Origin of the sequence: Streptomyces sp. ADI96-02, assembly GCF_003846185.1 — a bacterium.
GTDB lineage: Bacteria > Actinomycetota > Actinomycetes > Streptomycetales > Streptomycetaceae > Streptomyces.
This window is the reverse complement of sequence record NZ_ML123034.1, coordinates 1168727-1281198: the sequence shown is the minus strand read 5'-3', so window position 1 is coordinate 1281198 and position 112472 is coordinate 1168727. Positions and strand designations below refer to the sequence as shown.

105 protein-coding genes, 4 pseudogenes and 1 riboswitch (1 of these 110 cut by a window edge) are annotated in these 112472 nt (G+C 72.3%); of the genes and pseudogenes, 58 read left to right on the top strand and 51 right to left on the bottom strand.

Annotation, left to right across the window (positions count from 1 at the left end; all coding sequences use genetic code 11):
• The 6 genes from EES43_RS05620 to EES43_RS05595 form a co-directional block, all read left to right on the top strand.
• Nucleotides 1-268, top strand: the 3' portion of a protein-coding gene (locus EES43_RS05620) for a bifunctional 3-phenylpropionate/cinnamic acid dioxygenase ferredoxin subunit (protein ID WP_124267670.1). The gene continues 50 nt to the left of window position 1, outside the view; only the last 268 of its 318 coding nucleotides appear in the window; its start codon lies beyond the left edge, outside the window; its stop codon occupies nucleotides 266-268.
• Between the two features lie 7 nt (nucleotides 269-275).
• Nucleotides 276-1040, top strand: a complete 765-nt coding sequence (gene sufC, locus EES43_RS05615) for a Fe-S cluster assembly ATPase SufC (protein WP_124267669.1) — start codon at nucleotides 276-278, stop codon at nucleotides 1038-1040.
• On the top strand, nucleotides 1037-2305 hold the full coding sequence (locus EES43_RS05610; protein ID WP_124267668.1) for a cysteine desulfurase: 1269 nt from the start codon (nucleotides 1037-1039) through the stop codon (nucleotides 2303-2305). Before sufC ends, EES43_RS05610 begins: the two co-directional genes overlap by 4 nt.
• A 10-nt stretch (nucleotides 2306-2315) precedes the next feature.
• A complete protein-coding gene (gene sufU / locus EES43_RS05605) occupies nucleotides 2316-2771 on the top strand; it encodes a Fe-S cluster assembly sulfur transfer protein SufU (protein ID WP_164493118.1) in 456 nt (151 codons plus the stop codon).
• Entirely contained in the window at nucleotides 2768-3106 is a 339-nt protein-coding gene (locus EES43_RS05600) for a metal-sulfur cluster assembly factor (protein ID WP_124267666.1), read from the top strand. Before sufU ends, EES43_RS05600 begins: the two co-directional genes overlap by 4 nt.
• A gap of 73 nt (nucleotides 3107-3179) precedes the next feature.
• Entirely contained in the window at nucleotides 3180-3545 is a 366-nt protein-coding gene (locus tag EES43_RS05595; protein WP_124267665.1) for a VOC family protein, read from the top strand.
• 395 nt (nucleotides 3546-3940) lie between these two features.
• Here the strand turns inward: EES43_RS05595 and EES43_RS05590 are convergent, their stop codons facing one another.
• Both EES43_RS05590 and EES43_RS05585 read right to left on the bottom strand, forming a co-directional pair.
• Nucleotides 3941-4867 carry a hypothetical protein gene (locus tag EES43_RS05590; protein ID WP_206429995.1) on the bottom strand — a complete coding sequence of 309 codons (927 nt, stop codon included), beginning with the start codon at nucleotides 4865-4867 and terminating at the stop codon, nucleotides 3941-3943.
• A gap of 76 nt (nucleotides 4868-4943) precedes the next feature.
• Nucleotides 4944-5381, bottom strand: a pseudogene (locus tag EES43_RS05585) (NUDIX domain-containing protein); the annotation flags it as partial.
• Between the two features lie 761 nt (nucleotides 5382-6142).
• On the opposite strand from EES43_RS05585, the gene EES43_RS05575 reads away from it, so the two are divergent.
• Nucleotides 6143-7366, top strand: a complete 1224-nt coding sequence (locus EES43_RS05575) for a helix-turn-helix transcriptional regulator (RefSeq protein WP_124267663.1) — start codon at nucleotides 6143-6145, stop codon at nucleotides 7364-7366.
• A 473-nt stretch (nucleotides 7367-7839) separates the two neighbouring features.
• On the opposite strand, the gene EES43_RS31155 is transcribed toward EES43_RS05575, so the two are convergent.
• Both EES43_RS31155 and EES43_RS05565 read right to left on the bottom strand, forming a co-directional pair.
• Nucleotides 7840-8400 carry a recombinase family protein gene (locus EES43_RS31155; RefSeq protein WP_277426086.1) on the bottom strand — a complete coding sequence of 187 codons (561 nt, stop codon included), beginning with the start codon at nucleotides 8398-8400 and terminating at the stop codon, nucleotides 7840-7842.
• An 84-nt stretch (nucleotides 8401-8484) separates the two neighbouring features.
• The gene (locus EES43_RS05565) at nucleotides 8485-9471 is read right to left on the bottom strand and encodes a hypothetical protein (RefSeq protein WP_124271798.1); all 987 of its coding nucleotides are present in this window, start codon (nucleotides 9469-9471) and stop codon (nucleotides 8485-8487) included.
• A 287-nt stretch (nucleotides 9472-9758) separates the two neighbouring features.
• On the opposite strand from EES43_RS05565, the gene EES43_RS05560 reads away from it, so the two are divergent.
• From EES43_RS05560 to EES43_RS31150, 5 genes are all read left to right on the top strand, one after another.
• Nucleotides 9759-10085, top strand: a complete 327-nt coding sequence (locus EES43_RS05560) for a DMT family transporter (RefSeq protein WP_124267662.1) — start codon at nucleotides 9759-9761, stop codon at nucleotides 10083-10085.
• Nucleotides 10085-10690, top strand: coding sequence for a TetR/AcrR family transcriptional regulator (locus EES43_RS05555; protein WP_124267661.1), 606 nt, complete (start codon nucleotides 10085-10087; stop codon nucleotides 10688-10690). Before EES43_RS05560 ends, EES43_RS05555 begins: the two co-directional genes overlap by 1 nt.
• 44 nt (nucleotides 10691-10734) lie before the next feature.
• Nucleotides 10735-11733 carry a 2,3,4,5-tetrahydropyridine-2,6-dicarboxylate N-succinyltransferase gene (gene dapD / locus EES43_RS05550; RefSeq protein WP_124267660.1) on the top strand — a complete coding sequence of 333 codons (999 nt, stop codon included), beginning with the start codon at nucleotides 10735-10737 and terminating at the stop codon, nucleotides 11731-11733.
• Nucleotides 11734-12045: 312 nt separating this feature from the next.
• Entirely contained in the window at nucleotides 12046-13515 is a 1470-nt protein-coding gene (locus tag EES43_RS05545) for a hypothetical protein (RefSeq protein ID WP_124267659.1), read from the top strand.
• A 269-nt stretch (nucleotides 13516-13784) separates the two neighbouring features.
• The gene (locus tag EES43_RS31150; RefSeq protein WP_003969918.1) at nucleotides 13785-14015 is read left to right on the top strand and encodes a hypothetical protein; all 231 of its coding nucleotides are present in this window, start codon (nucleotides 13785-13787) and stop codon (nucleotides 14013-14015) included.
• A 122-nt stretch (nucleotides 14016-14137) separates the two neighbouring features.
• Here the strand turns inward: EES43_RS31150 and EES43_RS05540 are convergent, their stop codons facing one another.
• From EES43_RS05540 to EES43_RS05530, 3 genes and pseudogenes are all read right to left on the bottom strand, one after another.
• Entirely contained in the window at nucleotides 14138-15361 is a 1224-nt protein-coding gene (locus tag EES43_RS05540; RefSeq protein WP_124267658.1) for a TerD family protein, read from the bottom strand.
• Between the two features lie 73 nt (nucleotides 15362-15434).
• A pseudogene (locus EES43_RS31145) lies at nucleotides 15435-15533 on the bottom strand (NAD(P)-dependent oxidoreductase); the annotation flags it as partial.
• Between the two features lie 64 nt (nucleotides 15534-15597).
• On the bottom strand, nucleotides 15598-16506 hold the full coding sequence (locus EES43_RS05530; protein ID WP_206429994.1) for a LysR family transcriptional regulator: 909 nt from the start codon (nucleotides 16504-16506) through the stop codon (nucleotides 15598-15600).
• Between the two features lie 561 nt (nucleotides 16507-17067).
• Here EES43_RS05530 and ssuE point away from each other — a divergent pair.
• Together ssuE and EES43_RS05515 are read left to right on the top strand one after the other, a co-directional pair.
• Nucleotides 17068-17622: an NADPH-dependent FMN reductase gene (gene ssuE / locus EES43_RS05520; RefSeq protein WP_124267656.1), complete on the top strand. Its 555-nt coding sequence runs from the start codon at nucleotides 17068-17070 to the stop codon at nucleotides 17620-17622.
• A gap of 71 nt (nucleotides 17623-17693) precedes the next feature.
• Nucleotides 17694-18884: an LLM class flavin-dependent oxidoreductase gene (locus EES43_RS05515; protein ID WP_124267655.1), complete on the top strand. Its 1191-nt coding sequence runs from the start codon at nucleotides 17694-17696 to the stop codon at nucleotides 18882-18884.
• A gap of 103 nt (nucleotides 18885-18987) precedes the next feature.
• Here the strand turns inward: EES43_RS05515 and EES43_RS05510 are convergent, their stop codons facing one another.
• Nucleotides 18988-20439: a peptidoglycan D,D-transpeptidase FtsI family protein gene (locus EES43_RS05510; protein ID WP_124267654.1), complete on the bottom strand. Its 1452-nt coding sequence runs from the start codon at nucleotides 20437-20439 to the stop codon at nucleotides 18988-18990.
• A gap of 344 nt (nucleotides 20440-20783) precedes the next feature.
• Here EES43_RS05510 and EES43_RS05505 point away from each other — a divergent pair, with 344 nt between their 5' ends.
• Nucleotides 20784-21017, top strand: coding sequence for a DUF5988 family protein (locus tag EES43_RS05505; RefSeq protein WP_124267653.1), 234 nt, complete (start codon nucleotides 20784-20786; stop codon nucleotides 21015-21017).
• A gap of 77 nt (nucleotides 21018-21094) precedes the next feature.
• Nucleotides 21095-21757: an O-methyltransferase gene (locus EES43_RS05500; protein ID WP_124267652.1), complete on the top strand. Its 663-nt coding sequence runs from the start codon at nucleotides 21095-21097 to the stop codon at nucleotides 21755-21757.
• On the opposite strand, the gene EES43_RS05495 is transcribed toward EES43_RS05500, so the two are convergent.
• The 9 genes from EES43_RS05495 to EES43_RS05455 all read right to left on the bottom strand — a co-directional run bounded on the left by EES43_RS05495 (nucleotide 21735) and on the right by EES43_RS05455 (nucleotide 36643).
• Entirely contained in the window at nucleotides 21735-22865 is a 1131-nt protein-coding gene (locus EES43_RS05495) for an HAD-IIIC family phosphatase (protein ID WP_124267651.1), read from the bottom strand. The genes EES43_RS05500 and EES43_RS05495 overlap by 23 nt on opposite strands.
• A gap of 95 nt (nucleotides 22866-22960) precedes the next feature.
• Nucleotides 22961-24067 (bottom strand): acyl-CoA dehydrogenase family protein, encoded by a 1107-nt coding sequence (locus EES43_RS05490; protein ID WP_124267650.1) that lies wholly within the window; start codon nucleotides 24065-24067, stop codon nucleotides 22961-22963.
• Nucleotides 24060-24362 (bottom strand): acyl carrier protein, encoded by a 303-nt coding sequence (locus EES43_RS05485; protein WP_124267649.1) that lies wholly within the window; start codon nucleotides 24360-24362, stop codon nucleotides 24060-24062. Before EES43_RS05485 ends, EES43_RS05490 begins: the two co-directional genes overlap by 8 nt.
• Nucleotides 24359-25252 (bottom strand): 3-hydroxyacyl-CoA dehydrogenase family protein, encoded by an 894-nt coding sequence (locus tag EES43_RS05480; RefSeq protein ID WP_124267648.1) that lies wholly within the window; start codon nucleotides 25250-25252, stop codon nucleotides 24359-24361. The genes EES43_RS05485 and EES43_RS05480 overlap by 4 nt, the downstream gene beginning before the upstream one ends.
• A gap of 107 nt (nucleotides 25253-25359) precedes the next feature.
• Entirely contained in the window at nucleotides 25360-26469 is a 1110-nt protein-coding gene (locus EES43_RS05475; RefSeq protein WP_124267647.1) for a Rieske 2Fe-2S domain-containing protein, read from the bottom strand.
• Nucleotides 26470-26473: 4 nt separating this feature from the next.
• Nucleotides 26474-27937: a cytochrome P450 gene (locus EES43_RS05470; RefSeq protein WP_124267646.1), complete on the bottom strand. Its 1464-nt coding sequence runs from the start codon at nucleotides 27935-27937 to the stop codon at nucleotides 26474-26476.
• Between the two features lie 8 nt (nucleotides 27938-27945).
• Nucleotides 27946-28959: a 3-oxoacyl-[acyl-carrier-protein] synthase III C-terminal domain-containing protein gene (locus EES43_RS05465; protein ID WP_124267645.1), complete on the bottom strand. Its 1014-nt coding sequence runs from the start codon at nucleotides 28957-28959 to the stop codon at nucleotides 27946-27948.
• A gap of 17 nt (nucleotides 28960-28976) precedes the next feature.
• Nucleotides 28977-35177, bottom strand: a complete 6201-nt coding sequence (locus EES43_RS05460; RefSeq protein WP_124267644.1) for an SDR family oxidoreductase — start codon at nucleotides 35175-35177, stop codon at nucleotides 28977-28979.
• Nucleotides 35174-36643 (bottom strand): acyltransferase domain-containing protein, encoded by a 1470-nt coding sequence (locus EES43_RS05455; protein ID WP_164493117.1) that lies wholly within the window; start codon nucleotides 36641-36643, stop codon nucleotides 35174-35176. The genes EES43_RS05460 and EES43_RS05455 overlap by 4 nt, the downstream gene beginning before the upstream one ends.
• Nucleotides 36644-37097: 454 nt before the next feature.
• On the opposite strand from EES43_RS05455, the gene EES43_RS05450 reads away from it, so the two are divergent.
• Complete coding sequence (locus tag EES43_RS05450) at nucleotides 37098-38237, top strand: AraC family transcriptional regulator (protein ID WP_124267642.1); 1140 nt, start codon at nucleotides 37098-37100, stop codon at nucleotides 38235-38237.
• A 24-nt stretch (nucleotides 38238-38261) separates the two neighbouring features.
• Here EES43_RS05450 and EES43_RS05445 read toward each other — a convergent pair whose 3' ends face one another.
• Nucleotides 38262-39131 carry a phosphotransferase gene (locus tag EES43_RS05445; protein WP_124267641.1) on the bottom strand — a complete coding sequence of 290 codons (870 nt, stop codon included), beginning with the start codon at nucleotides 39129-39131 and terminating at the stop codon, nucleotides 38262-38264.
• A gap of 597 nt (nucleotides 39132-39728) precedes the next feature.
• Between EES43_RS05445 and EES43_RS05440 the strand changes: the two genes are divergently transcribed.
• Together EES43_RS05440 and EES43_RS05435 are read left to right on the top strand one after the other, a co-directional pair.
• On the top strand, nucleotides 39729-40448 hold the full coding sequence (locus EES43_RS05440) for a DsbA family oxidoreductase (RefSeq protein ID WP_124267640.1): 720 nt from the start codon (nucleotides 39729-39731) through the stop codon (nucleotides 40446-40448).
• A gap of 94 nt (nucleotides 40449-40542) precedes the next feature.
• Entirely contained in the window at nucleotides 40543-41598 is a 1056-nt protein-coding gene (locus EES43_RS05435) for an aminotransferase class V-fold PLP-dependent enzyme (RefSeq protein ID WP_124267639.1), read from the top strand.
• 210 nt (nucleotides 41599-41808) lie between these two features.
• On the opposite strand, the gene thpD is transcribed toward EES43_RS05435, so the two are convergent.
• From thpD to EES43_RS05410, 5 genes are all read right to left on the bottom strand, one after another.
• The gene (gene thpD, locus EES43_RS05430) at nucleotides 41809-42702 is read right to left on the bottom strand and encodes an ectoine hydroxylase (protein WP_124267638.1); all 894 of its coding nucleotides are present in this window, start codon (nucleotides 42700-42702) and stop codon (nucleotides 41809-41811) included.
• A 2-nt stretch (nucleotides 42703-42704) separates the two neighbouring features.
• A complete protein-coding gene (locus EES43_RS05425; RefSeq protein WP_124267637.1) occupies nucleotides 42705-43103 on the bottom strand; it encodes an ectoine synthase in 399 nt (132 codons plus the stop codon).
• Between the two features lie 85 nt (nucleotides 43104-43188).
• Nucleotides 43189-44451, bottom strand: a complete 1263-nt coding sequence (ectB, locus tag EES43_RS05420; protein WP_124267636.1) for a diaminobutyrate--2-oxoglutarate transaminase — start codon at nucleotides 44449-44451, stop codon at nucleotides 43189-43191.
• Nucleotides 44452-44623: 172 nt separating this feature from the next.
• A complete protein-coding gene (gene ectA, locus EES43_RS05415; RefSeq protein ID WP_124267635.1) occupies nucleotides 44624-45154 on the bottom strand; it encodes a diaminobutyrate acetyltransferase in 531 nt (176 codons plus the stop codon).
• A 347-nt stretch (nucleotides 45155-45501) separates the two neighbouring features.
• A complete protein-coding gene (locus EES43_RS05410) occupies nucleotides 45502-46608 on the bottom strand; it encodes a pyridoxal-phosphate-dependent aminotransferase family protein (protein ID WP_124267634.1) in 1107 nt (368 codons plus the stop codon).
• Between the two features lie 100 nt (nucleotides 46609-46708).
• Here EES43_RS05410 and EES43_RS05405 point away from each other — a divergent pair, with 100 nt between their 5' ends.
• On the top strand, nucleotides 46709-47809 hold the full coding sequence (locus EES43_RS05405; RefSeq protein ID WP_206429993.1) for an amidohydrolase family protein: 1101 nt from the start codon (nucleotides 46709-46711) through the stop codon (nucleotides 47807-47809).
• A 341-nt stretch (nucleotides 47810-48150) separates the two neighbouring features.
• A complete protein-coding gene (locus tag EES43_RS05400; RefSeq protein WP_206429992.1) occupies nucleotides 48151-49224 on the top strand; it encodes an SCO1860 family LAETG-anchored protein in 1074 nt (357 codons plus the stop codon).
• A gap of 134 nt (nucleotides 49225-49358) precedes the next feature.
• On the opposite strand, the gene cobC is transcribed toward EES43_RS05400, so the two are convergent.
• A complete protein-coding gene (gene cobC, locus EES43_RS05395) occupies nucleotides 49359-50951 on the bottom strand; it encodes an Rv2231c family pyridoxal phosphate-dependent protein CobC (RefSeq protein WP_124267632.1) in 1593 nt (530 codons plus the stop codon).
• 169 nt (nucleotides 50952-51120) lie between these two features.
• On the opposite strand from cobC, the gene EES43_RS05390 reads away from it, so the two are divergent.
• The gene (locus EES43_RS05390; RefSeq protein ID WP_124267631.1) at nucleotides 51121-51843 is read left to right on the top strand and encodes a ZIP family metal transporter; all 723 of its coding nucleotides are present in this window, start codon (nucleotides 51121-51123) and stop codon (nucleotides 51841-51843) included.
• A 37-nt stretch (nucleotides 51844-51880) separates the two neighbouring features.
• Here the strand turns inward: EES43_RS05390 and EES43_RS05385 are convergent, their stop codons facing one another.
• The 7 genes from EES43_RS05385 to EES43_RS05355 form a co-directional block, all read right to left on the bottom strand.
• Nucleotides 51881-53260 (bottom strand): cobyrinate a,c-diamide synthase, encoded by a 1380-nt coding sequence (locus EES43_RS05385; protein ID WP_124267630.1) that lies wholly within the window; start codon nucleotides 53258-53260, stop codon nucleotides 51881-51883.
• Nucleotides 53254-53862 (bottom strand): cob(I)yrinic acid a,c-diamide adenosyltransferase, encoded by a 609-nt coding sequence (gene cobO, locus EES43_RS05380; protein ID WP_124267629.1) that lies wholly within the window; start codon nucleotides 53860-53862, stop codon nucleotides 53254-53256. Before cobO ends, EES43_RS05385 begins: the two co-directional genes overlap by 7 nt.
• Nucleotides 53862-55913, bottom strand: a complete 2052-nt coding sequence (locus EES43_RS05375; RefSeq protein WP_124267628.1) for a putative cobaltochelatase — start codon at nucleotides 55911-55913, stop codon at nucleotides 53862-53864. The genes cobO and EES43_RS05375 overlap by 1 nt, the downstream gene beginning before the upstream one ends.
• A complete protein-coding gene (locus tag EES43_RS05370; RefSeq protein ID WP_124267627.1) occupies nucleotides 55910-57688 on the bottom strand; it encodes a cobyric acid synthase in 1779 nt (592 codons plus the stop codon). Before EES43_RS05370 ends, EES43_RS05375 begins: the two co-directional genes overlap by 4 nt.
• Nucleotides 57685-58668, bottom strand: a complete 984-nt coding sequence (locus tag EES43_RS05365) for a cobalamin biosynthesis protein (RefSeq protein ID WP_124267626.1) — start codon at nucleotides 58666-58668, stop codon at nucleotides 57685-57687. Before EES43_RS05365 ends, EES43_RS05370 begins: the two co-directional genes overlap by 4 nt.
• Nucleotides 58669-58794: 126 nt before the next feature.
• A riboswitch (cobalamin riboswitch) is annotated at nucleotides 58795-58923 on the bottom strand.
• A gap of 149 nt (nucleotides 58924-59072) precedes the next feature.
• A complete protein-coding gene (locus EES43_RS05360) occupies nucleotides 59073-59303 on the bottom strand; it encodes a hypothetical protein (protein ID WP_124267625.1) in 231 nt (76 codons plus the stop codon).
• A 12-nt stretch (nucleotides 59304-59315) separates the two neighbouring features.
• Entirely contained in the window at nucleotides 59316-60578 is a 1263-nt protein-coding gene (locus tag EES43_RS05355; protein ID WP_124267624.1) for an inorganic phosphate transporter, read from the bottom strand.
• A gap of 494 nt (nucleotides 60579-61072) precedes the next feature.
• On the opposite strand from EES43_RS05355, the gene EES43_RS05350 reads away from it, so the two are divergent.
• The 3 genes from EES43_RS05350 to EES43_RS05340 all read left to right on the top strand — a co-directional run bounded on the left by EES43_RS05350 (nucleotide 61073) and on the right by EES43_RS05340 (nucleotide 64463).
• Complete coding sequence (locus EES43_RS05350) at nucleotides 61073-61708, top strand: class II aldolase/adducin family protein (protein WP_241192609.1); 636 nt, start codon at nucleotides 61073-61075, stop codon at nucleotides 61706-61708.
• A gap of 117 nt (nucleotides 61709-61825) precedes the next feature.
• Nucleotides 61826-62953, top strand: coding sequence for an alpha/beta hydrolase (locus EES43_RS05345; protein WP_124267623.1), 1128 nt, complete (start codon nucleotides 61826-61828; stop codon nucleotides 62951-62953).
• Nucleotides 62954-63137: 184 nt separating this feature from the next.
• Nucleotides 63138-64463, top strand: a complete 1326-nt coding sequence (locus EES43_RS05340) for a hypothetical protein (protein ID WP_124271796.1) — start codon at nucleotides 63138-63140, stop codon at nucleotides 64461-64463.
• A gap of 30 nt (nucleotides 64464-64493) precedes the next feature.
• On the opposite strand, the gene EES43_RS05335 is transcribed toward EES43_RS05340, so the two are convergent.
• The gene (locus EES43_RS05335; RefSeq protein WP_124267622.1) at nucleotides 64494-64907 is read right to left on the bottom strand and encodes a VOC family protein; all 414 of its coding nucleotides are present in this window, start codon (nucleotides 64905-64907) and stop codon (nucleotides 64494-64496) included.
• Between the two features lie 220 nt (nucleotides 64908-65127).
• Here EES43_RS05335 and EES43_RS05330 point away from each other — a divergent pair, with 220 nt between their 5' ends.
• The 3 genes from EES43_RS05330 to EES43_RS05320 all read left to right on the top strand — a co-directional run bounded on the left by EES43_RS05330 (nucleotide 65128) and on the right by EES43_RS05320 (nucleotide 68209).
• Nucleotides 65128-66726 (top strand): ABC-F family ATP-binding cassette domain-containing protein, encoded by a 1599-nt coding sequence (locus tag EES43_RS05330; RefSeq protein WP_124267621.1) that lies wholly within the window; start codon nucleotides 65128-65130, stop codon nucleotides 66724-66726.
• 318 nt (nucleotides 66727-67044) lie between these two features.
• Nucleotides 67045-67266, top strand: coding sequence for a helix-turn-helix domain-containing protein (locus EES43_RS05325; protein ID WP_006123601.1), 222 nt, complete (start codon nucleotides 67045-67047; stop codon nucleotides 67264-67266).
• A 151-nt stretch (nucleotides 67267-67417) separates the two neighbouring features.
• A complete protein-coding gene (locus EES43_RS05320; RefSeq protein WP_124267620.1) occupies nucleotides 67418-68209 on the top strand; it encodes an enoyl-CoA hydratase/isomerase family protein in 792 nt (263 codons plus the stop codon).
• Here the strand turns inward: EES43_RS05320 and EES43_RS05315 are convergent.
• Nucleotides 68199-68945 (bottom strand): hypothetical protein, encoded by a 747-nt coding sequence (locus EES43_RS05315; protein ID WP_124267619.1) that lies wholly within the window; start codon nucleotides 68943-68945, stop codon nucleotides 68199-68201. The two genes, EES43_RS05320 and EES43_RS05315, sit on opposite strands and share 11 nt — an antisense overlap.
• A gap of 95 nt (nucleotides 68946-69040) precedes the next feature.
• Between EES43_RS05315 and EES43_RS05310 the strand changes: the two genes are divergently transcribed.
• Genes EES43_RS05310 through amaP form a run of 5 tightly spaced genes read left to right on the top strand, consistent with a single transcriptional unit; the run spans nucleotide 69041 to nucleotide 71357 of the window.
• On the top strand, nucleotides 69041-69517 hold the full coding sequence (locus EES43_RS05310; RefSeq protein WP_124267618.1) for an Asp23/Gls24 family envelope stress response protein: 477 nt from the start codon (nucleotides 69041-69043) through the stop codon (nucleotides 69515-69517).
• A 34-nt stretch (nucleotides 69518-69551) separates the two neighbouring features.
• Nucleotides 69552-69743 carry a hypothetical protein gene (locus tag EES43_RS05305; RefSeq protein ID WP_124267617.1) on the top strand — a complete coding sequence of 64 codons (192 nt, stop codon included), beginning with the start codon at nucleotides 69552-69554 and terminating at the stop codon, nucleotides 69741-69743.
• Nucleotides 69740-70093: a hypothetical protein gene (locus EES43_RS05300; RefSeq protein ID WP_124267616.1), complete on the top strand. Its 354-nt coding sequence runs from the start codon at nucleotides 69740-69742 to the stop codon at nucleotides 70091-70093. The genes EES43_RS05305 and EES43_RS05300 overlap by 4 nt, the downstream gene beginning before the upstream one ends.
• Nucleotides 70090-70773 carry a DUF6286 domain-containing protein gene (locus EES43_RS05295; protein ID WP_124267615.1) on the top strand — a complete coding sequence of 228 codons (684 nt, stop codon included), beginning with the start codon at nucleotides 70090-70092 and terminating at the stop codon, nucleotides 70771-70773. The genes EES43_RS05300 and EES43_RS05295 overlap by 4 nt, the downstream gene beginning before the upstream one ends.
• Before the next feature lie 5 nt (nucleotides 70774-70778).
• On the top strand, nucleotides 70779-71357 hold the full coding sequence (gene amaP, locus EES43_RS05290; RefSeq protein WP_124271795.1) for an alkaline shock response membrane anchor protein AmaP: 579 nt from the start codon (nucleotides 70779-70781) through the stop codon (nucleotides 71355-71357).
• A 33-nt stretch (nucleotides 71358-71390) separates the two neighbouring features.
• Here amaP and EES43_RS05285 read toward each other — a convergent pair whose 3' ends face one another.
• From EES43_RS05285 to EES43_RS05270, 4 genes are read right to left on the bottom strand one after another with little or no spacing between them, the layout of a single operon-like run.
• Nucleotides 71391-72146 (bottom strand): SDR family oxidoreductase, encoded by a 756-nt coding sequence (locus EES43_RS05285; protein ID WP_124267614.1) that lies wholly within the window; start codon nucleotides 72144-72146, stop codon nucleotides 71391-71393.
• Nucleotides 72147-72150: 4 nt separating this feature from the next.
• Nucleotides 72151-73944, bottom strand: a complete 1794-nt coding sequence (locus EES43_RS05280) for a glycoside hydrolase family 15 protein (protein WP_124267613.1) — start codon at nucleotides 73942-73944, stop codon at nucleotides 72151-72153.
• A 60-nt stretch (nucleotides 73945-74004) separates the two neighbouring features.
• Nucleotides 74005-74808 carry an SURF1 family cytochrome oxidase biogenesis protein gene (locus EES43_RS05275; RefSeq protein ID WP_124267612.1) on the bottom strand — a complete coding sequence of 268 codons (804 nt, stop codon included), beginning with the start codon at nucleotides 74806-74808 and terminating at the stop codon, nucleotides 74005-74007.
• A 60-nt stretch (nucleotides 74809-74868) separates the two neighbouring features.
• On the bottom strand, nucleotides 74869-75891 hold the full coding sequence (locus EES43_RS05270; protein WP_124267611.1) for a DEDDh family exonuclease: 1023 nt from the start codon (nucleotides 75889-75891) through the stop codon (nucleotides 74869-74871).
• Between the two features lie 315 nt (nucleotides 75892-76206).
• Between EES43_RS05270 and EES43_RS05265 the strand changes: the two genes are divergently transcribed.
• Genes EES43_RS05265 through EES43_RS05255 form a run of 3 tightly spaced genes read left to right on the top strand, consistent with a single transcriptional unit; the run spans nucleotide 76207 to nucleotide 78907 of the window.
• A complete protein-coding gene (locus EES43_RS05265) occupies nucleotides 76207-77127 on the top strand; it encodes a sterol desaturase family protein (RefSeq protein ID WP_124267610.1) in 921 nt (306 codons plus the stop codon).
• Nucleotides 77124-77843: a lysoplasmalogenase gene (locus EES43_RS05260; protein WP_124267609.1), complete on the top strand. Its 720-nt coding sequence runs from the start codon at nucleotides 77124-77126 to the stop codon at nucleotides 77841-77843. The genes EES43_RS05265 and EES43_RS05260 overlap by 4 nt, the downstream gene beginning before the upstream one ends.
• Before the next feature lie 20 nt (nucleotides 77844-77863).
• Nucleotides 77864-78907: a zinc-dependent alcohol dehydrogenase family protein gene (locus EES43_RS05255; protein ID WP_124267608.1), complete on the top strand. Its 1044-nt coding sequence runs from the start codon at nucleotides 77864-77866 to the stop codon at nucleotides 78905-78907.
• Between the two features lie 71 nt (nucleotides 78908-78978).
• Here EES43_RS05255 and EES43_RS05250 read toward each other — a convergent pair whose 3' ends face one another.
• Nucleotides 78979-80517, bottom strand: a complete 1539-nt coding sequence (locus EES43_RS05250) for a S8 family peptidase (RefSeq protein WP_124267607.1) — start codon at nucleotides 80515-80517, stop codon at nucleotides 78979-78981.
• A 318-nt stretch (nucleotides 80518-80835) separates the two neighbouring features.
• Here EES43_RS05250 and EES43_RS05245 point away from each other — a divergent pair, with 318 nt between their 5' ends.
• From EES43_RS05245 to moaA, 3 genes are all read left to right on the top strand, one after another.
• Nucleotides 80836-81201, top strand: a complete 366-nt coding sequence (locus tag EES43_RS05245; protein ID WP_124267606.1) for a DUF485 domain-containing protein — start codon at nucleotides 80836-80838, stop codon at nucleotides 81199-81201.
• Nucleotides 81198-82838: a solute symporter family protein gene (locus EES43_RS05240; RefSeq protein WP_124267605.1), complete on the top strand. Its 1641-nt coding sequence runs from the start codon at nucleotides 81198-81200 to the stop codon at nucleotides 82836-82838. Before EES43_RS05245 ends, EES43_RS05240 begins: the two co-directional genes overlap by 4 nt.
• Nucleotides 82839-83072: 234 nt before the next feature.
• The gene (gene moaA / locus EES43_RS05235) at nucleotides 83073-84062 is read left to right on the top strand and encodes a GTP 3',8-cyclase MoaA (protein WP_241192327.1); all 990 of its coding nucleotides are present in this window, start codon (nucleotides 83073-83075) and stop codon (nucleotides 84060-84062) included.
• 3 nt (nucleotides 84063-84065) lie between these two features.
• Here the strand turns inward: moaA and EES43_RS05230 are convergent, their stop codons facing one another.
• Nucleotides 84066-84317, bottom strand: coding sequence for a hypothetical protein (locus EES43_RS05230; RefSeq protein ID WP_124267603.1), 252 nt, complete (start codon nucleotides 84315-84317; stop codon nucleotides 84066-84068).
• Nucleotides 84318-84596: 279 nt separating this feature from the next.
• Nucleotides 84597-84974 carry a DUF3099 domain-containing protein gene (locus EES43_RS05225; protein ID WP_206430164.1) on the bottom strand — a complete coding sequence of 126 codons (378 nt, stop codon included), beginning with the start codon at nucleotides 84972-84974 and terminating at the stop codon, nucleotides 84597-84599.
• A gap of 205 nt (nucleotides 84975-85179) precedes the next feature.
• Between EES43_RS05225 and EES43_RS05220 the strand changes: the two genes are divergently transcribed.
• Nucleotides 85180-85461, top strand: coding sequence for a GlsB/YeaQ/YmgE family stress response membrane protein (locus EES43_RS05220; protein ID WP_124267601.1), 282 nt, complete (start codon nucleotides 85180-85182; stop codon nucleotides 85459-85461).
• Between the two features lie 79 nt (nucleotides 85462-85540).
• Here EES43_RS05220 and tyrS read toward each other — a convergent pair whose 3' ends face one another.
• The 3 genes from tyrS to EES43_RS05205 form a co-directional block, all read right to left on the bottom strand.
• Nucleotides 85541-86812 carry a tyrosine--tRNA ligase gene (gene tyrS, locus EES43_RS05215; protein WP_124267600.1) on the bottom strand — a complete coding sequence of 424 codons (1272 nt, stop codon included), beginning with the start codon at nucleotides 86810-86812 and terminating at the stop codon, nucleotides 85541-85543.
• A 71-nt stretch (nucleotides 86813-86883) separates the two neighbouring features.
• Nucleotides 86884-88278, bottom strand: a complete 1395-nt coding sequence (locus tag EES43_RS05210; RefSeq protein WP_124267599.1) for a metallopeptidase TldD-related protein — start codon at nucleotides 88276-88278, stop codon at nucleotides 86884-86886.
• On the bottom strand, nucleotides 88275-89798 hold the full coding sequence (locus EES43_RS05205) for a TldD/PmbA family protein (RefSeq protein ID WP_124267598.1): 1524 nt from the start codon (nucleotides 89796-89798) through the stop codon (nucleotides 88275-88277). Before EES43_RS05205 ends, EES43_RS05210 begins: the two co-directional genes overlap by 4 nt.
• Nucleotides 89799-90015: 217 nt before the next feature.
• Between EES43_RS05205 and fabG the strand changes: the two genes are divergently transcribed.
• From fabG to EES43_RS05190, 3 genes are all read left to right on the top strand, one after another.
• Nucleotides 90016-90735, top strand: a complete 720-nt coding sequence (fabG, locus tag EES43_RS05200) for a 3-oxoacyl-[acyl-carrier-protein] reductase (protein ID WP_124267597.1) — start codon at nucleotides 90016-90018, stop codon at nucleotides 90733-90735.
• Nucleotides 90736-90740: 5 nt separating this feature from the next.
• Complete coding sequence (fabI, locus tag EES43_RS05195) at nucleotides 90741-91508, top strand: enoyl-ACP reductase FabI (protein ID WP_124267596.1); 768 nt, start codon at nucleotides 90741-90743, stop codon at nucleotides 91506-91508.
• A 240-nt stretch (nucleotides 91509-91748) separates the two neighbouring features.
• Complete coding sequence (locus EES43_RS05190; RefSeq protein WP_124271794.1) at nucleotides 91749-92123, top strand: hypothetical protein; 375 nt, start codon at nucleotides 91749-91751, stop codon at nucleotides 92121-92123.
• A 67-nt stretch (nucleotides 92124-92190) separates the two neighbouring features.
• Here the strand turns inward: EES43_RS05190 and EES43_RS05185 are convergent, their stop codons facing one another.
• A complete protein-coding gene (locus tag EES43_RS05185; protein ID WP_124267595.1) occupies nucleotides 92191-92847 on the bottom strand; it encodes a FadR/GntR family transcriptional regulator in 657 nt (218 codons plus the stop codon).
• Nucleotides 92848-93002: 155 nt separating this feature from the next.
• Between EES43_RS05185 and EES43_RS05180 the strand changes: the two genes are divergently transcribed.
• The 4 genes from EES43_RS05180 (at nucleotide 93003) to EES43_RS05170 (ending at nucleotide 95463) form a co-directional block, all read left to right on the top strand.
• A complete protein-coding gene (locus EES43_RS05180; protein WP_124267594.1) occupies nucleotides 93003-94304 on the top strand; it encodes a CynX/NimT family MFS transporter in 1302 nt (433 codons plus the stop codon).
• Between the two features lie 17 nt (nucleotides 94305-94321).
• Nucleotides 94322-94438 (top strand): SGM_5486 family transporter-associated protein, encoded by a 117-nt coding sequence (locus EES43_RS31700; protein ID WP_006123569.1) that lies wholly within the window; start codon nucleotides 94322-94324, stop codon nucleotides 94436-94438.
• A gap of 153 nt (nucleotides 94439-94591) precedes the next feature.
• On the top strand, nucleotides 94592-94795 hold the full coding sequence (locus tag EES43_RS05175) for a hypothetical protein (RefSeq protein WP_124267593.1): 204 nt from the start codon (nucleotides 94592-94594) through the stop codon (nucleotides 94793-94795).
• A 149-nt stretch (nucleotides 94796-94944) separates the two neighbouring features.
• Nucleotides 94945-95463, top strand: coding sequence for a SixA phosphatase family protein (locus EES43_RS05170; RefSeq protein WP_124267592.1), 519 nt, complete (start codon nucleotides 94945-94947; stop codon nucleotides 95461-95463).
• A 159-nt stretch (nucleotides 95464-95622) separates the two neighbouring features.
• Here EES43_RS05170 and serB read toward each other — a convergent pair whose 3' ends face one another.
• Entirely contained in the window at nucleotides 95623-96900 is a 1278-nt protein-coding gene (gene serB, locus EES43_RS05165) for a phosphoserine phosphatase SerB (RefSeq protein WP_124267591.1), read from the bottom strand.
• Between the two features lie 302 nt (nucleotides 96901-97202).
• Between serB and EES43_RS05160 the strand changes: the two genes are divergently transcribed.
• The gene (locus EES43_RS05160; RefSeq protein WP_124267590.1) at nucleotides 97203-99806 is read left to right on the top strand and encodes an ABC transporter ATP-binding protein/permease; all 2604 of its coding nucleotides are present in this window, start codon (nucleotides 97203-97205) and stop codon (nucleotides 99804-99806) included.
• A 169-nt stretch (nucleotides 99807-99975) separates the two neighbouring features.
• On the opposite strand, the gene EES43_RS05155 is transcribed toward EES43_RS05160, so the two are convergent.
• Both EES43_RS05155 and EES43_RS05150 read right to left on the bottom strand, forming a co-directional pair.
• The gene (locus tag EES43_RS05155) at nucleotides 99976-100734 is read right to left on the bottom strand and encodes a transglycosylase SLT domain-containing protein (protein ID WP_124267589.1); all 759 of its coding nucleotides are present in this window, start codon (nucleotides 100732-100734) and stop codon (nucleotides 99976-99978) included.
• Nucleotides 100735-101100: 366 nt separating this feature from the next.
• Nucleotides 101101-101832 carry an SDR family NAD(P)-dependent oxidoreductase gene (locus tag EES43_RS05150; RefSeq protein WP_124267588.1) on the bottom strand — a complete coding sequence of 244 codons (732 nt, stop codon included), beginning with the start codon at nucleotides 101830-101832 and terminating at the stop codon, nucleotides 101101-101103.
• A 280-nt stretch (nucleotides 101833-102112) separates the two neighbouring features.
• Between EES43_RS05150 and EES43_RS05145 the strand changes: the two genes are divergently transcribed.
• The 3 genes from EES43_RS05145 to EES43_RS05135 all read left to right on the top strand — a co-directional run bounded on the left by EES43_RS05145 (nucleotide 102113) and on the right by EES43_RS05135 (nucleotide 104308).
• A complete protein-coding gene (locus tag EES43_RS05145) occupies nucleotides 102113-103258 on the top strand; it encodes a GAF domain-containing sensor histidine kinase (protein WP_124267587.1) in 1146 nt (381 codons plus the stop codon).
• The gene (locus tag EES43_RS05140; protein WP_124267586.1) at nucleotides 103251-103895 is read left to right on the top strand and encodes a response regulator; all 645 of its coding nucleotides are present in this window, start codon (nucleotides 103251-103253) and stop codon (nucleotides 103893-103895) included. The genes EES43_RS05145 and EES43_RS05140 overlap by 8 nt, the downstream gene beginning before the upstream one ends.
• Before the next feature lie 161 nt (nucleotides 103896-104056).
• Nucleotides 104057-104308 (top strand): chaplin, encoded by a 252-nt coding sequence (locus EES43_RS05135; RefSeq protein WP_124267585.1) that lies wholly within the window; start codon nucleotides 104057-104059, stop codon nucleotides 104306-104308.
• Nucleotides 104309-104371: 63 nt separating this feature from the next.
• On the opposite strand, the gene EES43_RS05130 is transcribed toward EES43_RS05135, so the two are convergent.
• Nucleotides 104372-105163, bottom strand: coding sequence for a hypothetical protein (locus EES43_RS05130; RefSeq protein WP_124267584.1), 792 nt, complete (start codon nucleotides 105161-105163; stop codon nucleotides 104372-104374).
• A gap of 122 nt (nucleotides 105164-105285) precedes the next feature.
• Between EES43_RS05130 and EES43_RS05125 the strand changes: the two genes are divergently transcribed.
• The 4 genes from EES43_RS05125 to EES43_RS05110 all read left to right on the top strand — a co-directional run bounded on the left by EES43_RS05125 (nucleotide 105286) and on the right by EES43_RS05110 (nucleotide 108597).
• Nucleotides 105286-106083 (top strand): ABC transporter ATP-binding protein, encoded by a 798-nt coding sequence (locus tag EES43_RS05125; RefSeq protein ID WP_124267583.1) that lies wholly within the window; start codon nucleotides 105286-105288, stop codon nucleotides 106081-106083.
• A gap of 94 nt (nucleotides 106084-106177) precedes the next feature.
• Nucleotides 106178-106606 (top strand): NfeD family protein, encoded by a 429-nt coding sequence (locus EES43_RS05120; RefSeq protein ID WP_124267582.1) that lies wholly within the window; start codon nucleotides 106178-106180, stop codon nucleotides 106604-106606.
• Nucleotides 106607-106779: 173 nt separating this feature from the next.
• On the top strand, nucleotides 106780-107745 hold the full coding sequence (locus EES43_RS05115) for an SPFH domain-containing protein (RefSeq protein WP_124267581.1): 966 nt from the start codon (nucleotides 106780-106782) through the stop codon (nucleotides 107743-107745).
• A gap of 78 nt (nucleotides 107746-107823) precedes the next feature.
• The gene (locus tag EES43_RS05110) at nucleotides 107824-108597 is read left to right on the top strand and encodes a sulfite exporter TauE/SafE family protein (protein WP_124267580.1); all 774 of its coding nucleotides are present in this window, start codon (nucleotides 107824-107826) and stop codon (nucleotides 108595-108597) included.
• Between the two features lie 62 nt (nucleotides 108598-108659).
• Here the strand turns inward: EES43_RS05110 and EES43_RS05105 are convergent, their stop codons facing one another.
• The 3 genes from EES43_RS05105 to EES43_RS05095 all read right to left on the bottom strand — a co-directional run bounded on the left by EES43_RS05105 (nucleotide 108660) and on the right by EES43_RS05095 (nucleotide 110805).
• Nucleotides 108660-109166: an HNH endonuclease gene (locus EES43_RS05105; protein WP_124267579.1), complete on the bottom strand. Its 507-nt coding sequence runs from the start codon at nucleotides 109164-109166 to the stop codon at nucleotides 108660-108662.
• A 139-nt stretch (nucleotides 109167-109305) separates the two neighbouring features.
• On the bottom strand, nucleotides 109306-109842 hold the full coding sequence (locus EES43_RS05100) for a YbhB/YbcL family Raf kinase inhibitor-like protein (protein ID WP_124267578.1): 537 nt from the start codon (nucleotides 109840-109842) through the stop codon (nucleotides 109306-109308).
• A 180-nt stretch (nucleotides 109843-110022) separates the two neighbouring features.
• Nucleotides 110023-110805, bottom strand: coding sequence for a sporulation protein (locus tag EES43_RS05095; protein WP_124267577.1), 783 nt, complete (start codon nucleotides 110803-110805; stop codon nucleotides 110023-110025).
• Nucleotides 110806-110893: 88 nt separating this feature from the next.
• On the opposite strand from EES43_RS05095, the pseudogene EES43_RS05090 reads away from it, so the two are divergent.
• From EES43_RS05090 to EES43_RS31140, 3 genes and pseudogenes are all read left to right on the top strand, one after another.
• Nucleotides 110894-111046: pseudogene (locus tag EES43_RS05090) on the top strand (DNA-3-methyladenine glycosylase); the annotation flags it as partial.
• A 32-nt stretch (nucleotides 111047-111078) separates the two neighbouring features.
• Entirely contained in the window at nucleotides 111079-111690 is a 612-nt protein-coding gene (locus EES43_RS05085; RefSeq protein WP_124267575.1) for a DNA-3-methyladenine glycosylase, read from the top strand.
• A 101-nt stretch (nucleotides 111691-111791) separates the two neighbouring features.
• A pseudogene (locus EES43_RS31140) lies at nucleotides 111792-112114 on the top strand (DNA-3-methyladenine glycosylase); the annotation flags it as partial.
• Nucleotides 112115-112472: the final 358 nt, after the last annotated feature.

The window sequence follows — 112472 nt, the reverse complement described above, 5'->3', positions numbered from 1 at the left end:
GAAGCGGGTGGAGCTCGACGGCACACCCGTCTCCGTCGTCCGCACCGAGGGCGAGGTGTTCGCGATCAACGACATCTGCTCGCACGCGAACGTGTCGCTCTCGGAGGGCGAGGTGGAGGACTGCATGATCGAGTGCTGGCTGCACGGATCGTCGTTCGACCTCCGCACCGGCAAGCCGTCCGGCCTACCCGCGACGCGCCCCGTCCCCGTATACCCCGTAAAGATCGAAGGGGACGATGTGCTCGTCTCCGTCACCCAGGAGTCCTGAGTCACCCATGGCAACGCTTGAAATCCGCGACCTGCACGTCACCGTCGAGGCGGACAACGCCACGAAGGAGATCCTCAAGGGCGTCGACCTGACCGTGAAGCAGGGCGAGACCCACGCCATCATGGGCCCCAACGGGTCCGGCAAGTCCACCCTCGCGTACTCGCTGGCAGGTCACCCCAAGTACACGATCACCGGCGGCACGGTCACCCTGGACGGCGAGGACGTCCTGGAGATGTCCGTCGACGAGCGGGCCCGCGCCGGCCTGTTCCTCGCCATGCAGTACCCGGTCGAGATCCCCGGCGTCTCCGTCTCCAACTTCCTGCGCACCTCCGCCACCGCCATCCGCGGCGAGGCCCCCAAGCTGCGCACGTGGGTCAAGGAGGTCAAGGAGACGATGGCGCAGCTCCAGATGGACCCGTCCTTCGCCGAGCGCAACGTCAACGAGGGCTTCTCCGGCGGTGAGAAGAAGCGCCACGAGATCCTTCAGCTGGAGCTGCTCAAGCCGAAGATCGCCGTCCTGGACGAGACCGACTCCGGCCTGGACGTCGACGCGCTCAAGACGGTCTCCGAGGGCGTCAACCGGGTCCGCGAGTCGGGCGAGGTCGGCACGCTGCTGATCACGCACTACACCCGCATCCTGAAGTACATCAAGCCCGACTTCGTGCACGTCTTCGCCAACGGCCGCATCGCCGCGTCCGGCGGCGCCGAGCTCGCCGACAAGCTGGAGAACGAGGGCTACGAGGCTTACACGAAGGGTGGCGCTTCCGCGTGACTGACGCCCGACCGGGGCTCTCCGGCCTCCTCGACACCGAGGCGATCCGCAAGGACTTCCCGATCCTGGACCGCACGGTCCACGACGGGAAGAAGATCGTTTACCTGGACTCCGCGGCGACCTCGCAGAAGCCGCGTCAGGTCCTCGACGCGCTCAACGAGTACTACGAGCGGCACAACGCGAACGTGCACCGCGGCGTCTACACGATCGCCGAGGAGGCCACCGCGCTGTACGAAGGCGCCCGTGACAAGGTCGCGGCCTTCATCAACGCACCCAGCCGCGACGAGGTGATCTTCACCAAGAACGCCTCGGAGTCGCTGAACCTCGTGGCCAACATGCTCGGCTGGGCGGACGAGCCCTACCGGGTGGACCGCGACACGGAGATCGTCACCACCGAGATGGAGCACCACTCCAACATCGTGCCGTGGCAGCTGCTCTCGCAGCGCACCGGCGCGAAGTTGAAGTGGTTCGGCATCACGGACGACGGCCGGCTCGACCTGTCCAACATCGACGAGATCATCACCGAGAAGACGAAGATCGTCTCCTTCACCCTGGTCTCCAACATCCTGGGCACGGTCAACCCGGTCGAGCAGATCATCCGCCGCGCCCAGCAGGTCGGCGCGCTGGTCTGCATCGACGCCTCGCAGGCGGCCCCGCACATGGTGCTCGACGTGCAGGCGCTCCAGGCCGACTTCGTGGCCTTCACCGGTCACAAGATGGTCGGTCCGACCGGCATCGGCGTGCTCTGGGGACGGCAGGAGCTCCTGGAGGACCTGCCGCCGTTCCTCGGCGGCGGCGAGATGATCGAGACCGTGTCGATGCACTCCTCGACGTACGCCCCCGCCCCGCACAAGTTCGAGGCCGGTACGCCCCCGATCGCCCAGGCCGTCGGCCTCGGCGCGGCCGTGGACTACCTCTCGGCGATCGGCATGGAGAAGATCCACCAGCACGAGCGGGCGATCACCGAGTACGCGGTGCGGCGGCTGCTGGAGGTCCCGGACCTGCGGATCATCGGTCCGGCGACCGCCGAGGACCGGGGAGCCGCGATCTCCTTCACACTCGGCGACATCCACCCGCACGACGTGGGCCAGGTCCTCGACGAGCAGGGCATCGCCGTCCGGGTCGGCCACCACTGCGCGCGGCCGGTCTGCCTCCGGTACGGAATTCCCGCGACCACGCGAGCGTCGTTCTATCTGTACTCCACGCCCGCCGAGGTCGACGCCCTGGTGGACGGACTGGAGCACGTCCGGAACTTCTTCGGCTGAGGGCTGACTGGTGAAGCTTGATTCCATGTACCAGGAAGTGATCCTGGACCACTACAAGCACCCCCACGGGCGCGGCCTGCGGGACGGCGACGCCGAGGTGCACCACGTCAATCCGACCTGCGGCGACGAGATCACGCTCCGGGTGAAGTACGACGGCGACACCATCGCCGACGTCAGCTACGAGGGGCAGGGCTGCTCCATCAGCCAGGCCAGCGCCTCCGTGCTGAACGAGCTGCTCGTCGGCAAGGAGCTGTCCCAGGCGCAGAAGATCCAGGAGACCTTCCTGGAGCTGATGCAGTCCAAGGGCCAGCTGGAGCCGGACGACGCGATGGAGGAGGTGCTGGAGGACGCGGTCGCGTTCGCCGGCGTCTCCAAGTACCCGGCCCGGGTCAAGTGCGCGCTGCTGAGCTGGATGGCGTGGAAGGACGCGACGGCCAAGGCGCTGTCCGAAGGGAAAACCGCATGAGCGACAAAGAGACCGCGACCATGAAGCCGGCCTCCGAGGAGGAGGTCCGCGAGGCCCTGTACGACGTCGTCGACCCCGAGCTGGGCATCGACGTCGTCAACCTGGGCCTCATCTACGGCATCCACGTCGACGACGCCAACATCGCCACCCTCGACATGACCCTGACGTCGGCGGCCTGCCCGCTGACCGACGTCATCGAGGACCAGGCGAAGTCCGCCACGGACGGCATCGTCAGCGAGCTGAGGATCAACTGGGTCTGGATGCCGCCGTGGGGTCCGGACAAGATCACGGACGACGGCCGCGAGCAGCTGCGCGCGCTCGGCTTCAACGTCTGACCGCGCGGCGGACCGGTGCGACACGCCCCGGTCCGACCGCGAACGGCCATGCCCGCCAGGCAGACTGGCGGGCATGGCCGTTCGCTTGTACCACCTCGCCGTCGACGCCCACGACCTGCCGCGCCAGGCCCGCTTCTGGTGCGCGGTGCTCGACTGGCGGGTGCTGTTCGAGGCCGAGGACGAGATCGTCATCGGAGCCGACGAGACGGCCTGGCCGGGCATGTGCTTCCTGCCCGTACCGGAGTCGAAGACCGTCAAGAACCGGCTGCACCTCGATCTCGCCCCCGACGACCAGGCCGCCGAGGTCGAGCGCCTGATCGCGCTCGGCGCCCGGCGGGTGGACGTCGGACAGGGGCCGGACGCGACGTTCGCGGTGCTGGCCGACCCCGAGGGCAACGAGTTCTGCGTGCTCCGCCCGAAGCGGACGCTGACGGACTGAGCCCGGCGTCAGCCCTGGGCGGGTGGCGGGCCGTACTGCTCGGGCAGTGTCCGCCCCGCCCGCCTCGGCCAGGACCGGGCCCAGATTCTCGGTGCGCATCCGGCGGTCCACGTAGAGCAGGCCGAGCATCAGGGGCGGGAAGATCGCCGTGAAGACCTTCCCTCTGGTAAGTCCGCACTGTTTCTCCCCAGGGGGCCTCAGTACCTGCGTTGCAGTGGGACGGTGACGTCGTCATAGCGTGCCTGCCAGGGGTGCCAGGTCGCTGCTGCGGGCTGCCATGTAGGAGATGGGTACGCGCATGAGTGCGTCTTTCTGTCGATGAGGATTCGGACAGTGCGAAGCCCCGCCCGTGTGCCACGGAGGCGACGCACGGACGGGGCCGACCAGGTGACCGCCTACGCGGTCAGTCCGGGCTCGAAGTAGCCCGGCGTCCGGAACAGGCCCGCGAACGTGCCGGGGCCGTGGCGGTCGTCGAGCCATGCCCCGAGCGTCGTCGTGTCGCCGCTGATGACGGCCGCGAGCAACCGCGTGTGGCACTCGTTCTCTTCCCCCGGGGCGAACTCCCCGAGGAAGTGTAAGTACCGGCGGTTCACGCCTATTTCGTAGTTCCGAAGTGCGGAGGCGTATTGCGCCCGCTCTGCTCTTTCCGAAACGTCCACTGCTCGCTGACTGTCCTCTTCGGTGAGCGTTCCCGTCACATCTCGGAATGCGAGTGCGCCCAGAACGTCTACGGGTTCCGTGATGTCGAAGCGCTCGGCTGCTTTCCGGGTGATGGAGCGCGCTTCCCTGTCGCACGCCCCTTCCATGACGACTCCGAGATTTCTCGTGTGACGGCTTCCGTATGCGTCGGCGACCGAGTACGAGTGTCCGGTTGCGCGGCGGTAGTTGATTCCGTACTGGGTGCGCACGGGCAAGCCCGCCACTTCTACATATCGCCGACGCGATCCGTAGTGAAGGCAGTCATGGGTGTACGCGCGCAGCAGGTCGAGCAGCGCCAGGCCGGGACGCTCGGGGATTCGTCGTTCCATGGGGCCGTGCATGGTGATGACGGCGACCATTTGGAGATGCCGGTATCCCTGGTCCGGGTGGTGGAATCCGCCGAAGGCCCCCGGGCGCGTGGATTCGCAGCCGACCAACACGCGGTCGAGCGGCAGCATCCGCGATAGCCCGTAGTCGGTGTATCGGCGCTTGGCGTCCTCCACACCAGCGTCAAAGGGCGTGGTGTCGATCCCGTCGGCCGCCCATCGGCTGAGGATTTCCGAGAGTGGGCGGAATACGTGGGCGTGGTGCTTGTCCGTGAGCGGGGACGCGTCGGCGCGCATGGCGGAAAGGGCTGCTATTGCCCGCGCTCCCGTGACGGACTCGTTCGGGGCGAGTTCCGTCAGGTCGGGAACCCGTCTTGATGAGTTGAATGTGAGACTCTTGCATGCCCTCCGGGAGCATGCCCGAGCTGAACCATTTCGCCTCCAGAATCTCGAAGCCGTCAATCTTGAGCGTTCCACCCACGTACAGAGCCTCGTACGCGATTTCCACACGGAGCTTATATCCGCTGGTTACCTGAACGAGTCGCCCCGGCACCACGTCAAGGCCCGTTTCTTCTTTGACCTCGCGAACAATGGTCTTCGGGAATTCCTCGCTCTTGATGGCGTATCCGGTAGGAAGACCCCATGGGCGATCGGCGGGCCACATGCGGTGCTTCAGCAGCAGGACTTCCCCTGCCTCATTGCGCACAATTCCCGTGACACCAACCATGAATTTGGCGTGCGCGAACCACAGGACGCGCCATTGCAGCGGGCCGCGAATCAGTTTCCACATTCGCGCAACGATTCGCTTCATATGCACCCTTTCGATAAGGCAAGCACGTTCGGTGCTTGCGATGCTGGCTCAACCTATGCAGTGAGGCGCAGGTCACGCCCGGCTTCTGCGGACCCGCCCCGACCGTTCGACCTGTCCCGGGTTTCCAGCACCGGAGCGGGAGTTGGAGCCCGTTCCCCTCGCGGGTCTGTGCAATCAGCACGGGGGAGCCGTGCGACACCGCGAGGGGAACGGGGATCAGTGACGGCCTGTCGCCGCCAGTGTGGGAGGCGCTGTTGCCATAGCGGCGACCGCGAACACGATCTTGGCCCGCGCGAAGTGCCGAGCCTGTCCCACAGGCTGTCCCGCCGGGGGATGCAGTTCGGGCACCCCTCGGGGCGGAACGGCGACGGCGGATGCGTCGGCCCGGGCAGGTACGCCACGTGCCCTGTCCTGTCTTGCAGTCGCTCACGTGGCTATCGTCACCGTTGGCCTTGGCATGGTCGCGGTCTATGGCGACCTTGTCGCAGTGCGCGCATCCGGCGACAGGCTGAGGAGACGGCAGCGGTCCAAACGGCGGGGCGTCGGTCCTCCCTGTGGTGCCTGCGTGCGTCGTGGTCTGGCTCGCCATGATCACCAACTCGCTATTCGATCAAGTCTGCTTCGGGCGTTGGCTGTTGCCCCACAGAAGCGCGACTGACGCCACGAGACCACGGCAGAAAGGCCGCAGTTTCGCCGCACGCCGGCCGCACTGGCTACGCTGGCCAGGGAAGACGCGCCGGCGCGAGAGGGGACGGGCCACGATGAGCAGCCGGCGACGGAGGTTGGCGGAGCGCCGGAAAGCGTGCGGGCTCAACCAAGAGGGATTCGCGGAAGCGGTAGGTGTTGACCGCTCGACCGTTCAGCGCTGGGAGGGCGGCAAGAATGGCCCTCAACCGTGGCAGCGTCCGAGAATCGCGAAGGTGCTGGGGGTCACGTCGGCAGAACTGGACGCGCTGATGGTGCCCGACGCTTATGCTCCGCCTGCATCGCGCAGTGGCTGGATTGCCACCGATCTACCTGACGATGACGATGAATTCGATGCACTTGAACTCGCCCGGCGAGTATCGGCAAGTGATGTGGGTCGGGAAACGCTGGACCGTCTCGAATCTTCATTTGATGACCTAGCCATGAAGTATCCCGTATCCCCGCCCCAGGATCTGCTACGGCGAGTCCGTAAGCATTCTTCATATGTGGCGCGTCTTATGGATGCACGCATGACCCTTGCAGAGCAACGCCGTCTGCACGTCGTCGGTGGTTGGTTCCAATTGCTCGGGGCCACACTCCATATCGACTTGCATCAGGACGATGCGGCGACAGCCCGTTTGCAGACAGCGGCGACCCTGGCGCAACACTCGGAGCACCGCGAGATAGAAGCATGGTGTTATGAGACTGACGCTTGGAGGGTCCTCACGGAGGGTGATTACAAGCGTGCTCTCGAACTTTCGCTGATTGCACAGAACTTGGCACCCGCCGGAACCTCGGCTGCAATACAAGCCACCGCGCAGGAAGGGCGGGCGAGAGCGCGACTCAGAGAGGGGAAGGGGGCATATTCCGCTATCGAGCGTGTCCATCACATGTCGGCCGGAATGGTTCCAGGAAAAGGAACCGAGCACCATTATCAATATGACCCGGGCAAGGCCCTTGCCTATACCGCGACAACGCTGGCATGGGTAGGAGATCCAGCGGCCGAAGGCTACGCACGCCAAGTAATCGCCAAACTTGCTCCCGATGACGATGTAGAGAAATGGCCTCGGCGCGTGGCTTCAGCAAATATTGACCTGGCATTGGCCCTGCTCGGAAGTGACCGACTGGACGAAGCGTGCGACGCTGCGCAGCGCGCAATCCTATCGGGTCGCATCGTGCCGTCCAATCATTGGCGTGCACTGGAAGTCGTAAAGGCCGTAGAGAATCGGCAGCTCTCCGAAGCCTGCGATTTGAGAGAGGCGTATCAGGAGCTGAAGGCGTTTCCGGAAGGCGATATGTAGGTGGAATTTGCAACCGGGTGTGGGCGGCTCAGATGCAAGGCTCCCGATGGTCAAACCCTATGGGCTCGATCATTGGGGGCAAGAGAACAAATTTTCGGGGGTCATGGCGTTCCACGGAAACGCGCTATTGAGCCACGCGAGTTTTTGCCTCCCTGCCGATCTGGAACGGGAGGGGAGAGGAGCCCCCGGTTGTCGAGTGCGTCCGCCCGCCTTTGCCACTCGGCCGCAGAGTGCTTGGATTCTGCCGCCCCTGCTGTTCCTGGTGCTCCCGGAACTCCGCGAGCGTGGCCAGTAGTTCGGGCTCCGGGTCGTCCCCGGGGGATCTCGACTACGTGAGTCGTCTGGACCGGGCCGACCACGCGCAGGAACTCGGTTTTCAACGTGCTCGTCCGCCCGGCAGGCGCGCACGTCGGCGGGCAGCCCGCACGCGTCGCCTCTCACCGAGCTGTCGCACGTGTAGAAGGGGTGCACGCTTACGCCGTTCTTTGTCGGCCTGGACAGGTACATGCGGCCCCCGCGCATCTTCCAGCCGAGCAGCGTTTCGTTACGCAACATCCGCGCAATGACAGCGGGGGTCCACCTCGGACGACCCCTTCAATGATCGTCACCGCGCCGAGGTCTGGTACGAGCGTCCACCCGATACCGCCGAACTCGGCGGGCACGGGGGCGGGCATATAGCCGTACGGCGGACGACCGCCACCCCGCCACCGAAGCGGCATTTTCCGGATGGCAGCGATAGCGCCGGTAACACAGTCCTTGATGCTCTGCGCTTCCACTTGTGCCGCAAAGGCGAGCATCATCATGGGGAACTCGGCCATCGGGTCAACCGGATTGCGGAAGTCGGAGACGAGCTTGCCCCCGCCGACTCCCTCGGCGAAGACGAGCATCTTTCGTTGCTGCTCTGCCCACTTGGCAAGGTCGTGCATGTCGCTCATGGACCGGATGGCACGGTCAAAGGGCCACCGGACAAGCACGTCGTACCGCTCGGGTCGGGCGAGCCACGCGCCGAGGGCGGGGCGGTCGAACGGGGCAATACGGTTCCGTGTGTTGGGCGACCCCGAGGGCGATGAGTTCTGTGTGCTCCGCCCGAAGCGGACGCTGACCGGCTGAGCCCGGCGTCAGCTCTGGGCGGGTGGCGGGCCGTACTGCTCGGGCAGTGTCCGCCCTGCCGCCTCGGCCAGGATTGGGCCCAGGTTCTCGGTGCGCATCCGGCGGTCCACGTAGAGCAGGCCGACCATCAGGGGCGGGAAGATCGCCGTGAAGAGCTGGGCGACCAGCTGGCTGACGAGCGACAGCAGCATCAGGCCGCCGAACAGGGCGATCATCTCCCCGCCGCTCCGTTCGGCGGTCGTGTCCGCGCGTTCGAACAGGCCGGGGAGCGCGCCGGCCAGCTGGAACGGTCCCTGGATCATGAGCGCGATGACGGCGGCCATCGCGTACGCGAGCAGCCCGACGCCGAAGACCCGCCACCAGCTGTCGCGCACCAGCCGGGCCGAGCGGCGCAGGGCCGCGACCGGGCGCTGCTTCTCGAAGACCACGATCGTCGGGGCCAGGCTGAACCGCACATAGAGCCAGGTCGCCGCCGGGGCGACGAGCAGCGCGCCGAGGAGGCCGAACCACATCATCGGCAGGACGCCGTGCTCGTCGCCCAGCGATACGAGGTAGACCATCAGCCCGGCGAAGGCGGTCATGAAGAACGCCATCGGGATGATCGCGACGAGCCCCATCACGAGCGCGGTGCCGATGACGGACCAGGCCCGCGACCACGCCCGGCTCCAGACGGCGCCGAAGCGGATCGGGCGGCCGAGGACGGCCTCCTGGAGGACCACGGGCACCGCCGCCTGCACCACGGCCGAGGCCAGCAGGTAGGCGGCGACGCCGAGGACCATCAGGACGCTGAACGCGACGCCCAGCGGGACCAGTTCCGCCGCATCGGGGGCGTCCGGGGAGCCGGACGTCAGTTCGTCCCACTTGCTCGCGACGGTGGACGCGGCGACCACCAGCGCGACGGCCATCACGAGCGTCGCCGCCCCGAACAGCGTCAGCGCCATCCCGATCAGCGGCTTCCAGTACCGCCCGAGCGTCGAGAAGGCGCCGCTGAGGATGTCCGAGACCCTCAGCGGCGCCAGGGGTATCACGCCCGGTTTGGGCGGTGCCGCCCAGCCACCGTTCCAGCCGCCCGCGGGCCCGGGCGCGCCCCCGGGATACGGCCCCCCGCCGTGAGGCGCGCCCCCGTACGGGCCACCGCCCCACCCTGCATCCTGCGCCACTGCGTCTCCGTCGTGTCGTCGGCCCGTGTACCGGGCCGTGTTGTCGGTCGGCACACCGTAGCGCTCCCGACGCGGGCCGATGATATGTACGGCCGTACGCAACGTTGAGTACCGTCGCACCCATGGGATACGCATACGGACTGCTGGCCGGCGCCATCGCGGCGGAGGTGGCCGGGACGACGGCCATGAAGTACAGCGAGGGCTTCACCCGCCTGTGGCCCTCGCTCGCCACGGTGGTCGGCTACGTCATCGCCTTCACGCTCCTCGCGCAGACGCTCAAGACGCTGTCCGTGGGCACCGCGTACGCGATCTGGGCCGGGGCCGGCACCGCCGCGGTCGCGGCCATCGGCATCCTGTTCCTCGGGGAGTCCGCCGGTGCGGTGAAGCTCGCGGGCATCGCGCTGATCATCGTCGGGGTGGTCGTGCTCAACCTGGGCGGCGCGCACTGATGGCCCGGCGGTACGACCCCGACCGGCGCACCCGCATCGTCGACGCCGCCCTGCGCGTGGTCGCGGCGCACGGGATGGCGGGACTCAGCCACCGCACCGTCGCGGCCGAGGCCGACGTGCCCCTCGGCTCGACCACGTACCACTTCGGCTCCCTCGACGAACTGCTGGTCGCCGCCCTGCGCCGGCTCGACGAGAACTTCGCGCGGACCCTCCGGGAGAGCCCCGTCCTCGCGGCGGAACCGTCCGGCGAGGACGGCGGCGGCCCGGCCGGCCTCGCCGATGAGCTGACCCGGCTGCTGGAGCGGTGGTTCGCCGGTGAGTCCGGAGCCGCGGAGCTGGAGTACGAGCTGTACCTGGCGGCCCTGCGCCGACCCGCGCTGCGCCCGGTCGCCGCCGAGTGGGCCGACGCGGCCGTCGGCGTACTGTCCCGGCACACCGATCCGGCCACCGCACGCGCGCTCGTCGCGCTGATGGACGGCATCTGCCTCCGGGCGCTACTCACCGGCTCCGCCTTCGACGCCGGCCACACCCGCGAGATGCTGGCGAGGATCATCCCCGCGCCCGGCGGCGCACGGGCGGGCGCTTCGCCGGAGGCCGGAGGCTGAGACCGGTTGGCCCGGGCGGGCCGCCGCCGGTTAGGTTGCTGTTCATGACCGACACGACTTCCCAGGGTTCTTCCCGCACCACCGGCGCCGTCGCCGCCGGACTGGCCACCATCGCCGGTGACGGCACCGTCCTCGACACGTGGTTCCCCGCCCCCGAGCTGACCTCCGAACCCGGCCCGGCCGGTACGGAGCGCCTCGGCCCGGACGAGGCCGTGAACCGGCTCGGCGAGGGAGCCGCCAAGGCCATCGGTGTGGACGCCCGGCGCGGCGTCGAGGTCGTCGCCGTCTCCACGGTCATCGCCTCACTGGACGACAAGCCGCTCGACGCGCACGACGTCTACCTGCGACTCCACCTGCTCTCCCACCGGCTGGTGAAGCCGCACGGTCAGAACCTGGAAGGCATCTTCGCCCACCTGGCCAACGTCGCCTGGACCTCGCTCGGCCCGGTCGCGGTCGACGACCTGGAGCGGGTGCGGTTGAACGCCCGCGCCGAAGGGCTGCACCTCCAGGTGACCTCGGTCGACAAGTTCCCGCGGATGACGGACTACGTCGCCCCGCAGGGCGTGCGGATCGCCGACGCGGACCGGGTCCGGCTCGGCGCGCACCTCGCGGCCGGGACGACCGTCATGCACGAGGGCTTCGTGAACTTCAACGCGGGCACGCTCGGCACCTCCATGATCGAGGGCCGCATCTCCGCCGGCGTCGTCGTCGGGGACGGCTCCGACATCGGCGGCGGCGCCTCCACCATGGGCACGCTCTCCGGCGGCGGCAAGGAGCGCATCGTGATCGGCGAGCGCTCCCTGGTCGGCGCCGAGGCCGGCGTCGGGATCGCGCTCGGCGACGAGTGCGTCGTGGAGGCCGGGCTGTACATCACCGCCGGTACCCGCGTCACGCTGCCGGACGGACAGGTCGTGAAGGCCCGCGAGCTCTCCGGCGCCTCCAACATCCTCTTCCGCCGCAACTCGGTCACCGGCACCGTCGAGGCCCGCCCGAACAACGCGGTCTGGGGCGGCCTGAACGACGTCCTGCACGCCCACAACTAAGGACTGTCCCGCGGCCCGTCGGCCACCGCGCGGCCCGTCGGCCACCGCGCGGCCCGGCGGGGCGCGGGCGTCCCGGGCTCCGAGAGAGGCGAGGGCGGTCACGGGCCCGCACCGCACCGGCCGGCGGTGCCGGGACCCGGTCTACACGCGTCAATCCCCTGGTCCCGTACGGCGGTTGTCAAGGTTGTCCGGAGAACGCCGTCCCCGCCCCGCCCGAACCGGGCGGCATGCGCCGAAATGCGTCTAGGCTTGGGCGGCTGAAGCGCGTACACACCTCGTACGCCCCCGAGCACGCACCGAGGAGAACCCCCGATGTCCGCAGAGCGCCCGACCCTGCCGCCGGTGCGGCTGACCTCCGAGGCCGAACTGGCACGGGACGCGCTGGCCGCCCCGCTGTTCGTCCGCGCGGTCCGGCTGGCCCGCTGGGCGGGGCCCGAGACCCGGGTCGGGGCCGGCGGCGAGCTCGCCGAGGCGCAGCTGCCGGCCGCCGCGGAGCACCTGGGACTGCCGGCCGACGAGGACGGCGCGGCGTACGCGAGCGAGGCGTGGCGGCTGGCCGTGGACACCGGCCTCCTCGACGTCACGGACCCGGAGGAGGACGAGCCCTCGGACGAGGCCGAGGGCACCGTCACGCAGGGCGAGAACCTGGCGCTGCTCACCGGCGGCTCCCCGCAGGACGTGCTGGGGATCTGGCTCGACGGCCTCGACGCCGTGCACGCCGACGCCACCGCACCGGTCCTCGACGACTTCGCCGACCTCGTGGGCGAGGACGGTTCGATCGACTTCGACGCGCTGGACTGGGACCCGGAGGCGGAGGCGGAGTTCCTCGACGGCGTCCTCGGCAACCTCTACCTGCTCACCCTCGCGGACAACGGCGCGGGCGACGGCCCGGTGCCGCTGCCCGCCCTCGCCGCCTCGATGATCGTCCCCGACGACATGGGCGAGCCGACCGACGACATCCTGGAGCAGGTGTCGGAGGCGATGATGCGCCTCGACGACCAGTTCCGGCTGCTGGAGCCCATCGGCATCATCGAGTACCAGCCCGTCGACGAGTCGTTGATGGTGGAGGCGGGCGAGGAGGACGCCGCGGGGGCCTCCGACGAGGACGACGTCACCCGGTACGGCATGGTCAGGCTCACCCCGCTCGGCCTGTACGGCGTCCGGGCCCGGATGCTGGAGGCCGGTGTGGACGCGCCGGCCGTCGGCGACCTCGCCGGCAAGGGCGCCGACGCGCTCCTCGACGGCATCGCGCACTACCCGGAGTCCGCGGCCCGTGCCGAGGTCGGGCTCTGGCTCGCCGGGTTCGGGGCGGAGGGCTCCGTGGCCGCCGCGGCCGAGCTGCTGGCGGCGGCGCGCGGTACGGACGCGGGCGCGCCGCTGCGCCGCCTGAACTGCCAGCAGGCCCTCGCGCTCGCCGGCCCGGAGGCCGAACCGGCCGTACGCGCGGTGCTCGGGGACGCGGAGCTCGGCGGTCTGGCCCGGGTCTGGCTCGCGGAGCGCGGCGCTGCCGACGTGCCCGTCCCGCCGGAGTCGATGATCTTCTGGCTCGCCATCGACACCATCGCCGCCCAGCTCGACGCGGACGGCGACCTCGACGAGCTCCAGGGCCTGATCGAAGGGCTCTCCGCGCAGCACAGCGGCTTCTTCGACGAGGTCTGGCGTGTCGACCACCCGGCCACCGCCGACGTGCTGGAGGCCATGGGACGGCTGCACGGCGACAAGAAGGCCGCCAAGGAGGCCCGCAAGGCCGCCTTCAAGGCGCGGTCGCGCGCGGCGGACTGAGCGGCGACGGCGAGGGGTCGGGAGCGGCGAGGGGTCGGGAGCGGCGGGGCCGGAGGACCTCGAAGCGGGAGCGCGGAGCGGCGGTGCGGGGAGCGCCCGCCACACGTTCGGGGGTCTTTCCGGCGCGGCGTTCCGCGCGGTTCCGCCGCCGGAGACCGGTGGAAGCGCTGACCGGCCGGTGCGGCGGCGGATTACGAATCCGGCACTTCTGGGCCCGGGGCGGCTGACGGGCATGGCGTCGGGCCTTCCCAGGGCGCATACTCGACGTAATGAAACAGTCAGCCGGATCCCGGCGTCACCTGCCTTCCAGTCCCTTCAACCGCCCGGCCCAGGAGGCCCCACCGGTCGAATGCTTCGATGTGGGCGACAGGGTGTCGCACGACCAGTTCGGTCTCGGACGCATCCTCGCCGTCGAGGGCGACAACGACGCAGTCCTGATCGACTTCTCGGGGCGACAGGGAAGGATCCTGAGCCCGTACTCCAAGCTGACCAAGCTCTGAGGGGCGCGACGAGCGAGCGCGCCGCCCATGCTCTCCGGATCCGGGGCGCCTGACATCGATCAGGCGCCCCGGACTCCGTCGCTGCCCCCGGCCGCCCGCGGGGGCCGGACGCCGGACGGCGTCTAGAGGGCCTTCGAGGCGGGCTTCACCATGCCGCGCACGGTGCGGGACTTCACGAACTCCCCGATCGCCGTCATCTCCCACTCCCCGCTGAACTGCTTGATCAGCTTCGCCATCATGACGCCGGTCTGCGGCTCGGCGCCGGTCAGGTCGAAGCGGACCAACTCCTCGCCGGTGGCCGCGTCGATCAGCCGGCAGTACGCCTTGGCGACCTCGTTGAACTTCTGGCCGGTGAACGAGTTGACCGTGAAGACGAGGCCCGTCGCCTCGGCGGGGATGCGGCCCAGGTCCACGACGATCACCTCGTCGTCGCCCGCGCCCTCGCCGGTGAGGTTGTCGCCGGAGTGCTTGATGGAGCCGTTGAGGATGGCGAGCTTGCCGAAGTAGCAGCTGTCCAGGTGGTTGCGGTTGGGCCCGTAGGCGATGACCGAGGCGTCCAGGTCGATGTCCTTGCCCCGGAACGCGGGCTCCCAGCCGAGGCCCATCTTGACCTGTGAGAGCAGCGGGGCCCCGCCCTTGACCAGCGACACGGTCTGGTTCTTCTGGAGGTTGACCCGGCCCTTGTCGAGGTTGATCTTCCCCGAAGCGGCGGGCGCGGCGGCGGGCGGCGCCGGGGGAGCGGCGGAGGCCGGAGCCGGCGGAGTGATCCGCGGGGCCGCCGGAGCGGCGGGGGCGGCCGGAGCGGCGGGGGCGGCCGGAGCGGCGGCCGGGACCGGAGCGGCGGGCTCCTCGACCGTGACGCCGAAGTCCGTGGCGATGCCGGCCAGCCCGTTCGCGTAGCCCTGGCCGACCGCGCGGGCCTTCCACGCGCCGTTGCGCAGGTAGATCTCGATGACCACGAGCGCCGTCTCGGAGCCCAGCCGGGGCGGGGTGAAGGTGGCCAGCGCCGTGCCGTCGTCGGCGTTGCGCACGGTGGCGGTGGGCTCGACGCCCTGGAAGGTCTGGCCTTCGGCGTCAGGGCTGGCGGTGACGACGATCTTCTCGATGCCGGGCGGGAGGGCGGCGGTGTCCACCACGATCGCGTCGGGCGACGAACCGCCGCCGGAGCGGTAGGTCACGCCGGGACCCGAGGGCTGGTTGTAGAAGATGAAGTCGTCGTCGGAGCGCACCTTGCCGTCGGCGGTGAGCAGCAGGCCCGAGACGTCGAGCCGCACCGGTGCGGCGACGTCCACCGCCACGCGGGCGACGGAGAGAGGGATGTTCGAGCCGGGGGTCATTGCGGTCATGCACGGGGTAACGAACGACCCCGCTTTGCCGTTCCCTTACCTTCCCGCTCGTGGCAGCCGTTTGGCCCATCCCGTGCGGCCATACGGGCGGGTCCGTCACGCAATGCCCGCCCACATAGGCGTGGGCCGGGTCGTCCGGGGCCGGCTCGCCCTGCTCGGCGGTGGGCTTCGCGCCGTCACCGGGAGAGCCGGCCCGCCTCCCGCCGGACTCCGCCGGTTGCGGTCGGTCCGCCCGCTCAGCCGTCCGCGCGATGCGCCTCGGCCCGCTCCACGAGAATCCGGTGCAGGTCGCGGGCGGCCCGGGTGACCGAGCCGGAGCGGCTGCGCTGGAGCACCAGGAGCACGGTGGTGGTGTCGGCCGCCAGAGGCCGCCAGGTGATCGCCCCCGCGCGCTCCAGCGGATCCCCGACCACGCTGTAGTCCGGCAGCAGCGTCACCCCCAGCCCCTCCGCCACCATCAGCTTGCCCATCTCCGCCCCGTCCGCCGCATACGAGAAGGACGGCGACCGGCCCTTCAGCAGCCGGTGAGTGAAGCGGTGCATCACATAGCCCGCACGCATCACGATCAGCGGCGCGCCCAGCAGATCCTCCACCCCGACCGACTCCCGCGAGGCCAGCGGACTGTCGGGACGCAGGCAGACCACCGGCCGCCCCCGCAGCAGTTCCGTGGTGTGCAGGTCGGGGGCCTGGTCGTCGCCCTCCAGGTAGTTCACCAGCCCGAGATCCACGCCGCCCTCCAGCAACGAGCGGTGGATGGCCGACTGCTGCGCCGCGATGACCTCCACCTCGGTGGCGGGGTGCAGCGTGTGGAACGTGCGGATCGCCGGTACCAGCAGCGGCACGGTGGCCGCGAACACCGTGCCGAGGCGGACCGTGCGGCTGGTGCGGTGCTGTTCGTCGGCGGCCCGGCGCAGGCGGTCCACCGCGTCCAGCACGCCGATGATGTGCGGCAGCAGCTCGCGCCCCGCGTCGCTGATCGTCGCCCCCGAACGCTTCCGGTCCAGCACCGTGACGCCCAGCTCGCGCTCCAGGTTCCGTACGGTCTCGCTCAACGCGGGCTGGGACAGGTGCAGTTCCTCCGCCGCCCGGCGCAGCGACCCGAGCCGGGTGACCGCCTCGATGTACTCCAGCTGCTCGATCCGCACGCCCCGCCCCGCCCCTCGCCCCTGGCTCTGGAAGGGAAACCCTATCGCTCCTTCGTCGATGCCTTCTCGACCGGAGCGCCCGGCCGTCCTACTCTGGACGTCGACGCCGCGCCCGAAGTACCGGGTGCGTGCCCCGCAGCGCGAAAAGGAGAGGGATGTGCGCCGCCTGACCCGCCGCCGCCACATCGACCTCGGCCGCGTTTCCAGCGCCTTCTGTTGCCGCGAAGTCTGAGGACCAGCACCCTTCCTCGCGCTTGCCCGCGCCCCGTCCCCGTACGGTTCCGCCGCTCCGCGAGCCGCTCGCGCACGGCAGGCGACGCACCTCGTGACGCGGCCCGCCCGCCCGCCGTCGCGCCCGTGACGCGGGAAGCCGGTCAGGCTTCCGCCCTCTCCCCGGCCGCCGAGGTCTCCAGCCCCTGATCGGGTTTCTCGATCACCGGGGCGGCTCGACCCTGCCTCCGGCCCTTCCCACCCACGTCCGCGACCCCCGCCCACGTCCCCGCCCCGCCGCGCGGGACGGGGACGCGCCCCGTTCGCCACGCCCCTGAGAGATGAGTTCCCATGGCCACCGTCCTGTCCGTCTCCGGCAGCCCCTCCGCCACCTCCCGCACCGCACGCCTCCTGCGCCACCTCGACGCCGACCTGGCCGCCCAGGGCCACGAGGTGATACCGCTCGACGTGCGCACGCTCCCCGCCGAGGCACTGCTCGGCGCCGACTTCGCGCACCCCGAGATCGTCCGGGCCGCCGAACTGGTCGCCCGCGCCGACGGCGTCGTCATCGGCACCCCGGTCTACAAGGCCGCCTACTCCGGGCTGCTCAAGTCGTTCCTGGACCTCCTGCCGCAGTACGCGCTCACCGGCAAGACCGTCCTGCCGCTCGCCACCGGCGGCACCACCGCCCACGTCCTGGCGCTCGACTACGCCCTGCGCCCGGTCCTCTCCTCGATGGGCGCCGCGCACATCGTCCAGGGGTGGTTCGTCCTGGACCGGCACATCGCGGCCGACGACGACGGAACCGTCGTCCTGGACCCGGCGTCCGCCGCGCCGCTCGACCAGGTCGTCGCCCAGTTCGCCGCGGCCCTCGGCCGGACCGCCCCGGTGCCGGCCGCCCGCTGACCCCGGCCCGCCGCCGCCCGCCTGATCCGGGGCGGCGGCGCACCGGCCCCGCCCGCACCATCGGAGAGACGATGTCCCTGACCTTCCACTGGTTCCTGCCCACCAACGGCGACAGCCGCCACGTCGTCGCAGGCGGCCACGGCGCCCCGGTCACCCCGACGGGCGGAGACCGGCCGCCGACCGTGCGCTACCTCGCGCAGATCGCCCGCGCCGCCGAGGACGCCGGCTTCACGGGAGTGCTCACGCCGACCGGGGCCTGGTGCGAGGACGCCTGGCTCACCACCGCGATGGTCAGCCAGCACACCGAACGGCTGAAGTTCCTCGTGGCCTTCCGCCCGGGTTTCGTCTCGCCCACCCTCGCCGCCCAGATGGCCTCCACCTACCAGCGGCAGACCGGCGGGCGGCTCCTGCTCAACGTCGTCACCGGCGGCGAGAGCCACGAGCAGCGCGCGTACGGGGACTTCCTCGACAAGGACGCCCGCTACGCCCGCACCGGGGAGTTCCTGGAGATCGTCCGCCGGCTGTGGGACGGGAGGACCACCGACCTGCACGGCGAACACCTGCGGGTCGAGCAGGCCCGGCTCACCCGGCTGCCCGATCCGGTACCGGAGATCTACTTCGGCGGCTCCTCGCCGGCGGCCGGAGCCGTCGCGGCCCGCCACGCGGACGTGTACCTCACCTGGGGCGAGCCGCCGGCCCAGGTCGCGGAGAAGATCGCCTGGATCCGTCGCCTGGCCGCGGAGCAGGGCCGTACCGTGCGGTTCGGCATCCGGCTGCACGTGATCACGCGCGACACCTCGGACGCGGCGTGGGCCGAGGCGGCCCGCCTGCTGGACGGCTTCGACGGGGCGACGGTGCGCGGAGTGCAGGAGGGCCTGGCCCGCAGCGAGTCGGAGGGGCAGCGGCGGATGCTGGCCCTGCACGGCGGCGGCCGGGACGGACTGGAGATCCACCCCAACCTGTGGGCCGGCATCGGGCTCGTACGCGGCGGGGCGGGCACCGCGCTGGTCGGCGGCCACGCGGAGGTCGCCGAACGGATCACGGAGTACCACCGCCTGGGCATCGACGAGTTCGTGCTCTCCGGCTACCCGCACCTGGAGGAGGCGTACTGGTTCGGCGAGGGCGTCCTGCCCCGGCTGGCCGCGGCGGGACTCTGGGCACACCCGGCGGCCCCGCCCCCGACGGACCGCCGCGGCACGGAGATCCCGTTCACGGCGGGCGCGGGCGCGGGAGCAGGGGCGGGGGCGGCGGCGAGCGGCTGAGGAGGCGTCCGACTCGTCACGCGGGCGGCCGACCCCGGCGGCCGGCCGGCCGGGCCCGGCGGGTACGCCCACCGGTACGGGTCGCCCCGCCTCCGCCCCCGGCTCACCGGCCCAGCGCCGCCCGCATCGTCTTCTGCGCGATCGGCGCCGCCAGGCCGTTGCCGCTGACCTCGGAGCGCGCCGACCCCGAGTCCTCGACGATCACCGCGACCGCGACCTCCTTGCCGCTCGCCCGGTCCTTCGCGTACGAGGTGAACCAGGCGTACGGGGTGTTGCTGTTGTCCACGCCGTTCTGCGCGGTGCCCGTCTTGCCGCCCACCTCGGCCCCGGCGATCCGGGCGTTCGTGCCGGTGCCCTCCTCGACCACCGTGACCATCGCGCTGCGCAACTGCTCCGCGGTCGACTCCTTCACCACGCGCTTCGACGCGCCGTCAGCGGTCTCCTCCAGCGTGGAGCCGCCGCCGTCGGTCACCTCGGAGACCATGTGCGGCGCGGCCAGCTCGCCGCCGTTGGCGAGGGCCGAGGTGACCATCGCCATCTGGAGCGGGGTGGCGGTGACCTCGAACTGGCCGATGCCCGTCAGCGCCGTCTGCGCCGCGTCCATACCGGTCGGATAGACGCTCTCGGCGGCCCGCACCGGGACGTCCAGCTTCTCCGTGCCGAACCCGAAGGCGTCCGCCATCTCCTTGACCTTGTCCTGCCCGAGGTCGGCGGCGGCCTTCGCGAAGACGTTGTTGCACGAGTACTGGAGGGCGGTGCGCAGCGTGGCGTTCTCGCACGGGGCGGAGGCGTTCTCGTTGCGCAGCACCGTGCGGGTGCCGGGCAGCGTGTACGGGTCGGGGCTGTCGGTGGCCTCGTCGACCGATCCGTACAGCCCGTTCTCCAGCGCCGCCGCCGCCACGACGAGCTTGAACGTCGAGCCCGGCGCCAGCGGCTGCCGCAGCGCCCGGTTCGTCAGCGGCTTGTCCCGGTCGGCCAGCAGGGCCTGCCAGGCGTCGCCGTCCGCCGTACCGCTGATCGCCGACGGGTCGTAGGACGGGGTGGAGACCATGGCCAGGATCCGCCCGGTCTTCGGGTCGATGGCCACCGCCGCGCCCTTGTCGTCGCCGAGCGCCTCGTACGCCGCCTTCTGCACGTCCGGGTCGATGGTCGTCACCACGTCGCCCGGGGCCGCCTGTGCCCCGGTGAGCAGATCCGCCGGGTTCTTCAGCCGACTGTCCGTGCCGTCCAGTACGTCGCCGTAGATCCCTTCGAGCTGGGTCGCCCCGTACGCCTGCGAGCTGTAGCCCGTCACCGCCGCGTAGAGCTCGCCCTGCGTGTAGGTGCGCTTGTGGCGGAGGTCGCCGCCGCTGGTCTCCTTCGATCCGGTGACCGGTGAACCGGCCACGATGATGTCACCGAGCGGCTGCGCGTACTGCGCGATGGTGTTCCGCCGGTTGTGCTCGTTGTCTGCGAGCGCCCGTGCCTCGTACGCCTGCACCCAGGTCGCCCGTACCAGCAGGGCGAGGACCAGGAGCAGGCAGAAGGCCGAAGCGCGCCTGATTGTCTTGTTCATCCCGCTGGAGGGACGAGCGGCGCGGTCCGGGACGTTCCCGGTTGTGCCCCTTCTCACCGATTTCTCACGCGGCGACGACAGGCCGGTGGCTACGGCGTTCCGGGCGGGCAGCCGGCGGCCGGGCCGGAATGCCGAGCTGAGGATCTGCGTCATTTTTCGATCGGCACCCGTCCTCCGGCGCATGTGCATCACGGTGATACGGGAATTCGGGGGCGTGCGGTGTTCCGCGTCGAATGGGGAACACGACGAGCGCCCTGCCCGTACGCCTGGTGAATAACTTTCTGATCATGCCCAATGAGAACAAGCGAATGGGTATTGCTCCAGTGGCGAGAGGCGGGGTGGGCGTGATCGGTGAGGATGAGGCGAGGGCCGGGCGGCTGGTGGTGCTGAGCGGCGGGCCGCCGGAACTCCCGCGTGTGCAACGGCTGCCGGTGGGGTGCGTCGCCGATGCCTCACGGCTCATCGTGGCCTTCTACGGAAGGCATCAGCGCTTCGTGCGCACCGGTGAGACGGAGCAGGTGGAGGGCAGGACGGTGCCGGTCTTCCGGTTCGACTACAGCACGAAGATCGCGGAGTAGGGAGCCCTTTGCCGGGGAGTTCGGCTCGACACCGCGCCTGGACCGGTGAATTTCTTGGAGCATCTGGAGTTCTCGCCATGGCACAACAGACCTCGATCGGTCCGGAGCTTCTGCGATACGTCAGGGAGTTCTCGCTCAGAGAGGACGAGATCCTGTGCGAACTGCGCCGTTCGACCGCCGAGTTGCCCGGTGGGGAATCCCAGCAGGTGATGGCCGAGGAGGGCCAGTTCCTCGCTTTTCTGGTCGCGGCGACCGGTGTCAGGGACGTTCTGGAAATCGGTACGTTCACCGGCTACAGCACGCTGTGCATGGCTCGCGCCCTTCCGCCGCAGGGGAGCTTGGTCACCTGTGAGGTGAGCGAGCGGTGGACCGAGATCGCCGCCGATTTCTGGCGGAGGGCGCGTGTGCGGGAGCGCATCGACGTTCGCGTCGGTGCGGCGGTCGACACGCTGGAGGAATTGCTCGCCGAGGGCCGTCTCGGGAGTTTCGGTCTCGTTTTCATCGATGCCGACAAGGCGAATTATCCCCGGTACTACGAGCTGGCGCTGCGGCTCGTGCGGCCGGGCGGGCTGCTGGTGCTGGACAACACGCTGCTCGCCGGACGGGTCATCGACCCCGCTGCCCAGGACGCGGACACCGCCGGTATCCGCGAGGTCAACGCCAGGATCCGGGACGATCCGCGGGTCGACGTCTGCATGCTCCCGGTGGCCGACGGCATCACTCTGGTCCGCCGGAGGTGACGCCCGCGCGGCCCGGCGCCCGGTCGGTGAGTTCCGGAGCGATCAGCCGGACCACCGCGGGCGCGCTCCGCCGCTCGGCGACGAGGTGCAGCAGTTGGACGTCCTCGCCGGAATCCCCCGAGATCCGGTCCCGACAGCGGCAGGGCCGTTCGTCGAAGCCGGCGAAACGGTAGGCGATCTCCATCATCCGGTTGCGGTCGGTGGCACGGAAGTCCGCCACCAGGTGGACGCCGGCCCGTGCGGCCTGGTCGACCAGCCAGTTGAGGATGACCGTCCCCACCCCGTACGCCACCACTCGGCACGAGGTGGCGAGCAGCCGGAGGTGCCATGCCTCCGGGTGCTTCCGGAGCAGTGTCACCCCCACGGCACCGTGCGGCCCGAAGCGGTCGGAGAGCGTCGCGACCAGGACCTCGTGGGAGGGTTGGGCGATGAGGGTGCGCAGCGCCTCGATCGGGTAGTGCACCCCGGTCGCGTTCATCTGACTGGTGCGCAGGGTCAGTTCCTCGACCCGCGACAGGGCCTCCTCCGTGGCCCGCCCGATGCTCAGCACCATGTCCAGCGACCGGAGGAAGTCCTCGTGCGAGCCGGTGAAGAGCGCCCGCTCGTCCGCCCGCCGGAAGCCGGACTGGTACATCCTCCGGCGCTGCCGCGAGTCGGCGGTCACCGTCCGGGGGCTGAACTCGGGCAGGCCGGGCAGCGTCGCCGCGGCCTCGGCCGGGTAGCAGCGCACGTCCGGCAGATGGTGGGCGACCTCGGCGCGCTCGGCCGGCTGGTCGTCGATGAAGGCGATCGTGCCGGGGGCGAAGCCCAACCGTTCGCTGATCCGGCGCACGGCAGCCGACTTGGGGCCCCAGCCGATCTCCGGGAGGACGAAGTGGTCGGCGATGCCGAGCGCCTCCAGCCGTGCCCAGGCGTGGTCGTGGTCGTTGCGGCTGCATACCGACTGGAGGATGCCCCGCGCGTCCAGGCTGGTGACGACCGCGCGGATCGCTTCGGTGAGGACGACGTCCTCGTCCTCCAGCAGCGTGCCGCGCCAGAGCGTGTTGTCGAGGTCCCAGACCAGGCACTTCACGGTCGCGGGCGGGACCGCCGGGGCGGTGTCGCTCATGTTCGGCTCCCTGTGACGGCTGACGGCTGACGGCTGACGGCTGACGGCTGACGGCTGACGACTGACGACGGCTTCTCCGGCGGCCCCGGGCGGGGTCAGCACCGGCCGAGCGCCTGCTCGGCCAGGATCAACTGGCACATCTCGTTACTGCCCTCGATGATCTCCATGAGCTTGGCGTCGCGGTACGCCCGCGCGACGACGTGACCGTCCCGCGCCCCGGCCGAGGCGAGCACCTGGACCGCGGTGGCGGCGCCCTCGGCCGCGTGCCGGGCGCTGACGTACTTCGCCAGCACGACGGCCGTGCCCAGCTCTGCGGCGTTCTCGTCCCAGCAGCGACTGGCGTACTCGCAGGCCCGGGTGGCGACCTGCTCCGCGGTCCACAGGTCGGCCAGGTGCCGGGCGACGAGCTGGTGCCGCCCCAGCGGCCGGCCGAACTGCCGCCGGGACCCGGCATGGCCGACGGCCGCCGCCACGCAGGCCCGCAGGATGCCGACGCAACCCCAGGCGACGGAGATCCGGCCGTAGGCCAGGGCCGTCGTCACGAGCAGGGACAGCGGCTGCCGCCCGCCCCCCAACAGGCTGCCGAGCGGCAACCGCACGTCGTCGAAACGGACTTCCGCGTGCCCGGCCGCCCGGCAGCCCAGCGGATCGGCCACCCGCCGCACCCGGACCCCGGGGGCGGTCCGGTCCACCACCACCATGGCGCCGCCCTCGTCCATCCGGGCCGCGACCAGGAAGAGATCGGCGTAGTCGGCGGCGGTCACCCACGTCTTCCGTCCGTTGAGCACCAGGGCGTCCCCGTCGACGGTGACGGTGGTCGCGATGGCCGACAGGTCGCTGCCCGCGCGCGGTTCGCTGAAGGCCACGGCCGCCGTCGCGCCCGAGGCCAGCCGTGGCAGCAGATCCGCCGCCTGCCCCGGGTCGCCGAGCCGTTCGACGGTCCACGCGGCCATGCCCTGCGAGGTCATGACGCTCCGCAGCGAGCTGCACAGACTGCCCACCCGCGCGGTGAACTCGCCGCTGTCCGCGCTGCTCCACCCCGGCCCGCCGTGGCTCGCCGGGATCTGAGCGCTGAGCAGCCCGGCCGCACCGAGCCCGCGCACCGCGTCCTCGGGCAGCCGGCCCGCCCGGTCCCAGCCGGACGCCCGGTCGCCGACGAGTTCGGTGACCGCCGAGGCCGCCGCCGCGACGGCTTCACGCACCGGAGCCGCCGGGGCCCGGCCCGCGGAGCCGTTCGACCAGCCCGGCCATCCGCGCCACGGTGCGGAAGTTGTCCATCCGCAGGTCGGCGCCGCGGATGGCGATGCCGTACGTCCTCTCCAGATGCACCACCATCTCCATGGCGAAGAGCGAGGACAGCCCACCGGACCCGAAGACGTCCGCGTCGGGCGGCCAGGCCCTCCCCGTACGCCGCGCCAGGAACCGCAGCAGGTCCGCCTGGACGTCGCCCGTGCCCACGACGGGTTCCGGCACCGGATGGTCGGATGATGTGGTCATGCGGGTTCTCCCTCGTACTCGTAGAAGCCGCGCCCGCTCTTGCGGCCGAGGCGGCCTGCCCGCACCATCTCCAGCAGCAGGTCGCAGGGGCGGCAGCCCTCGTCACCGGTCCGGCCGTGCAGCACCCACAGCGAGTCGACCAGGTTGTCCAGCCCGATGAGATCGGCGGTGCGGAGCGGCCCCGTCGGGTGACCGAGGCACCCCTGCATCAGGCGGTCGACCGCGTCGGCGCTCGCGGTACCCGACGCCACCACCCGGACCGCGTCGTTGATCATCGGGTGCAGGATCCGACTGGTCACGAAACCCGGCGCGTCCTCGACCACGATCGCCTGCCGCCGCAGCACGGCGAGCAGCGCCCGCAGCGCCGCCAGGGCGGCCTCGCCGGTCTGCGTACCCCGGATGACCTCGACCGTACGGATCAGACAGGGCGGATTCATGAAGTGCGCGCCGACCAGATCCGCCGGCCGGGTCGTCGCCAGCGCCAGCTCGTCCACGGGAATCGCCGACGTGTTCGAGATGATCGGGGTGCCCGGCGGGACCAGGGCGCACACCTCCGCGAGGACCTTCGCCTTGGCGTCGGGATGCTCGGTGACCGCCTCGATCACCGCGGTGGGGACCGCGTCACCGGCTGCCATCAGGCCGGCGAGCGACAGGCCGGTGACGAGCGCGCCGGGGACGGCCCCGTCCGGCAGCGCGCCCAGCAGCCGCGCCGTACGCACCTGGTGGCCGATCCTCGCCGGAGCCTCGTCCAGCCGACGCCGGTCCAGGTCGATCAGCCACACCGCGATTCCGTGCCCGACCGCCAGCGCCGCGATGCCCGAACCCATCACCCCCGCGCCCAGCACGGCCAGTCGGTGCCCCGTGCCGGGAACGCCGTTCTCCGCTGCCATATCGTCCCTCCTTCGGTCCCGGCCCGGCCGGCTCGCGGGCTGCCCCGACGCACGGTGATCGCCGACGACCGGGCGGCGGGAGCGCCCCGGAACGCCGCCGTCGGCCCTCACTCCTCCGACCGGCGCGCCTCGGCACGGGGCGGCCCCGGCGGCGCGAGGCCGCCCGCGGGTTCCGTGTAGAACTGCTGCGCCCACTGCCGGTAGCGGCCGATCGGACCGTCGCCCCTGGCGAGCTTCGGATGCTCGACGTGCTCCTGGTGGTGCCACATCAGCAGGTCCGCGCCGGTGTCGACGCTCGCCACCCTCTGGAGGACGGCGCTGAGGAGCCGGGCCACGGGCATCACCGCCGCGCGCCCCGCCCTCTCCGGCACGCCGGGAGGGCCGCTCAGCTCAAGCTTCGTACCGAACCGGAGCTGGACGCGTCCCGGACCGGTCGCGGTCGCGTGGAGCATCACGTAGAGGCTGCCCGCCCCCCGGGGCAGGACCGTCCTCGCCGCGATGGTGGCCAGTCCGATCACCGTGAGCGAGTAGGACTGGCGGAACCCGCGCATGACGGTGCCCCGGGCCGTCGCGGTGACCGTGCTGACCGGCTCCCCGGCCACCGGCGCGCCCTCGATGTCGAGGCCCTTCAGACCGTGCAGGGTGGGCAGATGCCCCCAGTCGAACGCGTTCTCGATGACGTCCTGCGGGTGACCGGCGATGTCGAAGGTGTCATGGCTGAAGGGCTGCCGGTCGTCCAGGGGGAGGGCCGGGACCTCCCACCGCGGGGGCAGGCCGAGCGCGTGCCACCACACGTAGACCGAGCCGTTGGCCTCGCACACCGGGTACTGCGCCAGCGACGCCTTCGGCGGCGGCTGGCCGTAGCCCGTGCGTACGCAGACGCCGGCCGGATCGAAGGCGAACTGGTGGAAGGGGCAGACGATGTCCTCGCCCTCGACCGTTCCGCCGACCCCGAGATGCGCTCCCAGATGCGGGCACCGGGGCCGGACGGCCCGCAGCCTGCCCGCGGCCGTCCGGTAGAGGACCACCTCCGCGCCCGCGAGCGGACGGGTGGTGACCGATCCTGGCCGCACCTCGTCGCTGAAGGCCAGGCAGAACCACCCGTTCGGATAGGGCCGCGAGGGAGCGCGCAGGGCGTCGGCCGGGGTCGCGGTGAGCAGACCGGCCCGCCGGTCGCCGAGGAGCTGCTTCACCAGCGGTTTCAGATGGGGCTTCACGGCGTCACCGCTCCCCGCGCGTCACCGGGCAGACGTCGCCGGGCCCGTCGGGCGGCCCGGCGGGCGCGGGCGTCGGCACGGCCGCCGGGCGGAGCCCGGCGGCGTCGGCGAGGGCCGGCCGCCGCTCACCGATCCGCAGGGCCAGCCCGCGCGAACTCAGACTGGTCTCCACCTTGGGCCGGAACGGCTCGTCGCCGACGGGGGACACCTCCCAGCGCGCGACGACGGCGGTGAGGGCCAGGACCGCCTCGTTGAGGGCGAACTGGTCCCCGATGCACTTGCGGGGTCCCGCGCCGAACGGGATGTAGGCGGCCCGGTCGGGCTGGGCGCCGAGCCAGCGGTCCGGGTCGAACCGGTCCGGCTCCGGATAGAGGTCGGGCCGCCGGTGCAGGAGGTACGGGCTGAGCACCAGGACGCTGCCGCGCTTGAGCCGTACGCCGCCGAGTTCGGCGTCCTCCCGGAGGGTGCGGGTCATCATCCAGGCGGGCGGGTACAGCCGCAGCGCCTCGGTCACCACCCGGGTGGCCAGGCCGAGCGCGGGCAGGTGCGCGGGAGCGAGCTTCCCGCCGGCCAGCACGCCGTCGGTCTCGGCCTGGAGGCGGCGCTGGACGTCCGGGTGCGTGGCGAGCAGGTTCAGCGCCCAGGCCAGGGTGATGGCCGTGGTCTCCATCCCGCCGAGGAAGAACGTCAGGGCCTCGTCCGCGAGTTCGGTGTCGTTCAGCTGCTTCCTGCCGTCCTCGCTCTCCTCGTCGACCGCGCCGACCAGGGCGGAGAGCAGATCGGCGTGGTCGGTCGGATCGGCCCGCCGTTCGGCGATGATCTCCGCGATGGTGGCCGACAGCCGCTCGCGGGCGTCGTCGTAGCGCCGCTTCCGCGGAGTCGGCAGGCTGCGCAGCAGGGGCGGGGTCATCATCCGGCGGAAGAACGCGCTCACGATGGTGGCGGTGTCGGCCAGGGACCGCCGCATGGTCTCCGCCGGGAGCGCGCCGCTGAACATCGTCTCCATGGTGGCCCGCGTCGTCAGCGTCATCATCTCCTGGGTGACGTCGAGGACGTCGCCGTCGTGCCAGGACCCCGCCTTCAGCTCGGCGGCCCGGGCGAACACCACCCCGTACCCGGCCAGTCTGGCGGGGTGGAACGACGGCTGGCAGAGCCGCCGTTGCCGCCGGTGCAAGGTGTACGAGCAGGTGGAGAGGCCGTCGCCGATGACCTCGCTGATCCGGTCGTAGATCGGGCCGCCCTTGTCGAAGACGCGGTCGTTCAGGAACACCTGCCGGGTCAGCGCCGGATCGCAGACCATCACGGCGGAACGCGGGCCCAGCCGGACGCGGACCATCGTGCGGTACTCGGACAGGGACATGATGAACGCCAGCGGATCGCGGAGCAGGGGCAGTGCGTGGCCCAGCAGCGGCAGCGCCCGCGGGGCGAGAGGAACCGACGCGGCGGTCGCCGTACGCGTGTCTGTCATGGACAACCTCATTCTTTCTCTGAGCGGCCGGCCGGCGTCGCGGCGGGATTGCCGGAGACCTCCAGCAGTGCGGTGGTCCAGCGGAAGCCGACTCCGAAACTCACGACGAGAACGCGTTCGCCGGCCCGCAGCCTGCCGGAGCGGAACATCCGGTCGAGGGCGAGCAGGATGTCGCACGGACCTGCGTGGCCGAGGTGCCGGCCGAAGGTCCAGGCGGTGTCGCCGGCCCGGACGCCGAGCGGTGACCCGGCGAGCACCAGGTCGAGCACGACGGCACCGATCGCGATGGACACCACGTGCGTGATGTCCCGCGGTCGCACGGCGGTCTCGTCGAGGACGGTCTCGATGCAGCGGCGCGTGGAGCGCTGCATCGCGTCGATGTGGGGCATGAACCCGGTCTCCTCGATGAGGAAGGACCGTTCGGCGCCGGCGGGCCCCTTCCTGACCCGGGTCAAAGTCTCCAGTTGCGGCTCGGTGGCGTGGGCGGTCGCCGCCAGGCGGGCGAAGCCCGGCGTCCGGGTGAGTACGGCGGCGGCCCCGGCGTCACCGGCCACGTAGCCCAGTTCCCGGGAATGGCCCCACCGCTCGTGCGGGAACCGGCCCGCGGCCGTGACCAGCGCGGCCTTCGCGTCCGGTCGGGCGGTGAGGTGTTCGGCCGCGACGACGAGCGCGGCGGCCCCGCCGTCACTGGCCGCGCCGAGCTCGATCCCGTTGGTGTCCGCCCCTCCGAGCACCCGCAGCAGGTACGGCGCGGGCGTGTAGTGGTCCTCGTCCTGGAAGTTGGCGTGCACCAGCAGACTCAGGTCGTCGCCCGTGACGCCCGCGTGGCGCAGCGCCTTGAGCCCGGCGCGGGCCGCCATCTGCGTCGCCGTGCTGTCCGTGGAGACGGCGGCCGAGGCGAATCCGTTGAGCGCCGCCAGCGACGGCTGCGCGGTGGCCGCTCCGTTCCACGGTCCGTGCTCGGGTCTGACGGGTGGTACCCACGCGCCGGTCCCGGCGATCGCGATGTTCTGCCACAACACTGCTGTCTCCTCGGCTGTCACGAAGGGGGCGGCTGCGGAACGCCGCCGCGGGGCCGGACCACGTCTCCGCTGTGGTCCAGGGCATGGGCGCTGACGCCGGTGATCCGGGCCAGCACCCGTCCGCGACCCGTCACGGCGGTCAGGGCCCCGCTGGCGAAGTCGCAGTGCAGCCGGATCACCGGGTTCTCCGCGCTGAGCCGGCAGTCGTTGCCCGGCCCCCCGAGGTCGACCTCGTCGAGCCCGGCCATCGGGCCGACCAGCGGCGGGCGGTCACCGCGCGGCGGCAGCAGCAGCAGGTGCACCATCGCGTCCAGCAGGATCGCCGGTACGGCCGCCCCGGCGAGGGCCGGAGCCCAGGCGGCGTGGTCCAGAGCGAACCCGGCGCTGCACCCGTCCGGCCCGCGGGCGTAGTCGCGGGTGCCGGCGAACGGGCCGGTGAGCGAGATCGGCGGGTCGGGGGAGTAGACCGGCATCGCGAAATCGGGTTCGGGTTCGTACGACGAGCAGTCCGGCGGCCCGGCGAGGTCGGGATAGCGGTCCGCCAGCACCACCGTCGTCTCGCACAGCAGGTCGTTGAAGCGCAGCACCTTGCCGTTCTTGCCGATCCGGTGCGCCGTCATCCTGACCGCCACCTCGGCGCCGCCTGGCCGGCGGCTCGTGACGCGGGCCTCCACCGCGACGGTGCGCGGCGGCCCGGCGAGCCTGACCGTCACGGAGGTCCGGCAGACGAGCCCGCGGAACCCGGTGACCCGCAGACCCGGGCAGAGGGCCGCGGCGGCGCCGGCCGCGGCTTCCAGGGTGAACGTACCGGGCAGCGTGTACTCGCCGTTGACCCGGTGGTGGCGCATCCACCGGCCGTCCAGCTCGACCAGGGTGCGCGGGTCCCAGGTCTTGGTGAAGACGGCCCAGTCCTTGCCGCGGTGCAGGACGCCGTCCAGCAGCGGTGTGGTCAGCGCCGGGTCCGGTGGGGCGGGCGGTGGCGCGTCCGGGGCCGGGACCGGGGCCGGGAGGCCGCCGGAGGTGCCCCAGGTGCTGATCCCGCGCCGGGCCAGCAGGACGCGCTCCTCGTCCCGGATGAAGAAGGAGACCCCGCCGGCCGGCGGCCGGGCGAGGGCGGAGAGGAACTGCGCGCATCCCTGCGCGGTGCTGATGTAGGCGTCCATCCGGTTGCGTTTGAGGGTTTCCCGCATGGTGGTGCTGCTGGCGACGCCGACCTCCCGCCACCCGCTCCAGAGGATCGCGAACTCGTGCCGGCCGTCCGGTCCGTGCCTCTGCGCCCAGGCGCTCGCGTACGCCAGGTACTCGTTGACGGCGCAGTAGTCGACGTCGCCGGGCGCGGGGGCGAGCGTCGCCAGCGTGCTGAAGTTGCACCAGATCCGGGGCGGACGCTCGGCGAGGGCCCGTTTGAGGTTGCGGTATCCGGTCGCCTTGGTGGCCCGGACCGCCCGGAAGTCGGTCAGGGTCTTGGCGTGCAGCGCACGGGACCGCAGGTCGAGGACGGTGTTGATGAGCAGGTCGATCCGACCGTGCCGGTCCAGGACCTCGCCCAGGACGGCGGTGGTGCGCTCGGCGTCGAGGACGTCGCACACCCGGTGGTGGACCCGGTCCGGGCCGCACAGCTCCGTCAGCCTGTGGACCGTACGGCGTACCTCCAGGCGGGCCTGGGCCTTCTCGTAGTCGGCCCGCAGCTCGCGCACCGACGCGCCGGGGCGTGCGCGCCGCCCGGCGGCGATGAACTCGGCCTGCGGCGGCAGCGGTTCGCCGCTCTCCGGCAACGGGGTGCGGCCGATGACGTAGACGTGGGGCCGGTCGCTGGTGCGGGCGACCGCGTGGAGGAGTTCCGGGGTGATGCCCCGGGCGCCGCCGAAGGCGACCACGACCGCGCCGGGCGGCAGCGAGGCGGCTCCCGCCGGGGGCGGCGGCGCGGGATCGTCGGCGACGGCCAGCGCGAACCAGTCGCCCCCGCGGCAGGCCAGCGTGTGTGCGGGCACCTGGGCGGTGCCGGCACGCGCCAACTGGTCCAGGGCCCTCGCCGCGTCCGGTGCGTCGCTGAGCAGCGTCACCCCGCCGCACTGCGGGACCTCGGCCCGTACGGAACGGACCAGGCCGGTGAACAGGGCGCTCAGCGGCGGCGGGAGGTCGTCCGGCACCGGCCCGAGCAGGACCGCGCTGAGCGAGCCGCCGCTGCGCAGTGCGGGCAGCGCCGCCTGGAGTGCGGTGAACGTGAGGTCCTGGAGGTCCTCCACCCGGGCGGCCTCGGCCTCGTCGCCCCCGTGGCCGCCGGCGTGAAGGTCGGGCAGCCGGGACAGGACCCGGATATGGCGCGGGACGAAGGGCAGGCCGGCGAGTGCCCCGGGAGCCTCCTCCGGCGGCACGTGGGTCGTGCCGGCGACTCCCGGCCGAGGCGACCAGAGGGCGATGTCCGGGCCGGCGACCGCCGCGGCGAGATCCGGGGCGTCGGTGATGACGACGGTGCCCGGCGGGAGGGCCGGTGCGGCGGGATTCCTGCTCGGAGGCGTGGTGGGGACGAGCCGGAAGGTCTGACGACGACCGGTGAAGCCCTCGTCGTGCTCGGGTGCGGACCGGTCCTCCGGCGCGGCCTGCTCAGGCGCGGCGGCCTGCTCCGGCGCGGCCTGTTCCGGCGCGGCGGCCTGCTCCGGCCCGGCGGCGCGGTCGGCCGCTGTGTGCTCCGGCCGTGCTTGCTCCGGCGCGGCCTGTTCCGGCGCGGCGACCTGTTCCGGTGCCTGCCGGGCCGGGCCGGGCCGGGGCGGTTCGGCCGCCGGGGTGAACCGGATGAGCGGTGAGCCGGCGGCGGCGGGCGTCACGAGGGCGTCCGTTCCGGTGACGACGGCCCGGACGACCGTGAGCAGGGCGTCCAGCGACAGATAGGTGTGTCCGGCGTCCGCCAGCGCGGGAAGGGAGTGCGCGGGCGTCGCTGATTCCTCCGGGCCCGAACCCCCGACCGCCGTCGAGAGCGCGCCCAGGACGGGCAGGCCGTGCTCCAGCGCGGTGGAGAGCCGGGTGACCGCCAGGACGGCCGCGCCTTCCGCGATGGACCGGCCCTCCGGCACCAGACCCGTGAGATGGCGGTCCCAGCCGCTGATCGGCCGCAGGCACACCGCGCCGACGAGCGCGAGGTCGCACGCCCGGTGTCTGAGCTGACGCAGCGCCAGGTCGACAGCGGTGTGCGCGGAGTCCCGGTGGGAGTAGACACTGGTCCCCAGGGCCTGGAAGTCGTAGTAGTTGGCGGCCCGGCCCGACAGGATGCAGGAGACCGCTCCGGTGAAGTCGTCCTCGTTCAGGTCGCCGGGGATCACCTCCCGGGCGTCCTCCATCCCCTTCGCGAGGTAGGTCTTCAACGCCTGCGCCTGCTTCGGATCGGGCAGGATGTCGAACGCCGTGGCGCACTCGCGGGCGTGCACCCGCAGCGCGGCCCGGGTGTTGTGCGTGGTCGGCAGCGTCGATCCCACCACGATCGCCGTGGTGGGCCGCAGGCCCGCGCCCGGCTCGCCGAGCTGCTCCAGGAGGGGGCCGAGGACCTGGAGCATCATCAGGTGGGCGGCGTCCATGTGCCGCATCGTCAGCGGCGGGATGCGCACGTCGCGGGGCGACGGCAGAGGGTACGGCGTACCGAAGCCGGCTTCCGGGCGCGGGCCGTCACCGCTCAGCCAGGCGGGCACCCGGTCGGACGCCAGGCCGGGCAGATGGGCGTTCCAGCCGACGACGACCAGGTCCTCCGCGTCGGCGGTCGCGGCACCGCCCCGCCTGCCGGCGGGGGCGGCCGGCGGCACCCGGTCGGAGAGGACCACGTGCGCGTCCGCTCCGCCGAGGCCGAACGACGACACCCCCACAACGCGCGGCCGTGTCCCGTCCGCCGGCCAGGGCCTGTCCTCGACCGGTACGGTCAGTCGCGAGCCGTCGCCGAGCAGCGGGTGCGGATCGGTGACCACGGGCTGACCGGGGACCGCACGGCGTTCGAGGGCGACCAGCGCGTGCGCGACCGAGACCAGGCCCGCCAGGACGCCGGTGTGCCCGAAGACCTGCTTGTTCGACGTCAGCAGGCACGCCTTCCGCCGAGGCCCCAGCCGGGAGAGCAGCGAGCGCAGTTCGATCTCGTCGCCGACCGGAGTGCCGGTGCCGTGCGCCACGATCCAGTCCACGTCGTCGGCCTCGACGCCCGCGTCGGCCCAGGCGCGGGCGATCGCCAGCTCCTGCCCGCGTGGGGCCGGAGCGTGAATGCCCTTCCCCCGGCCGTCGGCGGCGAGACCGGTGCCCCGGATGACACCGAGCACCCGGTCACCGTCGGCCACCGCCCGCGCGTACGACTTCAGTACGAGCATGACGGCGCCCTCGCCGATGAGGGTCCCGTCGGCGGCCCGGTCGAACGGGCGCACCCGGCCGCTCATCGAAATGCCCTGGGCCCGGCAGAAGAGCGTGAACCCGATCGGCTCGACCACCGCGGTCCCGCCGGCCAGCGCCACGTCGCAGGAGCCCTCGCGCAGTGCCTTGACCGCCGCGTCGACGGCGAACAGCCCACTGGCACAGGCCGAGTCGAGAGTCAGGTGCTGCGAGTCGTCGGGGACCAGCCCGCGCAGCGCGTCGCGGGAGACGGACGCGGGCAGGTAGCCCTGCGGGTTCCCGCCGTCGCCGCCGTAGTGCGCGCTGATCGCGTGATCGGCCAGCTCGGCCAGCCAGTCGCCGTCCCGGTCGGCGGGGATCGCCCCGCGCACCATGCGCCGGTACTCGTCGCCCAGTACCACGCCCTGGGCTCCGAGGCCCGTCTGGTCGTGGATGCCGGTGGTCACAGCGAGATACCGGTCCTTCGGGGCCCGGCCCACCCCTGCCAGGGCCTGGACGGCGCAGTGCCGCAGCCAGCGAGTGGTCCGGGGCCAGCCGGGGTGGCCGACGTTCCCGTCCGGTTCCGCGACCGAGGCGGGATCGGGGACGAAGTCGTGGAGGTAGCCGGCCTCGCGGACGTAGAAGGCGTCGGTCTCCTCCCGGGTCGGCGCCCAGAAGTGCTTCAGCTCGAAGGCGGACGGTTCGCTGGAGAGCAGCACGCCTTCGCGCAGCCGGTCCCAGAACTCCGCCGTGTTGTTCGCGCCGGGCAGGGTCAGGCCGAGGCCCACCACCGCGACGGCTCCGGGGTCCGCCTCCGCCTCCGTCTCGGGCTTCCTGGACCTCCAGCGGTCCGGCTCGGGCTCGGGCTCCGGCTCGGGCTCGTGCTCGGGCTCCGGCTTGGGTGTTCGGTCCGGCTGGGGCGACGCCGCTGGTGCTGGTGCCGGTGCGGGCGCCGGCGCCGGTGCCGGTGCCGGTGCTGGTGCGGGGCGGACGGCCGCCGGCTGTCCCGGGGCGGGGGTGCTCCCGACGGGCGTACTCGTTCCGGTCGTGCTCGTCCGGGGCGTACGGCTGACCTGGTCGGCCAGCCTGCTGTGCAGCCGCATGCCCTGCATCCCGCCGATACTGATTCCGCCGTCGGCGAAGATCGTCTGCCCGGTGATGAAGCCGGCGTCCTCGTGCAGGAGGTGCACGATCAACCTGGCCGCCTCCGGCGTCGAGAGGGTACGGCGCATCAGCTCGCTGGTCCCGGCGGGGTCGCCGAGCGCCGCGTCCGGTGCATCGAGATTGACGACGATCTCACTGGCGACGGAGCCCAGCAGCACCGTGTTGACCCGGATGCCCCGGCCTACCAGCTCAAGCGCCAGATAGCGGACCAGCGACTCCAGGGCCGCCTTGGTCACGCCGCCGGGGCCGTACCCCGGAACCGGCTGGTGCGCCCCGACGCTGGACAGGCAGAGGATGCTCGCTCCCTCTCTCCCGGCCATCAGCTCGGCGGCCCGGCGCGAACAGTGGTAAGCCGCCATCACGTTGGTCGACCACGCCCGCTGCCAGTAGGTGTCGTCGACGCCGAACAGCGGCAGGAACGCGCCGCCCGCCGCGTTGTTGATCAGAATGTCCAGCCTGCCGTGCCGCTCCCGGACCAGGTCGAACATCCGGTCGATCTCGCTGGTCTTGGCCACCGAGGCGCGGATGAACTCGCAGCTGTGACCGGCCTGTTCCAGCTCCGCCCGCAGCGACTCCGCCTGTTCGACCGAGTGGAAGTAGTTGACGATCACATGGGCTCCGCCCTCCGCCAGGCGGCGAACGATGTCCGCGCCGAGGCTCTTCGCGGCCCCGGTCACGAGGGCGACTCTGCCCCGCAGATGGTCGGTGGTGGTCATCGCGCGGCGGCCTCCGCCCGGCCCTGTACCACGCTCTCCGCGATCCGGCGCAGGGTGCCGACGGTCAGCAGGGAGGAGTTCGCCCGCAGACCGGGCAGGCCGAACCGTTCGGACACCCGCCCGAGCAGGGCGACTTGCTTGAGCGACTCCACACCCAGCTCGGACTCCAGGCCGTCGTCCTCACCGAGAAGGTCCGGCGGGTAGCCCAGGAAATCGCCGTAGAGCGTCCGCAACTCGGCCAGTACGGTCTCGTAGTCCCACTCGGCGGACGCCGGCGGGGCGACCGGAGCGACCGGAGCGACCGGGGTCGAGGCCGGAGCCGCAGGGGCCTCCGGAGCCGCCGGAGTGGCGGGGGCCGGAGCGGGGCGGGTGGCCACGTACGACATGGAGGGCGCGGACGCGGACACGTTGGTGGTCCCGGAGAGCGGAGCGGCGGTGAGGAGCGCCGGAACCGGCGCGGACGCCGTGGCCGCGCTCACCCGCACGGCGGGACCGCGCTCGGTGCCCGACGGGGCCGGCGGACGCGGGAGGAACGGGCCGCCGTCGGTGGAACCGGTGACCAACTCGCGTACGGCTGCGACCGGGTCGCTGCCGCTCAGCGGGACGACACACCGCACGCCCGGAACCGACGCCTCGACGAACTTGGTGACGACGGGCCACTCCCCGCACTCCACGAAGACGTCGGCGCCCGCCGCGTGCAGGTCGCGGATCGTACGCAGTATCCGGACCCGGGCGGTGAGTGCGTCGGCGACCAGGCCGACCGGGTCGTCGTCACCGACGTCCCGGCCCAGCCAGGGGGAGCAGACCCGCCAGCGCCCCGCGCCGTAGGCGACCCGCGGCGCGGTCGCCCGCAGGTCCCGCGAGGCCTGCGCCATCGCCGGAGTGTGCGTCGGATGCGGGACGTCCAGGCGGAAACTGGGCCAGCCGAGCGCGTCGGCGACCCGTTCCACTTGTTCGATCAACGGTTCGGGGCCGCTGATGACGCTCTGCCGAGGAGTGTTCTCGCAGGCCAGTACGAGGTCGGGATGGTTGATCAGCCCGGCGAGCGATTCCGCCCGGCGGCCGTCCACACCGACCGCGAGCATCTTCCCGCCCCAGTTCTGCCGGGTCAGCGCCCGGGACCGGGCCACGGCCAGGCGGGCGGCGTCGTCCACGGACAGGCGTCCCGCGGCGGCCAGCGCCCACAGCTCCCCGATGCTCTGGCCGACGATCGCGACGGGCCGGACGCCCTCGGCGATCAGGACGTGGTGGGTGGCGATGCTGACCGCGAAGATCTCCAGGTACTGCACCTCGGGTCCGCGCCGGTCGGTCGTCCCGTCGTGCTCGATCAACCGGGAACTGATGTCGGGCAGCCCCATTTCCCGGGCCGCCGTGTCGATGAGCGACAGCGATTCACGTACGGACTCGTAGCGGTTGTGGAAATCGCGCAGGACACCCCCGCGCGGGGCAGCCACCGTACCGGGCATGACAAAGACGCAATCCATCATGTGCATTACCCTTATCTCCGTCCGGACTGCTGGAGATGTCGAATCTGTCGGCCGGTCCCTTGAAATGTCATGACGGTGCCGAAATCTACGACATATGTCCAGTTGTTTTGCCGCGTCTTTCCGTGGGCACAGCGAGATGTGCCCCTGACTCACCAGCGCTGCCGGCCTTCTGTACCGGGGTCGGACCGCGTTCTCGTCGCTGGGCGAAGTCGATGGATGGGCTGCGAAGTCATGCACCTGTGGCACTGGTGCCGGTGAATTCCGAGACGATCTGATTCGAATTCGTGCGTGTCGGACGCGCGTACGAAAAGACCTGGACTCTTCATACTTTCCGTCGCCTGCCGACCGGGGCCTGTGACTTAATCAGGATGCAGGGAAAAGTGACCTGCGGTACATGCTTGTCAGTCCGGATAACTTGCGCGAGAGTCCTTTCATGGGCGCACCGCCGTATCTGGTTTCGACCGTCCCCGATCCTCTGACCGACACCCTCGGACTGACCGGCGCGAGATGCGTACTCGTCCGGGGGCTCACTGCCGGAGGAAGCTGGGCTCTGCGGTTTCCGGCCCCCGGCAGGCTCAAGGTCCACGCCGTGCTGCGCGGCGCGAGCCGGCTGATGGTCGACGGCGGCGAGCGGCCCGTGCTCCTGGAGCAGGGGGATGTGGTGGCCTTCGGCGGAGGGCTGTCCTATGTTCTGGCCGCCGATCCGTCCGTGCCGCCGCAGGACGCGCCGGCGCTGCTCCGGGCCTCGCCCCACCTCTTCGCCCATGCCGGGGAGGAGGGCGTCACCGAGGTGGTGTCGGTCGGCGCTCATTTCGAACTGAACACCGCGGGCGAGGACTTGTTGCTCCAGGCTCTGCCCCCGGTGATTCACCTGTCCCGCACGGGCGAGGAGGCGCCCGCGCTGTGCTGGCTCCTCGAACAGGTCCTGCGGGAGATGAGTGCCGACCGCCCCGGTGCGAACGGCGTGGCCGAATACCTCTCCCAACTGGTCTTCGCCCATGTGCTGCGCGCCTGTCTCGCCCGGAGCGACGCCTATCCCGCAGGGTGGCTCCGGGCTCTGGCCGACGAACGCATCGCGCCGGCCCTGAGGCTGATGCACGCCGATCCCGCCCGGCCCTGGCACGTGACCGAACTCGCCCGGGCGGCGGCCATGTCCCGCAGCGTATTCGCCGGAGTCTTCACGTCGGTGGCGGGCGTGCCACCGCTCACCTACCTCCACCAGTGGCGCATACGGCTGGCCGAGAAGACCCTGATCCAGAAGGACACTCCGGTGTCGGAGCTTGCGCTCTCCCTCGGCTACGCCTCCGAGAGCACCTTCAGCCACGCCTTCAAGCGGGCGACCGGCATTCCGCCCAAACGCTTCCGGGACGCCGCACGCGGGTCACGGGACCGGAGCGAGGCCGAACGAGCCGTGACCGCCGCATGGAGAGGAGCCTCCCGGCCCGACGGTGACGAACCCGGCATCGACGAACGCCGCCTCGCCGAAGCAGGTGCCGAAGAAGGACCTGGCAGCGCCGAAACCCGCCCCGGTAGAGGTGGAAGCGGCCCGCCCGTTCGCTCCCGGGAAAGCTGACGGGCGGCAGGGCCGGTTCGGGGCTCAGCCCGGCGGGCGCTTCCGCGACGTGGGACGCTTCCCCGTCTTGTGCGGGTAGCCGAGGAGGTGCTCGTAGTTCCCGTTGCTGTATCGGGCGTCCTTCTCCCCGACCCGCGCCGTCCACTGGCGGCACACCGCATTCACGAGTGCCCTTACGGATTCCGGATCCGCGTACTGCCAGCTTGTGAACCCCCCAAGCCATTTCAGAGCGGCAGCGGGGGTGTGCCCGCATTCCATCAAGCGCACTGCGGTGTATGCCGGATCAACCCAGGCGGGGCCAGTGGCGGGCATGGCCCAATCCACCACGCAGGCGCGGCTGTTGTGCGCCCCGTACATGAGGATGTTGTAGGGGTTGATGTCGGTGTGAAGCAGGTTGTCGCCCTGGAGCGCGCGGGACTCGGCAGTGTTGATGAAATCTTCGAACCGGTCGGCCAGGGTGGGGACGGTGAACTGGAACCGCCCGTACGGCAGAAGGTTCGGGAAAACGAGTTGTTGCATCCGGTCGAGTGCGAACCCGATGGCATCAAGGTCGCTTGATCCTGGGGTCATGTCCGCGTGGCGACCGTTGTCCACGTACTCGAACGTCAGGCAGTACCAACCGGCGAGCCGAAAGCGGTGGCGGAGTTGGGCACTGATTCCACCGAGAGCGCCGTTCACTCGTTCCTCTTGCCGCAGCGCGCCCACCTCTACCGTGACGTTCTCGCGAACCCCTTTGAGGAACAGCGACCCGTGTTTCTCCGTGCGGATCATCAGAGCTGTGGAGCAGTTGAGACCTTCGGCAACCACCTCCGACTCGGTGACTTCACCTGCCTTGGTCTCGATGGCGTCGCGCAACTCGGCCGGCAGTTCTTCCCAGCGAACACGTTCGAGCACCGTTTCTACTTTCGATCGTGGGTAAAGGGGGCCGGTCGCCTCGGCCCCCTCACGCTTCCTGCCCACGGGGCAGCCCTCAGCCTTGCGTCGTGCCGCACTTCCGGCAGCGCTGCTTGCCACTCCACTGCGTCCACTCATGGTCGCAGTTGCCCAGAATCCAGGAACGCATGACTGACTTCCTTTCGATCGGGTGTCAGGGCGCCTGTACCCCGTCCGTCGCTCTCCTGCTCTGCTCCAGATAACTACCCGGCCAGGCTCGGCGGTACCGTTGGGAGGGCGACAGGAACTGAGGGCGCTATGCAGTCGGAGCACGGACCTCCCTCAATTACGCAACGCTGTCCATTCATCAGCGGTCGCAGGGACACACGCCACGCGAGGTCGTCCGTCTTCTGATCCTAGAGGTGCTTCGTGTGCCCTCCACCCCGGCAGCCTCTCTCCTGGCGGCTCCAGGCGCGGTGCTCTCCCGGGTCGGGAATGCGCAGGTCAGGTTCCGTGTTCGACCTGGAGGCCCCTGGTGTGTCAGGTCGATCCGCGCGGGGCCGCCCAGTGCGGAGGGAGACTTCGCACCGTTCGCGATCCCGGGAGAGAAGAAGAGCCATGCGCGTCGAGATCTGGAGCGACATCGCTTGTCCGTGGTGCTACATAGGCAAGGCACGCTTCGAGAAGGGCCTGGCTCGGTTCGCCCATCGTGACGAGGTCGAGGTCGTCCACCGCTCCTTCGAGCTCGACCCGGGACGGGCCAAGGGCGACCGGGCGCTGGTGGTCGACATGCTGGCCGCCAAGTACGGCCGGACCCGTGAGGAAGCCGCCTCGATGGAGGCCAACGTGGCCGACAACGCCCGGGCCGAAGGGCTCGGCTACCGCGTAGAGGGCCGCGACCACGGCAGCACCTTCGACATTCACCGGCTGCTCCACCTGGCCAAGGCCCGGGGCCGCCAGGACGAACTGCTGACCCTCGCCTACCGGGCCAACTTCGCCGAGGAGCGCTCCGTCTTCGACGACGAGGTGCTGGTCGCCCTCGCCGTGGAGGCCGGGCTCGACGCCGGCGAGGCGCGGGCGGTGCTCGCCGACTCCGAGGCGTACGCCGACGACGTCCGGGCGGACGAGCGCGAGGCGTCCGAGCTGGGCGCCAACGCGGTGCCGTTCTTCGTGCTCGACCGGCGCTACGGGATCTCCGGCGGCCAGCCCTCCGAGGTCTTCGTCCAGGCGCTGGAGCAGGCGTGGAAGGACCACCGGGCCACCGCGCTGACCCCGGTCGGCGGCGACGCGGCGGCCTGCGACGCCGACGGGGCCTGCGAGGTCCCGCGCGCCGACTGAGCCGCCGCCTCGCCCGACCCGCCGCCTCACCCGGCGCGGAGGCCCCGGGCGATACGTGATTGACGGCGGTTCACCAGGACTCCAGGCTGGGCGCATGAGGATCACTGCGCTCAGCCAAGCGGCGACCGCCGAGTTCGCCCCGGAGACCACGTACCTCGACACCTCGACCTGGGGCCTGCTGCCCCGCCGTACGATCGCCGCCGTCAAGGCACTCGCCGACGAGAACGCCGCGGGCCTCCGGGTCGGCGCGGGCAGTCTGGACGCCGTGGAGTCCGCCCGCACCGGCTTCGCACGGCTCGTCGGCGTCCACCCGGACCGGGTGGCGACCGGGGGCTCGGTCGCCGTCCACGTCGGGCTGATCGCGGCCTCCCTCCCGCCGGAGGCCGAAGTCCTCTGCCCCGAAGGCGAGTTCAGCTCGCTGGTCAGCCCGTTCGCGCACCGGAGCGACCTGCGCCTACGGTACGTCCCGCTCGCCGGGCTGGCCGGGGCGGTGCGGCCGGACACGGCGCTCGTCGCCTTCTCCGCCGTGCAGTCGGCCGACGGCCGGACAGCCGACCTGGCAGCCGTCCGGGCCGCCGCCGCGGCGCACGGGGCCCGCACGCTGGTGGACGCGACGCAGGCGGCGGGCTGGTTCCCGCTGGAGGCGGGGGAGTACGACTACACCGTCACCGGCGGCTTCAAGTACCTGCTCTGCCCGCGCGGTACGTCGTTCCTGACCGTCACCGAGGAGGCACAGGCCCACCTGCCGGCCCTCTTCGCGGGCTGGATCTCCTCCGGAGCGCCCTGGAACGCGATGTACGGTCCCGCCGAACTCGCCCCCACCGCAAGGCGGTTCGACGAGCCGCCCGCCTTCCTCTCCTACCACGGGGCCGAGCGGTCGCTGGCCCTGCTGGGCGAGGTCGGCGTCGACGCCCTCCACGCGCACGCCACCTCCCTGGCGGCCCGGCTGCGCGCGGGGCTGGCGGTTCTCGGGCACGAGGCGGTGCCCGGGGAGTCGGCGATCGTCGCGGTGCCGGGGCTCGGCCACCGCAAGGAGGACCTCGCGCGGGCCGGCATCAGGGTCTCGGACCGGGCCGGAAACCTCCGGGCGTCCTTCCACCTCTACAACACCGAAGCGCACGTCGACCGGCTGCTGGACGTGCTGGCCTGATCGACCGCCGACCGCCGACCGCCGACCGATCACTGGCCGCCGACGCGAAGGGCTGCACCGACTACCCGGCGCTCGGAACCGCCTGAACGCGTCGGACCGTCCGAACGGCGTGAGGCCGACCGGACGGGCGGGCACGCGCGGGGGCCGGGACGGCATGCCCGTCCCGGCCCCGGTCGCGCGTGCGCCGTGCTATCTCGCTACCTCGCCGTGCTACCTCACCGGAGTGAAGTCCCGCGCCCCGATGAACTCCGGGCGGCGGATCGGAGCCGCGAAGGGCTCCTGCGCCTCGTTCTCCACGCTGTTGAACACGATGAAGACGTTGCTGCGCGCGTACGGGGTGATGTTGTCGCCCGAGCCGTGCATGGCGTTGCAGTCGAACCAGGTCGCCGAACCGGCCCGGCCGGTGAACAGCCTGATGCCGTGCCGGTCGGCCATCTTCGTCAGCGCCTCGTCGGACGGGGTGCCGGCGTCCTGCATCTGGAGGGACTTCTTGTAGTTGTCCTTCGGCGTCTCGCCCGCGCAGCCGAGGAACGACTTGTGCGAACCGGGCATGATCATCAGCCCGCCGTTGGTGTCGAAGTTCTCGGTCAGCGCGATCGACACGGACACCGTCCGCATGTTCGGCAGACCGTCCTCGGCGTGCCAGGTCTCGAAGTCCGAGTGCCAGTAGAAGCCCGAGGCCCCGAAGCCCGGCTTCACGTTGATCCGGGACTGGTGGACGTACACGTCCGAGCCGAGGATCTGGCGGGCCCGGCCCACCACCCGCTCGTCGCGGACGAGAGCGGCGAAGACCTCGCTGATCCGGTGGACCTCGAAGACGGACCGGACGCTCTGCGACGTCGGCTCGATGATCGAGCGGTCGTCGGCCCGTACCGCCGGGTCGGAGACCAGCCGGTTCAGCTCGGCCTCGTAGACCGCAACCTCGTCCGGTGTGATCAGCTGGTCGACGGTGAGGAACCCGTCGTGCTCGTAGCCCTGGAGATCCTTCGCGGCGATCGGGCCCGGTGCGCCCGGCGCGGACCAGATGACCGGGTCCTGGCGGGGAGTGGTCATCTCGGCGGCGCCGCGCGACGGGTACAGGTCGGCGCGTACTTCGGTGGTCATGTTCAGCCCTCCTCGGTCAGCAGCGGGTAGACACCGTTCTCGTCGTGGTCCTCCCGTCCGGTGACGGGAGGGTTGAAGACGCAGACGCAGCGGAAGTCGGTCTTGGGCCGCAGCGTGTGGTGCTCGTGTCCGTCCAGCAGGTACATCGTGCCCGGGGAGATCCAGTGGGTCTCCCCGGTCTCGTCGTTGGTCAGCTCGGCCTCGCCCTCGGTGCAGAGCACCGCCTCGATGTGGTTGGCGTACCACATCGACGTCTCCGTGCCCGCGTACAGCACGGTCTCGTGGAGCGAGAAGCCCACCTTCTCCTTGGCGAGCACGATGCGCTTGCTCTCCCAGGTGCCGGACGCCGCCTTCACGTGGCGGTCGGTGTTCTCGATGTCACTGAACGATCGAACGATCACGGTGAGCTTGTGCCTTTCTCTCTGCGGCGTCCCGGGCCCAGCGGGGCCCGGGGCCTCTCTTCTCGCCTGCCCGGCCGGCGCCGGTTCAGGCCGTCTCGCGGACGCAGCGGGCCAGCGTGCGCAGGCCCTCGTCCAGCTCTTCGGGGGTGATGGTCAGCGGCGGCAGCAGTTTGACGACCTCGCTCTGCGGGCCCGAGGTCTCCAGCAGGAGCCCCAGTTCGAACGCCTTGGCGCAGACCGCCGAAGCGCGCGTCGGGTCCTCGAACTCCATGCCCCAGACCAGGCCACGGCCGCGGAAGTGCGCGGTCGGCTCCTCGGCGCAGACGGCCAGCAGCGCCTGCTCGATCTGCTCGCCGCGGGCCAGGGTCTGCTTCTCCATCTGGCCGTCCGCCCAGTAGGCGTCCAGTGCGGCGGCGGCGGTGACGAACGCCGGGTTGTTGCCGCGGAAGGTGCCGTTGTGCTCGCCCGGCTCCCAGATGTCCAGCTCCGGCTTGAACAGGCAGAGCGACATCGGCAGGCCGTAGCCGCTGATGGACTTCGACAGCGTGACGATGTCCGGGACGATGCCGGCCTCCTCGAAGGAGAAGAAGCCGCCGGTACGGCCGCAGCCCATCTGGATGTCGTCGACGATCAGCAGCATGTCCTGGCGGTGGCACAGGTCCTGGAGCGCGCGCAGCCACTCGGCGCGCGCGACGTTGATGCCGCCCTCGCCCTGCACGGTCTCCACGATCACCGCGGCCGGCTTGTTGAGCCCGGAGCCCTGGTCCTCCAGCAGCCGTTCGAACCACAGGAAGTCCGGCACCTGGCCGTCGAAGTAGTTGTCGAACGGCATCGGGGTGCCGTGCACCAGCGGGATGCCGGCGCCGGCCCGCTTGAACGCGTTGCCGGTGACGGCGAGCGAGCCCAGCGACATGCCGTGGAAGGCGTTGGTGAACGAGACGACCGACTCGCGGCCCTTGACCTTGCGGGCCAGCTTCAGCGCCGACTCCACGGCGTTGGTGCCGGTCGGGCCCGGGAACATCACCTTGTACGGCAGGTCGCGCGGGCGCAGGATCACGTTCTGGAACGTCTCCAGGAAGGCGCGCTTGGCGGTGGTCGCCATGTCCAGGCCGTGGGTGATGCCGTCGCGCTCGATGTAGTCGATGAGGGCGCGTTTGAGCACCGGGTTGTTGTGGCCGTAGTTGAGCGAGCCGGCCCCGGCGAAGAAGTCGAGGTAGGAGTGGCCGTCCTCGTCGGTCAGTCGGGCGCCCTGCGCGCGGTCGAACACGGCGGGCCAGCCGCGGCAGTAGCTCCGTACCTCCGACTCCAGGGTCTCGAAGACGCTCAGTGCGGGCGGGGTGATGGTCACAGCTGATCTCCTGCGTGAGGGGGTGTGACGGACAGTGGTCGGGGTGCTTCCGGCGGCGGAAGCCAGATCGCGTCGCGCCGGGCGGCCGGACCGGCGCGGAAGTCGTGGGGCGGACGTCGCGCGCGGCCCGCTTCGTGGGGCGGGCGTCGTCGCGCGGCCGGTGCGACGGGTGTCAGGACGTGAACGGTCCGATGCGGTACAGCACCTCCGGCAGGTGCGTTCCCTCGGGGAACAGCTCGCCGTCGAACAGCACCTCCTGCTCCAGGGGCACGTCGTGGCGCCGCGCGTACGAGGTGAACAGCCGGTCGGAGGCGGTGTTGTCCGGGGTGATGGTCGTCTCGACCGCTGCGAGGCCCTGGTCGGCGGCGACCCGGGCGGTCAGCGCGTCCAGCAGGGTGGCCGCGAGTCCCCTGCCGCGGTGCTCCCGGTCGACCGCCACCTGCCAGACGACGAGCGTCTCGGGGCGGTCGGGCCGGATGTACCCGGTGACGAAGGCGATCGGCTCGCCGGTCTCGTCGCGGGCGACGACGGAGGTCGCGGCGAAGTCGCGGCACCACAGCAGGTAGCTGTACGAGGAATTCAGGTCCAGGACCTCGGAGTCGCGGGCAATGCGCCAGATCGCGGCTCCGTCCTCCACTCGCGGGGTGTCGATACTGAGGAATTCGCTTCGGGCACGGGCAACATCTGCTGGTGCGGCGGTCATGTGAAGTGAATTTACCCAGCAAATTTCAAAATTGCATCGAGGTAAGGGGTTGGTTCGGTGGGCGTTCTCTGTTATCAGGCGGGCGCGTGCCCTTGCGCGAAACCGCAGCGATTTAGCACCCTTTGACCGGAATTTTTCCGGCATAACGCGCCTCATGTGGAGTCGGTCACAGGGCCGTAACCTCGCGGAGACGCCCTCGAATCACGGAGCTCCCACCCTCGGAAACCTGGGCGTTTAGGCAGAAAGAAAGCGGGAAGAAGAATGCGGGGAGCTGCTTCGGATAAAGCAGCTCCCCGCATTTATGGATTCATGACGCCCTAGCGGATCCGGCATGACGTCCGACGAATTCAGGCGCTGGGCCAGGTTTCCCCGACCGCCTTGCGGGCAGCTTCGAGATCGACCTGCCGGCCCGCGTCGGCCAGCGCCGCCCCCAGAGCGGCGAGCGAGGAGAGCACCGCGCCCCGCGTCGCGTCCGCACCGTAGTGGTTGACCCGGATCATCTCCTTGGACAGCGCCCCGCCGCCCGCGATGAGCGGCAGCGAGGGCTGGGCCGCCCGCGCGTGGGCGACCAGCGCGGTCGCGTCGACGCCCGCCGGGGCGCGCAGCGTCGTGGCCACCGGGGCCGCGTCCCGCGCCTCGTGGACGTAGGGCTCCAGCCCGCCGCCGAGGGCCACCGCGCCGGCCCGCGTGGCGGCGGCAGCAGCGGTGTGCCGGGCCATCACGGCGGCCGGCCCCTCGTTCTCGATCCGCTCCACGCACGCCTCCAGGGCCAGCATCTCCAACTGCGCGGGGGCGTGCGGCAGAGCCGTCCGGCCGGCGTCGATCCAGCGCTCCTTCCAGTCCAGGAGGGAGAGGTACGAGCGTCGCGGCGCGGCCGGGTTGGCGGCGAACCTCTCCCAGGCCCGCTCGCTCACCGACACCGCCGACACCCCGGCCGGCCCGCCCATCGCCTTCTGCGCGCCGATCACGCACAGGTCGACGCCCCACGCGTCCGGGAGCAGCGGCTCCGCGCCCACCGAGGCCACGGCGTCCAGCATGAACAGCGCGCCGTGCGCGCGGACCGCCTCGCCGATCTCCGCGACCGGGTTGGTGTTGCCGGTCGCCGCCTCCGCGTGCACCAGCGAGACGAAGTCGATCTCCGGGCGCTCCGCGAGCGCTTCGGCGACCTGCTCGGCCGTCACCGCCGCGTGGAAGGGCACGGTCAGGTCGACGACCTCCGCGCCGCAGTCGCGCAGCCAGTCGCCGAAGGTCTGCCCGTACGGGCCGGTGACCACGTTCAGCGCGGTCGAACCGGGCCGCGCGCCGCCGCGGATGCAGCCCTCCAGCGGCAGCAGCGCCTCGCCCTGCATGACGACGACGTCCTGCTCCGTGGCCAGGAGCGAGGCCACGCGCCGCTCGATGGCGGCGAAGTGCGCGGCGGTCAGCGGGGGGAGATCGAGGAAGGGGTGCGTCACGGTGGTGCTCTCTTCGGTTCGGCCGGGGGTCGGGTCGGCTTGGTCCGGCTCGACGACGGTGCTCCGACGAGGGTACCGAGGGCCTCGTACAGTGCCGCATATGAGTGATCAGGAGGGGCAGCGGGTGCTGCGGGTGAAGGGGCGGGTCCTCATCGGCCCGGACGAGGTGCGCGACGAACTGTGGGCGGTCGACGGCCGGATCGTCCACGAGCGGCCCCCGGGCGCCGACGACGCGGTGACGGTCACGGGCTGGGCGCTGCCCGGCCTGGTCGACGCGCACTGCCACGTGGGGCTCGACCGGCACGGCCCGGTGGACGCCGCCACCGCCGAGAAGCAGGCGCTCACCGACCGGGAGGCGGGCACCCTGCTCATCCGCGACGCGGGATCGCCGTCCGACACCCGGTGGATCGACGACCGCGCGGACCTGCCGAAGATCATCAGGGCGGGCCGGCACATCGCCCGGACCCGCCGCTACATCCGCCACTACGCCCACGAGATCGAGCCCGGCGACCTCGTCGCGTACGTCGCGCGCGAGGCGCGCCGCGGCGACGGCTGGGTCAAGCTGGTGGGGGACTGGATCGACCGGGACGCCGGGGACCTCACCGCCTGCTGGCCGCGCGGGGAGGTCGAGGCGGCCATCGCGGAGGCGCACCGGCTGGGCGCGCGGGTCACCGCGCACTGCTTCGCCGAGGACGCCCTGCGCGATCTGGTGGAGGCGGGCATCGACTGCGTCGAGCACGCCACCGGGCTCACCGAGGACACGATCCCGCTGTTCGCCGAGCGCGGGGTGGCGATCGTCCCGACGCTGGTCAACATCGCCACCTTCCCGGACCTCGCGGCGGGCGGAGAGGCGAAGTTCCCCCGCTGGTCGGCCCATATGCGGGAGCTGTACGAGCGCCGCTACGACACCGTGCGCGCCGCGTACGACGCCGGGATCCCGGTCTTCGTCGGCACCGACGCGGGAGGGTCGCTGGCGCACGGCCTGGTCGCGGGCGAGGTCGCCGAGCTGGTCAAGGCGGGCATCCCGCCGCTGGAAGCCCTCTCCGCCACCGCGTGGGGAGCGCGGCGGTGGCTGGGGCGGCCCGTGCTGGAGGAGGGCGCCCCGGCGGACCTGGTCGTCTACGACGAGGACCCGCGCGCCGACGTACGGGTGCTGGCGGCCCCGCGGCACGTCGTGCTGAACGGGCGGATCGTCGGCTGAGCCCGGCCGGCCGGACCCGGCCCGTCCGGCGCGGTGTTGACCGGCAGTGTCGGACGGGGCCCCGGCTCGTTGAAGCACTTTCGCCCCGGACCGGGGCGGATGGCCGTGCGGTCAACTCCCGCCGTGCTCACGCTCCGTGAAACGAGTGACACCAGGGAACGCACGTGCCGAAAGATTCGAATATGCGAGCGGAAACCCCCCTTTGGGGTGAACTCACCTCAGGTATCCACCAGTTCACCCTCCGTGCGTAAAGATTCACGGAGTCGAGGCCACCGGCGCACGCGATGTCCCCCATTGGACGGCGCCGGTGGCTCCATGTCTCTTGTGGGGGTTCCACCATCTTGAACAGCAACACCTTCCGTCTCGCCGCCCTCGCGGTCGCCGCCGCTCCCGTCGCCCTGCTCGCCGCCGTCCCCGCGCAGGCAGCCACCGCGACGCCCGCGACCACGGGCGAGGGCAGGGCGAGCGCGGTCGTGCTCCGCACCGGTCTCGGCGTCTCGCTCCTGAACAAGACCGTCCAGGTGCCCCTCAAGGTCACCCTCAACGAGGTGCAGGCGCCGGCGAGCGCCGAGAAGACCGCGCTCAGCGTGAACCTGGACGGTGTGGACCGGGGGCGGCCGTTCAGCGTCCTGCGCGCCGACGTGGCCACCGCCGACGCCACGGTCGACGAGCACCGGGCCCAGGGCTACACCAACCTCGTGAAGGCCCGGATCCACCTGCCCGGACTGCCGCTGCTCTCGCTGATCGAGGTCGAGAAGGTGACCTCCAAGGCGCTGTGCGAGGTCGGGAAGAAGCCCGTCGCCCAGTCGAACGTGCTCGGCCACATCGCGGTCCTCGGCAAGAAGCTGACCCTCACGGCGAGCGGGACGACCAGGGTGGAGGTGCCGGGCGTCGGCGAGGTCACCCTCGACCTCTCGAAGACGGCCACCACCACGCGTACCGCCGCCGCGACCGCTCTCCGGCTCAAGGTCTCGGTGAACCCGCTGAAGCTCAACGTCGCGGAGGTGGAGGGGGACGTCACGCTGGCCGAGGCGACCTGCGAGACCCCGAAGACGCCCGGAAAGCCGGGCGGTACGGACGGTGGCTCCTCCGGCGACGGAGGCGCCACGACCGGTTCGACGGCAGGTTCCACCGGCGGCTCCACAGGCGGCTCCACGGGCGGCTCCACAGGTGGAGAGACCGGCGGGGACACGAGCGGTTCCACCGGCGGCGACCAGGGGAGCGGGGGCAAGGGCGACGGCGGCGACGTGAAGACGCAGACCGGCTCCGACTCCGGCACCGCCCCCACCACCGCGAACCTCGCCGAGACCGGAGGCAGCTCCAGCACCCCGTACATCGCGGGCGGCGCGGCACTGCTGCTGGCGGTCGGCGCGGGCGCCACGGTGATGGCCCGCAGGCGCAGCAGCGGCAGCTGAACCGGACCTGGCGGGGCGGGCGTCGGCCCGCCCCGCCAGGCGACACGGCCACCGGGCCTCAGCGGCTCACCGGGCCTCGGCGGCTCACCGGCCTCGGCGGCTCACGGGCCTCGGCGGCTCACGGCGTCCCCGGCTCACCGGCGTCCCGTCCCGGCGGGCAGCGCCTGGACCGCCTGGTCGAGGGCCTGGAGGAAGCGGTTGGTCGTGGCCCGGTCCCGCACGGCCAGTCGCAGCCACTGCGGCCCGAGCCCCGGGAACGTGTCCCCGCGCCGGGCCGCGAAGCCCAGCAGCCGCAGCCGTTCGCGGACCTCCGCCGCCCGCTCCAGCCGGACCAGGACGAACGGTCCCTCGGCCGCCTCCACCGCCTGGACCTCGCTGAACTCCGCCAGTCCCGCGAGCAGATGGGCCCGGTCCACCGTGATCCGGTCCGCCGCCCGCGCCGCCTCCACCAGCGCCCGCGGCTCCATGCACGCCTCCGCCGCCGCCAGCGCGGGCGAGGACACCGGCCACAGCGGCTGCGCCTCGGCGAGCAGGGCCACCATGTCCGGTTCGGCCAGCGCGTACCCGATCCGCAGACCGGCCAGCCCCCACGTCTTGGTGAGGCTGCGCAGCACGACCAGCCCGGGGACGTCCGTCCGGCCGGCCAGCGCCTCGCGCTCGCCCGGTACGACGTCCATGAACGCCTCGTCGACCACCAGCGTCCGCCCCGGCCGGGCCAGTCGCTCCAGCAGCGCCGCCGGGTGCAGCACGGACGTCGGGTTGGTCGGATTGCCGACCACCACCAGATCCGCCTCCTCCGGCACCGCCGCCGGATCGAGCCGGAAGCCCTCCTCCGGGCGCAGCAGCACCCGCCGCACCCGGTGCCCGGCGGCCCGCAGCGCCGCCTCCGGTTCGGTGAACTGCGGATGCACGACGACCGGGCAACGGGCCGGCAGCGAGCGGGCGATCAGGACGAACGCCTCGGCCGCCCCCGCCGTCAGCAGCACCCGCTCCACCGGAAGCCCGTGCCGCTCGGCGACCGCGGCCCGCGCCGACGATCCGTCGGGATAGGCGGCCAGCGAGACGAGCGAGGCGGCTATCCGCTGCCGCAGCCAATCCGGTGGCGTGTGCGCGCGGACGTTCACCGCGAGGTCCGTCAGATCCTCGCCGCGCACCTCCGCGTCGCCGTGGTGGCGCAGGTCGTCTCCCGCGCTCTCGTTGTTCCATGTGGGGGGGTTCATGGCTGCCATGGTGAACGGGCGTGAGCCGTCCGTCACCGGTGGGGTGGAAGTTTTCTCGCCCGAAACACCGGGAACGCCCGGTGTGCCCGAGGACCGGCGGGCCACCGCGCAGGTTGCCACCGCCCTGCCGCCGCCGGCCCTGGACTTGGGCACCAGCAGCTCGTCCGCGTCGATCAGCGCCGCCGCCTCCGCGACCGACGGCGTGCCCACCGCCGCCGCGGCGGCCCCCGACGGACGCGGCACCCGTACCCGGGCCAGTTCCGCCGCCGGGTGCGTGACCACGGGTACGCCGAGGCGCGCCGCCGCCGCCACGATCCCCGGCTCACCCGCCTTCGCGTCCACGGTCGCCACCTCCACGACGTCGGCGGTGCGCAGCCCCGCCTCGCGCAGGGTCTCCTCGATCAGGCCGAGGACGTCGTCCGCGGACGCGCCGCTGCGCGCGCCGACCCCGACGACGAGGCTGCGGGCACGGGGCTTGGGTACGGGGCCGACGGATGCTCCGGTCATGGGCGGAGTCCTGCCTTTCACGTCGAGCAGAGGGATGCGGGGGCCGTTCGGGCCGTTCCGTATACGGTCACGGTCCAGGGGCGCGGGCGGGAGGACGGGCGGCGGCGCGCGCCGCCGGTAAGGGCACCCTGGGATGCGGACGCGGGGGGCTGTCCGCTAGCAAGACCCCATGGCGGTGTTCGTCGCGCTCGGCGCGTTCCTGATGACTCTGGCCGGAGGCTGGGTCGCGCAACGCGTCACCGACCGCCGCCACCTGGTGCTCGGCTTCGCGGGCGGGCTGATGCTCGGGGTGGTCGGCCTCGACCTCCTGCCGGAGGCGATCGAGGTGACCGGCGACCCGGTCTTCGGGGTGCCGGCCGCGCTGCTGCTGTTCGTCGGCGGCTTCCTCGCCGCCCATCTGGTCGAGCGGCTGCTGGCCGTACGCCAGGCGGCGCACGGCGTGAGCGGCGAACGCGTACCGCAGGTGGGGCTGACGGCGGCAGCCGCGATGGTCGGCCACAGCCTGATGGACGGGATCGCGCTCGGCGCCGCGTTCCAGATCGGCGGCGGCATGGGGGCCGCCGTCGCCCTGGCCGTGATCAGTCATGACTTCGCCGACGGATTCAACACGTACACCCTCACCAGTCTCTACGGGAACGACCGCCGCAAGGCGTTCTGGATGCTGCTCGCGGACGCCCTGGCGCCGATCCTGGGGGCCGCGACGACCCTGCTGTTCACCCTTCCGGAGGAACTGCTCGGCGGCTATCTCGGCTTCTTCGGCGGAGCGCTGCTCTACCTGGCCGCTGCCGAGATCCTTCCCGAGGCGCACCACACCCATCCCGCCCGTTCCACCCTTCTCTGCACCGTCGGGGGCGTGGGCTTCATCTGGCTGGTGGTCGGCCTCGCCCGATGAGCCCGCGCGCGCCCCGCGGCGCGGGCCCCGTCGCCGCTCATCGCGCCCGGCAGTGCCCGACGAAACGTGCGGCCACCTCGGGCGAGGCCGCCCAGTGGGTGTGCAGATAGCTGGCGTGCACGCCCCCCTGGACGTATCCCTCCACCCGCCGCTCCGGCTGGTGCATGCCCCACGCCGGCACGCTCCCCGCGCCCGGCTCCAGCACGGTCCGGTGGAACTCGTGCCCGCGCATCCGCGTCCCGGCCGCCGCCAGCACGCTGTCGGAGACCGCCACCGCGTGCCGGTAGCCGAGCGTCAGGCGCTCGGACATCCGGGCCGAGGCGTCCAGCACCCCGCACATCGGCCGGCCGTCCAGCTCCCGCGCGAGATACAGCAGCCCCGCACACTCGGCCGCCACCGGGGCGCCGCTCAGGGCCAGTTCCGTCACCGCCCGCCGCAGCGGCTCGTTCGCCGACAGCTCGGGGGCGTACATCTCCGGGAAGCCGCCGCCGATCACCAGCCCCGCCGTCCCGGCGGGCAGCTTCTCGTCCCGCAGCGGATCGAAGACGGCCACCTCCGCGCCCGCCGCCGTCAGCAGTTCGGCGTGCTCCGCGTACGTGAAGGTGAACGCCGCCCCGCCGGCCACGGCGACCACGGGCCGCGCGGAGCCGGGCCGCGCGGGGCCGGATACAGCGGCCGCCGCCGGGCCGGGTTCCGGCTCCCACGCCGCGTCCGGCAGCGCGGGAGCCGTCCGGGCCAGCGCCATCAGCGCGTCCAGGTCGCACCCGGCCCGCACCCGGTCGCCCATCGCCCGCACCGCGTCCACCGCGTCGCCCTGCCGCTCGGCCACCGGGACCAGCCCCAGGTGCCGCGAGGGCGTCGCCAACCGCCCGGCCCGGCGCAGCACGCCCAGCACCGGCAGTCCCGACTCGTCCAGGGCGTCCCGCAGCAGCGCCTCGTGGCGGTCGGAGGCGACCTTGTTCAGGATCACCCCGCCGATCCGCACCTCCGGGTCCCAGGACGCGAAGCCGTGCACCAGGGCCGCCACCGAACGGGACTGCGAGGAGGCGTCCACCACCAGCACCACGGGCGCGCGGAGCACCTTCGCGACCTGCGCGGTCGAGGCCAGCTCGCCCTGGCCCGAGGCCCCGTCGTACAGCCCCATCACGCCCTCGACCACCGCGAGGTCGCAGCCCGCCGAGCCGTGCGCGAAGAGCGGGGCGATCAGCTCCGTCCCGCACATGTACGCGTCGAGGTTGCGGCCGGGGCGTCCCGTCGCCAGCGCGTGGTAGCCCGGATCGATGTAGTCCGGGCCCACCTTGTGCGGCGAGACGGCGAGCCCGCGCGCGGCGAAGGCGGCCATCAGCCCGGTGGCGACGGTGGTCTTGCCGCTGCCGGAGGCCGGAGCGGCGACGACCAGGCGGGGCGTACTCACCACTCGATGCCCCTCTGGCCCTTCTGCCCCGCGTCCATCGGATGCTTGACCTTCGACATGTCGGTCACCAGGTCCGCGGCCTCGATCAGCGCGGCGGGCGCGTTGCGGCCGGTGATCACCACGTGCTGGACGCCGGGCCGGTTCCGCAGGACCTCGACGACCTCGGCGGTGTCGATCCAGCCCCAGTGCATCGGATAGGCGAACTCGTCCAGCACGTACAGCTTGTACGTCTCGGCCGCCAGATCGCGCTTGACCTGCTCCCAGCCCTCGCGGGCCTTCTCCTCGTTGTCCGTGTTGTCGCCGTGCAGGCCCCGCTGGACCCAGGACCAGCCCTCGCCCATCTTGTGCCAGGCGACGGTGCCGCCCTGGCCGCTCGCGCCGAGGACCTTCAGGGCGTTCTCCTCGCCGACCTTCCACTTCGCGGACTTCACGAACTGGAACACCCCGATCGGCCAGCCCTGGTTCCAGGCCCGCAGCGCGAGTCCGAAGGCCGCCGTCGACTTGCCCTTGCCGACGCCCGTGTGGACGAACAGGAGCGGGCGGTTGCGCCGCTGACGGGTGGTGAGCCCGTCGTCCGGCACCGATATCGGCTGTCCCTGAGGCATTAAGCGGCCCTCCCGGCTGCGGTGACGTCCTTGACGAGCCCGGCGATCGAGTCGGCCCGCAGCTCGTCGAGCGTGACGGCCGCGCCCCCCAGCTCCCGGGCGAGCTCCGCGGCGAGCCCGAGGCGCACGTAGCCCGACTCGCAGTCCACGACGACCGACGCCGTCCCCTCCGAGCGGTGCAGCCGGCCGGCCCGCCCGGCGAGCGCCACCGGTTCCGGCCCGCCGGTCGCCCGGCCGTCCGTCACCACGACGAGCAGCGCCCGCCGCGACGGATCGCGGAGCCGCTCCACCCGCAGCACGTCATGGGCCTTCAGCAGCCCGGCGGCCAGCGGCGTCCGGCCCCCGGTCGGCAGCGACCGAAGACGGGAGGCCGCCGCGTCCACGGACGACGTCGGCGGCAGCGCCACCTCGGCGTCCCTGCCCCGGAAGGTGACCAGCCCGACCTTGTCCCGGCGCTGGTAGGCGTCGAGGAGCAGCGACAGCACGGCGCCCTTGACCGCGCTCATCCGCTGCCGGGCCGCCATCGACCCGGAGGCGTCCACGACGAACAGCACGAGGTTGCCCTCGCGGCCCTCCCGGGTCGCCTGCCGCAGATCGTCCCGCCGCACCACGAGCCCCCGCCCGGAGCGCCCGCGCGAGCGCTGGTGCGGAGCGGCGGCCCGCACGGTCGCGGCCAGGTGCAGCTTGGTCAGCGCGCCGTGCGGGCGGCGCGCGCCGGTCGTCCGGCCGTGTTCGGTACGGGCCCGGGAGCGCCGCCCCGCCGCCCCGTCGCCGAGCCCCGGCACGCTGAGCGTCTTCGTACGGAACGGCTCGGCGGACGCCACCGGCCGCTGCTCGCCCCCGGCGGACCGGCCGGGCGCGTCGGGGCTTCCCTCGGGGGCCCCTGACGGCGTGTCGCCGCCGTCGGCCTCGGCCCGGGGCGGGGTGCGGTCGCCGTCGGCCTGAGGCGGAACGCCGCCGCCACCGCCACCGCCACCGTCGTCGTTGCCGCCCCCGTCGGGGTCGGGCCGGTCATCGCCGTCGTTGTCGTCCTCCTGGTCCCCGGAGGCTTCGTCCAGGGCCCGGTCGAGCCGGTCCTCGTCCAGGCCCGGCGCGTCGAACGGGTTGCGGCGACGCCGGTGGGGGAGCGCCAGCAGCGCGGCCCGCCGTACGTCGTCGGCGGTGACCTCCTCGCGCCCGGCCCAGGCGGCGAGCGCGGTCGCCGTGCGGGCCATCACGATGTCGGCCCGCATCCCGTCGACCTCGAACGCGGCGCAGGTCGCGGCGATCTGCCGCAACACGCCGTCACCGAGCACGACCCGGGGCAGCAGGGCGCGCGCGGCGGCGATCCGCTCGCGCAGAGCCGTCTCCTCCTCGGCCCAGCGCGCGGCGAAGCCCTCGGGGTCGTCGTCGTACGCGAGCCTGCGCCGCACGACCTCCACCCGCTCGTCGGTGTCGCGGGAGGCGGCCACCTCGACGGTCAGCCCGAACCGGTCGAGCAACTGCGGGCGCAGCTCGCCCTCTTCCGGGTTCATCGTGCCGACCAGCAGGAACCGCGCCGCGTGCCGTACGGAGACGCCCTCGCGCTCGACGTACGAGGCGCCCATCGCCGCCGCGTCCAGCAGCAGGTCCACCAGGTGGTCGTGGAGCAGGTTGACCTCGTCGACGTACAGGATGCCGCGATGCGCGTCGGCCAGCAGCCCCGGCTCGAACGCCTTCACGCCCTCCGCGAGCGCACGCTCGATGTCGAGCGCGCCCACGAGCCGGTCCTCGGACGCGCCGACGGGCAGCTCCACGGTCCGCGCGGCGCGCGACACACCGGGCCCGCCGTCGTGGGGACCGTCGGGACACGCCGGATCGGGGGCCGCTGGATCGCACGAGAACCGGCACCCGGACACCACGGCCACCTCCGGCACGAGAGCGGCGAGCGCGCGCACGGCGGTGGACTTGGCGGTCCCCTTCTCACCGCGCACGAGCACCCCGCCGACGGCCGGGCTGACCGCGTTCAGCAGCAGCCCGAGACGCAGGTCGTCCTGCCCGACGATCGCGGTGAAGGGATACGGCGTACTCACTGGGCCTCCTCGTCGACATGAACATCAGCACTTTCGACCCCGCGGGGCCTGTCCGCCGCGGACCGGGCGAAACCAAGCCGCTCGGCCCTTGACGCCTCAAGCCCCTCGGGCCTCGACGCTTCAAGCCCGTCCGGCGATCGAGGAGCGGGGTCCGGGGCAGCGCCCCGGCTCTCCGCAGCACGCGCACCAGCACCAGCACCCGCGTCACCCGTGTCACCCGCGTCACCCGCGTCACCCGCTTCACCCCCCACCGAAGGCGGCCCCGCCACCGAAGGCGCCCCCGGCGGCACGAACGGCAACCCCGCGGGCGCGCCCCCCTCGATCAACCGCCACAACGCGTCCGTGTCCGCGTGCTCCTCCACCAGATCCCCGAGCCGGTCCAACTGCTCCTCCCGCAGCACCCCGAAGCTCGTGTCCGGCGCGGGCACGAACCGCCGCCCCGCCGCCCGCGCGACCTCCGCCAGGAACCGCCGCCGGAACGCGTCGCTCTCCAGCGAACCGTGCCAGTGCGTTCCCCACACCGCCCCCACCCGGCACCCGTCCAGGAACGGTTCGCCGCCGCGCACATCAGCCACCCCGTGGTGGATCTCGTACCCCTCCACCGGCTCGCCGAGCGCCGAACCGACCGGCCGTGCCAGCGTCTTGGCCCGCTCGAACCGGATGCGCACCGGCAGCAGCCCCAGCCCGTCCACGACCCCGGCCCGCGACTCCACCTCGTCCTCGATCCGCTCGCCGAGCACCTGGAACCCGCCGCAGATCCCCAGCACCGGCCGGCCCTCCGCCGCGCGCCGCGCCAGCGCCTGGGCGAGCCCCCGCTCCCGCAGCCAGGCCAGCGCCCGCACGGTGCCGCGCGTGCCCGGCACGACCACCAGGTCCGCGTCGGCCAGCTCCTCCGCCCGGTCCACGAACCGCACGACGACGCCCGGTTCGGCGGCCAGCGCGTCCACATCGGTGAAGTTCGACATCAGCGGCACCGCGCAGACCGCGACCCGCAGCACGTCCTCGCCGTGCGGGGGAGCCACCACCGACTCCCGTACGGCGCCGCGCAGGGAGACCCGCAGCCCGTCCTCCTCGTCGATGCCGAGCCCGTGGGCGTACGGCAGCACCCCGTACGTACGCCGGCCGGTCAGCCCGTACAGCATGTCCAGCCCCGGTTCCAGCAGCGAGACGTCACCCAGGAACTTGTTCACCAGGTAGCCCGCGACCAGCGACTGGTCCTCCGCGCTCAGCAGCGCCGTCGTGCCGAAGAACGAGGCGAAGACCCCGCCCCGGTCGATGTCGCCGACGACCAGCACGGGAAACCGCGCGGCCCGCGCGATGCCCATGTTCACGATGTCCGTACGCCGCAGGTTGATCTCCGCCGGCGACCCCGCGCCCTCGCAGATCACCGCGTCGTGCGTGGACCTCAGCTGCTCCAGGCAGTCCACGACCGTCCCGAGCAGCGCCTCCTGACGGCCCCCGTGGTAGCCCCGGGCGCTCATCTCGCCGACCGGCCTGCCCATCAGGACGACCTGGCTGGAGCGGTCGCCGCCGGGCTTGAGCAGCACCGGGTTCATCAGGGCGGTCGGCTCCACCCGGGCGGCCTGCGCCTGCATGGCCTGGGCCCGCCCGATCTCCGCGCCCTCGCGGGTCACGAAGGAGTTGAGGGACATGTTCTGCGCCTTGAACGGGGCGACGTCCACGCCACGGCGCACCAGCCACCGGCAGATGCCCGCCGTGACGACGCTCTTGCCCGCGTCCGACGTGGTCCCCGCGACCAGCAGCCCGCCGCTCACGCCCGCCCCCTCGCCCGCTCCGTACGCCCCGCGAGCGCCCGTCCGGCGCGGCCCGCGACCAGCCGGCCCGCCACGCACACCCCGAGGGCCAGCACGCTCACCCGGTGCGACAGCCGCACCGCGCGTTCGATGTCCCCGCTCCGCACCTCCCGGCCCGCCGCCCCGTTCAGGACCGGCCGGTGCTCGACCCGGCCGCCGTACGCCAGGGTCCCGCCCAGCCGCAGCCCGAGAGCCCCCGCGAACGCGGCCTCCACCGGACCGGCGTTGGGGCTCGGATGCCGCCCGGCGTCGGCCCGCCACGCCCGCAGCGCCTCCCGGGGCCGCCCGCCCGCCGCCACGGCCAGCGCGGCCGTCAGCCGGGCGCCGGGCCATCCCGCGAGGTCGTCCAGGCGGGCCGAGGCCCAGCCGTAGCGGAGGTAGCGGGGCGAGCGGTGGCCGACCATCGCGTCGAGCGTGTTCACGGCCCGGAACCCGACGAGCCCCGGCACCCCGCCGACCGCGCCCCACACCAGGGCTCCGACGACGGCGTCCGAGGTGTTCTCGGCGACCGACTCCACGACCGCGCGGGCCGTCCGCGGCCCGTCCAGCGCCTGGGGATCGCGCCCGCACAGGTGCGGCAGCCGCTCCCGGGCCAGGCCGAGGTCCCCGGCGGCCAGCGCACCGCCGATCGCACGGGCCTCCCGGCCCAGGGACGTGCCTCCGACCACGGACCAGGTGGCGGCGGCGGTCAGCGCGACGGTGAGCCCGGGGCGTCCCCGTACGGCACGGGCGGCCAGCGCGGCGGCTGCCGTCGCCCCGCCGGCGCACACCACGGTGTGCAGGGCGCCCCGGCCCCGGTCGTCGCGCCACAGCAGCGCCTCGGCCCGCGCGGCGGCCCGGCCGAAGCCGGCGACGGGATGCCCGCGGCGGGGGTCGCCCAGCAGGGCGTCGGCGATCAGTCCGGCCGTGGCGCCGTACGCGAAGGCGCGGTCGGCACGCACCGGTTCAGCCGCTCGCGGGTCGGGGGCACGGGGCGGGGCGGCTCACAGAATCCGGCGCACGGCAGCCAGGCATGGCTCAGGTCCTCACTCAGGGTCCGCGCCCTGGTTCGACGTGACCGGCGACGAGAGTCTCCTGGCTCCCGGATCCGCAGTTCCCCCGGCCTTCCAGCCCGCTGGGGGCCGTGACATCCGGTGTGGGGGAGTGCTCCCCGGTGACAGTGGCGGGACCGCGCCGGATTCGCACCGGCTTCCTCTGCTGTCGCCGTATTCGGCTCCGGCAGTCCACCACGCTGTGAGAACACCCGTCAACTTGCTGTTGACCTGCGGAGCTCCAGTGTGGGCGGACGCACATCGGGCCGGACACACAGGTGTGTGTCCGGCCCGATGCGAGCGCCCCGGGGGCGTCAGGCGACGATCAGGTAGATCCCGTACGAGACGGCCGCCGTGCACAGCGCGAAGCAGGTGTACGCCCCGGTGCGGGCCAGCGCGGCGGAGCCGCCGGAACCGCTGCTCCCGGCCGTGGCGGAGAGCTTGGAGAGCCAGATGACGCCGACGGTGAAGAGGCCGACGAGCGCCACGGTGACGACGAGACTGACGCCGAACACGGAGGCGAGAGCTGCCCAGTCGATTTTCATGCGGATCTGTCCTTACACCGTGGCCGGGCGCGCCGGGTCGGACGGCTGGGAGGCGGGGGCGTCGATGGTGGTGGTGAGGTCGGTGGTGGCCGGGGAGCCGGTCGGCGGCGGCGAGACGGCCGCGATGGCCGTGGTGACGACGCCCGCGGGCTCGTCACCGCCCACGCCGTCGTTGACGTTGGTGTGGTCGACGGGCTTGCGGCGCGAGATCAGCCAGATCGCGCCGGAACCGGTGACGAGGAGGAAGGCGACGACCGCGACGCCCCAGGGGCCCTGCTTGGTCAGGAACTCGGCGCCCGCGCCCACCAGGCCGGCGGCCGGGAGCGTCAGGCCCCAGGCGACGAACATCCGGGTGGCGGTGGACCAGCGGACCACGCCGCCCTTGCGGCCCAGGCCCGCGCCCATCACGGCGCCGGAGCAGGACTGCGTGGTGGAGAGGGAGAAGCCGAGGTGGGAGGAGGCCAGGATGACCGTCGCCGCGCTGGTCTGGGCGGCGAAGCCCTGCGGCGGCTTGAGGTCGGTCAGGCCGCTGCCCATGGTGCGGATGATGCGCCAGCCGCCGAGGTAGGTGCCGAGCGCGATGGCGACGCCGGCGGAGACGATGACCCACATCGGAGGGTTGGAGCCGGGGGCGAGGACGCCGCCGGTGACCAGGGCCAGGGTGATGATGCCCATCGTCTTCTGGGCGTCGTTGGTGCCGTGGGCGAGGGAGACGAGACCGGCGGAGGCGATCTGCCCGGCCCGGTAGCCCTTGGCCGTCGACTTGAGCTGGTTCTCGTCGGTGACGTGCCGGTTGATGCGGTACGTCAGCCGGGTGGCGAGCAGCGCGGCGAGGCCGGCCACCAGCGGTGCGGCGATCGCGGGCAGCAGCACCTTGGTGACGACGGTGCCGCCGTTGATCGAGGACCAGCCGGCCGACATCACCGCGGCGCCGATCAGGCCGCCGAACAGGGCGTGGGACGAACTGGAGGGCAGGCCGACCAGCCAGGTCAGCAGGTTCCACAGGATGGCGCCGACGAGCGCCGCGAAGATGACCTCTGTTCTGAGACCGTCCTCGTTGACGATCCCGCCGGAGATCGTCTTGGCGACCTCCACCGACAGGAACGCGCCGATCAGGTTGAGAACGGCGGACATGGCCACCGCTGTCTTGGGCTTCAGAGCGCCGGTCGAGATGGTGGTGGCCATCGCGTTGGCGGTGTCGTGGAAACCGTTCGTGAAATCGAACACGAGAGCTGTTACGACCACAATCGCAAGCAGCAGCGTGATGTGTTCCATTTACCCAGGCAATCGTTCGACGTCAGTGGCTCGTGGACCGTAGGCAACCTGAGTGAACGGAAGATGAACTGGGCGGGGCGCTGTGGTGTCCCCCATCGGGGCGGGGTGGTTCCGCTTGTGAACGCGAGAGGCGCATGAGGCGTGTGGGGCCCGGCCGGGGCACTCTTCCGCCGCTCGTTGGCCAAGGCTTCGACACCCCGTACGCCCCCCGAAAGAGATCCCCGTCACTCCGTGCTGACGCGTTCCGGTTTGCCGCCCGTGCCGGGCGAACCGTGCGGCCGCCGCGTCGATTTGGGCCCGCCGGCCGCAGCCCCGGGGCCTGCCCGGAAACCGGCCGCACCCCCTACGCTTCCGGCATGAGCGGCATGAGCGCGAGCGAGCGGGCCCGGGAGACGGGCCGGCGGTCCCCGGACAGCGGCGAGGAGCCGGGCCCGGCCGAGACGCCGGCCGACCTGACCGAGAGGCCGGCCGGCCCGGCCGGGACGCCCGACCCGATCGCGAAGGCGTGGCGGGACGTCGTCGCCACCGCCCGCCGCAGCGCGGCCGACGGCCTGGTCGTCGGCACCTCGGGCAACGTGTCCGCCCGCGTCGGCGACACCGTCCTGGTGACCCCGAGCGGAGTGCCCTACGACCGGCTCGGCCCCGGCGACGCCGTCGGCGTCGACCTGGACGGGCGTCAGATCCTCGGCGACCTCGCGCCGACCAGCGAACTCCCCCTCCACCTCGCCGTCTACGCCGACACCGGCGCGGCCGCCGTCGTGCACACCCACGCCGTGCACGCCACGGCCGTCTCCACCCTGGTCGCCGAGGTGCCGCTCGTCCACTACGCGGCGGCCCTGCTCGGCGGCCCGGTGCGCACCGCCGCCTACGCCCGCTACGGCACCCCGGAGCTGGCCGACGCCATGCGCGCCGCCCTCCGCGACCGCACCGGCTGCCTCCTCGCCAACCACGGCACCGTGACCTACGGCGACACCCTGGACCAGGCGTACGAGCGCACCGCCCAGCTGGAATGGCTCTGCCGCCTCTGGCTCACCGCCAGCTCCGTCCCCGGCCACCGGCCCGGCCTGCTGACGCCCGCCCAACTGGACGAGGCGGCCGAAGCCCTCCGGAGCTACGGCCAGCCCCGCTGACCCCACCGCCCCGCCGCTGTGGACATTCCGGCGCCACCGGGCCTGCCCGGCCCGCCCGTCGCACCGTACGGCCCCCGTCCACTGGCACCCCGCCGCCCGCGCCACGACACTGGAGCCGTGCGCCCGGCAACTGCGACGGCAACGGCCGTCACCACCATCCTCGGCGTCGGCGCGGCAGCGGTCGCGGCCGGCCGGTACGCCAGCGACGCCGCCCTGAGGCCGGCGTCCGGACGTCCCCTCCCCACCGACCGCAAGGTCACCGTGCACGCCACGGCGGCCGGACACATCACCCTGACCCGCTCGTTCCCCGCGCTGCGGCCCGGTCTGTACGGACTGACCGGCGACGGCGTGCAGGCGGTCGTCGGACCCGTCGTCGACCAGCCGCCCTCCGCCGCCGACACCGTCGTGCGACGGCTGGAGCGGGTCGCCTCCGGAGTCCTCGAACCGGGGGACAAGGTCCGCATGACCCCCGTCCTGCACCGGGGCGACCCCGGCAGCGCCCTCGGCCTGGCCCACCGGGACATCGAGATCCCCGGCGAACTCGGCGGCCTGCCCGCCTGGTACGTACCCGGCGACCGCGACACTTGGGTGATCACCGTGCACGGGCTCGGCACCACCCGGGAACACCCCATGAACCTGATGGGCTTCCTGGACGGTCAGAGCCTGCCGGTCCTGGACCTCTCCTACCGGGGCGACGCCGGAGCGCCCCGCCCCGACGGCGGACTCGGCCGCCTCGGCGCGGCCGAATGGCGCGACCTGGACGCCGCGATCCGCCACGCCGTCCGCCACGGGGCCGAGAAGGTGATCCTGTACGGCTGGTCCACCGGAGCCACCATGGCCCTGCGCGCGGCCGTCGACTCCCCGCTCCGCGAGTACGTCGGCGGCCTGGTCCTGGACTCGCCCGTGCTGGACCCCCGGGCCACCATCGGGGCCCTCGCCAGGGCCCGGGGCGTGCCCGCCGCGCTGCTGCCGCCGGCCGTCCGCGCCGCCCAGGGCCGGACCGGGATGACCACGACCCCGCTCCAGGAGACCTCCCTGCCCGAGGAGCTGACCGCCCCGACGCTGCTCTTCCACGGCCCGGACGACGCGATCGCCCCCTGGCGGCCGTCGCGCGAACTGGCCGCCCGCCGCCCGGACCTGGTCACCCTGCACGAAGTGCCCCGCGCTCCGCATGCGGCGATGTGGAACGCCGACCCGGCCGGGTACGAGGAGACCCTGCGGCGCTTCCTCACGCCGCTGATGTGAGCGGACGCGGCGTCCGGCGCCGCCGTCCGCCGCGCCCCGGGAACCCCGCCCGGACCGGGGAAACGCCTTCCGTTTGGGCTTTCGGGCCGTCAGGGGCAAGACTGCTCCCGTGACGTCCCGTACCCCGCGCGACTCCAGGCTGCGACTTGTCCGCCCGCGACCCCTTGCCACCGCCCGCAAGGCCGTGACCACCCGGCGCACCAGGCCGGCCCCCAGGCCGCCCGAGGGCACCCCGCCCCGTACGGAACTGGCACGCCAGGCCAGGGCGGTCCTCGCCGACGCCGTACGCGTCGCCCACTGGGCGGCCGGAGCCCCGGGCCCGGCCGGTTCGCCCCCGCTCGCCGCCCACGCCCTCGAACGGGCCGCGACCGCCCTGGAGCTCTCCCCGGCGCAGGTGCGCGCGGGCTGGGACCGGGCCCGGCTGGCCGGACTCATCGAACTGCACGGCGACACCGCCCGCCCCGGCTGGCGGCTGCGGGCCTGGGACCGGGACGACTCGGCCGTCCTGCGCGGCTGGGTGGCCCTCTTCGACGCGTGGTCCCTGGTCCACGCCGCCCCCGGGGACATCGAGACCGGCGCGGTGGCCGAGGCCGTCGAGGCCGTGCCCCAGGTGCTCTCGCTCCTCCAGCTCTCCGCCGGCGCCGTGCCGGTGCCCGCCCTCCTGGACCTCCTCGGCCAGCGCATCGCCGAACTCCAGGAGGAGCGCTGCGAAGTGCCCTACGGACCCGGCAGACCCGCCGGCCCCGGCGCCCCGGCCGCCGAGCGCCCCGCCCCCGCCCGGAGCGCCGAACTCAACGCCCTGCTGCTCGACTGGGCCCTGGAGGGCCTGGCCGCCGTCGGCGCGCTGACCCTGGGCGACGGGCACGCCACGCTCACACCCCTCGGCAACTGGGCGGTCTGGGTGAAGCTGGAACAGATCTGCGTCGCCGCCCAGAGCCCGGCCGGGAACATCGAGCAGTCCGCCGCCGACATGCTCCTCGGCTGCGCCCGCCTCACCCCCGGACCGGCCCGCGACGAGTACCGCGCCTGGCTCGCCGCCCGTACGGTCACCAGCGCCGTCGCCGAACTCCTCGCCGTGGCCCGGGGCCAGGACGCGCTGCTGCGCGGTCTGGCCTTCGAGGCGCTGCGGGTCGTCGGCGCGCCCGCCGAACCCGAGGTCCGCGCCGTCGTCGCCGACCAGTCGCTGCGGCCCTACGCCCTGCTCTGGCTCGCCGAGTACGAGGGCAGCGACCCGGACGACGCCCAGGACGTCCTCAGCCGCGAGGAGGCCACCTGGCTCTGGGTCGACACGGCCGCCGCCGTCGCCGACCACGGCGAGACCGGGCTGCTGGTGCGCCACCTCGACTCGGCCGTACAGGGCACCGTGCCCGCCCTGCTGGACGAGGTCAGGGCCGTCGGCCACCCCCGCACCGTGCAGGTCCTGGTCGCGCTGGCCGCCGCCCACCCCGACCCGGCCCTGGCCAAGGCCATGCGCCGGGCCGCCTTCCAGGTGCACACGGGCGGCGTCTGACATCGGCCGCCGCCGGGGTCCGGTCCGCGCTCAGTCGGCGGACCCCGGGGCGTACGTCCCGAAGCTCCAGATGTTGCCCTCCGCGTCCCGCGCCATGTAGTCCCGCGAGCCGTAGTCCTGGTCCGTCGGCGGCATCAGGATCTCCACGCCGAACTCCACGGCGCGGGCGTGGTGCTCGTCCACCTCGTCCACGACCACGTACACCCCCGAGGGCCCCGCGCCCGCCATGGCCCGCGCGAAGACCCCGTCGCGGCCCTTGGAACCGAGCATCACCCGGCCGTTGCCGCAGGACAGCTCGGCGTGCAGCACCGTGCCGCCCTCACCCTCGTAGACCGCCTCCTCGGTGAAGCCGAGGCCCTGGGTGAGCGTCCTGATCGCGGCTCTCGCGTCGTCGTACAGGACCGTCGGATAGATCGTGGGAACGCCCTGCGCCGCGCCTGCCATCGCACTCGACCTCCTCCGCCGCGGACCACCCGGGTGTGATCCGCGTCTCAGTCTTCCACCGGGCGGCGGATCCGGCCCGGCGCCGCCCGGCGGATCGGGCGGAAAGCAGTTGCGCAGCGCCAGTAGAATGGGCCGCATGGCCTTCCTCCTTGTGCATTAGCGGCGTCGAGAGACCTCCGCCCTCGTCCCTCCGCCGTCCCCACTGCCCTGGAGTCCTTCCGTGATCACCGCATCCGGCATCGAGCTGCGCGCCGGCGCCCGCATTCTCATCGAGTCCGCCTCGTTCCGCATCGCCAAGGGCGACCGCATCGGCCTCGTCGGCCGCAACGGCGCCGGCAAGACCACCCTCACCAAGTGCCTGGCGGGCGAGGGCACCCCCGCCGGCGGCGCCATCACCCGGTCCGGCGAGGTCGGCTACCTCCCGCAGGACCCGCGCACCGGCGACCTCGACGTCCTCGCCCGCGACCGCATCCTCTCCGCCCGCGGTCTCGACGAGATCCTGCGCAAGATGCACGAGAACGAGGAGCGGATGGCGAACGGCAAGGGCGCCACCCGCGAGAAGGCGATGAAGAGGTACGAGCGCCTGGAGACGGAGTTCCTCACCAAGGGCGGATACGCCGCCGAGGCCGAGGCCGCCACCATCGCCGCGGCCCTCAACCTGCCCGACCGGGTGCTCGGCCAGCCCCTGCACACGCTCTCCGGCGGTCAGCGCCGCCGCGTCGAGCTGGCCCGGATCCTCTTCTCGGACGCCGACACCCTGCTCCTGGACGAGCCCACCAACCACCTCGACGCCGACTCGATCGTCTGGCTGCGCGACTACCTCAAGTCCTACCGCGGCGGCTTCGTCGTCATCTCCCACGACGTCGACCTGGTCGAGACGGTGGTCAACAAGGTCTTCTACCTCGACGCCAACCGCTCCCGGATCGACGTCTACAACATGGGCTGGAAGCTCTACCAGCAGCAGCGCGAGGCCGACGAGAAGCGCCGCAAGCGCGAGCGCCAGAACGCCGAGAAGAAGGCCGCGGCCCTCAACTCGCAGGCCGACAAGATGCGCGCCAAGGCCACCAAGACCGTCGCCGCCCAGAACATGGCCAAGCGCGCCGAACGGCTGCTGTCCGGCCTGGAGGCCGTCCGGGTCGCCGACAAGGTCGCCAAGCTCCGCTTCCCCGAGCCCTCGCCGTGCGGGAAGACCCCGCTCATGGCCGAGGGCCTGTCCAAGTCGTACGGATCCCTGGAGATCTTCACCGACGTCGACCTCGCCATCGACAAGGGCTCCCGCGTCGTCATCCTCGGCCTCAACGGAGCCGGCAAGACCACGCTGCTGCGGCTGCTCGGCGGCGCGGAGAAGCCCGACACCGGCCAGGTCATCGAGGGCCACGGCCTCAAGCTCGGCTACTACGCCCAGGAGCACGAGACCCTGGACCCGGAGCGCACCGTCCTGGAGAACATGCGCTCCGCCGCGCCCGACCTCGACCTCGTCGAGGTCCGCAAGACGCTCGGCTCCTTCCTCTTCTCCGGCGACGACGTCGACAAGCCCGCCGGCGTCCTCTCCGGCGGCGAGAAGACCCGGCTCGCGCTCGCGACCCTCGTCGTCTCCTCCGCCAACGTGCTCCTGCTCGACGAGCCGACGAACAACCTCGACCCCGCCAGCCGCGAGGAGATCCTCGGCGCACTGCGCACCTACAAGGGCGCGGTCGTCCTCGTCACCCACGACGAGGGCGCCGTCGAGGCGCTCCAGCCGGAGCGGATCATCCTGCTCCCCGACGGCGTCGAGGACCTCTGGGGAGCCGACTACCGGGATCTCGTCGCCCTGGCCTGATCCACTTCGGATGGATCATTCGGCCTACGCGTGATCCGTCATCTGCGTGAGTGTCTCTCGTACCCCGGTGGTGCGCCCCGCGCTCGCCCGCGGTGCCCCCGATTCCGGCTCCTCACCCCCCGTACGGCCCTGACCTGGTGGTTCTTTCCGCAGTCGGGGCCGTATGCCGGCGCAGCCCCATGGAATAGGGCATTCCGCTCGTGTCGGAGCCCTCGGCGACCGCCAATCCCGTCGTACCGACCTTGCCGAATGGGTGGCCAGGAGGCGCGGGAGGGGTGATCATGAGAGTCCAGAGCGCACTTCCTTGAGGAGGCACGGGTGGCCGAGACTCTGAAGAAGGGCAGCCGGGTGACCGGCGCCGCGCGTGACAAGCTCGCGGCAGACCTGAAGAAGAAGTACGACTCCGGTGCGAGCATCCGGGCGCTGGCCGAGGAAACGGGCCGCTCCTACGGGTTCGTCCACCGGATGCTCAGTGAGTCAGGAGTGACGCTGCGGGGACGCGGCGGAGCTACGCGGGGCAAGAAGGCCGCTTCGGCCTGAGGGCCCGCGACGTCCGGGGCCGCCGCAGGGCGCGCCCCGGGGCTCATCGGATTTCGAGGTGGCCACCCGGCTGACCGTACGGTCGACCGGGTGGTTACTGTTCAGTCACTTAGTTGCTGAGTGCTGACCGCACCCGATCCGGAGGCGCCCCATGACCTCGCTCGACACCGTGCTCGACAGGGACGGCGTACGGCTCACCGTCGATGACGCGATCGCCACCGTGACACTCGCCAACCCGGCCAAGCGCAACGCCCAGTCTCCGGCTCTGTGGCGGGCGTTGGCGGAGGCCGGACGGGTGCTCCCCGGCACCGTGCGGATCGTGGTGCTCCGCGCCGAGGGCGTCTCCTTCTCCGCCGGCCTCGACCGGCAGGCGTTCACCCCCGAGGGCTTCGACGGCGAGCCCTCCTTCCTCGACCTGGCGCGCGGCCCGGAGGCCGAGCTGGACGCGACCATCGCGGAGTACCAGGAGGCGTTCACCTGGTGGCGGCGCAACGACATCGTGTCGGTCGCGGCCGTCCAGGGGCACGCCATCGGCGCCGGCTTCCAACTCGCCCTCGCCTGCGATCTGCGGATCGTCGCCGAGGACGTGCAGTTCGCCATGCGCGAGACCAGCCTCGGCCTGGTCCCCGACCTCACGGGCACCCACCCGCTGGTGAGCCTCGTGGGGTACGCCCGCGCGCTCGAAATCTGCGCCACCGGCCGCTTCGTCCACGCGGAGGAGGCCGAGCGCACCGGTCTCGCCAACCTGGTGGTGGCCGCCGACCAGCTCGACGGGGCCGCCCGCGACCTGGCCGCGGCGCTGCTCGCCGCCCCGCGTGACGCCGTCGTCGAGACCAAGGCCCTGCTGGGCGGCGCCGCCGCGCGGACGTACGAGGAGCAGCGCACCGCGGAGCGGGCCGCCCAGGGCCGCCGGCTGCGCGATCTGGCGGGCATCACCGACTGAGGCCCGCGCCCCCGCCGGAGTCCCGCTCCACCACCTCGGTGACCAGCACCGACACCGGCAGCCGGCCCGCCACGGCCGCCGAGACGGCCGTACGCACCGACCGGGCCACGTCGAGCGCCCGGTGGTCACCGGCCGTCGCCACCTCGACCCGGACGTGGTCCTCGGCGGTGAGCACCGCGCCGCCCAGGACCTCGGTCAGCGACACGACGCCCGGGACCCCGGCCGCCGCCGCCTCCTCCGGGCCCTCGGGCGGGGCCGCCGGGAACCGTGCCACCGCCTCCCTCACCTGATCGGGCGCACCGCCGTCGAGCAATGCGGTCACCCGCAGATCGACCTCGGCGACCTCCATCCCGAGCCGCGCGGAGGCCGCGGTGACGAGCGCCGTGCGCAGGGCCGCCGCGGCGGCCGGCAGCGGCCGGTCCGGGGCCGCCGCGAACTCCGCCTCGATCCGCAGCGGCCCCCGGGGCAGCGCGCTCGGCGGTGCCGGCGGCGCGGCCGTGCCCGGCGCGACCACCGGGAATCCGGGGGCGGCGGCCTCGACGGGGCCGATCCGCAGCCTGCCGAGCACGGTGCCGGGCCCCGTCACCGCTCCGCGCAGCACGGAGGCCGCCGCCGTCTCCGCGATCCAGGCGCCGTCCGCCGCCTCCCCCAGAGGGAGCAGCCTGCCGAGACCGAGCCGTTGCCGTACCGCAGCCGTCCATCCGTCGGCCCTCTGCGGGCCCCGCGCCGTCGTCATCGCCCCAGACTGCCGTATCCACGGCGCGAGACGGGGCAAGCGCACATAACGTGGGCTCGGAAGTCCACACCCGGCCCCCGAAGGGAAGAGCGGCGATGACGGAGACCTCCCCCCAGCGCAACCCCGACAACGGCGGCGAGCGGGGCAAGAGCCCGCTGGCCAAGAGGGGCGGCGGCGATCCCGGAAGCCGCGGTCGCACCACGATCGCCGACGGCGTCGTCGAGAAGATCGCCGGACTGGCCGCCCGCGACGTCGTCGGCGTCCACGCGATGGGCAGCGGCATGTCGCGGACGTTCGGCGCGGTCCGCGACCGGGTACCGGGCGGCGGCAAGTCCGTCTCGCGCGGAGTGAAGGCAGAGGTCGGCGAGTCGCAGACCGCCCTCGACCTGGAGATCGTGGTCGACTACGGCGTGTCGATCACCGACGTGGCCCGCGACGTACGGGAGAACGTCATCGCGGCGGTCGAGCGCATGACCGGCCTCGAAGTCGTCGAGGTCAACATCGCCGTCAGCGACGTCAAGCTGCCCGACGAGGACGACGACGACGGCGACGACGAGCAGCGCGTCCAGTAATGCCCGCTTCTCCGACGGCAGTTGAGGAGTCACGATGAGCATGGCTGTGGCCGGCCTGTTGGCCGGCATGGCGCTCGGATTCGCCGGGTACTTCGGCGGGTTCGGAGCTTTCCTCCTGGTGGCTGCGCTGGGCGCGGTCGGCTTCATCGCCGGCCGGTTCCTCGACGGCGACCTCGAACCCGGCGACTACTTCCGCAGTCGCGAGCGCGGCGACCGGCGACGGTGACGCCGGTGACCGGGCGGGTCGCTCCCGCCGAGCGGGGCGAGACCCGGATCGCCGACCGGGTCGTCGCCAAGATCGCCGCCCAGGCGGCGAAGGAAGCCGTCGCCGAACCGCCCGCGGACGGCGCGTCGCCGCGGGCCACGGTCACCGTGCACCGCGACTCCGCCCGGGTGCGGGTCAGCCTGGAGCTCGGCTACCCCTCGGACGTCGGGAGGCAGTGCGGGGCCGTGCGCCGCCGCGTCGTCCAGCGGGTCGAGGCGCTGGCGGGCATGGAGGTGCCCGAGGTGGCCGTCCAGGTCGAACGACTACACGCGGTGGGAGCCGTGGCAGCCGCACAGGGGGGGATCCGATGACCGGACCGGGCGAACCGACCGGCTCCACCCGGCGCATGCCCGCGGTGGACCGGGGCGGCGACGACGCGCGCGCTCCGGACGGCGACGCGCCGTCCGGAGCGAACACCGCGGTCCCCACGCTCGACCGCGCCGACGGACGGGCGGGCCGCTTCTGGTCCGCGCGGCGCGTCCCGGCCGCCCTGCTGGCCCTGGTGCTCCTGGGCGCCGCCGGACTGCTGCTCTACGACATCGCCGCCGTGCGGGCCGGCCATCCGGCCATGCAGTGGCGCCGCTCGCTCGCCGAAGGGCTCGCCGACCACCGCCTGGACTCCGTCGCGGTGATCGTCGGGGCCGCCGTCGCCGCGGCGATCGGCCTCTGGCTGATCCTGCTCGCCCTCACCCCCGGCCTGCGCGACCTGCTGCCCATGCGCCGCGACCGTACGGGCGTACGCGCCGGACTCGACCGTACGGCGGCGGCGCTGGTCCTGCGGGACCGGGCCGTGGAAGTGCCCGGCGTGCAGTCCGTCCGGGTCAGGATGGGCCGCCGCAAGGCGAAGGTGAAGGCCCTGTCGCACTTCCGGGAACTCGACGAGGTACGGGCCGATCTGGACACCACGCTGGGGACGGCCGTCGGGGAACTGGGGCTGGCGAAGCCGCCCGGCCTCTCCGTCCAGGTCCACCGTCCCGCGAAGAAGGGATGAGCGGCATGCGCTCCACCGTCAACCGGGCCCTGCTGTGCCTGGGCGGGCTGATCCTGGTCGTCGTCGGCGGAGCGGTGCTGGCCGTCTCCGTCGGCGCCTCCGTGCCGTCCTGGTGGCCCTGGGACGGCAAGGGGGACGTGCTGCTCAGCACCTCCTCCCGGCAACGCTGGCGCGACGACGGCTGGTGGTGGCCGACGGTCATCGCGGTGCTCGCGGTGCTGGTCGTCCTCGCCCTGTGGTGGTTCCTCGCCCAGCTGCGGCGCGGTCGCCTCGCCGAGGTGCTGGTGGACAGCGGCGACGGCGAGGGAGCCGTGCTGCGCGGCCGGGCCCTGGAGGACGCGCTCGCCGACGAGGCCGGCGCGCTCGACGGGGTGGCCCGCGCCCAGGTGGCCCTGACCGGCCGCCGCACCGCGCCCCGCACCCGGGTCCGCCTCCTGATGGAGCCGCACGCCGCGCCAAAGGCGACGCTGGGCGCCCTGGCCGACGGAGCGCTGACGCACGCGCGGACCTCGGCCGGTCTGGAGTCGCTGCCGGCCGAGGTCCGCCTCAAGGCCGTCAAGCACCGCGCGGAGCGGGTGTCCTGACGGGCCGAGGGACGGCGGTGTGCTCCCGCGGCGTCAGAAGCCCCGGCGCGAACCGCCGTCGACCGGCACCATGAGGCCCGTCAGGTAGGAGGCCGCGGGGGAGAGCAGGAAGGCCGCGGTCTTCCCGAACTCCTCCGGCGTTCCGTAGCGCCGCAGCGGGATGCGCGCCTCGCCGGCGGTGCGGGCCGCCTCGGCGTCGCCCGACAGCGCGTCCAGCTCGCGGACCCGGTCGGTGTCGATCCGGGCGGGCAGCACCCCGACGACCCGGATGCCGCGCGGGCCGAGCTCGTCGGCGAGCGACTTGGCGAAACCGGCGAGGCCGGGACGCAGCCCGTTGGAGATGGTCAGCCCCGGGATCGGCTCGTGGACCGACCCGGACAGGACGAAGCCGATGACGCCGCCCTCGCCGAGCGCGGCGGCCGTCGTCCGGGCGAGCCGGACCGCTCCGAGGAACACCGTCTCGAACGCCGTCTGCCACTGGTCGTCCGTGTTGTCCGCGAGGAAGCCGGGCGGGGGACCGCCGACGCTGATGAGGATGCCGTCGAGCCGCCCGAAGCGGTCGCGCGCCTCGTCGACCAGGCGCTGGGCCGCGCCCGGATCGGCGTTGTCGGCCGCGAGCCCGACGGCGTCCGGCCCCACCTCCGCCGCGGCCTCCCGGGCGCTCTCCTCGTCCCGGCCCGTGATGACCACCTTCGCGCCGTCGGCGGCCAGGGCGTGCGCCGTGGCGTTGCCGAGCCCCCGGGTGGCGCCGGTGACGATGTACACGCGGTCCTTCAGTCCAAGATCCATGGCCCTATCCTGCCGCGTCCTCCCCGGCGAGGGCCACCGCCGTGTTCACCAGGCCGATGTGGCTGAACGCCTGGGGGAAGTTGCCGAGCTGCCGCCGTGCGCCGATGTCGTACTCCTCGGCCAGCAGCCCCACGTCGTTGCGCAGCTCCAGCAGCCGCTCGAACATCGCCTCCGCCTCCGCCCGTCGCCCGGTGTGGAGCAGGGCGTCGGCCAGCCAGAACGAGCAGACGATGAACGAGCCCTCGTCGCCCGGCAGCCCGTCGACGGATTCGCCCTCGGTGCTGTAGCGGCGGACCAGGCCGCCTCCGTCCAGTTCGTCGCGCACCGCGTCGACCGTCCCGACGACCCGCGGGTCGTCGGGCGGGAGGAAGCCGGTGCGCACGATGAGGAGCGTGGAGGCGTCCAGCTCCCGCGATCCGTAGGACTGGGTGAAGGTGTTGCGCTCCGCGTCGAACCCCTTCTCGCACACCTCCGCGTGCACCGCGTCGCGCATGGCCCGCCAGCGGTCCGCGTCGCCCGGCAGCGACGGGTCGTCCTCCAGCGAGCGCACGGCCCGGTCGGCGGCGACCCAGGCCATCACCTTGGAGTGCACGAAGTGCCGTCGCGCGCCCCGGATCTCCCAGATGCCCTCGTCCGGCTCCCGCCAGCTCGACTCCAGGAAGCCGAGCAGGCTCAGCTGGAGGTTCCAGGCGTGCGGCTTGTCGTCCATTCCGGTGTCCCGGGCCAGCCGCAGGGCGTCGATCACTTCGCCGTACACGTCCAGCTGGCGCTGGCGGACCGCCGCGTTGCCGATGCGGACCGGCCGGGAGTTCTCGTAGCCGGGGAGCCAGGGCAGCTCCATCTCCGGGAGCCTGCGCTCCCCGGCCAGCCCGTACATGATCTGGAGGTCGGCGGGGTCTCCGGCGACGGCCCGCAGCAGCCAGTCCCGCCACGCCGCCGCCTCGTCCAGGTAGCCCGCCGAGAGCAGCGCGCCGAGGGTCAGGGTGGCGTCCCGCAGCCAGCAGAAGCGGTAGTCCCAGTTGCGTACGCCTCCGATCTCCTCGGGCAGCGAGGTGGTCAGGGCCGCCACGATGCCTCCGGTCGGAGCGTAGGTGAGGGCCTTCAGGGTGATCAGCGAGCGGATGACCGCCTCGCGGTGGGGGCCCCGGTAGGTGCACTTCTCCGTCCACTTCGCCCAGTCGTGCAGCGTGTGCTTGAGGGCCTTGTGCGGGTCGATCAGCTTGGGGCGCTCCGAGTGCGAGGGATGCCAGGTGAGCGCGAAGGCCACGCTCTCGCCCGCGGAGACGGCGAAGGCGGAGCAGGTGCTGAACTGCTGGCCCCATGTCTTGACCGGCGGCTCGCTGCGCAGCCAGACGGAGTCGGGCCCCGCGACCGCGACCCGGTGGCCGTGCGAACGCCGCACCCACGGCACCACCGAGCCGAAGTCGAAGCGCAGCCGCAGGACGGAGCTCATGTCCACCGTGCCGCTGACGCCCTCGATGATCCGCATCACGTCGGGCGACTTGTCGCGCTGCGGCATGAAGTCGATGACCTTGACCGTGCCGGTCCGCGTCTCCCACCACGTCTCCAGGACCAGGGAGTCACCCGCGTAGGCGCGCCGGGTGCAGGTGTCCGACACGTCGGCGCCCTTGGGCGCGATCCTCCACTGGCCGTTCTCCTCGGTGCCCAGCAGGGCGGCGAAGCAGGCTCCGGAGTCGAAGCGGGGCAGGCAGAGCCAGTCGACGGAGCCGTTCCTGCCGACGAGGGCGGCGGTCTGGAGATCGCCGATCAGGGCGTAGTCCTCGATGCGTGGGGTCACGCTGAGGCGTGTTCCCGAACCTGACGCTTGTTAAGCAGGCCGGCGGGTGTGCGGGACGCCTCAGGCGCTCGCCGGTTCGGGCCGCCTGGGCGCTTCGGCGTCCCGGCGCACGGCCGCCGCCTCCGCGCGGTCGCGCTTCTCGCGGCGTACGAGGATCACCCAGCCGACGGGGACCGCGGCGGTGAACAGCCACCACTGCACGGCGTACGCCATATGGGCGCCGATCGAGCCGTCGTCGGGGGAGGCGATCTGCTCGGGCAGGCCGCCCGACGGCTCCGGATCCGTCTGCTCGATGTACCCGCCGAGGACGGGCCGGGAGAGCAGCGCGGACTGCTGCGTGCTGTTGATCAGCATCACCTGCCGGTCCGGCAGCCCCGCGAGGTCCTTGATGCCGCTGCTGCCGGTCGTCTCGTCCGCCTTGAGGCGGCCGGTGACGGTCACTTCGCCGCGCGGAGCGGCCGGCACGTCGGGGAAGTCCGTCTGGTTCGGCGCGGCGGGGACCCAGCCCCGGTTGACCAGGACGGTGCCGCCGCCCTTCAGGTCCAGCGGGGTCAGGACGTGGACGCCGATCCGTTCGTCCTGCGCGGTGCGGCGGCGCACGACGACCTCGTGCTCGGTGTCGAACGTCCCCGTGGCCGTGACCGCCCGCCAGTAGTCGGCGCGCGGCACGGTGTGGCCGGGCGAGGTCAGGTCGGTGACCGGCTCCGGGCGGGCCTTGAGGTTCTGCGAGATCAGGGTGTTCTGCGCGACCCGCTTCTGGTGCCGGTGGAGCTGCCAGAAGCCCAGCTCGATCATCGTCGGGATCAGTACGAGAGCGAGGAGGGTGAGGATCACCCACTGCCGGGTCAACAGGAAGCGGTACACCCCATGACCGTACAACCGGGGCCACGGGGTGCGGCACTCAGGGGTGCGGTCCGGGCCGGTTCACTCCGGGGACGGGCCGGGGGACTGGTGCGGCAGGGCCGCCGACCCTCCGGAGGCGGCGGGCGCCACGTCGCGCAGGAGGTGGGTGAAGGCGCTCTCCTCCAGGATCGGGGTGCCGAACGCCTTCGCCTTCTGCGTCTTGGACGTCGCCGCGTCCGGGTCGTTGGTCACCAGCAGGCTGGTGAGCCGGGACACGCTCGTCGCCACGTGCAGACCGGCCTCCACGGCCCGGTCCTCCAACAGCTCCCGGTCGATCGAGGTGTCGCCGGAGAACGCCACCCGCATGCCCTGCATCAGCGGCTCGTCCCGCTGATACCGCCCCGGGTTCGGATACGGGCAGGCCGGGCGCTTGCGCGAGGGCCGCCAGCTCGTGGACCGGTACGCGCTCTGGTAGCCGACGCGCGGCGCGAGCGGCGAGTCGGACCACTCGGTCAGCGGACGGCACTCCAGCAGCGGCAGCCGCACCCCGTCCCGGGCCGCCGCGTGCAGACTCGGCCGGAACGCCTCGGCCAGCACCCGGGCGTCGTCCAGAGCGTGGTGGGCCTGCTGCTGCTCGACGCCGAAGTGCGCGGCGAGCGAGGCCAGCTTGTGGTTGGGCAGCGGCAGCCCGAGCTCCTTGGCGAGCGCGATTGTGCACAGCCGCTGCTCGACCGGGGCGACGACCGAGGCGCGGGCGTACTCGCGGGCGATCATCGACCAGTCGAAGGCGGCGTTGTGCGCGACGAGCACCCGGCCGGCGAGCCGGGCCGACAACTCCCGCGCCACCTGGGGGAAGAGCGGCGCGTCGTTCAGGACGACGCTGGTCAGCCCGTGGATCCACACCGGCCCGGGGTCCCGCTCCGGATTGACCAGCGTGTACCAGTGGTCCTCGACGTCGCCCCGGGCGTCGAGCCGGTAGACGGCGGCGGACACGATCCGGTCGTCGCGGGCGAGCCCGGTGGTCTCCACGTCGACGACCGCGTACCCCTGGGGGTACGCGGCCGGCCACGGTGCGGCTGTCTGGCGGTCGTCGAGCATGGTCACAGAGAATACGGGCCGCGACTGACAGCGGCCCATCCGGCCGCCCGGCGCACCGCGCCCGAAGCCGCCCTCCGGCCGGCGCGACCGCGAACTCCCCGCCCTGCGCACCGCCTTGGGGCCGCGGGCGGCCGGGCGGGTCGGCTTCCGGGCAACTGCCTTGCCCGGAAGGAGGTTTGTCCCGGTCCCCTGGTGTGCGCTCCGCACATCCTGAGCGGAGCCGCCTTGGTGGAAAGTGCCAAATTCCGCTGACGCCACGTCTCGCATACTTGTCGGTAACAACCTCTATCCCTCCGCGCCCGGCGGCTCTACGGTGCTCGCATGGAGCCGAACCTGCCCGATGTCGTGCTGTGGTCGATACCGGCCTTCGTACTGCTCGCCGTGATCGAAGTGGTCAGCTACCGCCTCCATCCGGACGAGGACGCCGCCGGGTACGACGCCAAGGACGCCGCCACCAGCCTCACCATGGGCCTCGGCAGCCTGTTCTTCGACCTGATGTGGAAGCTGCCCATCCTGGCGATCTACACGGCGGTGTACGAGTTGACGCCGCTCCGCGTCCCCGTGCTGTGGTGGACCGTTCCGCTGATGCTGCTGGCGCAGGACTTCCTCTACTACTGGTCCCACCGAGGCCACCACGTCATCCGCATCCTGTGGGCCTGCCACGTGGTCCACCACTCCAGCCGCAAGTTCAACCTCACCACCGCGCTGCGCCAGCCCTGGACCTCCGCGAGCGTCTGGCCCTTCTACCTGCCGCTGATCGCCTGCGGCGTGCACCCGGCGGCGCTCGCCTTCTGCCAGTCGGCTAACCTCGTCTACCAGTTCTGGGTGCACACCGAGCGGGTCGGCAAGCTGCCCAGGCCCTTCGAGTACGTCCTCAACACGCCCTCGCACCACCGCGTCCACCACGCCTCGCAGGGCGGTTACCTGGACCGCAACTACGGCGGGATCCTGATCGTCTGGGACCGGGTGTTCGGGTCCTTCGCGGCGGAGACCGAGCGGCCCGTCTACGGGCTCACCAAGAACATCTCCACCTACAACCCGCTGCGCGTCGCCACCCACGAGTACGCCGCCATCGCCCGTGACGTCAGGGCGGCCGACACCTGGAGCGAGCGGGCCGGGCGGATCTTCCGCGGCCCCGGCTGGCAGCCCGCCCCGCGTCCAGGGGCGGGGGGCGCGCCCGCGTCCGCCGCCGAGGAGCACCGGTCCGCCGCCGCTTCCGCCGCCGCCGAGTCCACCCGATGAGCACCACGGCGGCCCGCCCCGCCCCCGTGCGGACGGCCGAGCGCTTCGCCCGCCCGCTGCTCCTCGCCTTCCTCGTGGCGGCAGCCGCCGACCTGGCCGGGCTCATCACCGGCTACGACCCCGCCCACCTGGTCGCCAAGCCGCTGCTGATGCCGCTGCTCGCCGGATACGCGGCGGTCCGCGGCGCACCCCGGCTGCTCGTCGCCGCCCTGCTGTTCGGGTGGGGCGGCGACGTCCTGCTCCTGCTCGACAGCGATCCGGCCTTCCTGCTCGGGATGGGCTCCTTCGCCGCCGGGCATCTCTGCTACCTGCTTCTCTCCGGACGCGGAAGGGCGCCGCTGCCGGCGGCGGCCGGGTACGTCCTGGTGCTGTCCGTCTTCCTCGTCCTGATCTGGCCGGACCTCCCGGGCGAGCTGCGCGTCCCGCTGGCCGGCTACAGCCTGCTGCTCACCGCGATGGCCTGGCGGGCCGGCGCCCTCGGCGTCCGGGCGGCCGTCGGCGGCGGTCTCTTCCTGCTCTCCGACGCCCTCATCGCCACCGGCATCGCCGAGTGGCCGAGCCTGCCGGCCCCCGGATTCTGGGTGATGCTCACCTACATCGCGGCCCAGGGGCTGCTGACCGCCGGGGTGCTCGCCGCGGGTGCGGGCAGAGCGGCCGGGGGGAGTGCGGGGGCGCGGAGGAGCGGGGCGTACCGTGCGGGGGACACCCGCACCTGAGACCGGCAAGGACCCCACGTATGCGCGCCACCGTCATCCACGCTCCCCACGACATCCGGGTGCGGGAGGTGCCCGACCCGGTGGTCCAGCAGCCCACCGACGCGGTGGTGCGGGTCCTGCGGGCCTGCATCTGCGGCAGCGACCTGTGGGCGTACCGCGGCGAATCGGCCAGGCAGCCCGGCCAGCGCATCGGCCACGAGTTCCTCGGCGTGGTGGAGGAGGCCGGCTCCGAGGTCGACGGCTTCGCCGCCGGCGACCTGGTCGTCGCCCCGTTCGTCTGGTCCGACGGCACCTGCGCCTACTGCGCCGAGGGCCTGACCACCTCCTGCGCCGCGGGCGGCTTCTGGGGCTCGGACGGTTCGGACGGCGGGCAGGGCGAGGCCGTCCGCGTCCCGTTCGCCGACGGCACCCTGGTGCGGCTCCCGGCCGCCGCCGCGTCCGACGACCGCCTGCTCACCGCCCTCCTGGCCCTCTCGGACGTGCTGGGCACCGGGCACCACGCGGCCGTCGGCGCGGGTGTCCGGCCGGGCAGCACCGTGGCGGTCGTGGGCGACGGCGCGGTCGGGCTCTGCGGGGTGCTCGCCGCCAAGCGGCTGGGAGCCGAGCGGATCATCGCGCTGGGCCGGCACACCGCCCGCACCGACATCGCCCGCACCTTCGGCGCCACCGACGTGGTGGCCGAACGCGGCGAGGCCGCTCTCGCCGCCGTACGCGAGCTGACCCGCGGTGAGGGCGCGCACTGCGTGATCGAGGCCGTCGGCACCGAGCAGTCCATGCGCACCGCCCTCGGCGTCGTCCGCGACGGCGGGGCCGTCGGCTACGTCGGCGTGCCGCACGGCAGCGCCACCGGGGTGGACCTGGCGGAGATGTTCGGCCGCAACATCGCCCTGCGCGGCGGTGTCGCCCCCGTGCGCACCTACATACCCGAGCTGCTGCCCGACATACTGGACGGCACGATCGACCCGTCCCCCGTCTTCGACCGCAGCGTCACCCTCGACGGCGTGCCGGACGGCTACCGGGCGATGGACGAGCGCACCGCGCTCAAGGTGCTCATCACCCCGTAGCCGCGCGGCCCGACGGCAGGGGGCGGGGGCCCGGAGCGTCGCGCCCCGGCCCCCGCCCGGTGTCGGGCCGGCTACCGGCGGACCGCGTCCAGCGCGTCCACCACTCCGGCTCCGTAGAAGCCGTTCTTCTGCTTGCCGCCCTCGCAGACCGCGTCGACGGCGCCGTCGCCGTCGATGTCGTACGGCTCACCGCACGCCTTGGCGTCGGCCTCCAGGCTCAGCAGCGCCTTCACCGCGGCGGGCGAGGCGTACGGGTGCTTGGACTTGATCAGGGCCGCGACGCCCGCGACGTGCGGCGACGCCATCGACGTACCGGCCTTGTAGCCGAACTTGCCGCCCGGCAGCGTGGAGAGGATCAGCCCGCTGGTGGCCGGCGGCGCGGGGGTCTGGTAGATCGTCGAGTCGCCGCCCGGGGCGGCCACGTCGATGATGCCCCGGCCGTAGTTGGAGTAGGAGGACTTGAGGCCCTTGGCGCCCGTGGCGGAGACGGTGACGACGCCCGGCAGCATGGTCGGGATGTCCGGGCACAGCCGCGGGTCGACCGTCCGCGTCACCGTCTCGGTGTCGTTCGGGCTGGTCGTGTCCTCGATCGCGTCGGACGCCAGGTCGTGGTCGGAGTTGCCCGCGGCGGCGACGTTCACCGTGCCGCGGCGCTCGGCGTAGCGGACGGCGCGGGTCAGGGCCTCGACCAGAGCGCCCTGGTCGGGGTCGTTCTTGCAGTTGAACAGCCAGGGGTCGGTGTAGTAGCTGTTGTTCGTCACGTCGACGCCGTGCTCGGCGGCCCAGACGAACCCGCACACGACGGCCTCGGCGTAGAAGAAGCCGTCCGGGTTCGACACCTTGATGCCGGAGACCTTCACGCCCGGAGCCACGCCGGTCACCCCGACGCCGTTCTTCGCGGCGGCGATGGTGCCCGCCACGTGCGTGCCGTGGTCGCTCTCGCCCGCCGCCGGACGCCAGGAGCCGTCGGTGGTGTCCGGAGCGCCCGACACGCAGTTGGCCGAGGCCGCGCGGTCGAAGTTCGGCGCCAGGTCCGGGTGCGTGTCGTCGACGCCCGTGTCGATGACGGCGACGGTGACCTTCTTCGAGCCGAGCGACTTCTGGTGCGCCTGGTCCGCCTTGATCGCGGGCAGCGACCACTGAAGCGGCTCCAGCGGGTCCTGTCCGGCCTTGGCGTCCTCGGCGGCGGCTGCCGCCTGCGCCGCGCTCAGCGGCTGGGCTATCGCCCCGACGTCCTTGGTCGCCTGCGGCACGATCGGGTTCGTCCGGGTGGCGCCCGCCGACTGCACGCCGCGCACCTTGCGGATGGTCTCGCCGAAGGCCGGGTTCTGCGAGTGGACGACGATGACGCCGATCTGGTCGTAGGCCACGACGACGGTGCCGCCGGCCCGCTCGACGGCCTTCTCCACCTGCTTGACGGCGCCGTGCCCGCCGCGGGTGTTGACGACGTACGACAGTTTCGGGCCGTCCGTCCGGACGGTCGCGGCGGCGGGTTGTCCGGTGGGCGCCGCAGCCGCCGTCGCCGACGGCAGGAAGCCGATCGAGGCGGTCAGCGCGAGTCCGACGGGCAGCGCGAGCGCGCGGGTCCGTCTCGATGACAGATGAGCCATGGGTTCTCCACATCATCCGTGCCGGTCGACCGGACACCTGGCGTGTCGGTCGCGTACATGACGAGTGAAGCTATCGCTGATCTTCTCGGTACATCAACGTTTATGGGTAAGAGAGTTCGAAGAGTCCCCGCGGCGGCTGCACGCGCATGGGCGAGTTCCGGACACCGGACCGGTCCGAGAAGACCGAAGAGGGCGTGAACCGCTTCGTCGCGGCCTCCGTGCCGTTGTCCAGGAGACACATCACCGCTCTCTCCCGTGAGGTCTCCTGTGACACCTGCCGTCCCCCACTTCACCGCACCCCCGTCGCGAGGAGATTCCGTGGCTACCGACGCACCGCCGCCCGAGGGCCGTCCGCACACCGGCCCCCTCCAGCCCACGACCGAGGCGTTCGTCGCGGTGCAGGCCGGCGCGGAGTTCGCCGAACTGCGCCGGTCGCACCGCTCCTTCGCCTTCCCGCTCACCGTCGCGTTCGTGACCTGGTACCTGCTCTACGTCCTGCTCTGCAACTACGCGGGCGGATTCATGGCCACCAAGGTCGTCGGCAACGTCAACATGGCGCTCGTCCTCGGACTCGCCCAGTTCGCCACCACCTTCCTCATCGCGTGGTTCTACTCCCGCCACGCCGCCACCAAGCTCGACCCGAAGGCCGACGCGATCAAGTCCCGTATGGAGGCCGACGCATGAGCGCCGCCCATGTCGCACACCCCGCCGTCCTGCTCGCCGCCGAAGGCGCCAGCGAGCACCGGCCGCTGATCATCACGCTGTTCGGCGCCTTCGTCGTCGCGACCCTGTTCATCACCGTGTGGGCCGGCCGCCAGACCAAGAGCGCCGCCGACTTCTACGCGGGCGGACGCCAGTTCACCGGTTTCCAGAACGGCCTCGCCGTCTCCGGCGACTACATGTCCGCCGCGTCCTTCCTCGGCATCGCCGGCGCCATCGCGCTCTTCGGGTACGACGGCTTCCTCTATTCCGTCGGCTTCCTCGTCGCCTGGCTCGTCGCCCTGCTGCTGGTCGCCGAACCGCTGCGCAACTCCGGCCGCTACACCATGGGCGACGTCCTCGCCTACCGGATGCGCCAGCGCCCCGTCCGCACCGCCGCCGGCACCTCCACGATCGTCGTCTCGATCTTCTACCTGCTGGCGCAGATGGCGGGCGCGGGCGTCCTCGTCTCGCTGCTGCTCGGCATCACCAGCGACGCCGGGAAGATCCTCATCGTCGCCCTGGTCGGCGTGCTCATGATCCTCTACGTCACCATCGGCGGCATGAAGGGCACCACCTGGGTGCAGATGGTCAAGGCCGTCCTGCTCATCGCGGGCACCCTGCTCATCACCTTCCTGATCCTGCTCAAGTTCGACTTCAACATCTCCGACCTGCTCGGCACCGCCGCCAGCAACAGCGGCAAGGGCGCGGCGTTCCTGGAGCCCGGACTCAAGTACGGCGCGACCGGCACCTCGAAGCTCGACTTCATCTCCCTCGGCCTCGCGCTCGTCCTCGGCACCGCGGGCCTGCCGCACATCCTGATCCGCTTCTACACCGTTCCCACCGCCAAGGCCGCCCGCAAGTCCGTGAACTGGGCGATCGGCATCATCGGCGCGTTCTACCTGATGACGATCGTGCTCGGCTTCGGGGCCGCGGCGATCCTCAAGCCCGCCGACATCATCGCCTCGAACAAGGCGGGCAACACGGCCGCCCCGCTGGCCGCCCTGGAGATCGGCGGCGGCTCCGGATCCACCGGCGGAGCCATCCTGCTCGCCGTGATCTCCGCCGTCGCCTTCGCGACCATCCTCGCCGTCGTCGCCGGACTCACCCTCGCCTCCTCCTCGTCCTTCGCGCACGACATCTACGCCAACGTGATCCGCAGGGGGAAGGCCACCGAGAAGGAGGAGGTCCGCGCCGCACGCTGGGCGACCGTCGCCATCGGCGTCGTCTCCATCGCCCTCGGCGCGCTCGCCCGCGATCTGAACGTGGCCGGTCTGGTCGCCCTCGCCTTCGCGGTCGCCGCCTCCGCCAACCTGCCCACGATCCTCTACAGCCTCTTCTGGAAGCGCTTCACCACGCAGGGGGCCCTCTGGTCCATCTACGGCGGCCTCGCCTCCTCCGTCCTGCTGGTGCTCTTCTCGCCGGTCGTCTCCTCCAAGCCGACCTCGATGTTCCCGGGCGTCGACTTCGCCTGGTTCCCGCTGGAGAACCCCGGCCTGATCTCGATCCCGCTCGGCTTCCTGCTCGGCTGGGCCGGCTCGCTGCTCTGCAAGGAGAAGCCGGACGCCGAGAAGTACGCCGAACTGGAGGTCAAGTCCCTGACCGGCATCGGAGCGCACTGAGCCGCGCACGGAGACAGGGCGCGGACGCGCCGGCCGGCGCGTCCGCGGAGCCCTCCGGCTCATCGCCCACCGCGCGGGCCGGGCCGCGTCGTAGAGTCCTACGACGCGGCCCGGCCGCACTTCGCGGCCATCGCGACCCCGCGATGTCAGCGCTCTCCCGTAGGCTCCAAGGAGCCGGCGTCTCCACAGGGCGCCCACCGCACCACGCGGACACCAGCGGGGGAGGGACCCACCGTGCTCATCGACACCTATGACAGGGTCGCCACCGACCTGCGCGTGTCACTGACCGACAAGTGCAACCTGCGCTGCACCTACTGCATGCCCGAGGAAGGGCTCCAGTGGCTCAGCAGGAACGAGCTGCTGTCCGACGACGAGATCGTGCGCCTGATCCGCGTCGCCGTCACCTCCCTCGGCGTCACCGAGGTCCGCTTCACCGGCGGCGAGCCCCTGCTGCGCCCCGGCCTCGTCGGGATCGTCGAGCGGTGCGCCGCGCTCACCCCGCGCCCGCGCATGTCCCTCACCACCAACGGCATCGGCCTCCGGCGGACGGCCGCGGCCCTCAAGGCCGCCGGGCTCGACCGGGTCAACGTCTCGCTGGACACCCTGCGCCCCGACGTGTTCAAGGCCCTCACCCGCCGGGACCGCCACCGGGACGTGCTGGAGGGCCTCGCCGCCGCCCGCGACGCCGGACTCACCCCGGTCAAGGTCAACGCCGTCCTCATGCCGGGGCTCAACGACGACGAAGCCCCCGACCTGCTGGCCTGGGCCGTCGCCCACGACTACGAGCTCCGCTTCATCGAGCAGATGCCGCTGGACGCCCAGCACGGCTGGAAGCGCGACGGCATGATCACCGCGGCGGACGTCCTGGCCTCGCTGCGCACCCGCTTCACCCTCACCGCCGAGCAGGACGGGACCCGCGGCTCCGCCCCCGCCGAGCGCTGGACCGTCGACGGCGGCCCGCACCGGGTGGGCGTGATCGGGTCGGTCACCCGCCCCTTCTGCCGCGCCTGCGACCGCACCCGGCTCACCGCCGACGGACAGGTCCGCACCTGCCTGTTCGCCCGCGAGGAGACGGACCTGCGCTCCGCCCTGCGCTCCGGCGAGCCGGACGAGGAGATCGCCCGCCTCTGGAAGCTGGCCATGTGGGGAAAGAAGGCCGGATCCGGTCTGGACGATCCGTCCTTCCTCCAGCCCGACCGCCCGATGTCGGCGATCGGCGGCTGACGCTCAGCCCTCGCGCGGCTCCGGCTCCTCCCAGTCGGCCAGCGCCACGACGTCCTTGAGGAAACCGCGCACGCCGAGGAACGAGGACAGATGCTCCCGGTGCGCCTCGCACGCCAGCCAGGTCTTGCGGCGCTCCGGCGTGTGCAGCTTCGGGTTGTTCCAGGCGAGGACCCACACCGCGGCCTCCCGGCAGCCCTTCGCGGAGCAGAGCGGGGAGCCGGCGGCGTTCTCGGCGGACGTCTCGGGGAAGATCACGGCATCCAGCCTAAGGGCTGACCCGACGGGCGGCCGACGCGTCCCCAGCCGGACGGAACAGAAGCCTCTGCTGGACAGAACGGGAGAGAACCGGCGACAACCGGAGAAAAAACGACGCCGAGCAGCCACGGGGGGAGCTGCCCGGCGTCGGTCCGTCGCTCCGACGGGGGATGCGGAGCGCCTTCGAAGTATGTCACGGGGACCGGGGTGCGGTGCACAGGAACGTCATGATTGATCCGAGCACTTTTCGAACTTTTCCGAGCTTCCGAGGGCCGTTCCTCAGTCGTGATCCTGCGTCGGCGGCATCCGGCCCGCCGCCCCGTCGTGAGCGCCGGCCGCCGTGCCCCCGGCCGCCGGACCGGCCTCCAGCGCGGGACGCAACGGCGGCGCGACGAACGTCGAGGGCAGCGAAGTGACGTTCTCCCGGCCCGCGTTGGCGATGACCACGGCCACGTACGGCAGCAGCACGCCGAGAGCGAGGCACACGATCGCGACATGCTGCTCGACGTTCCACAGGACCGCCGCCAGCACCACCGACACCGTGCGCACGGACATGGAGATCACATAGCGCCGCTGCCGGCCCCGCACGTCCTCGGCCAGCCCCCGACGGGCTCCCGTGATCCGGAAGACCTCCGCGCCTTCGTTCCTCCGCATCATGCTCCACCACCAGATCTCTGTGCCGGACACTCCCGGACCGGGCCGCATCCACGGTACGCCGCGCTTCGGCCGCGCAGGAGACCGGGGCGCGCCCGCTCGCCCGTCCGCGAGCGGGCGCCCTCCAACGGCCCCGCCCGATATGCGCCCCGCGCCCCGCGGACCGACACTGGCCGGACGCGCACTCCGCGCCGCACGAGGAGGCGAAATGGGCTGGTTGTGGGCAATCATCGTGGGCCTGGTGCTGGGGGTGATCGCCCGAGCGATCCTGCCCGGCAAACAGGACATCCCGCTCTGGCTGACCGTCGTGTTCGGCATCCTCGGCAGCATCCTCGGCAACGCCGTGGCGACCTGGATCGGCGTCAACAACACCAAGGGCATCGACTGGACCCGCCATGTGCTGCAGCTCATCGGCGCGATCGTCGTCGTCGGCGTCGGGGACATGCTCTGGCAGTCCGTCAAGGGCCGCAGACGCGGAACCCGGGCCTGAGAAACAGAGGGCACCGCGGCCGGAACCGCCCCGAGAAGCGGTTCCGGCCGCGGTGCCGTACGTTCCGCGGGCGCGCCGGTCAGCCGGCCGGGACGACCTCGACGGCCGCCAGGTTCTTCTTGCCGCGCCGCAGCACCAGCCAGCGCCCGTGCAGCAGTTCGCCGGCCGCCGGAGCGGCCTCGCCGTCGGCGACCTTCACGTTGTTCACGTAGGCGCCGCCCTCCTTGACCGTGCGGCGGGCCCCCGACCTGCTCGGCGCGAGGCCGACCTCCACCAGCAGGTCCACCACCGGCGCGAGCTCGGCCACCCGCGCGTGCGGCACCTCGGACAGGGCGGCGCTCAGCGTCGCCTCGTCCAGCTCACCCAGCTCACCCTGGCCGAACAGCGCCTTCGACGCCGCGATGACCGCCGCGCACTGCGCACCGCCGTGCACCAGCGTCGTCAGCTCCTCGGCCAGCGCGCGCTGCGCGGACCGGGCCTGGGGCCGCTCCTCGGTCAGCTTCTCCAGCTCCTCCAGCTCCGCCCGGCTCCTGAAGCTGAGGATGCGCAGGTAGCGCGAGATGTCCCGGTCGTCCACGTTCAGCCAGAACTGGTAGAACGCGTACGGCGTGGTCATCTCCGCGTCGAGCCAGACCGCGCCGCTCTCGGACTTGCCGAACTTCGTGCCGTCCGCCTTCACCATCAGCGGCGTCGCCAGCGCGTGCACGGCGGCGCCCGGCTCCAGCCGGTGGATCAGGTCGATGCCCGCGGTCAGATTGCCCCACTGGTCGCTGCCGCCCTGCTGGAGCACGCAGCCGTAGCGGCGGTACAGCTCCAGGAAGTCCATGCCCTGGAGCAGCTGGTAGCTGAACTCGGTGTAGCTGATGCCCTCCTGCGACTCCAGCCGGCGGGCGACCGAGTCCTTGGTGAGCATCTTGTTGACACGGAAGTGCTTGCCGATGTCCCGCAGGAACTCGATCGCGGACAGACCCGCGGTCCAGTCCAGGTTGTTCACCATCGTCGCCGCGTTCTCGCCCTCGAAGGAGAGGAACGGCTCGATCTGCGAACGCAGCCGCGCCACCCAGGCGGCGACGGTCTCCGGGTCGTTCAGCGTCCGCTCGGCGGTCGGGCGAGGGTCGCCGATCTGGCCGGTGGCCCCGCCGACCAGCGCCAGCGGACGGTGCCCCGCCTGCTGGAGCCGGCGCACGGTGAGCACCTGCACGAGGTGTCCCACGTGCAGGCTCGCCGCGGTCGGGTCGAAACCGCAATAGAACGTGACGGGACCGTCCGCGAGAGCCTTGCGCAAAGCGTCCTCGTCAGTGGACTGGGCGAACAGCCCGCGCCACTTCAGCTCGTCGACGATGTCCGTCACGGTTCCGGTGCTCCTTGTCAATGGCAGAGATGTACGTCAGGGGCTCAGACGCCCCGGCCAGTCTAGGCCGGTCACACCCCCCGGCTGACCGAGCTCATGTTGAAGTCCGGGATGCGCAGCGCGGGCATGGCGGCCCGGGTGAACCAGTCCCCCCACTCGCGCGGCAGCGTCCGCTCGGTGCGCCCCGCCTCCGAGGCCCGCGACAGCAGGTCGACCGGCGACTCGTTGAACCGGAAGTTGTTCACCTCGCCGACCACCTCGCCGTCCTCCACCAGATAGACGCCGTCCCGGGTCAGCCCGGTCAGCAGCAGCGTCGCCGGGTCGACCTCCCGGATGTACCAGAGGCAGGTCAGCAGGAGCGCCCGCCCGGTGGTCGCGGCCACCATCTCCTCCAGGGAGCGCTCGCCGCCGCCGTCCAGCACCAGGTTGTCGATCTCCGGCGCCACCGGAAGCCCGGTCAGGGCGGCCGTGTGCCGCGTCGTCATCAGCCGCTCCAGCCTCCCCTCCCGCACCCAGTCCGTCGGGGCGAGCGGCAGGCCGTTGTCGAAGACGGAACCGCTGTCGCCGGAGGAGTGGGCGATCACGAAGGGCGCCGACTCCAGCCCCGGCGCGTTCGGGTCGCTGCGCAGGGTCAGCGGCAGCGGCGACAGCGTCTCGCCCAGCCGTGTGCCGCCGCCCGGCCGGGAGAACACCGTGCGGCCCTCGGCGGCGTCCCGGGCGGTGGACGACCAGAGCTGGTAGATCAGCAGGTCGGCCACGGCGGTCGGGGGCAGCAGCGTCTCGTACCGCCCGGCCGGCAGGTCGATCCGCCGCTCGGCCCAGCCCAGCCGCCGCGCCAGCTCCGCGTCCAGGGCCGCCGGATCGACGTCCCTGAAGTCCCGCGTGGCCCGGCCCGCCCACGCGGAGCGGGTCCGGTCGGGCGACTTGGCGTTCAGCTCCAGCGTCCCGTTCGGCTGGTCGTGGCGCAGCCGCAGCCCCGTCGACGTACCGAGGTAGGTCGAGGTCAGCTGGTGGTGGGCGAACCCGTACAGCTCGCGGCCCCCGGAACGGGCGCGGGCGAAGGCGTCGCCGAGCGCCGGGGCGAAGTCCGCGAAGACCTCCGAGCCCGTCTCGGCGGGCGCGTCGCGGAAGCCGGCGGACGGCTCCACCCCGCTCACCAGCGGCTGCGCGTCCTCGGCCGGTCCGGCACCGCGCGCGGCGGCCTCGGCGGCCCGGACCAGCGGCTCCAGGTCGTCGGCGGTCACGGCGGACCGGGACACCACTCCGGACGCCGTGCCCTTCGCCCCGTCGACGGTCGCGACGACGGTCAGGGTCCGCCCCCGGGTCACCCCGTTCGTGGTGAGCGCGTTGCCCGCCCAGCGCAGATTGGCGGAGGAGTGCTCGTCGGCGATGACCACCAGGCCGTCCGCGGTGGACAGCTCCAGAGCCCGCTCGACGATCTCGTACGGCTTGCTGACGCGGCTCATCGTCCGGCCTCCTGCGTCGTGTTGAGGATGTTCACGCCCCGGAAGAGGGCGGAGGGGCAGCCGTGCGAGACCGCCGCGACCTGGCCCGGCTGGGCCTTGCCGCAGTTGAACGCGCCGCCCAGGACGTACGTCTGCGGGCCGCCGACCTTCTCCATCGAGCCCCAGAAGTCCGTGGTCGTCGCCTGGTACGCCACATCGCGCAGCTGCCCGGCCAGCCTGCCGTTCTCGATCCGGAAGAAGCGCTGCCCGGTGAACTGGAAGTTGTAGCGCTGCATGTCGATCGACCACGAGCGGTCGCCGACCACGTAGATCCCGCGCTCCACCCCGCCGATCAGATCCTCCGTGGAGAGCCCGCCGGGGTCCGGCCGCAGCGACACGTTCGCCATCCGCTGTACGGGGACGTGGCCGGGGGAGTCCGCGTAGGCACAGCCGTTGGAGCGGCCGAGGCCCGTCAACTTCGCGATCCGGCGGTCCAGCTGGTAGCCGACCAGGGTGCCGTCCTTGACCAGGTCCCACGACTGCGCCTCGACGCCCTCGTCGTCGTACCCGATCGTCGCCAGCCCGTGCTCGGCCGTGCGGTCGCCGGTCACGTTCATCACGGGCGAGCCGTACGCCAGCTTCCCCAGCTGGTCGAAGGTGGCGAACGAGGTCCCGGCGTAGGCCGCCTCGTAACCCAGCGCCCGGTCCAGCTCGGTGGCGTGGCCGATCGACTCGTGGATCGTCAGCCACAGGTTCGACGGGTCGACGACCAGGTCGTACGTCCCCGCCTCCACGCCCGGCGCGCGCATCTTCTCCGCGAGCAGGCCCGGGATCGCCTCCAGCTCGCCCTCCCAGTCCCAGCCGGTCCCGGTCAGGTACTCCCAGCCGCGCCCCGCCGGCGGCGCGATGGTCCGCATCGAGTCGAACTCGCCGGTCGTCCCGTCCACCGCGACGGCGGTGAACTGCGGATGGATCCGCACCCGCTGCTGCGTGGTGACGGTCCCCGCCGTGTCCGCGTAGAACTTGTTCTCGTGCACCGCCGTCAGGGAGGCGTCCACGTGCGCGACGCCCTCCGCGCCCAGCAGCCGGCCGCTCCACTCGGCGAGCAGCGCCGCCTTCTCGTCGTCCGGTACGGAGAAGGGGTCGACGTCGTACGCGGAGACCCAGGTGCGCTCCCCGTGCACCGGCTCGTCCGCCAGCTCGACCCGCTCGTCGGAACCGGCCGCCGCGATCACCCGTGCCGACAGCTTGGCCATGGCGACGGCCTGCGAGGCCACCTTCGCCGCCGCGTCCATCGTCAGGTCCACACCGGAGGCGAACCCCCACGCCCCGCCGTGCACCACCCGTACCGCGTAGCCGAGGTCGGTGCTGTCCGACCCTCCGGCCGGCCGCGCGTCCCGCAGCCGGCGCGAAGCGCTGCGCACCCGCTCCAGCCGGAAGTCGGCGTGCTCGGCGCCGAGCGCCCGGGCCCTGGCGAGGGCGGCGTCGGCGAGGGCGCGCAGCGGCAGGGCCAGGAATGACTGATCTACCTCGTGGGGCACGGGGAATTCCCTTCTCGATACACCACGGCAGTGAACCACGCCGGCGGGGGCCGCACCGGGCGATGTCCCGGACGGGGGCACGGCGTTCGCCGTCGCCCCGGACTGTAGGAACCCGACAGCACCCCGGACAAGCCACTGTCAGGGCCCGATTCCTCGATCGGAGCACGGTACCGATAGGTTTTTCGACGTACCAGACCGCCAAGGAAAGGGTGATCCGTTGAGCCGCTCGGTTCTCGTCACCGGAGGAAACCGGGGCATCGGCCTCGCCATCGCCCGCGCCTTCGCCGACAACGGCGACCAGGTCGCGATCACCTACCGCTCCGGCGAGCCGCCCCAGGCCCTCACCGAGGCCGGTGTCCTCGCGGTCCGCTGCGACATCACGGACGCCGAGCAGGTGGAGCAGGCATACAAGGAGATCGAGGAGAAGCACGGCCCCGTCGAGGTGCTGGTCGCGAACGCCGGTATCACCAAGGACCAGTTGCTGATGCGGATGTCCGAGGAGGACTTCACGTCCGTCCTCGACACCAACCTCACCGGCGCCTTCCGGGTCGTCAAGCGCACCAACCGCGGCATGCTGCGCGCCAAGAAGGGCCGGGTCGTCCTGATCTCGTCCGTCGTCGGCCTCCTCGGTTCGGCGGGGCAGGCGAACTACGCCGCCTCCAAGGCCGGGCTGGTCGGGTTCGCCCGGTCCCTGGCGCGGGAGCTCGGCTCGCGGAACATCACCTTCAACGTCGTCGCCCCCGGCTTCGTCGACACCGACATGACGCAGGTGCTCACCGAGGAGCAGCGCAAGGGCATCGTGTCCCAGGTGCCGCTCGGCCGCTACGCGCAGCCCGGGGAGATCGCCGCCGCGGTGCGCTTCCTCGCCTCCGACGACGCGTCGTACATCACTGGAGCCGTCATCCCCGTTGACGGCGGATTGGGCATGGGTCACTGATCACCATGAGCGGAATTCTCGACGGCAAGCGCATCCTCGTCACCGGGGTGCTGATGGAGTCGTCCATCGCGTTCCACACCGCCAAGGTGGCCCAGGAGCAGGGTGCCGAGGTCATCCTGACCGCGTTCCCCCGGCCGACCCTGACCGAGCGCATCGCCAGGAAGCTGCCGAAGCCGGCCAAGGTCATCGAGCTCGACGTGACGAACGACGAGCACCTGGACCGGCTCGCCGGGCTGGTGCGCGAGGAGCTCGGTTCGCTGGACGGCGTCGTCCACTCCATCGGCTTCGCGCCGCAGGACGCCCTCGGCGGCAACTTCCTCAACACCCCGTTCGAGTCGGTCGCCACCGCGGTGCACGTCTCGGCGTTCTCGCTGAAGTCGCTCGCCATGGCGTGCAAGCCGCTGATGAGCGACGGCGGCTCGATCGTCGGCCTCACCTTCGACGCCCAGTACGCCTGGCCGCAGTACGACTGGATGGGCCCGGCCAAGGCCGCCCTGGAGGCCACCTCCCGCTACCTCGCCCGCGACCTGGGCAAGGACGGGCTGCGCTGCAACCTGGTCTCCGCCGGACCGCTCCGCTCCATGGCGGCCAAGTCCATCCCGGGCTTCTCGGAGCTGGCCGACGTCTGGAACCACCGCTCCCCGCTCGCCTGGGACATGAACGACCCGGAGCCGGCCGGCCGCGGTGTGGTGGCGCTGCTCTCCGACTTCTTCCCGAAGACGACGGGCGAGATCATCCACGTCGACGGCGGCGTGCACATGATGGGCGCCTGACCGCCCGCTCCGCCCCGTCCACGGCCTCCGGCCGCGTACCTCCTTCCGCTCCGGGGAGGCGGTACGCGGCCGGAGGCCGTCCCCGTGCGTGGCGCTGCCGCCGCTCAGGTCGAAAAGCTCGGCGATCCACCGCAGAATGTGGAGGAACCGGACTTCTTGTCAGGCTGCGGGAGGGAGATCGCTGTGCGCCCGACGCGTCGCCCGCCCCGTGCCCGCCGCCCGCTCCCCGGCCGCCTCCCCCTGCCGCTCCGCCGCACGCGCCTGCTGCCGGCGGCAGCCGCCGTCGCCGCGCTGGCCCTGTCGCTGGGGGTGCACGCCGCGAGCGGCGCCGACTCCGGTACGCGCCACGGAGCCCGGCCCGCGCCCCGCGTGAGCGATCCCGCCGGATCGGAGTGCCGTACGGCCGTCGAGGGCTCCCGGGCCGTCGCGTACTGCCACAACCCCTACCCCTCCACCGACCTGGTCGAGCTGCACGTCGAGTGCGTCCGCTGGTGGGACGTCGACGCGGACGGCGCGGCCGTCGCGGTGGAGCCGGGGCGGACCGTGCGGCTGGAGGACCGCTGCTGGAAGGAGATCGCCACCGCCTGGGTCAGCCACCGCCCCGCCGGGCCGTGACGGGAGCCGTGGCGGGACCGCGGGCCCTTCGACGGGCCCGGCCCGCCTCCCCGCACCGCTCGGGCGGTCACTTCAGCGCGTGGCCCGCCGCCTCGGCCGCGGCAGCCTCCGCGTCCCCGGCCCGGATCGCCTCGATCAGCCGGGCGTGGTCCATATGGTTCTCCGGCCGCAGCTCGGGCCCCACGTCACCGCGTAGGTAGTCCCGCAGCAGGTCGCCCAGGTCGGCGTAGAGCTCGGTGAGGACGTCGTTGTGCGAGGCGGCCACCACCGCCAGGTGCAGCGTCGCGTCCGCCGCGACGAACGCCTCGGCGTCCCCGGCCGCCCACGTCTCCTCGCGCCGCGCCATCAGCAGGTCCAGCTGCCGCAGGTCCCGCTCCGTGCGCCGGACGGCCGCCAGCCGCGCCGCCGACGACTCCAGCGTCGAGCGCAGCTCCGCGATGTGGCGCGGATCCGCCGAGGCGAACCGGCGGTGCATCACCCCGGCCAGCTCACTCGTGGCGACCACGTACGTGCCCGATCCCTGGCGGATGTCGAGCAGGCCGTTGTGCGCCAGCGCCCGCACGGCCTCGCGCACGGTGTTGCGGGCCACGCCCAGCTGCTCGACCAGCTCGGGCTCGGTGGGAATCCGCGAGCCGACCGGCCACTCGCCCGAGGTGATCTGATTCCTCAGCTGGGCAATCACCTGGTCGGCGAGTGCCGAACGTCGCGGAGACGTCAGCGCCATGGTGCTCCTTGCTCTTGATCCTGCTCTCGATCCTGCCTGTGATCGGGAGGCTCCCGCCCGCCCGTGATCGGGAGGTCCGGGGCGAATCCTCTCAGGCGGGAGGGAAGGCCGGCAGGATTGGACAATCAATCATCCCATGATTCTATGATGGGCCTATGTCGGACGACGAGACCCAGACACTGCACCGCGCCGCCGGGCGCGCCGCCGCCGACCTCCCGGCACCGCGGATACCCGCGGGGGACACCCCCGCCCCCTGGCTGCTGCGCCTGATCGCCGTCGGGCTCGTCCTGGCCGCCCTCAACCTCCGCCCCGCCATCACCAGCCTCGGCGCCCTCCTCGAAGAGGTGCGCGACGGACTGCACATGAGCGGCACCCTCGCCGGCGTCCTCACCTCCGTACCGCCGCTCTGCTTCGCGGTCTTCGGCGTCATGGCCCCGCGCCTCGCCCGCCGCTTCGGCGCGGGCGCCGTCGTCTGCGCCGGCATGGGGGCCATCGCGGCGGGCCTGGCGCTCCGCCCGTACATCGGCTCCACCGCCGGATTCCTGGCCGCCAGCGCGCTGGCCCTGATGGGCATCGCCGTCAGCAACATCCTCATGCCGGTCATCGTCAAGCGCTGGTTCCCGGACCGCGTCGGCACCATGACCGGCCTCTACTCCATGGCGCTGGCCCTCGGCACCGCGCTCGCCGCCGCCGTCACCGTCCCGGTGACCGGCGCCCTCGGCGGCGACTGGCGCTCGGGCCTGGCCGTCTGGGCCGTCCTGGCCGCCGTCGCCGTCCTGCCCTGGGCCGTGCTCGTCCGGGACCGCACCCCCGCCCCCGGACAGGCCCCCGCCTCCGGGCGCGCCGAGGCCCGCCCCACGGCCGACGCCGCGCCCGCGCTGCGGATCACCCGCAGCCGGACCGCCTGGGGCCTCGCCTGCTTCTTCGGACTCCAGGCGACCGCCGCCTACATCACCATGGGCTGGATGCCGCAGATCTTCCGCGACGCGGGGGTCTCCGCCGGAACGGCGGGCGTCCTGCTCGCCGTGACCATGGCGATGGGCGTCCCGCTCGCCTTCGTCATCCCCCGCATCGCCGCGCGGCTGAAGCAGCAGGGCCCGATCGTCGTCGTCCTCGGCCTCTGCGGGCTGGTCGGCTACGCGGGCCTCTACCTGGCCCCCGCGGCCGGTGCGTGGGTCTGGGCGCTCCTGCTCGGCCTCGCCAACTGCGCCTTCCCGCTCGCCCTCACCATGATCGGCATGCGGTCGCGTACCGGGGCCGGCGTCGTACGGCTCTCGGCGTTCGCCCAGTCCACCGGCTACCTGCTCTCCATCCCGGGCCCGCTGCTGGTCGGCGTCCTCTACCAGCACAGCGGCGGCTGGGGCCTGCCCCTGGCCCTGATGGCCGGGCTCATGGTCCCGCAGATGGCGGCGGGCATCCTGGCCGGACGGGACCGGACGGTCGAGGACGAGTGCTGAGATGCGAGACTGGTCCCATGCCAGTGCTCGATCCGAACCCCCAGAACGGTCAGAAGAAGCTCCTCCTCGTGTTCGGGGCGATGCTTCTCGTGACAGTCGTCATCGGTGTGATCGCCACGATCGCCTCGCCCTGACCGCCCGCCCCCGCCGACCTGGGGGGTGGGGTCAGCCCCCCCCACCCCCCAGGGGGCCGAAGTCAGGGTGAAATGGGTGGAGCACCGGATGGGACCGGCCCGGCGAGACCCGTAGTTTCGGGGTGACGGACCCCGACACCCACGGAGACGACCATGCCGGCCCCCGCGCACCCCAGCCCCCACCGACCGGCCGAGGCCGGCGTGGACGTCCGCCTGCCCTGGTGGGCGGTGGCACTGCCCGCCGTCGCGTTCGCCGCGCTCCTGCTGCTCATGTCCAGCCCGGGGCGCGCGCACGCCGCCACCGACCCCGCCGTCGGACAGCTCGTCGAGCGCTCCTTCCAGCTCCTCTCCCGCTGACACGGCGGAAGCGGCGGCTGCCGCGGCGGGAGCGGGTCCGCCCGACCGCACCGGCCTCCGCCGGGGTGCGTGGATCTTTCCCGCACCCGCCCGGACCAGCGCGTCAACCCCCTGCGCCCGGGGCCGCGTTTCGTGCGAAGCTGAGGTGTATGAACGTCGAGACACCTCGCAGGATCGTCCTTCTCCGGCACGCCAAGGCGGAATGGTCGCAGGCTTCCGACCACGAGCGCCCGCTGGCCGAGCGCGGTCGCAAGGACGCGCCCGTGGCGGGCCGCCGGCTCGCCGATTCCGGCATCGACTTCGACCTGGCCCTGTGCTCCAGCGCGGTCAGGACCCGGGAGACGTGGAAGCTGGCGGTCCACGAGTTCGCCCACCGACCCCGGACCGTCTACGAGGAGCGGCTGTACGAGGCGTCCCTCGGCGAGCTGATCGCCCTGTTCAACGAGACGCCGGACGAGGTGCGCAACCTCCTGGTCATCGGGCACAACCCGGGCATGCACGGAGCGGCCGACGCCCTCTCCGGATCCGCCGAGGGCGACGCCCTGGCCCGGATGACCCGCGACGGCTTCCCGACGGCGGCCTACGCCGTCGTGGAGTTCCCCGGCTCCTGGAAGACCGTGGAGCACGGCGCCGGCCGGCTGACCGAGTACTGGACGCCCAACGACTGAGCCGCGCCCGAGGAACGCACGGGGCCCGACGCCCGCAGGCGCCGGGCCCTCCTGACGTCGCGCGCGGCCCCGCGTACGGGCCGTGAGCGGTGCTCCCGGCCCGGTCCCTCCGGCTCACTCCGCTCGATCGGCTCGATCGGCTCAGTCCGCTCAGTCCGCTCAGTCGAGGAGGCCGTCCGCCGCCTCGACCTCCTCCCGGGTGATGCCGAGCAGATAGAGCACGGTGTCCAGGAACGGGACGTTCACCGCCGTGTGCGCGGCGCGACGGACCACCGGCTTGGCGTTGAAGGCGACCCCGAGCCCCGCGGTGTTCAGCATGTCGAGGTCGTTCGCCCCGTCCCCGATGGCCACGGTCTGCGAGAGCGGCACCCCCGCCTGCTCGGCGAAGCTCCGCAGCAGCCGGGCCTTGCCCGCGCGGTCCACGACATCGCCCACCACCCGCCCGGTGAGCTTGCCGTCCACCACCTCCAGGGTGTTGGCGGAGGCGAAGTCGAGCCCCAGCCGCTCCTTGAGGTCGTCCGTGACCTGGGTGAAACCGCCGGAGACGACGCCCACCTGGTACCCGAGGCGCTTCAGCGTACGGATCAGGGTGCGGGCGCCGGGCGTGAGCCGCACCTCGGCCCGCACCTTCTCCACGACGGAGGCGTCCAGCCCCGCCAGCAGCGCCACCCGCGCGTGCAGCGACTGCTCGAAGTCCAGCTCACCGCGCATCGCCTGCTCGGTCACCTCGGCGACCTTGTCCTCGCAGCCCGCGTGGGCCGCGAAGAGTTCGATCACCTCGTCCTGGATGAGTGTGGAGTCGACGTCCATGACGACCAGGCGCTGCGCCCGGCGGCTCAGCCCGGCCGACACCACGGCGACGTCCACGCCGATCTCCGCGGCGACGGTCGCCAGCGCGGTGCGCAGCGCGCCGGTCGCGGTCCCCGACACCGCGAACTCGACCGCCGTGACCGGGTACTTCGCCAGCCGGAAGACGCGGTCGATGTTCCCGCCGGTCGAGGTGATGCTGGCCGCTATGGCGGCGGTCGACTCCGCGGTGAGCGGGTGGCCCAGCACGGTCACATGGGAACGTCCGTCGCCGCGCGGCCGGTTGTCGCCGATACCCGAGATGATCTCGGCCTGGAGCTTCAGCGAGTCGGCCCAGCTGTGCACGGTCGCCCGCAGGTCGCCCTCGGTCGTCCCGCCGGCGGTGGGCGAGGTGACCAGGGCGCACAGGACGATGCGACCGCGGGTGACGACCTGCTCGATGTCCACGACGTCGACGGCGTACGCGGCGAGGGTGTCGAAGAGCCCGGCGGTGATGCCGGGGCGGTCCTTGCCGAAGATCTTGACGAGAAGAGTGGGGGCGTCGCCGCCCGGACGGGGCTCCTCGCCGCTCCCGGGGGATTCGGGGAGGCCGGAGGACGACGAGGGCTGAGGTGGCTGGGATGCGCTCATGGTGCTTCCACCGTATCGGTCCCCGACGCGCTCCTCCCGGTCCGTCCCGAGTGCCGGACGGGCGGAAGACACGGCGGTGCGCGAGGCCCGGCACCCGAGGCCCGGTCCCCGGTGCTCACCGCTTCGTCCGCACCGGTGCCGCGTCCCCCCGAGGCGCACAGCGTCCGCGCAGGTCTCCGCGCAGGTCTTCGTACCGTCCTCGCCCGCCCAATTTTCGGATCCCGGACCGCTCCTGGAATAGTTCGCCACGATGTTCAGCATCCCTAGACCCCCTGCGACGGGGGTGACACGGGGGACGACAAGTGGGGCGCGGAGTGCCGGAACTCGTACTGGAATTGAATGGCAGCACCTGGACGCTCGATCCGTCCAGGTCGTACACCCTGGGACGTGATCCGCAGGGCGATCTGACGGTCGACGACGCCAGGGTCTCGTGGCGGCACGCCACCATCAGATGGAACGGCCGTAGTTGGTTCATCGAGGACCACGGCAGCACCAACGGCACCTACGCGGACGGGCAGCGGATCCAGCAGGGGGAGCTGGGCGCGGGCTCCGTGCTGCGCCTGGGCAACGCCACCGACGGGCCTCGGCTGAGCCTCGCCGCCGCCGCGGGCGCGGGCGGCGTCGGCGGGCAGCGGTCCGCCGGCCGGCAGGCCCCGGCGCAGCAGGAGGGACAGCCGGAGCGGGAACAGGAGCGACAGCGGGACGCGGCCCGGCCCGCGCGGCAGCCCGCTGCGCAGCAGCAGCCCGCTCCTCAGCACGCCCCGGCCCAGCACGCCCCGGCGCAGCAGCAGGCGTGGCAGCCGCAGCAGCACCACGTCCCGCAGCACCACATCCCCCACCAGCAGGATCCGGCCCACGCGGCCGGTCCGGCCCACGGCGGAGCCCCGGCCCACGGCGACCGCAGCCCGACCACGTTCCACCAGCTGGCACTCGGCCGCGTCATGCGGATCGGCCGCGCGCTGGAGAACGACCTGGTCGTCTCCGACCTCCAGGTCTCCCGCCACCACGCCGAGTTCCGCGCGACGCCCGACGGCCGCTTCGAGATACGCGACCTCGGTTCCCACAACGGGACGTACGTCAACGGCCTGCCGCTGCACAAGTCCGGCTCGGCGCTCCTCGGCCCGAACGACATCGTCGGCGTCGGCCACTCGACGTTCCGCCTGGTCGGAGACCGGCTGGAGGAGTTCGTCGACACCGGCGAGGTCTCCTTCTCCGCCCGCCATCTCACGGTGACGGTCGACGGCGGGAAGCAGATCCTCAAGGACGTCTCCTTCGGCGTCCCGGAGAAGTCGCTGGTCGCGGTCATCGGCCCGTCCGGCTCCGGAAAGTCCACCCTGCTCAAGGCGCTCACCGGCTACCGCCCCGCCGACCAGGGCGACGTGCTCTACGACAACCGGGACCTGTACAAGCAGTTCGCCGAGCTGCGCCGGCGCATCGGCCTGGTCCCGCAGGACGACATCCTGCACAAGGAACTCACGGTCGCCAAGGCCCTCACGTACGCGGCCAAGCTCCGCTTCCCGGCGGACACCACCGAGACCGAGCGCCAGGCCCGGATCCTCGAAGTCCTCGCCGAGCTCAAGCTCGACATCCACAAGGACAAGAAGATCACCTCGCTCTCCGGCGGGCAGCGCAAGCGCGTCTCGGTCGCCCTGGAGCTGCTCACCAAGCCCTCCCTGATCTTCCTGGACGAGCCGACCTCCGGCCTCGACCCGGGTATGGACCGCGATGTCATGCAGCTGCTGCGCGGCCTCGCCGACGACGGCCGCACGGTCCTGGTCGTCACGCACTCGGTGGCCGAGCTGGCCCTGTGCGACAAGCTGCTGGTGATGGCCCCCGGCGGCTCGGTCGCCTACTTCGGGCCGCCGGAGGAGGCGCTGAACTTCTTCGGCTACGGCAGCTGGGCCGACGTCTTCTCCGCCTTCGAGAACTACCGCGACTACGACTGGGCGGGCCGCTGGCGCGGCTCGCAGCACTACCAGATGTACGCCGCGGACATCGACGCGGTGGCCGCGCAGTCCGGCCACCTGCCGTCCTCCCAGCAGATGAGCCCGCCGAAGCCGCAGAGCTGGACGGCGCAGTTGTGGACGCTGATGCGCCGGTACGTCGCGGTCATCGCGTCCGACAAGGGCTTCATGGCCCTGATGCTCATCCTGCCCGCCGTGCTCGGCGGGGTCAGCGTGGTCATACCGTCCGACTTCGGTCTCGCCGAGCCCGAGCCGCCCTCCGCGTTCAACAGCAAGGCCGGGACGATCATGATGATCCTGGCCGTCGGCATGTGCTTCTCCGGCGCGGCCAACTCCGCACGAGAACTGATCAAGGAACGGGTGATCTACGAACGGGAACGGGCCACCGGCCTGTCCCGCTCGGCCTACCTGATGTCGAAGGTGCTCGTCCTCGGCGTGATCACGGCCTTCCAGGGCGTCATCCTCTGCGGCATCGGCTTCGCCACCCGCGAGCTGCCCGAGAAGGGCCTGCTCATGCCGCCGGCCGTCGAGATCTGCCTCGCCATCATCGCGCTGGGCTTCACCTCGATGATGGTCGGCCTGGTGATCTCCTCGCTCGTGCGGACCTCCGAGAAGACCATGCCCCTCCTGGTCATGTTCGCGATCAGCCAGATCGTCTTCACCGGCGTGCTCTTCCAGGTGCACGGGTCACCGGGCCTGGAGCAGTTCGCCTGGCTGATGCCGTCCCGCTGGGCGATGGCCGCGGCCGGCTCCACACTGGACCTCGCCCACCTGATGCCGCCGTGGGACCCGGACGACCCGACCGACCTGGACCCGCTGTGGGCGCAGACGACGGGCCAGTGGGGTATCAACATGTCGGTGCTGATCGCGATCGGCCTCGTGTGCGGCGTCGCCGTCGCCCGCCTGCTGCGCCGCCACGAGCCCGAGGTCATGCGCACGTAGCCGTCGCGGTACGCGCGAGCGGTACGCGGCGGACGACGGAACGACGCCGGAGGGCGGCACCCGGCGGGGCGCCGCCCTCCGGCGTCGGTGTGCGCGGCCGACGGTGGGGCGTCGGCCGCGCCGGCTCGAAAGGGAAGCCGGTCGTCGGACCGGCCGTACGGGCCGTGGATCAGTACGCGCTGTCGACGTTGTCCATCGAGCCGTAGCGGTCGGCCGCGTAGTTGCAGGCGGCGACGATGTTGGCGACCGGGTCGTACAGGTCCTTCTTGGTGCCCTCGACGTGGTAGCGGTCGAAGGTCGGCTGGATCACCTGGAGCAGGCCCTTGGAGGGGACGCCGTTGCGGGCGTTGATGTCCCAGTTGTTGATGGCCCACCGGTTGCCGCTGGACTCCCGCATGATGTTGCGGTGGATCCCGCTGTAGGAACCCGGGATGCCTTCCTTCTTCATGATCGACATCGCCTCGCGGATCCACCCGTCCAGGTTGTTGGCGTAGACGGGCTTGCGCGCGGTGGAACGGTTCGCCGCCTCGGAGTCGCGCTTCTTCGCGTCGGCCTTCGCCTTGGCGGCCTTCTCCTTGGCCTCGGCCGCCTTCTCCTTGGCCTCGGCGGCGGCCTCGGCCTTCGCGGCCCTGGCCCTGGCCTCGGCCTTCGCCTTGGCGGCGTCGGCGGCCTTGACCAGCTGCTCGGCGGTCGAGTGCTGCTCGATCAGGCTCTTCTGCACGGTCCTGGCCTGCGCGGACCCCGCTGCGGAGGTGAAGGCCACGGGCGCGGTGGCTGCCGCTGCCTGCGGGGCAATCTCGGCCTCGGCGTTCGACGGGACGAGCGAGAAGGTCAGGGCGGCGACGCCCAGGGCCGACACACCGGCCACGGAGATCTTCTGGACCTTGTTCAGACGACGGAGACGGCTGGGAATGCGAGTCGCGGACATGCAGTCATACCTCTTCGAATACGCAGGAGTCCTCACGGAGGACGAGACGGGAGGCGACAGTTCGCATCTCCGTCGGGGACGGCTGCAATTCTTAGCGGCAGCAAAAACCTGTGGCAAAGGTGTGACGTACGAAGACAGATAGTGGACCGCAGGGCCGTTCGCCCGAAATCTCCCACGAACAAGGCCGCTCAAATCGCCCTTATCGTCCACTAGCGGTCTTCGTAAGTGATCTGGGTCCTATGCGAGGGCTCACATCGGCGGTGCGGCTTTCTCACTGTTCGTTGCTCGGGCAATCCGGAGCGTCAAGATCCGCCACCGGGCGGGGGCCAAGAGCACCCGCCCCCGCGCCCGGCGCGTCGGGGGCGGTCACCGCCGGACCTCGAACGGACCTCGATCGGGCCCCGCGGGCTCCAGCAGCGCCGCCGCCGTGAACCGGCCGCCGGCCGGCCGCTCCCGCACCAGGCGAAGGAAGGCGGGCACCACGCTCCGCGGCGACGGCCGGTACTCCTCGCCCTGGGGCACCGCCGCCTCGTACAGGTCCGTCGCCATGTCCCCCGGATCGACGGCCCACACCCGCAGCCCCGGCTCCTCCTCGCCCAGCACCGCCGCCAACCGGTCCAGTGCCGCCTTCGACGCCCCGTAGCCGCCCCACGTCCCGTACGCCTCCACCGCCGCCTGCGAACTCACCACGACCACCGATCCCGCCGCCGAGGCCCGCAGCGGCCCCAGCGCCTCCTGTACGAGACCGAGCGCGGCCACCACGTTCGTCTCCAGCGCCTGTCGCAGCCCTTCCAGCGGCAGCGACTCCAGGCGCACCAGCGGCTCCGCGCCCAGCGCGCCCGCGTTGCACACCAGCAGATCCAGCCCGCCCAGCGCCCCGGCCGCGGCCACCAGGTCCGCCCGGCACCCCTCCTCCGTCACGTCCCCCGGCACGGCCGCCACTCGCGTCCCGTACCGCTCGCGCACCTCCCGTGCCGTCTCCTCCAGGACCCCCGCGGTCCGGGCGCCCAGCACCAGGTCCCACCCCTGACCGGCCAGCCCCTCCGCCAGCGCGCGCCCCAGCCCCTTCGAACCGCCCGTGATCAACGCGACCGGCATCGCGACCGTCCTCTCCGAACCCTCAGCGTCCACCGGGCCCTCCCGGCCGCCCCACCGTAGGAAGCCGCCCCCGCCCGGCGCCTCGCCCGGCGGTCGCATCCCCACCCGGCACCTTCGACGTAGGCCGCGGGCGGACCGGGCCGGCGGCGGGCCCGGTCCGGACACCGGACGACCTAGGACCTCCGACCGACGGCCCCGGCATAGGGACCTAGGCGCCGCGGCCGAAGAGCGCCGTCCCCGGTCCGATACGGCCGCCGGGCCCCGCCGGTACGGTGATCCCATGAGTCACCGCCCCGCGTCGGGCCTCGCAGCGGTCAGCGCCGCGCTCCTGGCCATGAGCCGGCATCTGGAGGTGGGCGACGTCCTGAAGACGATCGTCGCCTCCGCCCGCGACCTGCTCGACGCCCAGTACGCGGCCCTGGGCGTCCCGGACGACCACGGCGGCTTCGCCCAGTTCGTGGTCGACGGCGTCAGCGACGAGCAGTGGAAGGCCATCGGCCCGCTGCCCCGGCAGCACGGCATCCTCGCGGCGATGCTCCACCAGGCCCGGCCCGAACGCCTCGCCGACGTCCGCGAGGACCCCCGCTTCGGCGGCTGGCCCGACGCGCACCCCGACATGTCCGACTTCCTCGGCCTGCCCATCACGGACGGCGACGAGATCATCGGCGCGCTGTTCCTCGCGAACAAGCAGTGCCCCAAGCCCGAGGGCGGCTGCGGCTTCACCGCCGAGGACGAGGAGCTGCTGGCGACCCTCGCCCAGCACGCGGCGATCGCCCTCACCAACGCCCGCCTCTACGAACGCAGCCGCGAGCTGACCATCGCCGAGGAGCGCACCCGCCTCGCGCACGAGCTGCACGACGCGGTCAGCCAGAAGCTGTTCTCCCTGCGGCTCACCGCCCAGGCCGCCGCCGCCCTCGTCGACCGCGACCCGGACCGCGCCAAGGGCGAGCTCCACCAGGTCGCCAACCTCGCCGCCGAAGCGGTCGACGAGCTGCGCGCGGCCGTGGTGGAACTGCGCCCCGCCGCGCTCGACGAGGACGGGCTCGTCGCCACCCTCCGCACCCAGATCCAGGTCCTGGACCGGGCGCACGACGCCTCCGTCACCTTCGGGAGCAGCGGCGTGCGCGCGCTGCCCGCGAGCCAGGAGGAGGCGCTGCTCCGGGTCGCCCAGGAGGCCCTGCACAACGCCCTGCGCCACTCCGGCGCCGCCCACGTGCGGGTCACCCTGACCCGGGACGGCCCCGCGACCGTCCTGCGCGTCACCGACGACGGCGGGGGCTTCGACCCCACCGCCGTCCGGCGGGCGGGCCGCCATCTCGGACTGGTCTCCATGCGCCACCGGGCCAAGAGCGTCGGCGGAAGACTCACCGTTGTTTCGGAGCCCGGCGAGGGCGCCACGATCGAGATGGAGGTCCCCGGTGGCTGACAAGATCATCAGGGTGCTGCTGGTCGACGACCACCAGGTGGTCCGCCGCGGGCTGCGCACGTTCCTTGAGGTCCAGGACGACATAGAAGTGGTCGGCGAGGCGTCCGACGGAGCCGAGGGCGTCGCCCGTACCGAGGAGCTGCGCCCCGACGTCGTGCTCATGGACATCAAGATGCCCGGCACCGACGGCATCGAGGCGCTGCGCCGGCTCCGCGAGCTCGACAACCCGGTCAAGGTCCTCATCGTCACCAGCTTCACCGAGCAGCGCACCGTCGTGCCCGCCCTGCGCGCCGGAGCCTCCGGCTACGTGTACAAGGACGTCGACCCGGACGCCCTGGCCGGCGCGATCCGCTCGGTCCACGCCGGCCACGTCCTGCTCCAGCCCGAGGTCGCCGGCGCGCTGCTCGCCCAGGACGACGCCGGCGGCGGGACCGGCCGGGGGAGCACCCTGACCGAACGCGAGCGCGAAGTGCTCGGCCTGATCGCCGACGGCCGCTCCAACCGCGAGATCGCCCGCGCCCTCGTCCTCTCCGAGAAGACGGTCAAGACCCACGTGTCGAACATCCTGATGAAGCTCGACCTCGCCGACCGCACTCAGGCCGCGCTGTGGGCGGTCCGCCACGGGGCGGCCGGCTGACCGGCTCCGGCTGACCGGCTCCGGCCGACCGGTTCCCGACCGGGATGAGATTCATACTGTCGGGTGTATGTCACCCGAACGGCGCATCCTTCCGGGCCTCCCCCCGTTCTCCAGGGCGTGCTGCGGCTGCCTGCCGCAGCCTCTCTGTGGAGGAACCTGAAGTGAAGAACCTGAAGAAGGCCGCCGCCATCACCATGATCGCCGGCGGGCTCGTCGCCGCCGGCGCGGGCGCCGCCTCCGCCACCGGCCACAGCGGCGCCGACGCCCACGGCGCGGCCACCCACTCCCCGGGCGTCGCCAGCGGCAACCTCGTCCAGGCCCCCGTCCACGTCCCCGTGAACGCGGTCGGCAACACGATCAACGTCGTCGGCCTGCTCAACCCGGCCTTCGGCAACCTCGGCCTGAACCACTGACCCACCCCGCGAGAGCCGGACGCCCCACCCGGGGCCGTCCGGCTCTTCCGTTCCCCCCGGCCCCTACCGCCCCACCTCACCGCTCTCCACATAGGCGTTGTACGCCGCCACCCGCGCCCGTCGCGCCACCCGCTCCACCGGACGCAGCGCCTCGCCCCGCGCCGCGATCTCGGACGCGCTCACCGCACCGCCGTGCCCGTTCTCGTACGCCACCGAGACCAGCAGCCCCACCCGCTGCGCCAGCTCCAGCACCCGCACCGCCCGCGGCGGATAGCCCGGCGCCAGCACATCGCGCGCCCGCGACCCCTCCGCCCGCGCCCGGTACGCGTCCACCGCCGCCCGAGCCACCGGCCCCGAACCGGCCACGTCCAGCCGCGACAGCACCGCCGTCGCGTCCCGCAGCGCCTCCGCCAGCTCCCGCTCCGCCTCGCCCAGCGACGGTACGTCCGCCGGCGGCGCCTCCCGCACCGGCAGCACCCGCCACACCACCTCCACGTGCACATCCCCCTCCGGACCCGCCTCGCTCACCTCCGGCACCAGCCCGTACGGCAGCCCGTACACGACCACCGCCTCCTCGGCCTCCAGCGCCCGCGCGTTGAAATCGGGCGGACCGCTCAACCCCAGCGGATGCCCCGGCACCGGCAGCGCGACCCGGAAACCGGTCGCCCCCAGTGCCCGCAACCGCCCGAGCGCCAGCGTGAGCCCGACCGGCCCCGCCTCCCCGGGAAGCCCCTCGACGCGGTGCACCGCGTCCTGTCCGACGATCGCGAGGGCGGCGTCGTCCGGTGGGACGAGCCCCGCCAACAGCGCGTTCCCCCAGGCGGCCAACAACCCTGAACGTGGTTCGACAAGCATGCCGACAGCCTAGGGAACGGACCTCACGGCCGGAGCACTCGCGCGGTGGCGTAGGTTTTCCCTGGGAGCTGTGCCCACAGGCACGCGACGATCTCGAAACTGCATGGGGAGACAACGCGCTCATGAGCGATGTACTGGAGCTGGTGGACGTATCCGTGGTCCGCGACGGACGCGCTCTGGTGGACGACGTCTCCTGGTCGGTCAAGGAGGGAGAGCGCTGGGTCATCCTTGGCCCCAACGGCGCCGGGAAGACGACCCTCCTCAACCTCGCCTCCAGCTACCTCTACCCGAGCCGGGGCACCGTCGCCATCCTCGGCGAACACCTCGGCGGCGTCGGCACCGACGTCTTCGAACTGCGGCCCCGGATCGGCATGGCGGGCGTGGCCATGGCCGACAAGCTGCCCAAGCGCCAGACCGTGCTCCAGACGGTGCTCACCGCCGCGTACGGAATGACCGCCACCTGGCACGAGGACTACGAGGCCGTCGACGAGGAGCGCGCCCGCGCCTTCCTCGACCGACTCGGCATGACCGAGTACCTGGACCGCAGGTTCGGCACCCTCTCCGAGGGCGAGCGCAAGCGCACCCTCATCGCCCGCGCCATGATGACCGACCCCGAACTGCTGCTCCTCGACGAGCCCGCCGCCGGACTCGACCTCGGCGGACGCGAGGACCTGGTGCGCCGCCTCGGCCGCCTCGCCCGCGACCCGTACGCCCCCTCCATGATCATGGTCACCCACCATGTCGAGGAGATCGCACCCGGGTTCACCCACGTCCTGATGATCCGCCAGGGCAGGATCCTCGCGGCCGGGCCCATGGAGACGGAGCTCAGCTCCCGCAACCTCTCCCTCTGCTTCGGCCTGCCGCTCGTCGTCGAGCGCACCGGCGACCGCTACACCGCGCACGGCCTGCCGCTGTCCTGACGGACCGCGCCCACCGCGTTTCCCTCGCCGCCCGACCGCAGTTGGCCGCCTCTGCGCCCTGTCGGCAACGGGCCGACAGTCCTACGATGACCATGTGGACATCGACGCGTGGGTGTGGTGGCTGATCGGCGCGGTGGGACTGGGCATCCCCCTCGTCCTGACCGCGATGCCCGAATTCGGGATGTTCGCCGTCGGGGCGGTGGCCGCCGCGGTCGTCGCGGCCCTCGGCGGCGGCATCGTCGCCCAGGTACTGGTCTTCGTGCTGGTCTCGGTGGCGCTCATCGCCGTCGTCCGGCCGATCGCCGCCAGACACCGGTCCGGCCGGACCGGCCACCCCAGCGGCATCGACGCCCTGAAAGGCCGTCAAGCCGTCGTCCTGGAACGGGTGGACGGCTCCGGAGGGCGGATCAAGCTCGCCGGAGAGGTCTGGTCGGCCCGCTCCCTCGACGCCGACCAGGTCTTCGAACCCGGCAGCCAGGTCGATGTCGTGGACATCGACGGAGCAACGGCCGTCGTCATGTGAGCGAACCGGGCACACGGCGGGCCGAGGTCTGCCAGACTCGAAGTCGATCATGTCGATCATGTCGATCATCATGAGAACCCGGCCCGGACCGCATCCGGCCACCACCGGGCCCACATGAGGATCCGACCCCGATCACCGCGATCCGTCGGCAACCGAAGGGCACGAGAGACACGATGCAACCGATCATCATCGTCCTGATCATTCTGGTGGTGCTCGTCTTCATCGCCCTGATCAAGACGATCCAGGTCATCCCGCAGGCCAGTGCCGCCATCGTGGAGCGGTTCGGCCGCTACACCCGCACCCTGAACGCGGGCCTGAACATCGTCGTCCCGTTCATCGACTCGATCCGCAACCGGATCGACCTCCGCGAACAGGTCGTGCCGTTCCCGCCACAGCCGGTGATCACCCAGGACAACCTGGTCGTCAACATCGACACCGTCATCTACTACCAGGTGACGGACGCCCGTGCCGCGACCTACGAAGTGGCCAGCTACATCCAGGCGATCGAGCAGCTGACCGTCACCACCCTCCGCAACATCATCGGCGGCATGGACCTGGAGCGCACCCTCACCTCGCGCGAGGAGATCAACGCCGCCCTGCGCGGCGTCCTCGACGAGGCGACCGGCAAGTGGGGCATCCGCGTCAACCGCGTCGAGCTCAAGGCCATCGAGCCGCCCACCTCCATCCAGGACTCGATGGAGAAGCAGATGCGCGCCGACCGCGACAAGCGCGCCGCGATCCTCACCGCCGAGGGCATCCGGCAGTCCCAGATCCTCACCGCAGAGGGCGAGAAGCAGTCCGCGATCCTGCGCGCCGAGGGCGAGTCCAAGGCCGCCGCCCTGCGCGCCGAGGGCGAAGCCCAGGCCATCCGCACGGTGTTCGAGTCCATCCACGCCGGAGACCCGGACCAGAAACTCCTCTCCTACCAGTACCTCCAGATGCTCCCGAAGATCGCCGAGGGCGACGCCAACAAGCTCTGGATCGTGCCCAGCGAGATCGGCGACGCCCTCAAGGGCCTCAGCGGCGCCTTCGGCAACCTCGGCGGCGGCATGCCCGGCTTCAACAACGGAGGCAACGGAGGCAACGGCGGCAACGGAGGTGGCGCCGTCGAGCGCCGCGAGGAGCCCCCGGTCTCCTGACACCGGCCCTCCTTCGGGCATGATCAGTGAGGCCCCTCGACCTTCATGGCGGGGAGGCGTCACTGACCACCGAAGGAGATGGCCTTGTCCATCTGGGAAATACTCGCGGTCTTCGCGGCCGGCGTCGGCGCGGGCACGATCAACACGATCGTGGGCTCGGGCACGTTGATCACCTTCCCCGTCCTGCTCGCCACCGGCCTCCCGCCGGTCACCGCCACCGTCTCCAACGCGCTGGGACTCATCCCCGGCTCCATCAGCGGCGCGATCGGGTACCGCAAGGAGCTCGCCGGCCAACGCCGCCGCGTCCTCAGACTGAGCGCCGGCGCGGCCATCGGCGGCCTCGCCGGAGCCACCCTGCTGCTGGCCCTTCCCTCCACGGCCTTCGAGACCATCGTCCCGGTCCTGGTGGCCCTCGCCCTCGTCCTGGTGATCCTGCAACCACGCATCAGCAAAGCCGTCCAGCGCCGCCGCGAACGCACCGGGACCCCGGCCCGCCCCGACGGCGGCCCGCTCCTGTTCACCGGCCTGACGCTCGCCAGCGTCTACGGCGGCTACTTCACCGCCGCCCAGGGGATCGTCTACCTCTCCCTGATGGGCATGCTGGTCGACGACACCATGCAGCGCCTCAACGCCGTCAAGAACGTCCTGGCCGCCGTCGTCAACAGCGTCGCCGCGCTGTTCTTCCTCTTCGTGGCGGACTTCGACTGGACCGCCGTCGTGCTGATCGCCGTCGGCTCCGCCATCGGCGGCCAGATCGGGGCGAAGGTCGGCCGCCGGCTCAGCCCCGCCGTCCTGCGCGCCTTCATCGTCGTCGTCGGAACGGCGGCCATCGTCCAACTGCTGCTCCGCTGACACGCGTGTGCCAGCCTCCCCCGGAAGGCGGGCATACGGGCACAGCAGGCGGCGCAGGCCGACTACGCCGCCGAGCCCTCCAGCCACGCCGGCAGCTCGGACCGGTCACGCGCCCCCATCGCCAGCAGCATCGCCTCGGCGGGGGAGGGGACGAACGGCTGCCGCAGCAGTGGCATCCCCGCCTGCTCCGGGGTCCGAGCGGCCTTGCGGTGGTTGTCCTCCGCGCACGACGCCACCGTGTTCAGCCAACTGTCCCGGCCGCCCTGGGCGCGCGGCACCACATGGTCGACCGTACTGGCCCGCCGCCCGCAGTACGCGCACCGGTGCTGGTCGCGTATGAGCACGCCCCTCCTCGACCACGGGGCCTGTCTTCGGAACGGCACCCGTACGTACCGGCAGAGCCTGATCACCCGGGGCGCCGGAATGTCCACAGCTGCACCGCGCATACGGAGCTCGGGATGCGCCTGCTCGACGACGGCCTTGTCCGTCAGGATCAGGACCACCGCACGGTTGAGCGTCACCGTCGACAGCGGCTCGAAGCTCGCGTTGAGAACCAGCGTGTCACGCATCCTGCCCACCTTCCGTGTGCCGCCTGCCCCCTGGCAGGCCCGGATCAACTCTGGCTGGGCGGGCCGCGATGGACAACGCAATAAAAAAGGGCCCTGCCCAGGTCTCTCCAGGACCGGGGCAGGGCAAACAGCGGACGGACTAATCGCCGGTGGGCGCCTCGTACTCACCGATCAGCCGCGCACGCCCCAGCGTGTGGAACCGGAGGTTGAAACCGGCCACCGCGGGCGACACATCGCTGTCGACGCCGAGCTTCTCGGAGTCCACCGCGTACACGGTGAACACATAGCGGTGGTTCTCACCGGCCGGCGGCGCCGCCCCGCCGAAGTCCTTGGACCCGTAGTCGTTGCGCGCCTGGACGGCGCCCTTCGGCAGCCCTTCGAACGATCCGCTGCCGGCGCCGGCCGGCAGCTCCGTCACCGACGCCGGGATGTCGAAGACCACCCAGTGCCAGAAACCGCTCCCGGTCGGGGCGTCCGGGTCGAAGCACGTCACGGCGAAGCTCTCGGTCCCCGCCGGGAACCCCTCCCACCGCAGATGCGGAGAGCTGTTCCCCGCCGCAAGCACCTGTGCGTCGCCCAGCACGCCCCCCGGCGCGAGATCGTCGCTCACCACGGTGAACGAGGGGACCTCCGGGTGGAAGTCGTGCGGCAGCGGCGCCCTCTTCGGCTCGGTCACGTCAGCACCTTTCCTGAACGGCTCGTCTGCTGTCGGCGGGCCGGCCCGCCGACTCCCGGCGGACCGTCCTCCCGACGACCCTACGGCCTGTGCCGCGAACGCCGGCGGTTCGGCGAGCGGCGCGGGCCGACGCCGCACGCCGAACGCGGGGAACGCCCGCCAGGGCCGCGGGACAGTGCTTCAGAGCCAGTTGCGCTGTCCGCCGACCTGCGCCAGCCACTGGTTGAGGTACGCCGCCCAGTCGGTCTGCCGGTAGTCGTTGAGACCGACCTTGAAGGCACGGTAGGAGTCGCTGCCCTCGCTGAACAGCCCCGGCTTCTTGTCCATCTCCAGGACCACGTCCATCTCGCGGTCGTCGGCGATGAACGTCAGCTCGACCTGGTGCAGCCCGCGGTACTGCTGCGGCGGGACGAACTCGATCTCCTGGTAGAACGGCAGCCGCTGGCGCGTACCGCGGATGTGACCGCGCTCCATGTCCGCGCTGCGGAAGCCGAAGCCCAGCTGCCCGAAGGCGTCCAGAATGGCCTGCTGGGCCGGGAGCGGATGCACGTTGACGGGGTCCAGGTCGCCGGAGTCCAGCGCGCGGGCGATCTCCAGCTCGGTGGTGACGCCGATGTTCATGCCGCGCAGGTGCTGGCCGGCGAACATCGTGATGGGCGTCTCCCACGGGATCTCCAGACCGAACGGCACCACGTGCACCGCTCCCGCCTGGACCTCGAAGGCGCCGCCGAGCCGCTGCTTGGCGAACTCGATGTCCTGCTTCGTCTCCTGGTCGCCGCCCTCGACCTCGACCCGGGCCTGGAGCCCGACGGAGAGCCCCTCGATCTGCTGGGAGACCGATCCGCCCTGGATCCGCACCTCGCCCTGGACGACGCCTCCCGGTACGACGTTCAGCTCGGTGAGCTCCGTCTCCACCGAAGCGCCACCGGCGCCCATGCTCGCGAGCAGCCGCTTGAAGCCCATGTCTTCTCCATCCTTGGTCCTGACCCCTACATACGCGTGACGACCGTAGCCGGTTCCCGCGCTCGCGTTCCCAGTACCCTCGGGCGCCATGGACAAGGGCTTGCACCGCACACCGCTGACCCGGGACTCCTTCGACCGCTCCGTACGGGACGTGGCCCCCGACCTGCTGGGCCGCACCCTCGTCCGCCGCACTCCGGACGGCGTCATCGAGCCGCGCCTGACCGAGGTCGAGGCGTACGCCTGCTTCACGTACGGCATGTCAAGGCGGTCGGCATGAACGTCGATCTCCTCGCCCGTCCTGCCGAAGAGGTCGCCTCGAGATTGCTCGGGAGCGTCCTCACCTGCGAGACCCCCGAGGGAACCGTGAGCATCGCCATCACGGAAACCGAGGCGTACTCCGGTACGGCTGACCCGGCCTCCCATGCCTACCGAGGCCGGACACGCCGCAACGCCGTCATGTTCGGACCCGCAGGGCACCTGTACGTCTACCGGTCACACGGCCTCCACTGGTGCGCCAACGTCGTCACCGGGACGGACGGCATCGCCTCGGCCGTCCTCATCCGGGCGGGCGGGGTCATCGAGGGGGAGGACCTGGCTCGCAAGCGACGAGGGGAGAAGGTCGAGAGCGCACGGCTCGCCCGAGGTCCGGGGAACTTCTGCCAGGCACTCGGCATCGCGGGAGAGCACAACGGCGCAGAACTTCTGACAGGTACCTCGATCGTGCTGTCCGAGGGTGCGCCGGTACCTGCCGCGCTCATCCAGGTTGGTCCTCGGGTAGGTGTGAGCAAGGCCCACGACTGGCAACACCGGTTCTACCTTGCCGGTGATCCGACGGTCTCGGCGTACCGACTGAGCCCGAGAGCCAGACCGCCCGCCGGAGCCTGAGACGCTGTGCGCCTTGCTCACGGCCCGCCGGTACGTCGGAGCGAAGTTGGGTCGACGCGCACCCGCTGCGATGCAAGGTCTGCCAGCTCGGCCCGGATCCAGGTCAGGTCGGCGTCGGAGCCCACCTCACCCGCGAACGGCGGATCTCGGCCCGGAACGACAAGGAACTGGCCAAAGGCCCGGCCCGCCTCGCCACCCGCCCTCGACGTCGACCGAGCGCTGAACCGCAGCGACCTCCGCGCCGGCCCGAGCGCACCCTTCTCCTTCCTGCACGGCGCTCCGCCCGCCCCCGACCAGGTGCGCAGCGGACCGCGTACGGGCGTGGGCGGCGACGGCGAGCATCAGCCCGTGGCGCTTCCGGATCGACGGCGACCCCACCGTGGGCCCCTACCGGGCCCATCTACCGCGCCGTCGCGCAACTTGACGCGCCGCGGGCAGCCGCCTAATGTAGTCCGAGCCGCTTGACACGGGTACTGCTGTCGGCACGGTCCATCGGATCGGGTCGAGCAACCTGGAGCGGCCACACCACTACCTACGATTCGCCCTGGCGGGCATGAATTCGGCATGCCCGTAATTCAGTCGACAAGCTCGATTATGAGCTGCCAAGGGAATCGGCTAACGTAGTGGACACGCCGAAAGGCAAGGCCGCTCCACAGGCCACCAGAATTCAAAGTCGGACCGGAAACGGGACGAAAAAGAGTCTGGTAAAGTTGGAAGCGCTGGAAAGGGAGAACGCGAAAGCGGAGGACCTGGAAAGCGGAAAATGGTTTGACCCGCTTCGA

Bases quoted from the DNA above. Each gene is read 5' to 3' on its own strand.
- sufC (WP_124267669.1), top strand. From the start codon at position 276: ATGGCAACGCTTGAAATCCGCGACCTGCACGTCACCGTCGAGGCGGAC.
- EES43_RS05600 (WP_124267666.1), top strand. From the start codon at position 2,768: ATGAGCGACAAAGAGACCGCGACCATGAAGCCGGCCTCCGAGGAGGAG.
- EES43_RS05595 (WP_124267665.1), top strand. From the start codon at position 3,180: ATGGCCGTTCGCTTGTACCACCTCGCCGTCGACGCCCACGACCTGCCG.
- EES43_RS05590 (WP_206429995.1), bottom strand. From the start codon at position 4,867: ATGCGCGCCGACGCGTCCCCGCTCACGGACAAGCACCACGCCCACGTA.
- EES43_RS05575 (WP_124267663.1), top strand. From the start codon at position 6,143: ATGAGCAGCCGGCGACGGAGGTTGGCGGAGCGCCGGAAAGCGTGCGGG.
- EES43_RS05560 (WP_124267662.1), top strand. From the start codon at position 9,759: ATGGGATACGCATACGGACTGCTGGCCGGCGCCATCGCGGCGGAGGTG.
- EES43_RS05555 (WP_124267661.1), top strand. From the start codon at position 10,085: ATGGCCCGGCGGTACGACCCCGACCGGCGCACCCGCATCGTCGACGCC.
- dapD (WP_124267660.1), top strand. From the start codon at position 10,735: ATGACCGACACGACTTCCCAGGGTTCTTCCCGCACCACCGGCGCCGTC.
- EES43_RS05545 (WP_124267659.1), top strand. From the start codon at position 12,046: ATGTCCGCAGAGCGCCCGACCCTGCCGCCGGTGCGGCTGACCTCCGAG.
- EES43_RS31150 (WP_003969918.1), top strand. From the start codon at position 13,785: ATGAAACAGTCAGCCGGATCCCGGCGTCACCTGCCTTCCAGTCCCTTC.
- EES43_RS05540 (WP_124267658.1), bottom strand. From the start codon at position 15,361: ATGACCGCAATGACCCCCGGCTCGAACATCCCTCTCTCCGTCGCCCGC.
- ssuE (WP_124267656.1), top strand. From the start codon at position 17,068: ATGGCCACCGTCCTGTCCGTCTCCGGCAGCCCCTCCGCCACCTCCCGC.
- EES43_RS05515 (WP_124267655.1), top strand. From the start codon at position 17,694: ATGTCCCTGACCTTCCACTGGTTCCTGCCCACCAACGGCGACAGCCGC.
- EES43_RS05510 (WP_124267654.1), bottom strand. From the start codon at position 20,439: ATGAACAAGACAATCAGGCGCGCTTCGGCCTTCTGCCTGCTCCTGGTC.
- EES43_RS05500 (WP_124267652.1), top strand. From the start codon at position 21,095: ATGGCACAACAGACCTCGATCGGTCCGGAGCTTCTGCGATACGTCAGG.
- EES43_RS05495 (WP_124267651.1), bottom strand. From the start codon at position 22,865: ATGAGCGACACCGCCCCGGCGGTCCCGCCCGCGACCGTGAAGTGCCTG.
- EES43_RS05485 (WP_124267649.1), bottom strand. From the start codon at position 24,362: ATGACCACATCATCCGACCATCCGGTGCCGGAACCCGTCGTGGGCACG.
- EES43_RS05480 (WP_124267648.1), bottom strand. From the start codon at position 25,252: ATGGCAGCGGAGAACGGCGTTCCCGGCACGGGGCACCGACTGGCCGTG.
- EES43_RS05470 (WP_124267646.1), bottom strand. From the start codon at position 27,937: ATGACAGACACGCGTACGGCGACCGCCGCGTCGGTTCCTCTCGCCCCG.
- EES43_RS05460 (WP_124267644.1), bottom strand. From the start codon at position 35,177: ATGACCACCACCGACCATCTGCGGGGCAGAGTCGCCCTCGTGACCGGG.
- EES43_RS05455 (WP_164493117.1), bottom strand. From the start codon at position 36,643: ATGCCCGGTACGGTGGCTGCCCCGCGCGGGGGTGTCCTGCGCGATTTC.
- EES43_RS05450 (WP_124267642.1), top strand. From the start codon at position 37,098: ATGGGCGCACCGCCGTATCTGGTTTCGACCGTCCCCGATCCTCTGACC.
- EES43_RS05440 (WP_124267640.1), top strand. From the start codon at position 39,729: ATGCGCGTCGAGATCTGGAGCGACATCGCTTGTCCGTGGTGCTACATA.
- EES43_RS05435 (WP_124267639.1), top strand. From the start codon at position 40,543: ATGAGGATCACTGCGCTCAGCCAAGCGGCGACCGCCGAGTTCGCCCCG.
- thpD (WP_124267638.1), bottom strand. From the start codon at position 42,702: ATGACCACCGAAGTACGCGCCGACCTGTACCCGTCGCGCGGCGCCGCC.
- ectA (WP_124267635.1), bottom strand. From the start codon at position 45,154: ATGACCGCCGCACCAGCAGATGTTGCCCGTGCCCGAAGCGAATTCCTC.
- EES43_RS05405 (WP_206429993.1), top strand. From the start codon at position 46,709: ATGAGTGATCAGGAGGGGCAGCGGGTGCTGCGGGTGAAGGGGCGGGTC.
- cobC (WP_124267632.1), bottom strand. From the start codon at position 50,951: ATGACCGGAGCATCCGTCGGCCCCGTACCCAAGCCCCGTGCCCGCAGC.
- EES43_RS05390 (WP_124267631.1), top strand. From the start codon at position 51,121: ATGGCGGTGTTCGTCGCGCTCGGCGCGTTCCTGATGACTCTGGCCGGA.
- cobO (WP_124267629.1), bottom strand. From the start codon at position 53,862: ATGCCTCAGGGACAGCCGATATCGGTGCCGGACGACGGGCTCACCACC.
- EES43_RS05360 (WP_124267625.1), bottom strand. From the start codon at position 59,303: ATGAAAATCGACTGGGCAGCTCTCGCCTCCGTGTTCGGCGTCAGTCTC.
- EES43_RS05355 (WP_124267624.1), bottom strand. From the start codon at position 60,578: ATGGAACACATCACGCTGCTGCTTGCGATTGTGGTCGTAACAGCTCTC.
- EES43_RS05335 (WP_124267622.1), bottom strand. From the start codon at position 64,907: ATGGCAGGCGCGGCGCAGGGCGTTCCCACGATCTATCCGACGGTCCTG.
- EES43_RS05320 (WP_124267620.1), top strand. From the start codon at position 67,418: ATGACCTCGCTCGACACCGTGCTCGACAGGGACGGCGTACGGCTCACC.
- EES43_RS05315 (WP_124267619.1), bottom strand. From the start codon at position 68,945: ATGACGACGGCGCGGGGCCCGCAGAGGGCCGACGGATGGACGGCTGCG.
- EES43_RS05310 (WP_124267618.1), top strand. From the start codon at position 69,041: ATGACGGAGACCTCCCCCCAGCGCAACCCCGACAACGGCGGCGAGCGG.
- EES43_RS05305 (WP_124267617.1), top strand. From the start codon at position 69,552: ATGAGCATGGCTGTGGCCGGCCTGTTGGCCGGCATGGCGCTCGGATTC.
- EES43_RS05295 (WP_124267615.1), top strand. From the start codon at position 70,090: ATGACCGGACCGGGCGAACCGACCGGCTCCACCCGGCGCATGCCCGCG.
- amaP (WP_124271795.1), top strand. From the start codon at position 70,779: ATGCGCTCCACCGTCAACCGGGCCCTGCTGTGCCTGGGCGGGCTGATC.
- EES43_RS05285 (WP_124267614.1), bottom strand. From the start codon at position 72,146: ATGGATCTTGGACTGAAGGACCGCGTGTACATCGTCACCGGCGCCACC.
- EES43_RS05265 (WP_124267610.1), top strand. From the start codon at position 76,207: ATGGAGCCGAACCTGCCCGATGTCGTGCTGTGGTCGATACCGGCCTTC.
- EES43_RS05260 (WP_124267609.1), top strand. From the start codon at position 77,124: ATGAGCACCACGGCGGCCCGCCCCGCCCCCGTGCGGACGGCCGAGCGC.
- EES43_RS05255 (WP_124267608.1), top strand. From the start codon at position 77,864: ATGCGCGCCACCGTCATCCACGCTCCCCACGACATCCGGGTGCGGGAG.
- EES43_RS05250 (WP_124267607.1), bottom strand. From the start codon at position 80,517: ATGGCTCATCTGTCATCGAGACGGACCCGCGCGCTCGCGCTGCCCGTC.
- EES43_RS05240 (WP_124267605.1), top strand. From the start codon at position 81,198: ATGAGCGCCGCCCATGTCGCACACCCCGCCGTCCTGCTCGCCGCCGAA.
- EES43_RS05225 (WP_206430164.1), bottom strand. From the start codon at position 84,974: ATGATGCGGAGGAACGAAGGCGCGGAGGTCTTCCGGATCACGGGAGCC.
- EES43_RS05220 (WP_124267601.1), top strand. From the start codon at position 85,180: ATGGGCTGGTTGTGGGCAATCATCGTGGGCCTGGTGCTGGGGGTGATC.
- EES43_RS05210 (WP_124267599.1), bottom strand. From the start codon at position 88,278: ATGAGCCGCGTCAGCAAGCCGTACGAGATCGTCGAGCGGGCTCTGGAG.
- fabI (WP_124267596.1), top strand. From the start codon at position 90,741: ATGAGCGGAATTCTCGACGGCAAGCGCATCCTCGTCACCGGGGTGCTG.
- EES43_RS05185 (WP_124267595.1), bottom strand. From the start codon at position 92,847: ATGGCGCTGACGTCTCCGCGACGTTCGGCACTCGCCGACCAGGTGATT.
- EES43_RS05180 (WP_124267594.1), top strand. From the start codon at position 93,003: ATGTCGGACGACGAGACCCAGACACTGCACCGCGCCGCCGGGCGCGCC.
- EES43_RS31700 (WP_006123569.1), top strand. From the start codon at position 94,322: ATGCCAGTGCTCGATCCGAACCCCCAGAACGGTCAGAAGAAGCTCCTC.
- EES43_RS05175 (WP_124267593.1), top strand. From the start codon at position 94,592: ATGCCGGCCCCCGCGCACCCCAGCCCCCACCGACCGGCCGAGGCCGGC.
- EES43_RS05170 (WP_124267592.1), top strand. From the start codon at position 94,945: ATGAACGTCGAGACACCTCGCAGGATCGTCCTTCTCCGGCACGCCAAG.
- serB (WP_124267591.1), bottom strand. From the start codon at position 96,900: ATGAGCGCATCCCAGCCACCTCAGCCCTCGTCGTCCTCCGGCCTCCCC.
- EES43_RS05155 (WP_124267589.1), bottom strand. From the start codon at position 100,734: ATGTCCGCGACTCGCATTCCCAGCCGTCTCCGTCGTCTGAACAAGGTC.
- EES43_RS05150 (WP_124267588.1), bottom strand. From the start codon at position 101,832: ATGCCGGTCGCGTTGATCACGGGCGGTTCGAAGGGGCTGGGGCGCGCG.
- EES43_RS05145 (WP_124267587.1), top strand. From the start codon at position 102,113: ATGAGTCACCGCCCCGCGTCGGGCCTCGCAGCGGTCAGCGCCGCGCTC.
- EES43_RS05130 (WP_124267584.1), bottom strand. From the start codon at position 105,163: ATGCTTGTCGAACCACGTTCAGGGTTGTTGGCCGCCTGGGGGAACGCG.
- EES43_RS05125 (WP_124267583.1), top strand. From the start codon at position 105,286: ATGAGCGATGTACTGGAGCTGGTGGACGTATCCGTGGTCCGCGACGGA.
- EES43_RS05115 (WP_124267581.1), top strand. From the start codon at position 106,780: ATGCAACCGATCATCATCGTCCTGATCATTCTGGTGGTGCTCGTCTTC.
- EES43_RS05110 (WP_124267580.1), top strand. From the start codon at position 107,824: ATGGCCTTGTCCATCTGGGAAATACTCGCGGTCTTCGCGGCCGGCGTC.
- EES43_RS05105 (WP_124267579.1), bottom strand. From the start codon at position 109,166: ATGCGTGACACGCTGGTTCTCAACGCGAGCTTCGAGCCGCTGTCGACG.
- EES43_RS05095 (WP_124267577.1), bottom strand. From the start codon at position 110,805: ATGGGCTTCAAGCGGCTGCTCGCGAGCATGGGCGCCGGTGGCGCTTCG.
- EES43_RS05085 (WP_124267575.1), top strand. From the start codon at position 111,079: ATGAACGTCGATCTCCTCGCCCGTCCTGCCGAAGAGGTCGCCTCGAGA.